General features: G+C 35.8%; 123 protein-coding genes, 3 tRNA genes, 1 riboswitch and 4 other annotated features (2 of these 131 running past the window's edge). Of the genes, 99 read left to right on the top strand and 27 right to left on the bottom strand.

The annotated features are described in order from the left end of the window. From HII32_RS07655 to HII32_RS07645, 3 genes are all read right to left on the bottom strand, one after another. Positions 1-4 carry the 5' portion of a hypothetical protein gene (locus HII32_RS07655; RefSeq protein ID WP_172189992.1) on the bottom strand. The gene continues 179 nt to the left of window position 1, outside the view, so 4 of the gene's 183 nt are visible here — the first part of the coding sequence; the start codon lies at positions 2-4; its stop codon lies off the left edge, out of view. Between the two features lie 136 nt (positions 5-140). Next, positions 141-518 (bottom strand): hypothetical protein, encoded by a 378-nt coding sequence (locus HII32_RS07650; RefSeq protein WP_246224883.1) that lies wholly within the window; start codon positions 516-518, stop codon positions 141-143. 70 nt (positions 519-588) lie between these two features. After that, complete coding sequence (locus tag HII32_RS07645; RefSeq protein ID WP_172189990.1) at positions 589-1,302, bottom strand: hypothetical protein; 714 nt, start codon at positions 1,300-1,302, stop codon at positions 589-591. Positions 1,303-1,410: 108 nt separating this feature from the next. After that, a riboswitch (SMK box riboswitch) is annotated at positions 1,411-1,494 on the top strand. On the opposite strand from HII32_RS07645, the gene metK reads away from it, so the two are divergent. Next, positions 1,492-2,682, top strand: coding sequence for a methionine adenosyltransferase (gene metK, locus HII32_RS07640; RefSeq protein ID WP_172189988.1), 1,191 nt, complete (start codon positions 1,492-1,494; stop codon positions 2,680-2,682). (Overlaps the previous riboswitch by 3 nt.) Positions 2,683-2,741: 59 nt before the next feature. Next, complete coding sequence (locus tag HII32_RS07635) at positions 2,742-4,214, top strand: MDR family MFS transporter (protein WP_172189986.1); 1,473 nt, start codon at positions 2,742-2,744, stop codon at positions 4,212-4,214. 25 nt (positions 4,215-4,239) lie between these two features. On the opposite strand, the gene HII32_RS07630 is transcribed toward HII32_RS07635, so the two are convergent. Beyond that, on the bottom strand, positions 4,240-4,881 hold the full coding sequence (locus HII32_RS07630) for a phosphatase PAP2 family protein (protein ID WP_172189984.1): 642 nt from the start codon (positions 4,879-4,881) through the stop codon (positions 4,240-4,242). Positions 4,882-4,965: 84 nt separating this feature from the next. Continuing rightward, positions 4,966-5,181, top strand: a binding site (T-box leader). A 67-nt stretch (positions 5,182-5,248) separates the two neighbouring features. On the opposite strand from HII32_RS07630, the gene leuS reads away from it, so the two are divergent. Both leuS and HII32_RS07620 read left to right on the top strand, forming a co-directional pair. Beyond that, positions 5,249-7,672, top strand: coding sequence for a leucine--tRNA ligase (gene leuS, locus HII32_RS07625; protein WP_172189982.1), 2,424 nt, complete (start codon positions 5,249-5,251; stop codon positions 7,670-7,672). A 171-nt stretch (positions 7,673-7,843) separates the two neighbouring features. Further along, positions 7,844-9,496 carry a putative polysaccharide biosynthesis protein gene (locus HII32_RS07620; RefSeq protein ID WP_172189980.1) on the top strand — a complete coding sequence of 551 codons (1,653 nt, stop codon included), beginning with the start codon at positions 7,844-7,846 and terminating at the stop codon, positions 9,494-9,496. A 38-nt stretch (positions 9,497-9,534) separates the two neighbouring features. Here HII32_RS07620 and HII32_RS07615 read toward each other — a convergent pair whose 3' ends face one another. Next, the gene (locus HII32_RS07615; RefSeq protein ID WP_172189978.1) at positions 9,535-10,365 is read right to left on the bottom strand and encodes an NAD(P)H-hydrate dehydratase; all 831 of its coding nucleotides are present in this window, start codon (positions 10,363-10,365) and stop codon (positions 9,535-9,537) included. 109 nt (positions 10,366-10,474) lie between these two features. On the opposite strand from HII32_RS07615, the gene pepV reads away from it, so the two are divergent. Both pepV and HII32_RS07605 read left to right on the top strand, forming a co-directional pair. Beyond that, entirely contained in the window at positions 10,475-11,878 is a 1,404-nt protein-coding gene (pepV, locus tag HII32_RS07610; RefSeq protein ID WP_172189976.1) for a dipeptidase PepV, read from the top strand. A gap of 39 nt (positions 11,879-11,917) precedes the next feature. Beyond that, a complete protein-coding gene (locus tag HII32_RS07605; protein ID WP_172189965.1) occupies positions 11,918-12,418 on the top strand; it encodes a universal stress protein in 501 nt (166 codons plus the stop codon). A gap of 39 nt (positions 12,419-12,457) precedes the next feature. Here HII32_RS07605 and HII32_RS07600 read toward each other — a convergent pair whose 3' ends face one another. Both HII32_RS07600 and HII32_RS07595 read right to left on the bottom strand, forming a co-directional pair. Continuing rightward, the gene (locus tag HII32_RS07600; protein WP_172189963.1) at positions 12,458-13,090 is read right to left on the bottom strand and encodes a deoxynucleoside kinase; all 633 of its coding nucleotides are present in this window, start codon (positions 13,088-13,090) and stop codon (positions 12,458-12,460) included. A 279-nt stretch (positions 13,091-13,369) separates the two neighbouring features. Further along, complete coding sequence (locus tag HII32_RS07595; RefSeq protein WP_172189961.1) at positions 13,370-13,609, bottom strand: hypothetical protein; 240 nt, start codon at positions 13,607-13,609, stop codon at positions 13,370-13,372. Between the two features lie 126 nt (positions 13,610-13,735). Here HII32_RS07595 and HII32_RS07590 point away from each other — a divergent pair, with 126 nt between their 5' ends. Next, complete coding sequence (locus HII32_RS07590; RefSeq protein WP_172189959.1) at positions 13,736-14,506, top strand: Cof-type HAD-IIB family hydrolase; 771 nt, start codon at positions 13,736-13,738, stop codon at positions 14,504-14,506. Positions 14,507-14,558: 52 nt separating this feature from the next. Here HII32_RS07590 and pgmB read toward each other — a convergent pair whose 3' ends face one another. The 3 genes from pgmB to mscL form a co-directional block, all read right to left on the bottom strand. Continuing rightward, positions 14,559-15,230 carry a beta-phosphoglucomutase gene (gene pgmB, locus HII32_RS07585; RefSeq protein ID WP_172189957.1) on the bottom strand — a complete coding sequence of 224 codons (672 nt, stop codon included), beginning with the start codon at positions 15,228-15,230 and terminating at the stop codon, positions 14,559-14,561. Positions 15,231-15,250: 20 nt separating this feature from the next. Next, positions 15,251-17,968: a glycoside hydrolase family 65 protein gene (locus HII32_RS07580; protein WP_172189955.1), complete on the bottom strand. Its 2,718-nt coding sequence runs from the start codon at positions 17,966-17,968 to the stop codon at positions 15,251-15,253. Positions 17,969-18,128: 160 nt separating this feature from the next. Continuing rightward, positions 18,129-18,503, bottom strand: a complete 375-nt coding sequence (mscL, locus tag HII32_RS07575; protein WP_172189953.1) for a large-conductance mechanosensitive channel protein MscL — start codon at positions 18,501-18,503, stop codon at positions 18,129-18,131. Between the two features lie 125 nt (positions 18,504-18,628). Between mscL and HII32_RS07570 the strand changes: the two genes are divergently transcribed. The 5 genes from HII32_RS07570 (at position 18,629) to HII32_RS07550 (ending at position 22,419) form a co-directional block, all read left to right on the top strand. After that, positions 18,629-18,865 (top strand): hypothetical protein, encoded by a 237-nt coding sequence (locus HII32_RS07570; RefSeq protein ID WP_172189951.1) that lies wholly within the window; start codon positions 18,629-18,631, stop codon positions 18,863-18,865. Positions 18,866-18,886: 21 nt separating this feature from the next. Beyond that, positions 18,887-20,749 (top strand): protease pro-enzyme activation domain-containing protein, encoded by a 1,863-nt coding sequence (locus HII32_RS07565; protein ID WP_172189949.1) that lies wholly within the window; start codon positions 18,887-18,889, stop codon positions 20,747-20,749. A 39-nt stretch (positions 20,750-20,788) separates the two neighbouring features. Next, positions 20,789-21,496 (top strand): CPBP family intramembrane glutamic endopeptidase, encoded by a 708-nt coding sequence (locus HII32_RS07560; RefSeq protein ID WP_172189947.1) that lies wholly within the window; start codon positions 20,789-20,791, stop codon positions 21,494-21,496. 176 nt (positions 21,497-21,672) lie between these two features. Beyond that, a complete protein-coding gene (locus HII32_RS07555) occupies positions 21,673-22,314 on the top strand; it encodes a DUF2238 domain-containing protein (protein WP_172190078.1) in 642 nt (213 codons plus the stop codon). A gap of 21 nt (positions 22,315-22,335) precedes the next feature. After that, positions 22,336-22,419: transfer RNA gene (locus HII32_RS07550), tRNA-Leu, on the top strand. 153 nt (positions 22,420-22,572) lie between these two features. On the opposite strand, the gene HII32_RS07545 is transcribed toward HII32_RS07550, so the two are convergent. From HII32_RS07545 to HII32_RS07530, 4 genes are all read right to left on the bottom strand, one after another. Further along, positions 22,573-22,908 (bottom strand): ribonuclease G, encoded by a 336-nt coding sequence (locus HII32_RS07545; RefSeq protein ID WP_425483280.1) that lies wholly within the window; start codon positions 22,906-22,908, stop codon positions 22,573-22,575. Positions 22,909-23,408: 500 nt separating this feature from the next. Then, the gene (locus tag HII32_RS07540; RefSeq protein ID WP_216655667.1) at positions 23,409-23,651 is read right to left on the bottom strand and encodes a hypothetical protein; all 243 of its coding nucleotides are present in this window, start codon (positions 23,649-23,651) and stop codon (positions 23,409-23,411) included. A gap of 171 nt (positions 23,652-23,822) precedes the next feature. Continuing rightward, positions 23,823-24,278, bottom strand: a complete 456-nt coding sequence (locus tag HII32_RS07535) for a hypothetical protein (protein ID WP_172189945.1) — start codon at positions 24,276-24,278, stop codon at positions 23,823-23,825. Between the two features lie 26 nt (positions 24,279-24,304). Next, positions 24,305-24,541, bottom strand: coding sequence for a hypothetical protein (locus tag HII32_RS07530; protein ID WP_172189943.1), 237 nt, complete (start codon positions 24,539-24,541; stop codon positions 24,305-24,307). Between the two features lie 206 nt (positions 24,542-24,747). Here HII32_RS07530 and asnB point away from each other — a divergent pair, with 206 nt between their 5' ends. The 3 genes from asnB to HII32_RS07515 all read left to right on the top strand — a co-directional run bounded on the left by asnB (position 24,748) and on the right by HII32_RS07515 (position 28,755). Further along, the gene (asnB, locus tag HII32_RS07525) at positions 24,748-26,628 is read left to right on the top strand and encodes an asparagine synthase (glutamine-hydrolyzing) (RefSeq protein ID WP_172189941.1); all 1,881 of its coding nucleotides are present in this window, start codon (positions 24,748-24,750) and stop codon (positions 26,626-26,628) included. Positions 26,629-26,663: 35 nt separating this feature from the next. Next, positions 26,664-27,914 (top strand): carboxylate--amine ligase, encoded by a 1,251-nt coding sequence (locus tag HII32_RS07520; protein ID WP_172189939.1) that lies wholly within the window; start codon positions 26,664-26,666, stop codon positions 27,912-27,914. Between the two features lie 124 nt (positions 27,915-28,038). Next, positions 28,039-28,755: an aspartate/glutamate racemase family protein gene (locus HII32_RS07515; protein ID WP_172189937.1), complete on the top strand. Its 717-nt coding sequence runs from the start codon at positions 28,039-28,041 to the stop codon at positions 28,753-28,755. A 30-nt stretch (positions 28,756-28,785) separates the two neighbouring features. Here HII32_RS07515 and HII32_RS07510 read toward each other — a convergent pair whose 3' ends face one another. Continuing rightward, on the bottom strand, positions 28,786-29,124 hold the full coding sequence (locus HII32_RS07510) for a DUF1516 family protein (RefSeq protein WP_172189935.1): 339 nt from the start codon (positions 29,122-29,124) through the stop codon (positions 28,786-28,788). A gap of 113 nt (positions 29,125-29,237) precedes the next feature. Here HII32_RS07510 and HII32_RS07505 point away from each other — a divergent pair. The 7 genes from HII32_RS07505 to HII32_RS07475 all read left to right on the top strand — a co-directional run bounded on the left by HII32_RS07505 (position 29,238) and on the right by HII32_RS07475 (position 38,709). Further along, positions 29,238-29,308 (top strand) — tRNA-Gly (locus tag HII32_RS07505). A 242-nt stretch (positions 29,309-29,550) separates the two neighbouring features. Further along, positions 29,551-31,245, top strand: a complete 1,695-nt coding sequence (argS, locus tag HII32_RS07500) for an arginine--tRNA ligase (RefSeq protein ID WP_172189933.1) — start codon at positions 29,551-29,553, stop codon at positions 31,243-31,245. 135 nt (positions 31,246-31,380) lie between these two features. After that, a complete protein-coding gene (locus tag HII32_RS07495) occupies positions 31,381-33,510 on the top strand; it encodes a PBP1A family penicillin-binding protein (RefSeq protein WP_172189931.1) in 2,130 nt (709 codons plus the stop codon). 75 nt (positions 33,511-33,585) lie between these two features. Continuing rightward, a complete protein-coding gene (locus HII32_RS07490) occupies positions 33,586-33,930 on the top strand; it encodes a YlbF family regulator (RefSeq protein ID WP_172189929.1) in 345 nt (114 codons plus the stop codon). A 72-nt stretch (positions 33,931-34,002) separates the two neighbouring features. Beyond that, complete coding sequence (locus HII32_RS07485) at positions 34,003-35,223, top strand: metallophosphoesterase family protein (RefSeq protein WP_172189927.1); 1,221 nt, start codon at positions 34,003-34,005, stop codon at positions 35,221-35,223. Then, a complete protein-coding gene (locus HII32_RS07480) occupies positions 35,223-37,769 on the top strand; it encodes an ATP-binding protein (RefSeq protein WP_172189925.1) in 2,547 nt (848 codons plus the stop codon). Before HII32_RS07485 ends, HII32_RS07480 begins: the two co-directional genes overlap by 1 nt. Next, entirely contained in the window at positions 37,762-38,709 is a 948-nt protein-coding gene (locus HII32_RS07475) for a 3'-5' exoribonuclease YhaM family protein (RefSeq protein ID WP_172189923.1), read from the top strand. The genes HII32_RS07480 and HII32_RS07475 overlap by 8 nt, the downstream gene beginning before the upstream one ends. A 54-nt stretch (positions 38,710-38,763) precedes the next feature. Here HII32_RS07475 and HII32_RS07470 read toward each other — a convergent pair whose 3' ends face one another. The 3 genes from HII32_RS07470 to HII32_RS07460 all read right to left on the bottom strand — a co-directional run bounded on the left by HII32_RS07470 (position 38,764) and on the right by HII32_RS07460 (position 40,536). Next, positions 38,764-39,651: a peptidylprolyl isomerase PrsA gene (locus HII32_RS07470; protein WP_172189921.1), complete on the bottom strand. Its 888-nt coding sequence runs from the start codon at positions 39,649-39,651 to the stop codon at positions 38,764-38,766. Between the two features lie 130 nt (positions 39,652-39,781). Further along, entirely contained in the window at positions 39,782-40,090 is a 309-nt protein-coding gene (locus tag HII32_RS07465; RefSeq protein WP_172189919.1) for a BAR domain-containing protein, read from the bottom strand. A gap of 5 nt (positions 40,091-40,095) precedes the next feature. Then, entirely contained in the window at positions 40,096-40,536 is a 441-nt protein-coding gene (locus HII32_RS07460; RefSeq protein WP_172189917.1) for an HIT family protein, read from the bottom strand. 125 nt (positions 40,537-40,661) lie between these two features. Between HII32_RS07460 and HII32_RS07455 the strand changes: the two genes are divergently transcribed. From HII32_RS07455 to trmB, 3 genes are read left to right on the top strand one after another with little or no spacing between them, the layout of a single operon-like run. Then, complete coding sequence (locus tag HII32_RS07455; RefSeq protein ID WP_172190072.1) at positions 40,662-41,399, top strand: ABC transporter ATP-binding protein; 738 nt, start codon at positions 40,662-40,664, stop codon at positions 41,397-41,399. Then, positions 41,396-42,619, top strand: coding sequence for an ABC transporter permease (locus HII32_RS07450; protein WP_172189915.1), 1,224 nt, complete (start codon positions 41,396-41,398; stop codon positions 42,617-42,619). The genes HII32_RS07455 and HII32_RS07450 overlap by 4 nt, the downstream gene beginning before the upstream one ends. A gap of 21 nt (positions 42,620-42,640) precedes the next feature. Next, entirely contained in the window at positions 42,641-43,285 is a 645-nt protein-coding gene (gene trmB, locus HII32_RS07445) for a tRNA (guanosine(46)-N7)-methyltransferase TrmB (protein WP_172189913.1), read from the top strand. Here trmB and HII32_RS07440 read toward each other — a convergent pair. Further along, positions 43,267-43,584, bottom strand: coding sequence for a hypothetical protein (locus tag HII32_RS07440; RefSeq protein WP_172189911.1), 318 nt, complete (start codon positions 43,582-43,584; stop codon positions 43,267-43,269). The genes trmB and HII32_RS07440 overlap by 19 nt on opposite strands. 135 nt (positions 43,585-43,719) lie before the next feature. On the opposite strand from HII32_RS07440, the gene HII32_RS07435 reads away from it, so the two are divergent. The 24 genes from HII32_RS07435 to rpmF all read left to right on the top strand — a co-directional run bounded on the left by HII32_RS07435 (position 43,720) and on the right by rpmF (position 63,988). After that, a complete protein-coding gene (locus tag HII32_RS07435; protein WP_172189909.1) occupies positions 43,720-44,043 on the top strand; it encodes a thioredoxin family protein in 324 nt (107 codons plus the stop codon). Positions 44,044-44,063: 20 nt separating this feature from the next. Continuing rightward, a complete protein-coding gene (ytpR, locus tag HII32_RS07430) occupies positions 44,064-44,702 on the top strand; it encodes a YtpR family tRNA-binding protein (RefSeq protein WP_172189907.1) in 639 nt (212 codons plus the stop codon). 23 nt (positions 44,703-44,725) lie between these two features. Then, positions 44,726-47,098, top strand: a complete 2,373-nt coding sequence (locus HII32_RS07425) for a DNA translocase FtsK (RefSeq protein WP_172189905.1) — start codon at positions 44,726-44,728, stop codon at positions 47,096-47,098. 20 nt (positions 47,099-47,118) lie between these two features. Next, positions 47,119-48,450, top strand: coding sequence for a UDP-N-acetylmuramate--L-alanine ligase (gene murC / locus HII32_RS07420; RefSeq protein WP_172189903.1), 1,332 nt, complete (start codon positions 47,119-47,121; stop codon positions 48,448-48,450). 85 nt (positions 48,451-48,535) lie between these two features. Further along, positions 48,536-49,237: a Bax inhibitor-1/YccA family protein gene (locus HII32_RS07415; protein WP_172189901.1), complete on the top strand. Its 702-nt coding sequence runs from the start codon at positions 48,536-48,538 to the stop codon at positions 49,235-49,237. A 112-nt stretch (positions 49,238-49,349) separates the two neighbouring features. Then, positions 49,350-52,004, top strand: coding sequence for a DNA polymerase I (gene polA / locus HII32_RS07410; protein WP_172189899.1), 2,655 nt, complete (start codon positions 49,350-49,352; stop codon positions 52,002-52,004). Between the two features lie 11 nt (positions 52,005-52,015). Then, a complete protein-coding gene (mutM, locus tag HII32_RS07405; protein WP_172189897.1) occupies positions 52,016-52,855 on the top strand; it encodes a DNA-formamidopyrimidine glycosylase in 840 nt (279 codons plus the stop codon). Then, positions 52,852-53,439 carry a dephospho-CoA kinase gene (gene coaE / locus HII32_RS07400; RefSeq protein ID WP_172189895.1) on the top strand — a complete coding sequence of 196 codons (588 nt, stop codon included), beginning with the start codon at positions 52,852-52,854 and terminating at the stop codon, positions 53,437-53,439. Before mutM ends, coaE begins: the two co-directional genes overlap by 4 nt. 18 nt (positions 53,440-53,457) lie before the next feature. Next, positions 53,458-53,949: a transcriptional regulator NrdR gene (gene nrdR, locus HII32_RS07395; protein ID WP_172189893.1), complete on the top strand. Its 492-nt coding sequence runs from the start codon at positions 53,458-53,460 to the stop codon at positions 53,947-53,949. Next, positions 53,924-55,279, top strand: a complete 1,356-nt coding sequence (locus tag HII32_RS07390) for a DnaD domain protein (RefSeq protein ID WP_172189891.1) — start codon at positions 53,924-53,926, stop codon at positions 55,277-55,279. Before nrdR ends, HII32_RS07390 begins: the two co-directional genes overlap by 26 nt. 9 nt (positions 55,280-55,288) lie before the next feature. After that, positions 55,289-56,215 carry a primosomal protein DnaI gene (dnaI, locus tag HII32_RS07385; protein ID WP_172189889.1) on the top strand — a complete coding sequence of 309 codons (927 nt, stop codon included), beginning with the start codon at positions 55,289-55,291 and terminating at the stop codon, positions 56,213-56,215. Positions 56,216-56,257: 42 nt separating this feature from the next. After that, positions 56,258-56,391 (top strand) — a sequence feature (ribosomal protein L20 leader region). A 21-nt stretch (positions 56,392-56,412) separates the two neighbouring features. Continuing rightward, entirely contained in the window at positions 56,413-56,940 is a 528-nt protein-coding gene (gene infC, locus HII32_RS07380; protein ID WP_172190070.1) for a translation initiation factor IF-3, read from the top strand. Positions 56,941-56,972: 32 nt separating this feature from the next. Next, the gene (rpmI, locus tag HII32_RS07375; protein ID WP_172189887.1) at positions 56,973-57,167 is read left to right on the top strand and encodes a 50S ribosomal protein L35; all 195 of its coding nucleotides are present in this window, start codon (positions 56,973-56,975) and stop codon (positions 57,165-57,167) included. Positions 57,168-57,220: 53 nt separating this feature from the next. After that, complete coding sequence (gene rplT / locus HII32_RS07370; protein WP_172189885.1) at positions 57,221-57,577, top strand: 50S ribosomal protein L20; 357 nt, start codon at positions 57,221-57,223, stop codon at positions 57,575-57,577. Between the two features lie 67 nt (positions 57,578-57,644). After that, positions 57,645-58,157: a YqeG family HAD IIIA-type phosphatase gene (locus HII32_RS07365; protein WP_172189883.1), complete on the top strand. Its 513-nt coding sequence runs from the start codon at positions 57,645-57,647 to the stop codon at positions 58,155-58,157. Between the two features lie 11 nt (positions 58,158-58,168). Beyond that, positions 58,169-59,308 (top strand): ribosome biogenesis GTPase YqeH, encoded by a 1,140-nt coding sequence (yqeH, locus tag HII32_RS07360; protein ID WP_172189881.1) that lies wholly within the window; start codon positions 58,169-58,171, stop codon positions 59,306-59,308. Between the two features lie 15 nt (positions 59,309-59,323). Continuing rightward, positions 59,324-59,635: a ribosome assembly RNA-binding protein YhbY gene (gene yhbY, locus HII32_RS07355; protein WP_172189879.1), complete on the top strand. Its 312-nt coding sequence runs from the start codon at positions 59,324-59,326 to the stop codon at positions 59,633-59,635. A gap of 11 nt (positions 59,636-59,646) precedes the next feature. Beyond that, entirely contained in the window at positions 59,647-60,291 is a 645-nt protein-coding gene (locus tag HII32_RS07350; RefSeq protein ID WP_172189877.1) for a nicotinate-nucleotide adenylyltransferase, read from the top strand. Beyond that, a complete protein-coding gene (gene yqeK, locus HII32_RS07345) occupies positions 60,278-60,883 on the top strand; it encodes a bis(5'-nucleosyl)-tetraphosphatase (symmetrical) YqeK (protein ID WP_172189875.1) in 606 nt (201 codons plus the stop codon). Before HII32_RS07350 ends, yqeK begins: the two co-directional genes overlap by 14 nt. Before the next feature lie 11 nt (positions 60,884-60,894). Further along, entirely contained in the window at positions 60,895-61,248 is a 354-nt protein-coding gene (gene rsfS / locus HII32_RS07340; protein WP_172189873.1) for a ribosome silencing factor, read from the top strand. Continuing rightward, entirely contained in the window at positions 61,248-61,988 is a 741-nt protein-coding gene (locus HII32_RS07335) for a class I SAM-dependent DNA methyltransferase (protein ID WP_172189863.1), read from the top strand. Before rsfS ends, HII32_RS07335 begins: the two co-directional genes overlap by 1 nt. Beyond that, positions 61,985-63,121: a nucleotidyltransferase gene (locus tag HII32_RS07330; protein WP_172190068.1), complete on the top strand. Its 1,137-nt coding sequence runs from the start codon at positions 61,985-61,987 to the stop codon at positions 63,119-63,121. The genes HII32_RS07335 and HII32_RS07330 overlap by 4 nt, the downstream gene beginning before the upstream one ends. Before the next feature lie 134 nt (positions 63,122-63,255). Further along, entirely contained in the window at positions 63,256-63,762 is a 507-nt protein-coding gene (locus HII32_RS07325) for a YceD family protein (RefSeq protein WP_246224882.1), read from the top strand. A 49-nt stretch (positions 63,763-63,811) separates the two neighbouring features. After that, positions 63,812-63,988: a 50S ribosomal protein L32 gene (rpmF, locus tag HII32_RS07320; RefSeq protein WP_172189859.1), complete on the top strand. Its 177-nt coding sequence runs from the start codon at positions 63,812-63,814 to the stop codon at positions 63,986-63,988. Positions 63,989-64,066: 78 nt separating this feature from the next. Here the strand turns inward: rpmF and adhP are convergent, their stop codons facing one another. Further along, the gene (adhP, locus tag HII32_RS07315) at positions 64,067-65,083 is read right to left on the bottom strand and encodes an alcohol dehydrogenase AdhP (protein ID WP_172189857.1); all 1,017 of its coding nucleotides are present in this window, start codon (positions 65,081-65,083) and stop codon (positions 64,067-64,069) included. A 191-nt stretch (positions 65,084-65,274) separates the two neighbouring features. Here adhP and HII32_RS07310 point away from each other — a divergent pair, with 191 nt between their 5' ends. Further along, on the top strand, positions 65,275-65,961 hold the full coding sequence (locus tag HII32_RS07310) for a response regulator transcription factor (protein WP_172189855.1): 687 nt from the start codon (positions 65,275-65,277) through the stop codon (positions 65,959-65,961). After that, positions 65,958-67,442: a HAMP domain-containing sensor histidine kinase gene (locus HII32_RS07305; RefSeq protein ID WP_172189853.1), complete on the top strand. Its 1,485-nt coding sequence runs from the start codon at positions 65,958-65,960 to the stop codon at positions 67,440-67,442. Before HII32_RS07310 ends, HII32_RS07305 begins: the two co-directional genes overlap by 4 nt. 40 nt (positions 67,443-67,482) lie before the next feature. Here HII32_RS07305 and yidC read toward each other — a convergent pair whose 3' ends face one another. Both yidC and HII32_RS07295 read right to left on the bottom strand, forming a co-directional pair. Beyond that, the gene (gene yidC, locus HII32_RS07300; protein WP_172189851.1) at positions 67,483-68,430 is read right to left on the bottom strand and encodes a membrane protein insertase YidC; all 948 of its coding nucleotides are present in this window, start codon (positions 68,428-68,430) and stop codon (positions 67,483-67,485) included. Positions 68,431-68,522: 92 nt separating this feature from the next. Next, positions 68,523-68,801 (bottom strand): acylphosphatase, encoded by a 279-nt coding sequence (locus HII32_RS07295; protein ID WP_172189849.1) that lies wholly within the window; start codon positions 68,799-68,801, stop codon positions 68,523-68,525. A 34-nt stretch (positions 68,802-68,835) separates the two neighbouring features. Here HII32_RS07295 and HII32_RS07290 point away from each other — a divergent pair, with 34 nt between their 5' ends. From HII32_RS07290 to HII32_RS07250, 9 genes are all read left to right on the top strand, one after another. Next, complete coding sequence (locus tag HII32_RS07290; protein ID WP_172190066.1) at positions 68,836-69,609, top strand: TrmH family RNA methyltransferase; 774 nt, start codon at positions 68,836-68,838, stop codon at positions 69,607-69,609. Positions 69,610-69,677: 68 nt separating this feature from the next. Next, complete coding sequence (locus tag HII32_RS07285) at positions 69,678-70,163, top strand: HD domain-containing protein (RefSeq protein WP_172189847.1); 486 nt, start codon at positions 69,678-69,680, stop codon at positions 70,161-70,163. A 13-nt stretch (positions 70,164-70,176) separates the two neighbouring features. Then, entirely contained in the window at positions 70,177-70,542 is a 366-nt protein-coding gene (locus HII32_RS07280) for a winged helix-turn-helix transcriptional regulator (RefSeq protein ID WP_425483277.1), read from the top strand. A 39-nt stretch (positions 70,543-70,581) separates the two neighbouring features. After that, positions 70,582-70,801 (top strand) — a binding site (T-box leader). Positions 70,802-70,848: 47 nt separating this feature from the next. Next, positions 70,849-71,895, top strand: a complete 1,047-nt coding sequence (gene pheS / locus HII32_RS07275; protein ID WP_172189843.1) for a phenylalanine--tRNA ligase subunit alpha — start codon at positions 70,849-70,851, stop codon at positions 71,893-71,895. A gap of 6 nt (positions 71,896-71,901) precedes the next feature. Further along, complete coding sequence (pheT, locus tag HII32_RS07270) at positions 71,902-74,313, top strand: phenylalanine--tRNA ligase subunit beta (protein WP_172189841.1); 2,412 nt, start codon at positions 71,902-71,904, stop codon at positions 74,311-74,313. A gap of 39 nt (positions 74,314-74,352) precedes the next feature. Then, the gene (mltG, locus tag HII32_RS07265) at positions 74,353-75,450 is read left to right on the top strand and encodes an endolytic transglycosylase MltG (RefSeq protein ID WP_172189839.1); all 1,098 of its coding nucleotides are present in this window, start codon (positions 74,353-74,355) and stop codon (positions 75,448-75,450) included. A 12-nt stretch (positions 75,451-75,462) separates the two neighbouring features. Further along, entirely contained in the window at positions 75,463-76,137 is a 675-nt protein-coding gene (udk, locus tag HII32_RS07260; RefSeq protein ID WP_172189837.1) for a uridine kinase, read from the top strand. Positions 76,138-76,160: 23 nt separating this feature from the next. Continuing rightward, positions 76,161-76,634 carry a transcription elongation factor GreA gene (gene greA / locus HII32_RS07255; protein WP_172189835.1) on the top strand — a complete coding sequence of 158 codons (474 nt, stop codon included), beginning with the start codon at positions 76,161-76,163 and terminating at the stop codon, positions 76,632-76,634. Positions 76,635-76,733: 99 nt separating this feature from the next. Continuing rightward, positions 76,734-77,042: a HesB/YadR/YfhF family protein gene (locus HII32_RS07250; protein ID WP_172189833.1), complete on the top strand. Its 309-nt coding sequence runs from the start codon at positions 76,734-76,736 to the stop codon at positions 77,040-77,042. Between the two features lie 40 nt (positions 77,043-77,082). On the opposite strand, the gene HII32_RS07245 is transcribed toward HII32_RS07250, so the two are convergent. Next, positions 77,083-79,698, bottom strand: coding sequence for a YfhO family protein (locus tag HII32_RS07245; RefSeq protein ID WP_172189831.1), 2,616 nt, complete (start codon positions 79,696-79,698; stop codon positions 77,083-77,085). Positions 79,699-79,825: 127 nt separating this feature from the next. Between HII32_RS07245 and HII32_RS07240 the strand changes: the two genes are divergently transcribed. The 7 genes from HII32_RS07240 to HII32_RS07210 all read left to right on the top strand — a co-directional run bounded on the left by HII32_RS07240 (position 79,826) and on the right by HII32_RS07210 (position 85,116). After that, entirely contained in the window at positions 79,826-81,877 is a 2,052-nt protein-coding gene (locus tag HII32_RS07240) for a penicillin-binding transpeptidase domain-containing protein (protein ID WP_172189829.1), read from the top strand. Between the two features lie 116 nt (positions 81,878-81,993). Continuing rightward, complete coding sequence (gene rpmG / locus HII32_RS07235; RefSeq protein ID WP_082620588.1) at positions 81,994-82,143, top strand: 50S ribosomal protein L33; 150 nt, start codon at positions 81,994-81,996, stop codon at positions 82,141-82,143. Between the two features lie 57 nt (positions 82,144-82,200). Beyond that, on the top strand, positions 82,201-82,761 hold the full coding sequence (locus HII32_RS07230; RefSeq protein ID WP_172189827.1) for a 5-formyltetrahydrofolate cyclo-ligase: 561 nt from the start codon (positions 82,201-82,203) through the stop codon (positions 82,759-82,761). Positions 82,762-82,787: 26 nt separating this feature from the next. Beyond that, entirely contained in the window at positions 82,788-83,444 is a 657-nt protein-coding gene (locus tag HII32_RS07225; RefSeq protein ID WP_246224881.1) for a rhomboid family intramembrane serine protease, read from the top strand. Positions 83,445-83,495: 51 nt separating this feature from the next. After that, positions 83,496-83,711 carry a YqgQ family protein gene (locus HII32_RS07220; protein ID WP_172189825.1) on the top strand — a complete coding sequence of 72 codons (216 nt, stop codon included), beginning with the start codon at positions 83,496-83,498 and terminating at the stop codon, positions 83,709-83,711. After that, the gene (locus tag HII32_RS07215) at positions 83,708-84,691 is read left to right on the top strand and encodes an ROK family glucokinase (protein ID WP_172190062.1); all 984 of its coding nucleotides are present in this window, start codon (positions 83,708-83,710) and stop codon (positions 84,689-84,691) included. The genes HII32_RS07220 and HII32_RS07215 overlap by 4 nt, the downstream gene beginning before the upstream one ends. Before the next feature lie 14 nt (positions 84,692-84,705). After that, positions 84,706-85,116 (top strand): rhodanese-like domain-containing protein, encoded by a 411-nt coding sequence (locus HII32_RS07210; RefSeq protein ID WP_172189823.1) that lies wholly within the window; start codon positions 84,706-84,708, stop codon positions 85,114-85,116. A 44-nt stretch (positions 85,117-85,160) separates the two neighbouring features. On the opposite strand, the gene HII32_RS07205 is transcribed toward HII32_RS07210, so the two are convergent. After that, on the bottom strand, positions 85,161-85,337 hold the full coding sequence (locus tag HII32_RS07205; RefSeq protein WP_172189821.1) for a DUF3042 family protein: 177 nt from the start codon (positions 85,335-85,337) through the stop codon (positions 85,161-85,163). Between the two features lie 103 nt (positions 85,338-85,440). Between HII32_RS07205 and miaA the strand changes: the two genes are divergently transcribed. From miaA to HII32_RS07175, 6 genes are all read left to right on the top strand, one after another. After that, positions 85,441-86,370, top strand: a complete 930-nt coding sequence (gene miaA, locus HII32_RS07200) for a tRNA (adenosine(37)-N6)-dimethylallyltransferase MiaA (RefSeq protein ID WP_172189819.1) — start codon at positions 85,441-85,443, stop codon at positions 86,368-86,370. An 83-nt stretch (positions 86,371-86,453) separates the two neighbouring features. Further along, a complete protein-coding gene (locus HII32_RS07195) occupies positions 86,454-86,798 on the top strand; it encodes a MerR family transcriptional regulator (RefSeq protein ID WP_172189817.1) in 345 nt (114 codons plus the stop codon). 33 nt (positions 86,799-86,831) lie between these two features. Next, positions 86,832-88,175, top strand: coding sequence for a type I glutamate--ammonia ligase (gene glnA, locus HII32_RS07190; RefSeq protein ID WP_172189815.1), 1,344 nt, complete (start codon positions 86,832-86,834; stop codon positions 88,173-88,175). 160 nt (positions 88,176-88,335) lie between these two features. After that, the gene (locus HII32_RS07185) at positions 88,336-89,232 is read left to right on the top strand and encodes a hypothetical protein (protein ID WP_172189813.1); all 897 of its coding nucleotides are present in this window, start codon (positions 88,336-88,338) and stop codon (positions 89,230-89,232) included. Continuing rightward, the gene (locus HII32_RS07180) at positions 89,225-90,163 is read left to right on the top strand and encodes a hypothetical protein (protein WP_172189811.1); all 939 of its coding nucleotides are present in this window, start codon (positions 89,225-89,227) and stop codon (positions 90,161-90,163) included. Before HII32_RS07185 ends, HII32_RS07180 begins: the two co-directional genes overlap by 8 nt. An 11-nt stretch (positions 90,164-90,174) precedes the next feature. Next, positions 90,175-90,714: a dUTP diphosphatase gene (locus HII32_RS07175; RefSeq protein WP_246224880.1), complete on the top strand. Its 540-nt coding sequence runs from the start codon at positions 90,175-90,177 to the stop codon at positions 90,712-90,714. A 261-nt stretch (positions 90,715-90,975) separates the two neighbouring features. Here the strand turns inward: HII32_RS07175 and HII32_RS07170 are convergent. Further along, positions 90,976-91,049, bottom strand: a tRNA-Arg gene (locus tag HII32_RS07170). Positions 91,050-91,483: 434 nt separating this feature from the next. Beyond that, positions 91,484-91,559: a sequence feature (ribosomal protein L21 leader region), on the top strand. A gap of 15 nt (positions 91,560-91,574) precedes the next feature. Between HII32_RS07170 and rplU the strand changes: the two genes are divergently transcribed. The 13 genes from rplU to recN all read left to right on the top strand — a co-directional run bounded on the left by rplU (position 91,575) and on the right by recN (position 100,557). After that, a complete protein-coding gene (gene rplU, locus HII32_RS07165; RefSeq protein WP_172189809.1) occupies positions 91,575-91,883 on the top strand; it encodes a 50S ribosomal protein L21 in 309 nt (102 codons plus the stop codon). Between the two features lie 19 nt (positions 91,884-91,902). After that, positions 91,903-92,238, top strand: coding sequence for a ribosomal-processing cysteine protease Prp (locus HII32_RS07160; RefSeq protein WP_172189807.1), 336 nt, complete (start codon positions 91,903-91,905; stop codon positions 92,236-92,238). Between the two features lie 25 nt (positions 92,239-92,263). After that, entirely contained in the window at positions 92,264-92,563 is a 300-nt protein-coding gene (rpmA, locus tag HII32_RS07155) for a 50S ribosomal protein L27 (protein ID WP_172189806.1), read from the top strand. Positions 92,564-92,693: 130 nt separating this feature from the next. Beyond that, a complete protein-coding gene (efp, locus tag HII32_RS07150; protein ID WP_172189804.1) occupies positions 92,694-93,254 on the top strand; it encodes an elongation factor P in 561 nt (186 codons plus the stop codon). A 27-nt stretch (positions 93,255-93,281) separates the two neighbouring features. Continuing rightward, positions 93,282-93,719 carry an Asp23/Gls24 family envelope stress response protein gene (locus HII32_RS07145; RefSeq protein WP_172189802.1) on the top strand — a complete coding sequence of 146 codons (438 nt, stop codon included), beginning with the start codon at positions 93,282-93,284 and terminating at the stop codon, positions 93,717-93,719. After that, positions 93,719-94,132, top strand: coding sequence for a transcription antitermination factor NusB (nusB, locus tag HII32_RS07140; protein ID WP_172189800.1), 414 nt, complete (start codon positions 93,719-93,721; stop codon positions 94,130-94,132). Before HII32_RS07145 ends, nusB begins: the two co-directional genes overlap by 1 nt. Before the next feature lie 82 nt (positions 94,133-94,214). Continuing rightward, the gene (locus HII32_RS07135) at positions 94,215-95,078 is read left to right on the top strand and encodes a bifunctional 5,10-methylenetetrahydrofolate dehydrogenase/5,10-methenyltetrahydrofolate cyclohydrolase (protein ID WP_172189798.1); all 864 of its coding nucleotides are present in this window, start codon (positions 94,215-94,217) and stop codon (positions 95,076-95,078) included. Further along, positions 95,068-96,432 carry an exodeoxyribonuclease VII large subunit gene (xseA, locus tag HII32_RS07130; RefSeq protein ID WP_172189796.1) on the top strand — a complete coding sequence of 455 codons (1,365 nt, stop codon included), beginning with the start codon at positions 95,068-95,070 and terminating at the stop codon, positions 96,430-96,432. The genes HII32_RS07135 and xseA overlap by 11 nt, the downstream gene beginning before the upstream one ends. Continuing rightward, positions 96,422-96,661 carry an exodeoxyribonuclease VII small subunit gene (locus tag HII32_RS07125; protein ID WP_172189794.1) on the top strand — a complete coding sequence of 80 codons (240 nt, stop codon included), beginning with the start codon at positions 96,422-96,424 and terminating at the stop codon, positions 96,659-96,661. The genes xseA and HII32_RS07125 overlap by 11 nt, the downstream gene beginning before the upstream one ends. After that, positions 96,654-97,547: a polyprenyl synthetase family protein gene (locus tag HII32_RS07120; protein WP_172189792.1), complete on the top strand. Its 894-nt coding sequence runs from the start codon at positions 96,654-96,656 to the stop codon at positions 97,545-97,547. The genes HII32_RS07125 and HII32_RS07120 overlap by 8 nt, the downstream gene beginning before the upstream one ends. Further along, positions 97,547-98,365 (top strand): TlyA family RNA methyltransferase, encoded by an 819-nt coding sequence (locus HII32_RS07115; RefSeq protein WP_172189790.1) that lies wholly within the window; start codon positions 97,547-97,549, stop codon positions 98,363-98,365. Before HII32_RS07120 ends, HII32_RS07115 begins: the two co-directional genes overlap by 1 nt. A 14-nt stretch (positions 98,366-98,379) precedes the next feature. Next, on the top strand, positions 98,380-98,829 hold the full coding sequence (locus HII32_RS07110; RefSeq protein ID WP_172189789.1) for an arginine repressor: 450 nt from the start codon (positions 98,380-98,382) through the stop codon (positions 98,827-98,829). 21 nt (positions 98,830-98,850) lie between these two features. Continuing rightward, a complete protein-coding gene (gene recN / locus HII32_RS07105) occupies positions 98,851-100,557 on the top strand; it encodes a DNA repair protein RecN (protein WP_172189787.1) in 1,707 nt (568 codons plus the stop codon). A 40-nt stretch (positions 100,558-100,597) separates the two neighbouring features. Here recN and HII32_RS07100 read toward each other — a convergent pair whose 3' ends face one another. Continuing rightward, a complete protein-coding gene (locus tag HII32_RS07100; protein ID WP_172189785.1) occupies positions 100,598-100,933 on the bottom strand; it encodes a hypothetical protein in 336 nt (111 codons plus the stop codon). A 127-nt stretch (positions 100,934-101,060) separates the two neighbouring features. On the opposite strand from HII32_RS07100, the gene gmk reads away from it, so the two are divergent. The 11 genes from gmk to HII32_RS07045 all read left to right on the top strand — a co-directional run bounded on the left by gmk (position 101,061) and on the right by HII32_RS07045 (position 113,072). Further along, positions 101,061-101,675, top strand: coding sequence for a guanylate kinase (gmk, locus tag HII32_RS07095; RefSeq protein ID WP_172189783.1), 615 nt, complete (start codon positions 101,061-101,063; stop codon positions 101,673-101,675). Positions 101,676-101,677: 2 nt separating this feature from the next. Continuing rightward, a complete protein-coding gene (gene rpoZ, locus HII32_RS07090; RefSeq protein WP_172189781.1) occupies positions 101,678-101,896 on the top strand; it encodes a DNA-directed RNA polymerase subunit omega in 219 nt (72 codons plus the stop codon). A gap of 114 nt (positions 101,897-102,010) precedes the next feature. Further along, the gene (coaBC, locus tag HII32_RS07085) at positions 102,011-103,216 is read left to right on the top strand and encodes a bifunctional phosphopantothenoylcysteine decarboxylase/phosphopantothenate--cysteine ligase CoaBC (protein ID WP_172189779.1); all 1,206 of its coding nucleotides are present in this window, start codon (positions 102,011-102,013) and stop codon (positions 103,214-103,216) included. A 19-nt stretch (positions 103,217-103,235) separates the two neighbouring features. Continuing rightward, positions 103,236-105,635: a primosomal protein N' gene (gene priA, locus HII32_RS07080; RefSeq protein ID WP_172189777.1), complete on the top strand. Its 2,400-nt coding sequence runs from the start codon at positions 103,236-103,238 to the stop codon at positions 105,633-105,635. Positions 105,636-105,662: 27 nt separating this feature from the next. Then, positions 105,663-106,613, top strand: coding sequence for a methionyl-tRNA formyltransferase (gene fmt / locus HII32_RS07075; RefSeq protein WP_172189775.1), 951 nt, complete (start codon positions 105,663-105,665; stop codon positions 106,611-106,613). Continuing rightward, the gene (rsmB, locus tag HII32_RS07070; protein ID WP_172189773.1) at positions 106,606-107,958 is read left to right on the top strand and encodes a 16S rRNA (cytosine(967)-C(5))-methyltransferase RsmB; all 1,353 of its coding nucleotides are present in this window, start codon (positions 106,606-106,608) and stop codon (positions 107,956-107,958) included. The genes fmt and rsmB overlap by 8 nt, the downstream gene beginning before the upstream one ends. 13 nt (positions 107,959-107,971) lie before the next feature. Beyond that, positions 107,972-108,721, top strand: coding sequence for a Stp1/IreP family PP2C-type Ser/Thr phosphatase (locus HII32_RS07065; RefSeq protein ID WP_172189771.1), 750 nt, complete (start codon positions 107,972-107,974; stop codon positions 108,719-108,721). Between the two features lie 10 nt (positions 108,722-108,731). Further along, the gene (pknB, locus tag HII32_RS07060; RefSeq protein WP_343034679.1) at positions 108,732-110,780 is read left to right on the top strand and encodes a Stk1 family PASTA domain-containing Ser/Thr kinase; all 2,049 of its coding nucleotides are present in this window, start codon (positions 108,732-108,734) and stop codon (positions 110,778-110,780) included. A gap of 77 nt (positions 110,781-110,857) precedes the next feature. Next, a complete protein-coding gene (rsgA, locus tag HII32_RS07055) occupies positions 110,858-111,745 on the top strand; it encodes a ribosome small subunit-dependent GTPase A (RefSeq protein ID WP_172189767.1) in 888 nt (295 codons plus the stop codon). 17 nt (positions 111,746-111,762) lie between these two features. Then, positions 111,763-112,416: a ribulose-phosphate 3-epimerase gene (gene rpe / locus HII32_RS07050; RefSeq protein WP_172189765.1), complete on the top strand. Its 654-nt coding sequence runs from the start codon at positions 111,763-111,765 to the stop codon at positions 112,414-112,416. Positions 112,417-112,418: 2 nt separating this feature from the next. Beyond that, complete coding sequence (locus HII32_RS07045) at positions 112,419-113,072, top strand: thiamine diphosphokinase (protein ID WP_172189763.1); 654 nt, start codon at positions 112,419-112,421, stop codon at positions 113,070-113,072. Between the two features lie 89 nt (positions 113,073-113,161). On the opposite strand, the gene rpmB is transcribed toward HII32_RS07045, so the two are convergent. Continuing rightward, the gene (gene rpmB, locus HII32_RS07040) at positions 113,162-113,347 is read right to left on the bottom strand and encodes a 50S ribosomal protein L28 (RefSeq protein ID WP_172189761.1); all 186 of its coding nucleotides are present in this window, start codon (positions 113,345-113,347) and stop codon (positions 113,162-113,164) included. 219 nt (positions 113,348-113,566) lie between these two features. Here rpmB and HII32_RS07035 point away from each other — a divergent pair, with 219 nt between their 5' ends. Next, positions 113,567-113,929 (top strand): Asp23/Gls24 family envelope stress response protein, encoded by a 363-nt coding sequence (locus HII32_RS07035; protein ID WP_172189759.1) that lies wholly within the window; start codon positions 113,567-113,569, stop codon positions 113,927-113,929. Between the two features lie 31 nt (positions 113,930-113,960). Further along, a protein-coding gene (locus tag HII32_RS07030; RefSeq protein WP_172189757.1) for a DAK2 domain-containing protein crosses the window boundary here: on the top strand, positions 113,961-115,343 show its 5' portion. 306 nt of this gene lie beyond the right edge of the window; 1,383 of the gene's 1,689 nt are visible here — the first part of the coding sequence; the start codon lies at positions 113,961-113,963; the stop codon falls past the right edge of the window.

The following is a 115,343-nucleotide window of genomic DNA, read 5'->3' as shown; positions in this document are numbered from 1 at the left end:
TCATTACTATCACCACCCAAAATGAATTAAGTCAATACATGAGTATCACTTGATTTCTATTGTAGCATTATCTTTGCTAATTGAAGGGTATTTTAGCTTAAAAAAATAGTCTATCTAAATTTAAGATAGGCTGTTTTTAATTATTGTGTAAGTGGGGTAAATTGATGGTTTAATAAAATTTCTTTAGCTGTTGTTGTAATACCCCAAACTAAATCACTGTGATTAATGACGATTATGTTTAAATCTTTAACCAAATTATTGCCTAAAGAATTCAAAACTTTTTGATCAAGGATGTAAACATCACTAGTTGCATCATCTACATTGAAAAAATGTTCTGCCTCAACCACTAAGTTAGGATTGACTTCGTTTAATTCCTTTTGAAGTTGATCACAAAAGTTTTGAATTAAGGCGTTATCGACAATTTCATTACCAGTTAATGATGGTTGAATTTTGCCACTTCTAATATCACCGATTACGCTAATCAACAATTGGTTCACCGCTTTCCTTTTTTCTGACAATGGCAATAATATCATACGAATTATTAGAAAAACGAACTGAATCATTTTCTTTGCGCAATATTAATTTTGTTTAGGAAAGAATAAATATTACTAAAGAAGTTAAAAGGTTGAATGCTAATCCAACTGGCCACTTGATTGAAAGTTTAAGTAAATTAGGCTGACTTTCAATAGCAAGAAATCCCAAATCGATCAAAGCTAAAGCGATTAATTTTTCTACTGAAAGCGAAAGAGCAAAACCAAAGATTAAGATGAAACAGATAATGCTAATTAAAACTAAAAAAGGTGGCTCTTTTTTTATGAAGTGAGGAAATGAAAATAGTAGGTTACTGAAAATTAAAATAATTAAGACTAGTAGTTGTTGGGAGTTGATAAAATTATTGATTAATAGTTGACCAGCCATTACAATTCCGGTTCCATATGAAAGTGAAAATAATAACCATTCTGAGTAATTATCATTAATCAAGTTTTTAACAAACAATAAGTTGATGGTAACTACATTAATAGTCAAAAGCCAGATAGCAGACCAACTGATGGTGGGAGCTACTAACCATAATAATCCCAGTAAAATTAAATCTATTATTGTAATTACTGACCAATTAGGTTTGCCTTTGTTAGATATCTGCTTACCTAAAAAAACAAAGACGATTGCAAAAACAGTAAGTAGTTGAAAACTATGATTTCCCAATAAATTACTAAAATGAATTCTAGTATAAATACCCCAGGTTATGAGGGGGAATATTGCTTGTAAAATAAGATTACCGATTTGTTTATTTTTAATGTTCATTGAAGGACTCCTCATGGTTAATTAAATTTATCCTAGCGTTTTTTAAAATATTGGTCAATGTTAAATTAGAATAATCGTTTTAATAAAGTCAAAGATATGATAACATTAATTAGTTATGAGTTCCCGATAGGATTCACATTATTGTGAAGAAGCCTTGTAACCTACAAAAATAAAACGGGGGGAAAACTAATGCAAGAAAGACATTTGTTTACTTCAGAATCTGTTTCAGAAGGGCATCCAGATAAAATCGCTGATCAAATTAGTGATGCTATTTTGGACGCTATATTGGCTAAAGATCCGGACGCTCGAGTTGCGTGCGAAACTTCAGTTACAACAGGATTGGTACTAGTATTTGGTGAAATATCAACCACTGCTTATGTTGATATTCAAAAGGTGGTCCGTGACACTATCAAATCTATCGGTTATGTTGATAATAAATTTGGCTTTGACGGCGATACCAGTGCGGTACTGGTAGCTATCGATGAACAATCTCCTGATATTGCTCAAGGAGTTGATGATGCTCTTGAAATGAAAGAGGGAGCAGAAGATCCACTAGATCAAATTGGTGCTGGTGATCAAGGATTGATGTTTGGTTATGCTATTAACGAAACACCGGAATTAATGCCACTACCTATTTCGTTAAGTCATCATTTAATGCAACGAATTGCTAAAGTTCGTAAAGACGGTGAATTAGATTATTTAGGACCTGATGCGAAAGCTGAGGTTACCGTAGAATATGATGACAATGGTAAGCCATTAAGGGTAGATACAGTAGTTTTAAGTACCCAACACTTGCCAGAGGTATCATTAGACCAAATTCGTCAAGACGTACGAACAAAGGTGATTAATGAGGTAATTCCAACCGAATTATTGGATGATAAAACTAAATATTTCATTAATCCAACTGGACGTTTTGTAATTGGTGGACCTCAAGGCGATGCTGGTTTAACAGGTCGTAAGATTATTGTTGATACTTACGGTGGCTATGCTCACCACGGTGGGGGTGCTTTTTCTGGTAAAGATGCAACCAAGGTTGACCGTTCAGCTAGTTATGCTGCTCGCTATATTGCTAAAAACATTGTCGCTGCAGGTTTAGCTACTGAAGTGGAAGTTCAATTAGCTTATGCTATTGGCGTTGCAGAACCAGTCTCTGTTTCTGTGAATACTTTTAATACAGCTAAGGTTTCGGAAGAAAAATTAACTGAAGCAGTTCGTCAGTTATTTGATTTACGACCAGCTGGTATCATTAAAATGTTAGACCTTAAACGACCAATTTATAAACAGACAGCCGCTTATGGTCATTTTGGCCGAACAGATGTTGATTTACCTTGGGAACATTTAGATAAGGTTGACGCATTAAAAGAGTATTTTAATAACTAATAATATTTGTTTTAAAAGGCTCCCGTTATGCGGGAGCTTTTTTCGAAAGGAGTGTTTACATGAATTCAACCGAACGGAGCAATGTTCCGCTCGTGACAATTGCTTTATTTGTCGCAACTTTTATGAGTGCGGTGGAGGGGACCATTGTTTCGACCGCAATGCCAACAATTATTGGTGATTTACATGGGGTTTCATTAATGAATTGGGTATTTTCTATTTTCCTGTTGACCAATGCAATTGCGACCCCAATCTATGGTAAATTAGCTGATCAAGTGGGACGAAAACCAATGTTTATTATTGGTATCGCAATTTTTATCGTTGGCTCAGTTATGTCGGGGCTTTCGCATTCTATGCTTGCCTTAATAATTTGGCGAGCGGTTCAAGGAATTGGTGCTGGTTCGATTATGCCCATTTCTAATACTATTATCGCCGATATTTATCCAGTAGAAAAAAGAGCTCAAGTAATGGGATTCAACGGAGCCGCTTGGGGGATTGCCTCCATTATTGCGCCATTATTGGGGGGGTTTATTGTTGATCAGTTAACCTGGCATTGGATCTTTTTTATTAATCTACCAATTGGTATCATTGTGATGTTAATGATTCAGTTATTTTTTAAAGAACAACGCAAAGTACATCAAACAAGTATTGATTACTTGGGCATGATTTATTTGACGTTATCCTTACTGTCGTTAATGTATGGGTTTCAGGCTATTGGTCAAGCACCAATTAAATGGCCCATTATTGCCATTTGTTTATTAATATTTGTAGTCACTTTAATTTTATTCATTCGGCACGAACGAATAGCAGCCGATCCCTTGATTCCAATGGAATTGTTTGAAAATAAAACGTTCGTGGTTCAAAATGCGGTGGTGTTTTTGGTTAGTGGCTTTTTAATTGGTTTTGAAGTTTATCTACCTGATTGGACTCAAGGAATTTTAGGATTACGTGCATCCATGGCTGGATTTGCAATTACACCTAGTTCTATCATGTGGATTGTGGGCTCGTTTATTGCGGGTAAAATGATTTTAACCATGAGACCACAAATGATTATTAATGTTAGTTTATCGTTTATTTTAGTTGGAGCAATTGCAATGACGTTATTGCCAGCTCAGACACCATTTTGTAGCTTTTTAATTATCGCTGCCATTTGTGGAACTGGTTTTGGAATTACCATTACTTCAACTACTATTACAGTTCAAAATGAAGTTAAACCAGATGAAATTGGGGTAGCTACCTCTTTTAATACCCTTTGTCGTACCTTGGGGCAATCTTTAATGGTTTCTATTTTTGGAATTATCATGAATACTACAATGGTTCGTGGAGTTAACCAAACCGATGGGGCTACTATGGGAATGATGGATAAGCTAATTAATCCACAGACCGCTCACGAGTTGTCTCAAACAATGTTGCCTAAGTTACGAATTGTGTTGTACCAAATGTTGCATAATGTTTTTATTGCCGGTTTAATTTTGATTGTACTGGCATTTCTAATTAATTTTGCTGATCGCAATAAAAAAAGTTCAACTAACTAGTTGAACTTCTCGGATTATCCTATTTTCAGGATAATCTTTTTTTATTTTCTAAACGAAGAAAGGCTGTTTCGCTTAATGTTAAAAATACAAATCCCAGACTCCAACCAGCTAAAACATCGGTTGGATAATGAACGTGAACATAAGCTCGACTCAGACCAATTAAAAATATCCAGCAACATATTAGAGTGATTAAAATAAATCGTTTAGATCCTTGATTTAGCGTTTGCATTAGAATAAAAATCACAGTACCGCCTAGTAACATAGACGTAATGGAGTGACCACTGGGAAAACTGGTAGAAGAAACTTTAACCAAATGTCTTACTATTGGGCGTGGACGATTAACAATATGTTTAATTAATGTATTCACTCCACCAGCAATAATGAAGCAATTAAAAAATAATAACCATGCGTAGTTAAGATGATGCTGCCATAGTTCGACTAAAATGGCGATAATAATCACTGTAATAATCGCTGGAACTTCATTTAGTGTTTGAGTAAGAAAAATAAAGAAACTATCTAACCCGGAACTTCTAATAGGTTGAATAACCGCTAGAACATGATAATCAATGGCTGATATGTATTGAGCATTGGTCATGACACCAACTAATAACAATAAAAATAGTAAAAGTGAAAGACCAGTAGCCCACCATTGTTTTTTAGAAATCATTGGGCGCCTCCAAGTGTTTTTTAATAAAAGAATATGGGACTTGCGTTAAGTTTAAACGTCTGATAGGATTACATCAATAGCTTAATTCATGAAATGAGTGCGAAGTAGTAATTTCATGTTCCTTTTCAGAGACTAGGTGAATTTGGTGTAAGCCTAGATGAAACATTTAATGAACTCGTCGCAAGAATGATTTGTTGAACCTTTAGTAGGCAAATTCGGTTAACTGCCGTTATTAGTTCTGAGTAGCTCAACATAATGGTTGAGAATAATAGGTGGTACCGCGGTTAATTCGTCCTATAAAAATTCCAGATTAATTGGATTTTTTATAGGGCTTTTTTTCATGAATTAATAATAAAGGAGAATAAGTATGGCATATAATCACGAGGTCATTGAACGCAAATGGCAGCATTATTGGAAAGAACATAAAACTTTTAAAACTACCGAAGACCCAGTAAAGGATAAATATTATGTCCTAGATATGTTTCCTTATCCATCTGGTCAAGGATTGCACGTTGGGCATCCAGAAGGTTACACTGCCACTGATATTATGGCACGAATGAAACGGATGCAAAACAAAAACGTCTTACATCCAATTGGTTGGGATGCATTTGGTCTTCCGGCAGAACAATATGCTTTAAAGACAGGACATAACCCTAAAGATTTTACAGCTCAAAATATTAAAAACTTTAAGCGTCAGATTCAATCTTTAGGATTTTCATACGATTGGGATCGCGAACTTAATACAACTGATCCCAGTTACTACAAATGGACTCAATGGATTTTTGAGCAATTATACAAAAAAGGATTAGCCTATGAAGATGAAATCATGGTTAATTGGGCCCCTGATTTCATGGGTGGAACCGTTGTGTCTAATGAAGAAGTTATTGATGGTAAGACTGAACGTGGTGGATATCCAGTATATCGGGTCCCAATGCGCCAATGGGTTCTTAAAATTACGGCTTATGCTGATCGTTTGATTGATGATTTGGATGATCTTGATTGGCCAGAAAACGTTAAAGATATGCAACGAAACTGGATTGGCCGTTCTCGGGGCGCTAGTGTTGATTTTAAGGTAGCCGATTCAGATCAAAAAATTGAAGTTTTCACTACTCGACCAGATACTTTGTTTGGTGCCACGTATTTAGTATTATCACCAGAACATGAGTTAGTGGATCAAATTACTACGGCTGACCATAAAGATGAAGTTGCGGCTTATAAGGAAAAGGTTGCTCGTAAATCCGATTTGGAACGAACCGACTTGAATAAAGATAAAAGTGGCGTCTTTACCGGGGCCTATGCAATTAATCCAATGACTGAACAATTAGTACCGGTTTGGATTGGTGATTACGTATTAACTTCTTATGGGACTGGAGCCATTATGGCGGTACCCGGACATGACCAACGTGATTATGAATTTGCCCAAAAATTTGATTTACCAATCATTCCAGTAATTAAAGGTGAAGGCATGGATCTTGAAAAAGAAGCCTTTGCTGGCGATGGCGTTCATATTAACTCGGGCTTTATGGATGGCATGGATAAACCGACGGCAATTAAAGCTGCAATTGATTGGTTAACCGAACACAAAGCAGGTCACGAAAAAGTTAATTATCGGCTACGTGATTGGATCTTTAGTCGCCAACGTTATTGGGGTGAACCTATTCCAGTTATTCATTGGGAAGATGGTGAAACTACCCTTGTACCAGAAGATGAATTGCCATTAAAGCTTCCAGCAGCTAAAAATATTGAGCCATCTGGAACTGGTGAAAGTCCATTGGCTAACTTAGATGATTGGGTTAATGTGGTTGATGAAAATGGTCGTAAGGGTAAACGTGAAACTAACACAATGCCACAGTGGGCTGGTAGTTCTTGGTATTATTTGCGTTACATTGATCCACATAACGATGAAATGATTGCTGATCCGGAAAAGTCTAAATATTGGATGCCGGTTGATTTGTATGTTGGTGGAGCTGAACATGCAGTACTTCATTTACTATATGCTCGTTTCTGGCACAAGGTGTTATATGATTTAGGGGTTGTTAACACAAAAGAACCATTCCAAAAGCTAGTTAACCAAGGAATGATTTTGGGAACTAATCATGAAAAAATGTCGAAATCTAAAGGAAATGTTATTAATCCAGATGATATTGTAAATGAATATGGTGCCGACACTTTACGAGTTTATGAAATGTTTATGGGACCTATCGATGCTGCCAAACCTTGGAATACCGAAGGAATTGCAGGGGCTTATCGCTGGTTAGATCGAGTATGGCGTTTAATGATTGATGAAAATAATCATTTACGTGATCGAGTTACAACCTTTAATGATGGTAAGCTAGATAAAATTTACAATGAGACCGTTAAAGTTGTTTCTGAAGACTTAGAACAAATGCGCTTTAACGTGGCCATTTCTCAAATGATGGTCTTTGTTAATGAGGCTTATAAAGCTGATGCGTTGCCAATCGATTACATGAAGGGCTTCGTGCAATTGTTATCACCAATTGCTCCTCATATTACAGAAGAACTTTGGAGTTTATTGGGCAATGACGATACTATTGCATACTCTACTTGGCCAACTTATGATCCAGAAAAGTTAGTTGAAGCAGAAGTAGAAATGGTTGTTCAGGTAAACGGTAAGGTTAGAGATCATATCAAGGTGGCTCAAGGAGCTTCTAAAGAAGAAGCAGAAGAAGTTGCTAAAGCTTCTGAGAAGGTACAAGCCGCAATTGAGGGTAAAGACATTAGAAAAGTAATTGTTGTGCCTAATCGAATTGTGAACATCGTTGTAGGCTAATTAAATTAACTAAAAGAGATATCCACTGCGGGTATCTCTTTTAAATTGCCTAAAATTACTTTACTAAATAATGAGAATTTAAAAAGTCATAAACTGTGTTGATATTACGCGATTTCTCCATTAGAATAAGTAGGATTGAATTGAATGCTAAAAACGAAAGCAGGAACAAAGATGAATGATGAAACACAACAGACCAGCAATGAAGAGAATCGCGACAAAATGTTGTCCGGTTCTGCCTGGATGACAGCTGGTAGTATTTTTTCACGGATCTTAGGGGCCATTTATATCATTCCCTGGCGGATTTGGTTTGGTAGCTTTTTCCTATTAGGAAATGCGTTATACGGGTTTGGCTATAATATTTACAGCTTTTTCCTAATTGCGGCGATTGCGGGAATTCCATCTGCAATTGCTAAGCAGGTAGCACATTATAATGCGTTAAATGAATATGGAGTTGGAGTTCGTTTATATAAGCGCGGACTGGTACTTTCGGTGGTCACCGGATTGGTTTGTGCTTTAATTTTATATTTTGGGGCGCCTTTACTAGATGGCGGCAATAAAGATGTCATTCCGGTACTACATTCATTAGCATGGGCTATCTTGATTATTCCGACAATGAGTTTAACCAGAGGATATTTCCAGGGATATCAACAAATGGCTCCATCAGCAATTTCTCAATTTGTTGAACAATTGGCCCGCGTTTTGTATATGTTGATTACTGCTTTTATTATTATGCGAGTAATGCATGGTAGTTGGATTACAGCGGTAGCACAATCTACTTTTGCAGCCTTTATTGGAGCGGTAGCTGGTCTGTTGGTCCTAGTTTATTATTACTGGCGTCGTCGGAGTTATTTCCGTGATTTAGTGGCTAATAGTAATAATGAAATTCATGTGGAAGCTTCCGAGCTCTACAAAGAAATTATTGCACAAGCAGTGCCGTTTATTATCTTAGGAGCAGGAATTACTATTTTCCAATTGATTGATCAGTATACTTTCTTTGATATTATGAAAATGGCGACTAATTACAGCAGCGATGCATTGAGTGATTTATATGCTATGTTTGCAGTTAACTCCAATAAGTTAATTATGATTGTCATTTCATTAGCTTCTGCATTAGCTATCACGGCAGTACCAATGCTTTCAGTCGCCATTACGCAAAATGATATAAAAAGTATTCGTTCCCAAAATTCCAATATTTTCTTACTATTCTTGTATGTTATGTTACCAGCATCATTGGGAATGGCTGCGATTGCAGGACCATTAAACCGAGTTTTTTATGGTCAGGCTCATCAAGCACTAGGTGCTAATATTCTGTCATTTTCTTCCTTTATCGCGATCCCATTAGGTTTGTTCGTTGTTTTTGCTGCAGTAATGCAAGGGTTAAATCAAAATAAGCGAGCGGTTAAATACTTCTTAATTGGAACGATTGTGAAGTTAGCGTTGCAATGGCCATTAGTATACTTATTGGGAGCATTCGGGTCATTATTAGCAACGGGAATTGGGATTATGGTGGCAAATATCTTAATTTTGAATCGACTTAATCAACAATATGGATTTGATGGCAAGTTACTTAAAACTGAGTTTACTAAAATTGCTGAATATTCCCTTATCGTTTACTTGGTAGTATTAGTTTTAGTCTATGGCTTGAATTTCTTCTTTGGTCTTTTTACGGATCCAATGGGAGGCATGATTAGTTTAGTGGTTAGTCTAGTAGCAGTTGTCGTTGGGGGCGGAATTTACGCTTACTTAACGTTAAAGAATCGAGTTGCTGACTATGTTTTAGGACCAAGAACTGATGCTTTACGAGCTAAATTACACATTAAATAAAACAAAACCCTAGATTAATAATCTAGGGTTTTTTTACATTAATTTTCGTACTGTTTCATAAAATTAGGTAACTTTTGACTAATTTGATGGGGGAGTACCACATATTGCTGTTGACCTAATTCATCGGCAATAGCACTATGAGCATAGACCGCTGCTAAAGTGGCGTTGGTTTGATTATTAAATTGAGCGCAAAAGCCACCAATCATGCCGGCAAGAGTATCTCCCATACCGCCGGTTGCCTGTGCGGGAGTACCGCTGGTATTTTGATAAACTTGTTGATTAGTATATATCTGCGTATGTGCTGATTTTAAAACAACGGTAGCTGCCAGTTGTTGAACCACTTGTTGATTTAATTCACTATTTGTTTGGTCATTGATTGAAATACCACTAAGTCGTTGCCATTCCATTTGATGAGGGGTCAAAATCACTTTGGATGATTTGGGTAGAGATATGTGATGTTGAGCAATCAAAGTTAGGGCCGAGCCATCAATCACTAAAGTTTGGTTAGAATTGACTATTTTTAAAATCAAATTGAGTACGGCTAACGAGTGGTTAGTGGTTCCCAATCCCGGACCAATAACAATAACAGTAGCTGATTTTATCAACGCTGTGGTAGAGGTAAAATCGGTAATATCAGCAAACATAGCTTCAGGCACCCAATTATGTAAACTGGATTGATTAGTGTTATCAGTAATGGTAGTGACCAAACCGGCACCAGCAGACACTGCTGCTAACGTGGCCATAATAATGGCTCCGCCAAAGTTACGGTTACCACCAATCAGGACCACCTTGCCGTAGGATCCTTTGTAACTATCGACTGGGCGCTTTTTAATTGTTTTAGTTAGAATGTTTTCAGTTAATTTAATCATTATAAAAGTCCTCCCACGAAATATTATATCATTGCAATGCTTTTCGTTAGCCAAAGGTGGTTGGGAATGTGATAGAATGTTTCTAATAATACAATTGGAGGACTGCTTAATGACACAAAACTGGCAAAAATTAGCTGAAGATTATAAAGAAGACTATTTAGCAGACTTAAAGGAATTAATTGCGGTAGAAAGTGTTCGTGATGATGAACATGCTACTACTGAATTTCCTCTTGGTAAGGGACCAGCTGCGGCTCTAGATAAATTTTTATCATTTGGAGAACGTGATGGTTTTACAACCAAAAATATTGATAACCTTGTTGGTTACATTGAGTATGGTGATGGCGAAGAAACTATGGCTATTTTATCTCACGTTGATGTAATGCCAGCAGGTGCCGGTTGGGATACTAATCCATTTGAAATGACAATTAAAGATGGTAAAGCATATGGTCGGGGAACCTCAGATGATAAAGGTCCGGGACTGGCTGCTTACTATGGCTTGAAAATGTTTAAAGATGCGGGGATTAAACCCAATGTTAAAATTCGTTTGATTTTAGGTACTGATGAAGAAAGTAACTGGACGGGAATGAAACATTACTTTGAAGTAGAACCAGCCCCAACCTTTGGCTTTTCACCAGATGCTGAATTCCCATTGATCAATGGTGAAAAAGGAAATGCCTCGTTTGTTAGCGAATTTGGTGTTAAAAATGGTAGTGAATTAATCTTAAAAGAATTTGATTCTGGTTTACGTGAAAACATGGTACCTAGAGATGCTGAGGCCGTGATTGAAACTACCCATGCAGAAGAAATCGGTGAAAAGTTCAACCAATTTTTAGATGATCAACCGGTTGCTGGTGATGCTGAAATTAATAGTGAAGGAATTACCTTACACGTAGTCGGCAAAGCTGCTCATGGAATGGAACCTAAAAATGGGGTTAATGCTGGTACTTACTTGGCTACTTTCTTGAATACTCTTCAATTTGACGGGGATGTTAAGGATTTCCTTAGCTTTATTGCCAATTACCTTCACGATGACTCTAGAGCCCATAAATTAGGTATTAATTTCACTGATGAAATCATGGGTGATTTAACCATGAACGTTGGTATTATGAAGTTTGATCAACAAAATGGTGGTTTTGTAAATACTAATTTCCGTTATCCAAAGGGGATGGGTCCAAATGACATCATGAAAGGCCTAAAGGATGCTGTTGATTCACTTAGCGGTTCAGTTCAACAAATTTCTAATATGGAGCCTCATTATGTTGACCCCAACGATCCAATTGTTAAAACCTTGATGCAAGTTTATATTGAACAAACTGGCGAAACTGATGCTAAGCCAGAAGTAGTTGGTGGTGGTACTTACGGCCGAATGATGGAGCGTGGAGTTGCATTTGGAGCTTTGTTCCCATGGACTGAAGATACTATGCATCAAGCTAATGAATTTCAACCAGTTGCCGATTTAATTAAAGCGATGGCCATTTACGGTCAATCAATTAAGGAACTAGCAACTAAGTAGCAGTTAACGGTGTTTGAACTTGGAAAGGTAGTGATTGAGATGACAATTCCAATAGAACGTAATTACACAACTATTTTAGTTGGGGTAGATGAATCAAAGACTGCTAGTTTGGCAGTGGATCGTGCTATTCATATGGCAAAAATTGATGGCGCAGAGTTAATTATTGCTACCTTAATTAATAGTCATGAAATGATGGGGATTTCTCGCTCAGCTACGTTTGGTTTTGGGGGTGTAACTCCTGATATGATTGAAGACATGGAAGATGATTTACGCTCCATTGTTGAAAAATATGCTCAGCGAGCTAAAGACCAAGACGTAAAAGTAACAACCATTGTTGATTTTGGTGATCCGCGGGCTGAATTAGCGGAAAAAATACCGGCTAAGTATGGTGTGGATTTAATTGTTGTTGGAGCCACTGGGGTTAATCTGGTCAATCGATTAATGCTAGGTTCAACGGCTGATTACGTGAGCCGTAACGCTAAATGTGATGTATATATTGTTCATCATCCTCGTGATGCTAAAGGTAAACCAATTAAATAATAAAAAAAGCTTAGCACTTATTGTGCTAAGCTCTTTTTATTAACGAAGTTGACTTAAAGCCTCATCGATTTGACCAAGGACAATATCGACGTTCTTAGGGTCAGATAAATCATACTTTTGTAAATCAACCTTAATTTTAGGACTAACGTCGTAATCTTCAAACCATTGTTGATAAGCTGACCACATTTTAAAGTAATAGTTCTTTAGAGTAGGGTTATCATCGAATTGTTCGTATGAACGGCCACGCTTTTTAATTCGGTATTGAATCGTATCGAAATCACTATCTGCGTATACAAGCAAATCTGGTGCCTTTTTAGGCATTTCATCCAATTCAGTCATCATATTATCAAGTAACTGCAAGTAAACGGATAACTCCGTATCAGTGATGTTTCCTTCAGCATTATTTTCACGAGTGAAGAGTGCATCTTCATAAATCGAACGATCTAATACGTTATTATCGTCATCCAAAGCTTTCTTAATCATGGCGAAACGTTTATTTAAAAAGTAAATCTGTAATAAAAAGCCATATTGCTTTGGATCAGAATAGTAAAGTGGTAAAACCGGATTTTCACCAACCGGTTCAAAAAATGCTTTTGTATCTAAATGTTCGGCAATCTTACCTGTTAAGGTAGTTTTACCGACACCAATCATTCCTGCTGTAATTATCACCATGGTAGCCCCTCTTTTGTCAAAATTAACAATATATAGTGTAGCATAAAATTAGAAGATACTACATCTGTAAATTAAGATACTTGATATTTTTTGCTAATTGATTAAAAAAACACCTTCTCGGGCAGAGAAGGTGTTTTAATCAAACATCCAAACGTACGTTTGGTATGGGGTAATCTTATTGTAGCATATTTTGGAACAGTATGCGGTGTTATTGTTGATTATTTTTAAACATTAAAAGAGATATGATGGCAATTAACCAACTTAAACCAGCTATGATGTTCAACCAAATTTGATAGGAATGTTGTTTAATTTGATTGTATTTGATCCAGATTTAATTTGAGTGGTTAACGTTGCAGTATCGGATCGGTTAATAGATTGCTGGTGACCATTGACCAATAATTGATAATTGTCTTTTTCATAAACTAAGATCGGTAAATTAGCTATCCCAGCTGAGTGATGATTATTAAAATGAAAAGAATAAGTATTATTGACAAAATGATTATAGAATAATTCTTCCATAATAGGAAACAGTTTTTGTAATAACAATATAAGTTATCCAATAATTCATAAAAGTCGCAGCTAATTCAGGTATCTAATAACGGGGTTGTAGTACAATAAGACTAAAGCTAATAGGAGGATAAGTGTATGTATCAAGCAATTGTGTTCTTTGATCTTGACGGGACGTTTTTAGATAATGATAAAAATGTGCCGGCTGAAAATATTGAAGCTATTTCCAAATTAAAAGAAAATAATATTTTGCCAGTGATTTCAACTGGACGAAATATTTTTGAAATAAAGTATGTTATGGATGAAGCTGGTATTGATACGGTTATTAGTGCTAACGGCAGTTACGTTCAATATGATGGTAAGAAACTTAAGGCTGAAGTTATCACACAACCTTTATTAGAGGAACTAATTGATTTTGCTAATGAGCAAGGTGATATTCTTGCCTTTTATAACAATAAAACGTTTGCTTTAACGGATGCTGATGAAGTAACGCTAGAAAATTATCGTTTGCTTAGATTAGATGCTAAGGTCGATCCTAGTTTTTATAAGACTAATCCAGTTAACTTTTTAAATGTTTTTAATTTTGATAAGGATAAACTTTATCAAGATAAGTTTGCTGGGAGATTATCGTTGGTCAGAAACAATCCTAGAGCTTTGGATACAATGAAATGGGGCGTTTCTAAACAAACTGGTATTAAGATTTTGATCAATACGCTAGGATTACAAGATATCGCTACATATGCCTTTGGTGATCAGTTAAACGATCTGCAAATGTTTGATGAAGTTAATTATCCTGTTTCAATGGGTAACGGTCATCCTGAAGCTAAAGCAAAGGCTGATTTTGTAACTACATCCAATATGAATCATGGTATTGTAAATGGTTTAAAACATTACAATCTAATTAAATAAAGTAGTAAACAAAAAAGCTTCGCTGAGTCATTTCAGCGAAGCTTTTTTTGTTTTAATTCATATTGGCTTTAATATTATCTAAAGTTAATTCTTCGGTGTTAGCAAAAACCATATCGGCTTCGCTAAGTAACTGCTTAGAACCAATTCCGATAGAAGTTTCATTAGCAGCATTGATGGCTTCAATTCCGGCAGCAGCATCTTCAATTCCGATGCATTCTTCTGGTTTTAATCCTAAAATTTCGGCACCTTTAATGTAGATTTCTGGATCTGGCTTACCTTTCATTAAGGTAGATGGATCAACAACATTAGGGAAGTAATCGGTTAATCCTAATTTAGCTAAAACGCGGGGACCATTTTTAGATGCAGAAGCCAATGAAATCTTGTAATGGTTGTCTTCCAGTGATTCTAAGAATTCTTTAACACCAGGAAAAATATCAGCAGGGGTCATTTGATCGACCAAGGCTAAGTAATTAGTATTTTTTTCCTCAGCGAGAGCTTGTTTTTCTTCATCTGTGTAATTGTTGGAAAGACCACCAGCGTTTAAGATCATTTCTAGTGAGTCCATGCGGCTAATGCCTTTTAGACCATCTTCTAATTCTTGTGACCAAGGAGCACCAACCTTATCAGCTAATTGATGCCAAGCAGTGGTGTGAAAACTTGATGTATCTGCAATTACACCATCTAAATCGAAAATAAATCCCTTAATGTCTGCAAATTTAACCATATTCAATTCCTCCTTAATAACTATCTATATTTAATAACTGCAGCTTTGTTTTTAGTAAGGTTGTGGTGACTACCAGCAACTTTGATTTGACTATCTTGATCAGCAGTGACTTTAACCTGGTGTTTATCAATTGTAAAGGAATACCAGATACCACGAACCAGTTCCTTAAAGGAAATTTTATTCCAATTTTCGGGAAGATGCGGGGTAACATTAATGATATTGCCAGTAACATTTACACCACCGTAATTTCTCAGTTCAATTTGAAGGGCAGCCCCCATAACTCCTAAGTGAATTCCTTCAGCAGTAGTTCCACCTTGAATATCATAATAATCTGACAACAACGCCGTAGAGAATAACTGCCACGATTGATCCATATTGTTATCCATTTCATCTAAGACAGAATAAACAATTCGAGATAAGGTGGATCCGTGAGTGGTGCGATCAAGATAGAAGCGTAGGTTTTTAGCAAAATAATTGTTAGGCAATTCATAACCTAAACGGGCGAGAATTTCATCAACTTCAGGTTTAGTCATTTCATAGTATGCCATTAAAGTATCGGCTTGTTTAGCAACTTGATAAGCGTCAGGAGATTTCCCTTCACCTTTTAGTAATCGATCAATTCTAGAAATATCACCATACTTCTTACGATAAGCATCAAAATTAATCTTAGATAACTTGAAATAGCCAGCGAATTGACCAATAATACCATCGTCATTGATATCTAATCTGAGCCGGTGGGCGATGTGATCCATTACTGGTAGTAGGTCTTTTTTAAATTCAGCTTTTTTGGCAGCAGTCTTAATGGTACTTTCATCCAATTCACTTAACAGGTTGGCCACTTTGTTGAATAACCATGAAACCATTATATTGGTGTAAGCATTGTTAGTTAGACCACGTTCATCGCTGTTAGGATATTCTTCATGAAATTCATCTGGTCCCATGACTTCTTTAATATCGAAGCGGTCAGCTTTTTTATCGTATTGGGTCATACTAATCCAAAACTTACAAATGGATAGTAGCATTTCTAGCCCATAGTCCTTTAAAAATTGTTGGTCACCGGTAATATTGGTATAAGCCAAGATATTATAAGCCACTGAGATAGAAACGTGGCGCTGTAAACGACTATTATCTGGATCCCAAGCATTGTTAACTGGATTTAAATGAACAAACTGTGATTGTTCATCGCCATACATCCCAGATTGCCAAGGAAACATTGAACCTTGTTTATTTTCGCTCTTAGCATATTTTCGTGCTTCATCAAGCCGACGGTAACGATATAATAAAGCCTGGCGAGTAATTTCTGGCGTATGTGAATCATAATATGGCAAGACAAACATTTCATCCCAAAAGATATGCCCACGGTATGCTTCACCATGAAGGCCACGAGCACCGACTGAAGCGTCAATTTTGCCAGATTGTAAAGCATTAGCCGTAACAAATAGGTGATAAATATTAACTCGTGATAATTTTTGGCTAGTAATATCATATTCGATTTGAACATCTGCGATTTGCCAGAGATTCTTCCAGTACTTAGTACTATCAGTCAAAGTATCGTCAAATGATGCTTGTGCGATTTCAGCGTTCGCAGCATTTTCTAAGTTGCCTTCAGTTTCTAGGCTAGTAAAGATAACGACGTCCTTAGTTACAGCGTAAACCTGGTTAGGCTCTACGTTAATATCTAAAACTTGTTCAACCACTTGGTCATCAGTAGTGGCACTAATACTGTCTTGTTGTTTATTATTGTCACAAGACAGCTTTGAATTAATTACGAATTGTACTTTAGATGTTTTGGTTTGACCACTTAATGAAATTTCATTTTTATGAGCAGTCATACTAGTAATATCTAAGTGATGTTGATTAAAGTCTTGATAACGTTCAACATTACCATTAATAACATTACCATCAATTTTGGAATAGATTTGTAAACTGCCAGCAAAATTGATTGGTTTGATTTCATACTTGATAGAAAAGCGGTGCCAATTAGTCATATTAGCCACTTTAGTAGCCCGCACTTCTAACAATTGCCCGGTACTTAATTGTAAATTCATTGTGGTGGTTAAAGTACCATTTTTTAAATTCAAACTACGATAGATGTCTGAAATATCTTCTTTTTTAATGGTAAATGGATGTTGATGATTAATACCGAAACTAATAAATTGACTATTGGGTAAGTTAACTAAGTCTTCATTAGTAACATCGCGGTTATTGATTTTAGTGGTTAATTGATTAAACATCCCAGCAACATACATTCCTGGATAGTTATCAGCGTCAGCATCAGCTTCTACATATGCACCACGTAAACCGAAAAAGCCATTACCAATGGTGAGCATTGCTTCTTGACCGTAGTTTCGTTTACCACTGTATTGACCGTAGTAATCCAAATGCCATTGAAGATATTCGGCTTTCTTTTGAATAGCTGCTTCTAGTCCGTATTTTTCAACTGAAGTACGACTAACGGTAGGAATGTTAAGCATGTTAGCTAATGCTAGACCAATATCAATTCGTTGGTGGTTAATTCCAATAACTGTATCAGAGAATTTATAGTTTAGTGAATTATCAATAATAGCCACATCGACTGGTAAACCAGTGAGTGCCGATTTAATATTTTCCAAATTATCACCAATGGATAATTTAGGGTTATAGGTAATTACAAACTTTCGGAAAGGTGCCTGATTATCGTGTTCCGAATAGTTTAATTCGAGTAACCCATCACTTGTTCTTATTGCAAATGTTTTCATACAATCAAAAACTCCCTTTCATATGTATCCAAGCTTTATAACCTAATCTTAAATCAAGCGCTGTCAATCCGCAAACAATAAGAACTATTATAATTAACTTATCGTTATATTATTTTTAAACAAAAAAGCTGATTACCTATCATTGGCAACCAGCTCCTTTTTATTTGTTTTCATTTTGTTGTTTCAATAAGTCACGAATTTCACTCAGAAGAGCATTATCCGTTTCTGAATTATCGGTGATTTCTTTTTTAGGTAATACTTTATTGATACCTTTGACCATTAAGAACACTACAAATGCGATAATCAAAAAGTTAATGATGGAGTTAATAAATAGTCCATATTTAAAATTAGCGCCACCAACTTTTAAGACGAGGCTAGATAAGTCAATCTTTCCAAGAAAAATACCAATTAATGGATTGATGAGATTATCGGTTAGGGAAGTGACGATTGAAGTAAATGCGCCACCAATGATAACCCCAACTGCTAGATCTAAGACGTTACCGCGTGCAATAAATTGCTTGAATTCGTTTAACACAAAAATTCCTCCCATAATAAATTAAGATTACCTTTCCATTAAACTATGAAAATAAGTAGAGAACAACTTATTTAGTTAAAAGATGTGATAAAATTGCCGTAAGAAAAGTTAGGTGAAAATATTTAATGAAAAAATGGGTTATTTGGACTGAAGTAATTGCCATGATTATTTTAATAATTGTGTCGATCTTCATTGTAAAAGATTTTGATGATAATAAACTAGCATTGATTATTTATTTAGTTATCGCTATTTTTGTAGCACGTATCATTTTAACACCTTTATTAGTAGTATTTTTACGAAATTGGGATCAAAAAATGGGAGTTAGCTCTTATAACCGTGACGACGATGATGACGACGATTAATCTGATTTAGGGAGGATTACTGTGAAAAAAAAGTTAAACAATGAGCTTAAAAAAGGTGCCATGGTACTGACTGCAGTTGGGATGCTTTTAACCGGTGGAATGACGGCTCAAGCTAAGTCTAAAAGTACACAAAAGCCAGTTAAGGGTAGCAAAGTGCAATTAGTAGATGTCATTTTAAAGCCCAAAAATGAAACAGGGTTAAGCAAATACGTTTATCAAACTGTCACGCCAGGGAATTCTAAATACCATAAATATCTGTCATCTCATCAAGTGGCTCAAAAATATGGTCAAAGTGACAGCAAAGTAAAAGCGATGAGAAAATACTTGGCAAAGTACCATATTAAGGGCGTTATGTATGCCGGTAATATGGTTTTAGCTGTTAAAGGTAAAACTTCAGATATCCAAAAAGCATTTCACGTTAAGTTATATACAACTAAACAAAATGGCGTTACCATTCAAAAAACCAAAGGCACCCCTAAAATTTCAGGATCCTTGGGAAAGAATGTGTTGGCGATTGCCGGGTTATCTAACTACCAAAGTTATACTAATAACAATCAAGCACAAAATGTTGGTAAAATGCAGTCTAATGTAATGTATAAACGAGTAGCCAATACTAGTACTAATGATTCACCGCGGAAATTTATGAATCAATATAATGTAGATTCACTATACAGTTCCGGTAATGATGGTAGTGGTAAGTCAATTGGCATTATTAGTTTTGCCAACTTTAATACTAAAGATGCTACCCAGTACTGGAAAAGTGAGGGAATTCCAGCTAAAAATAATCGCATTAGTGTTTATCATACTAATGATTATAAGGGCAGTTGGGATGGTTATGACGAAACCACCATTGATGTTGAACAGGCTGGTGCCATAGCACCAAGGGCTAATATTAAAACGTATATTGGTAAATCAGATGTCACGGGCATGATTAATTCATTAGCGGCAGCGGTGGGCCAAAATAAAGTGGATAGTTTATCATTAAGCTGGGGTCAAAGCGAAAAACAAATTCAGAGTGAAATTAAATTGGGAACAACCCCTAAGCAATATAATCAAATTATGAATTTCTTATTTATGCAAGCAGCCGCTCAAGGAATCTCGGTTTTTACGGCTAGTGGAGATAGTGGTGCTTATGATGGTATTCAAGAAGGTCAAAATCCAGGGTTAAACGTGGATGCACCTGCCAATTCTCCATATGTAACGGCTGTGGGCGGAACCACTTTACCGGCCAGCTATACTGTGAACGGTAAGAAATTAAAAATCACCAAAGAACGCGCTTGGTCCTCTGACTTTTTATACCCTAATTATGCCAAACAACAATTTTATTCTAGGACAGCTTGGTTAGCAAGTTACTTTGCTGGTACTGGTGGAGGCTTTAGTACTTTAAATGGTTTGCCAGCTTACCAAAAAAAGATTGCCGGAGTGGGCAGCTATAATGCTACCCAGTTGTGGCAAATTAAAGGTAGTTCGATTTCTATTTTAAAAAAAGCTAAAAATGTTAGTGGTAGTCATAGTGGTCGAAATGTACCGGACGTTAGTGTCAACGCCGATCCTAATACCGGATACAGTACTTATTTAAGTAATGCTAAAACCGGAAAACATGGTCAATGGTTTGTTTCCGGCGGCACTAGTATTGCTGCTCCTCAAGTTGCGGCTGCTAGTACGTTGATTAGTAATAGTAACGGTAAACGCTTAGGTTTTTGGAATCCACAAATTTATAAATTTGCTAAAACTAAACAATCGCCATTTACTAAACTAGATAGTCGTAATAATAACTCAAACCTATATTATACTGGTCAACCAGGCAAAATTTATAATCAGGCCACTGGATTAGGTACAATTAATTTTGGTAAGCTAAATTCAGCCTTTAAGTCCCAAAAATAAGTATCATTAAGAGTGAGAATTTATTTAGGGGGGATAACAATGAAGGGAAATAATTCTTTAACGCAGACTTTTAGTAGTCGTTTGTTGATTTTAATAACCCTTATTTTAGCGGTATTAGTAGTTCAATTACCCGTGCAATATATTGCATCTGGTAGATTCAACTTGGTATCTGAACTATTGTTGGGCGTTATTTACTTGATATTGTTTGGAATTGCTATCTGGGCAGCTAAGTATTGTTATCAGCAGGTTAATCATACAACTGATAACCATATTTCTTGGAAGTTGACGGGAAAAGATTGGGGTTTAATGCTCAGTGGTTTAGTATTTTACTTCATCATTCAGTTTGGTTTAGGCATAGCTAATCATTGGATATATAATCAGAACACAACAGCGAATAACCTAGTTATCGAAAAGTTATTGGCTAGTAACCAGGTAGTATTAATTTTGATGGTGATTAGTACCATTTTTCTTTCACCTATTTTGGAAGAACTGATCTTTCGTGGTTATTTCATTAATGCCTTTTTCTCAACTAAAAACAAATGGTGGGGAGCCTTTCTGAGTGGCATTTTATTTTCTGCACTGCATCAGCATAACCTTAATTTAATTAGCTTTTTAGTTTATGCTGCCTTGGGATGGGTATTAAGCTTTGTATATTTGAAGAGTGATAAATTGGTCGTGGCCATTGGATTACATTCTTTGAATAATTTAATTGCAGTAGGTGTGTTAGTTTTCTCGATTTATCATTAGTAAAAAGGCCATTGTAAATAACAATGTCTTTTTTTGTAGGTCTTTGTAAACTAAGTCAGTTATAAATGAGTTATACTTGTTTCAAATGAAATGAAATTTATTGAAAGAAGGGATGACCAGTGAATAAGATTGAACACAAAATTAGTATTTGGTTCTTCCTCATAACCGAATTATCGATGGTTTGGTATGTAGGCTATTATGGTTACTTATATCTGCAAGGCCGGTCGGCTTTTAAAGGACAGCAATTATTGCTAATTGAAGTACTTTTAGGGATGATCATTGCTGTTTTGCCATTTCTAATTGAAAAAATAGGTCGATTTTATTTTCCAGAGGTGGAATTAATATTCTTTTACATTTTTTTGTATATGTCGATATTCTTGGGTTCAGGACTTCAATTTTATAGTGTTCCTAACTGGGATAAGTATGAACATCTTTTTTCTGCTATTATGTTAGCGGGCATAGGCTTTGGCTTGTTTAATGTATTGGGTTCAGGACGGGATAAGGCTCGAATGGAACCGGCTTTGATGAGTTTGTTTGCTTTTACTTTTGGAACAACTATTGGAGTATTTTGGGAATTCTACGAATTTACGATGGATGGCATCGCTAATCTAAACTTACAACGATATTTACAGGCCGGTCACATGTTAATGGGACGAGCAGCCTTAATGGATACCATGGGGGACTTAATTATGGATGTTTCAGGTTCACTATTAATGGCCTTGATTGGTTATACATTAATGAAACTAAATCCAGCTGCGATTCGCTTTTTGGTTTTCCGTTCCAAGCGGCGGAGTCCCTTTTCAAATTTGACATATTAAGGTATACTTTAATGTGTTGTTGCCCTGGTGGCGGAATTGGCAGACGCGCAGCGTTCAGGTCGCTGTTTGAGTAATCAAGTACAGGTTCGAATCCTGCTCAGGGCATTACAGAAACAATAAGAACAAATTAGAAAAAGAAAATAACCTTGTCAAACGTTGATTTGACAGGGTTGTTTTTAGTTTTAGCTTTTATCAAAATCAATAAGAAATAATGAGAAAATAAAAAAGCCGTTAATCTTAAACATTAACGGCTTTTTTCTATTGATTATTAATTGATGTAGCTACGATCCCCGCAAAGAAAATAAAGTACAAAATAATAGCAATAATAGAAATAATGAATTGAACTAAACCAGCGCGATTCCAAGTTTCCTGAACTTTTTTAAATTCAGCCACGCTTTCATATTCTCCTTTTTGCCAAGCCCATTCGTTACCTTTGAAGCCAGTTATAAATACCCAAATAATATTGACTACTGGAATCAGACTTAGCAAGGGTAAATAGGTATGATTTCCAATACCCCAAATCCAGTTAAACATAAAGGCACCCCAGTTCCAGCCTTTAATTTCTTGTGGTGTTTCTTTACCAGTTTCTTGCAATGTAATCCCTCCTTAAGCGTTTGATTAGTTATATTATAAACGAAGTTATGGAAGAGATAGAGTTTAATGCTCATAACGGTTAATCTATCGCAAAATTAATTATGGTCCGTTTTTAACTTAGCTTTGTGATGATTGGATTGATTATTGGAAATAGAATTGTGACGAGCTGGAGTTATATGTTCACTACTACAGCCGGATATAAAACAACCAGTAATTAAAATTGCCAAAGTACAGGTTATTTTAATGAATAGGCGCATTTTTTGAGTCATATATATTCTCCATTTTTATTAATAAGTAGTTAATGATTATTTACAAAATAAATTATAACTAGTTGCTACATGGTTATCAATTAACTTTTTATAACGAGATAAACAAAATACTATAATAGATTGATTAACCACGACAAAGTTTCATAATTTCATTTTTAGAAAAATAAAAAGCCGATTTTCGTTGAAACCGAAATCGACTTATTAGTAATAAAATTATAGTTAAGGAAAAAGTTAACCTAAACGACACATTTTATAGCCATGCTTTTTGGCCCACTTGAGGGTCTTTTTTTGAATTTTCTTTGCTCGTCTTAATCCACGACAATTTTTAGCCAAATGATACTTTTTACCATGCTTAGGTGCGATATAAACGTATCGAGTTTTGGCCATAGATGATGTCGGAACAATAGTTGATGCACCGCCACTAATTGAAATGGTTGCCATGAAAATTAATGCTGTTTTCTTTAAGGTATTCATAATTAAAACCGCCTATGTATTAATGTTATCTACTTAAAATAAAAATAAATAGATACATTATGATTATATAGCAAATATTACTAAAATAGAATTTCATTATAGATAAAAATATAAAATAAAATAGTGAATTCGTTTTTTAATTCACGAATTCACTATTTTAACTTGAGTTATTTAGAAGCGTTGAACGTATAGATTGCCATCTTTTAAGCTAACATACTTCTTACTTTGGAAGTTTTGTTTTGAATCATACGTAAAGAAGGCGGCATAATAACCGTTTTTATCAGTAATCTTACCTTGAGTACTTTTGACACCCTTAGCTTGGTTTTTAATGTTAGACCCTCTAGTCAAGCCCATATACTCATTGTGGTAAACGTAAACATTTTTAGATTGTTTAGTTTTAGAGTAGTGGACATTAAACTTTTGTTGCATTTGTTTAAGTGAATACTTAGTAGTGTACACGCCACCCTTCCAATGAATCTTTTTGGAAGTGCTATTGGCCATAGAAGCTTTATCACTTCGGCTAAGGCTCTCTGATGCAGCATTGTCCTTTTTATTGCTAGTTGAGCATCCAGCTAATACTAGGGGAACCATAGCAAAAGCCAATAGGGCGGTTAATCGTTTCTTCATTAAATTCATCTCCAATAGAACTAAAATTAAATGCGATCGCTAAGTTGGTAAGACTCGTGTGATTGATTGGCTTGATCACTTGAAATTACGTCGTCAGCTAGAAAAACTTCAAAGTCAGGGTGGTTAGGGCTTTTAACTACCAAGATTGATTGATCTGGTTGCTGGTTTTTTTCTTTGTAAATTTGAGCACTTTGGACAGCTTCATTATGATCATGAAAGTTACCAATTGAATCAGCGGGATTAAAGAAAACCATTTCATTCATATCATTCACCTCTGCTTTATTTTCTTAATTATACCTTAGTTTGAATAAAAATTGAAAAAATAGTGTTTCAACAAAATCTTCCTTAAGAAAAAGTTATCCCCCTAGTACAAAAGCGAGATTATCTGGTAAAATGAAGACTGCTATGTTCTGAGACCAGATTGGTCTTATTGAACAATTTAAATTTAACTATAAAAGGAGATCAGCATATGTGCGGATTTGTTGGTTATGTAAATCAAAGCGATGTGCCAGAAGACACAATTAATCACATGGCAGATCGGATTAAACACCGAGGCCCTGATGATGAGGCTTATTTTGCGGACGGGAAAGTAGCAATGGGCTTCCGCCGGCTATCAATTATCGATTTGGCGCATGGTCGTCAACCAATGTACAATAATGATGAAACCAAAGTTTTAACTTTTAACGGTGAAATTTATAACTACCAAGAAATTCGAAAAGAACTTCAAGAAATGGGCTATGAATTTAAGACCGATGTAGATTCAGAAGTATTAATTCATGGTTACCAAGCTTGGGGTGCTGATTTGCTTCAAAAACTCCGCGGAATGTATGCTTTTGTGATCTATGACAGCAAGACTCAAGAAGTATTTGGGGCACGTGATCATTTCGGAATTAAGCCACTTTATTACTATGACGATGGTGATACTTTTATGTGGGCTTCTGAAATCAAAGCATTTTTGGAACATCCAAACTTCAAGAAGGAACTAAACACTAGTTTGTTGCCAATTCACTTGAGTTTTGAATTTATTCCATCACGCGAAACGATGTTTAAGAACGTATATAAAGTTTTACCAGGACAATACTTCTTGCATAAAAACGGTAAAACGGAAACACATCGTTACTGGAAATTTAATTATGACCATATTGACGAAAGTCAAACAGTGGAAGAAGACGCTGATAAGATTGAAAAATTAGTTGATGAATCAGTAAAAGCTCATATGATTGCTGATGTTGAAGTGGGTAGTTTCTTATCTAGTGGAATTGATTCTAGTTATGTTTTAAACGAAGCAGCTAAATTAAAACCTATTCAATCATTTTCAATTGGCTTTAAAAATTCTAAATACAGTGAATTAGCTTGGTCTACTGAATTTGCTAAAGAAATTGGGCAAAAGAATACCGAGATTTACATGAATGGTGACGATTACTTTGATATCTTGCCAACCATGATGTATTACATGGATGAACCATTATCAAACCCATCAGCTATTCAACTTTATTACTTAACGAAACGTACTCGTGAAAGTGTTAAGGTAGCACTATCTGGTGAAGGGGCTGATGAGTTCTTCGGTGGTTACAATACTTATTTGGAAGCTATTCCATTTGAACGTTACCAAAAATGGGTACCAAAACCAATTAGAAAAGCTGCCGGTGCTGTGGCCGCCAAGATGCCTCGTTTCCATGGTAAGCGATTCTTAGTTCGTGGCGCTCAACCACTTAGTGAACGTTATTATCGAGTAAACTACGTCTTTAATTATGAAGATCGAGCTAAAGTGTTGAAGGACCCAAGTATTAACGTTGACTCCGGTGCATACACTAAGCACATTTTTGATGATGTTGCTGGTAAGGATGAAATGACTCAAATGCAATACTTTGATATTAATACTTGGTTACCATTTGATATCTTACACAAGGCTGATCGGATGTCTATGGCTAATTCATTAGAAGTTCGGACACCACTTGTAGATAAAAAGGTGGCTGAATTTGCTGAAACAATGCCAGTTCATACTCGTATTACCCCAGATGAAACTAAGATTTCATTGCGGACGGCTGCTGAACGCCAACTTCCTAAAAAGACAGCTTTAAAGGAAAAAATGGGCTTCCCATCACCAATTGCATCTTGGATTAATGATCCAAAATATCATGAAAGAATTGTTAATGAATTCCACTCAGATACTGCTGAAAAATTCTTTAACACTGCTGAACTTGATCGCTTATTAGATGAACATGCGAATGGTAAGTCTAACATGCAAAAAATCTTTACTATCTACACTTTCATTCTCTGGTACCAAGTTTACTTCCCAGAAGATACCAATGTGGATACTTTAAGCTTAGTTCATCGAACTCAAGTTTAATTTCAACTACCAATTTTTAGAAGGAAAGTGAAATAATGGAACAATCAACTCCTACTTTTACGCCGATTTTATTGGGTAGTGATTTTAATGCCTATGGAATGGCTCGCTCATTATACGAACTATATGGCCAACCCGTTAAGGCATACGCTGAAGTTGCCTTAGCCCCAACTCGTTATACTAACATTGTGGATTTGACTTTAATTGATGGTTTTACTGAAGATCCTACTTGGATTGATGAAATGCTCAAATTAAAAGAAAACTACCGTAACGCTAATGGTCCAGTTATTTTGATTGCTTGTGGTGACGGTTATGCCGAGTTAATTGCTAAACATAAGGATGAGTTAGAAGATGTTTTTGTTTGTCCTTATATTGATTACGACTTAATTAAGCAATTAAACGATAAGGCCGCATTTTATCAAATGTGTGAAAAATACGATATGCCTTACCCTGGAACCCGAATCATTACTGAACAAATGTATAATGCTAATGATACTATTGAACAACCATTTGATTATCCAGTTGCTTTAAAACCAGCTGATAGTGTGGCTTGGTTGGATGTTCATTTTGATGGTCGCAAAAAAGCCTTCACCATCCATGACCGAACTGAGTTTGATAGTATTATTGCTAAATCTTATGACAATGGTTACACTGGCGAATTAGTGTTACAAGACTTTATCCCTGGTGACGATAGTAATATGCGAACGTTAAATGCATACGTTGGCAAGGATCACAAAGTTAAAATGATGTGTTTAGGTCATCCATTGCTTGAAGATCCAGCACCAGCAGCTATTGGTAACTACGTAGCCATTTTGCCGGAATATAATCAAACCTTGTATAACCAAATTCAACATTTTTTGGAGTCAATTAATTATACCGGTTACGCTAACTTTGATATGAAATATGATCAACGCGATGGCCAATTTAAATTATTTGATATGAATATTCGTCAAGGTAGAAGTAGTTTCTTTGTTACCTTGAATGGTAATAAATTAGCTGATTGGGTTGTCCAAGATTATGTTTTTGATTCACTAACTACGGCAGAACCACTTTATGCTAATAAGGATCAAAATGATTATTTCTTGTGGCTAGGAGTATCTCCTAAAACTTTTGAAAAGTATGCTCGAGATAGTGCTGAAAAAGACCACGCCGTTGCGTTGATTAAAAACGGACGGTGGGGAACCACTTTTTGGTACGCTAAGGATCGTAATTTGAAACGTTATGCTTTGTACAAATGGGCAATGCATAACTATCAAGTTGACTTTAAGAAAAATTTTGTTGTTAAATAATCAAAAAGAACTACCAGCCATTTGTTGGCGGTAGTTCTTTTTTGATTTAACAATGTTTGAACTAATATGCTACACTATCCTTATTAATGACAGAGTGAAAAATTAATGGATGCGAGGAAATACTATGCAAAACTTTTTTTCAATTATTGGTGGCATGGGAACTGAAGCTACCGAAACTTTTGTGCATATTTTAAATGAAAAAACGCCAGCCACTAAGGATCAGGATTTTTTGAATTATATTTTAGTCAATCACGCCACGATTCCTGATCGAACTGCGTATATTTTGGATCATGAGCAACCAAATCCCTTTATACCAATGGCAGAAGATATTAAACAACAGACCATGCTTGGGCCAGATTTTTTTGCGATTCCATGTAATACCGCTCATTATTTTTATGAACAATTACAAGAATTAACTGAAATTCCTATTTTACACATGCCAAATGAAACCGTTAAAGAGATTAAAAACAAGTATCCTAATGCTAAAAAAGTGGGCTTAATTGCTACTCGAGGTACACTTCATGATGGTATTTATGATCAGCCGATTATTGATGCCGGTTACGAATTAGTCAAGCCTGACGAAAATGGGGCCATTGCTAATCAAACTATGGAACTCATCTATGACTACATTAAAGAAAAAAATGAAGTCAACGCATCCCTATATCACGATATTTTACGTGAAATGGTAGAAGAAAAGGGTTGTGATGTGGTTATTTTAGGTTGTACCGAGCTGTCTGTTGCCGAAGAACGGGCTGGTGATCATAATTATCCAGTTTTAGATGCTCAAACGGTCTTAGCAGAACATTGTATCGATTTAGCATTATCAATGCGTAATCAATAAAAAAGACGTTGCCTAATAGGTAACGTCTTTTTAATAATTAATGATAGTTTGCCAGATAATTGCCACTACAGTTAATAATAATAATCCCCAAATCCACCACGCTGATAGGTGACGGACTTGTTTTCGATTAAAGGCTAATTCGGTTAAAATAATTACTGCGATAGTTATAACAATTCCTAACGCCACAAATAATGGATGACGGTGAAAGGAACGGATACTTATCACTACCTGACTAATAATTACTAATAAATAAAATAAGCGGGTCCAAAATAATTGTTGGTTGATTTTCTTTTCAATATTACGGCCGAGCCCAGATTGTAAACCAATTAAATAACCGGCCCAGCTAAAGTAGTTAATTGCAATCCACATAGTTGTCACTCCTTATAAACTAGTATCAATGTGAAGTTGTTAAAAAGCAAATTAAGTTTTTTTAAACAATTACTGACAAAAATATATTGAAATGATATAATAACTCATGTTGTGCGGGTGTAGTTTAGTGGTAAAATCCAAGCTTCCCAAGCTTGTGTCGCGGGTCCGATTCCCGTCACCCGCTTAAAGAACGTTTTTATCGTTCTTGCTTTAAAGAGAAGAGTAACTGTGCTACGAATTTTAAGCGAACTTGAGATGGTGAAAGTCAAGTAATTCGAACAGTGAAGCGCGCTCTTTAAATTACAAACTAATAATATAAAGCGGATAGAAATATCAACTAGAGTGGTACCGCGGGAAAACCTCGTCTCTTACAATTTTTTTATTGTGAGGGACTTTTTTTATCCCTAACTTTAAGGAGGAAATCAAATGGATTATAAAGCTCAAGTAACCAACTCACTATTAAATGCTCTTGGCGCGGACTCATTGAGTTCAGCTGAAATTTACGAAAAGATTGAACATCCTAAGGAAATTACAATGGGTGATTTGGCTTTTCCTACTTTTACATTAGCAAAAACCATGCATAAAGCACCTAACATGATTGCTAGTGATTTACTAGCTAAAATTGATACATCTATTTATGAAAAAGTAGAAGTAAAAGGTGCCTATATTAATTTCTTCTTAGATAAAGCTCAATTTAGCAATGAAGTATTAACTAATATTATTGATGAAGGTTCCACTTATGGTCAAAATGATAATGGTAAGGGTGGCAATGTACCAATTGATATGTCATCACCTAACATTGCTAAACCAATTTCAATGGGGCATTTACGTTCCACTGTAATTGGTAATTCTATTGCTAAAATTTTGACTAAAAATGGTTACCACCCAATTAAAGATAACCATCTGGGTGATTGGGGGACTCAATTTGGTAAGTTGATTGTGGCTTATAAAAAATGGGGTAATGAAGAAGACGTTAAAAAAGATCCGATCAACAATTTAGTGAAGTACTACGTTAAATTCCATCAAGAAGATAAAGAACATCCTGAATTAGATGATGAGGCTCGAGAAGTATTCAAAAAACTAGAAGATGGCGATGAAGAAGCTACCCGTCTTTGGGAATGGTTCAGAGAAGAATCACTAAAATCCTTTAATAAGATTTATGCTAAATTAGGTGTTGATTTTGATACTTATAAAGGCGAAGCTTTCTACAATGATAAAATGAATGAAGGTATTGAAATCTTAAAGGATAAAAACCTTCTTGAAGAATCACAAGGTGCTCAAGTTGTTAAGTTAGATAAGTATGATTTAAATCCTGCTTTAATTCTAAAAAGTGATGGTGCAACTCTTTATATTACTCGTGATATTGCTACGGCTATTTATCGTGATCGCACTTACCATCCCGCAATGAACTTATACGTAGTGGGATCAGAACAAACTTATTATTTCCGTCAATTAAAAGCAGTATTGACGGAAATGGGTATGCCATCAGCCGCTAACTTACATCATATTCCTTTTGGGCTAATTACGGTTAACGGTAAGAAGCTTTCAACTCGTTCTGGACGTATTATTTTATTGGACGAAGTATTAGATGATGCGATTGAATTGGCACAAAAACAAATTGAAGAAAAGAATCCTGATTTACCTAATAAAGAAGAAGTAGCTCGCCAAGTGGGGGTAGGGGCTATCATCTTTGGTGACTTAAAGAACGAACGAACTAATAATATTGATTTTGTATTAGAAGATCAACTACGTTTTGAAGGTGAGACGGGACCTTATGTTCAATATTCTCATGCTCGGGCTGAAAGTATTTTGCGTAAAGCTGGTACCGTAGATTTCTACCATGTTGACAAACAATTATCAGATCCAGAAGCTTGGGAAACCATTCAAGCTTTAAGTACCTTCCCAAGCATAGTAGAAAGTGCTTGTGCTGATTTTGAACCATCAGAAATTGCTAAGTACTCACTTCGCTTAGCTAAAGCATTCAATAAGTATTATGCTCATTCTAAGATTTTAGCAGATGATGCTGAAAGAAATGCTCGTTTATCACTGGTTAAAGCCGTGTCAACAGTATTAAAAGAATCATTGAATTTATTGGGAGTGGAAGCTCCAGACGAAATGTAATAAAAAAGACGACCAATTTGGTCGTCTTTTTTATTTCAAGAAAGTAAAACATCAATTAAATTCGAGGCGCTAAGATGGTATTATCATTTGACTATGGTACAATTATTCCGGCTGAGATAAGGAGTAAAAATTAAAATGAATAATAAATCAACCAGTATCTGGTCAAAATTTATTGACTGGTGGCGTCCACGTTGGAAAAGGTTTCATAAGGCTTTTTCACGTTACTGGCGCCGATTTCATTTAACACAATGGTTATTAATTGGCTTTTTAAGTCTCTTTTTAATAACAAGTGCGTATTTAACCTATCTGGCTAAAACAGCACATGTTGAAAATTTGGAATCATCACTTTCCCAAACTACCGAAATCTTAGATTATAAGAGTACTAAAGCGGGGGAATTATATTCACAAAAAGGAACCTATGTTAAGTTAGATAAAATCTCTCCTAATGTTGGTAATGCGGTTTTATCTACCGAAGATCGCAATTTTTATAAGGAGTATGGATTTTCAGTAAAAGGATTTGGGCGAGCTGCTTATTTATTCTTAAAAAATAAGTTGCTGCATCGAGACTATATTAGCGGTGGGGGCTCAACCTTAACCCAACAATTAGTTAAAAATGCTTACTTATCACAAGAGCAAACCTTTACTCGGAAGTTAAAAGAATTATTTTTATCTATTCAAGTCGAGAATGATTACTCTAAAAAAGATATTTTAACGATGTATTTAAATAATGCATATTTTGGTAATGGTGTCTGGGGAGTTCAAGATGCTGCTCAGAAATATTTTGGAGTGAGTGCCAGCCAGCTCACCGTACCACAATCTGCAGTATTAGCTGGAATGTTGACCAATCCTAGCCGGTATAACCCAATTGATCATCCAGATCTTGCTAAAAATAGACGGGATGAAGTATTGCAGCTAATGGTCGATAATCACAAAATAACTCAAGCCGAAGCTGATAATTATAAAGCTACTTCAATTACAGTAAATGATACTTACCAAACTAAGGACGGTTATAAATATCCGTATTACTTTGATGCCGTGATTGATGAAGCTATTAACAAATATGATTTGACCGAATCAGACATTATGAATAAAGGTTACAAAATATACACATCATTAAATCAAACACAGCAACAAACGATGCAAGATAATTTTGATAATGATAGTTTATTCCCAGTGAATGCTGCCGATGGAACTAAAGTACAAGCGGCTTCAATTGCGGTTAATCCTAATAACGGTGGGGTAGCTGCCGTAGTAGGTGGCCGTGGCAAACATGTTTTCCGAGGTTATAATCGAGCTACTCAAATGAAGCGACAACCGGGTTCTACCATTAAACCACTAGCAGTTTACACACCTGCTTTAGAGTCGGGCTATAAATTTGATTCTGAATTAGTTGATAAATATAAAGCCTATGGTGCTAATAAATATAAGCCTAAAAACTACGATAATATTTATGATGGTAAAATTCCGATGTATGAAGCCTTAGCCCAAAGTAAAAATGCACCAGCCGTTTGGTTATTAAATCAAATCGGGGTTAATAAAGGTTATAATTCTGTTAAAGAATTTGGGTTACCGGTAACCAAATCAGATGATAATTTGGCACTGGCACTGGGGGGATTATCCACTGGGGCGTCTCCTCAACAAATGGCGTCGGCCTATACCGCTTTCGCTAATGGCGGTAAACGAATGAGTCCGACCTATATCAGAAAAATCGTGGATTCTACTGGAAAAGTTATCGTTGACAATACTGACCAAGACAACGGCAAACAAATTATTTCTGAAAATGTAGCTAAGCAAATGACTAGTATGATGCTAGGTGTCTTCAACTCCGGAACAGGGGTAGATGCAAAGCCTTATGGCTATTCAGTTGCTGGTAAAACAGGTAGTACCGAAGCTGATAGCTCAGCATCTGGTCAAGCTACCAAAGATAAATGGATTGTTGGTTATACTCCGGATTTAGTAGTAGCTACTTGGGAAGGCTTTGATAATTCTGATAGCAATCATCACTTAGAAAATCTCAGTGGTGCTGGCGTCGGGCCGTTATTTAAGAATGAAATGGAAGGTATGCTACCAGCTACTAAACAGACCAACTTTGATACTTCGGATGCTCAAACTATTGTAGCTAAAGAAAACAGTGAGAAAAAGAATTCCAATATTTGGAATTCCGTCACTGATCAGGCTGGTAAATACGCTAAGGATGTTGGTCAGGGAATCAACAAGGCTAAGCAAAAAGCGGCTAATCTTTTTAATAGTTTGTTTGGTAACTAATCTGATATTTCACGGCTTAAATGTTAATCAGTATGTTAAAATAAAGATATTAATCTTAAAGGTGGGAACAAACTCATGGCAGATAAAGTAATGGATACAGCAGCTGCACTTCAAAAACAAATTCAACAATCACCAGAATTTGCAGATTTAAAAGCAGCTTACGAAGTAATGAAACAAGATGGTAAATCTTATGATTTATTCAAAGACTTTCAAGAAGTTCAATTAGAAGTTCAAAAACAACAAATGCAGGGTGTAGAACCTGATCAAGCTAAAGTAAAGCAAGCGCACGACTTGGCTGAACAAATGCAACAAAACCAAATTATTACTGATTTAATGCAAAAAGAACAAGGTGTTAATCAGTTACTAAATCGTATTAATCAAGTTGTAACTGCACCAATCGCTGATTTATACCGTAACTAAAAAAGCGCCGGGTTTAGTGTTGAATACTAACCTGGCGTTTTTTTGTCTGAATTCAACAAATGAGGAAAGTTAATGAAATTTATTCATGCGGCCGATTTACATCTAGATAGTCCTTTTTTAGGATTACGTGATGAGGCAATGCCAGAAAGTCTAGAAACTATTATTCGTCAATCAACTTTTGAGTCGGCTAAACAGATTTTTACCGATGCTATTGATCAGCAAGTAGATTTTGTTTTATTAGCTGGTGATTTATTTGATCGAAATGAGCAAAGTGTTGCAGCTAAGTATTTTTTAGATCAACAGTTGCAACGATTAAATGAAGTCAATATTCCTGTCTTAATCATCTTTGGCAATCATGATTATTATGCAGGAGATATTGAACAATTGGGTTTTCCGGCCAATACGTTTGTGTTTGGTAATCAAGTAGAGACCCATCAACTAACTTTGACATCAGGAGAAACGGTGGCAATTAGTGGGTTTAGTTTTGCTAATCAGTGGGTAAGAGAGCGAATGATTAATGATTATCCTCAACGACAAGCAGTTGATTGGCATTTGGGCATGCTTCATGGTAGTGCTGAAGGTATTCACTCTACTGAAGGAGTGTATGCTCCGTTTTCTATTACAGAGTTACAAGCCAAAAACTATGATTATTGGGCCTTAGGCCACATTCACTTACGTCAGTCACTAGATGAAGAGGAAACTATCAATTATGCTGGTAATACTCAGGGACGTCATATTAATGAAAGTGGCCCCAAAGGATACCTCTTGGTTGAATCGAAGCAACATCAATTACAATCTAGTTTTCATGCCACAGCAACAATAGACTGGCAACGTTATTTAATTAGAGCAACCGGAGTGACTAGTACGGAATTAATTAATCAAATTTTTGCTGAATTAAGTGAACAGAAATTTAAGCAATTACAATTAATACGAATTGAAATTGCGGCAGATACATTAAACGATGAGCAAATAGCAGAAATTAATTCGGGCCAACTTTTAACGGTTTTACAGCAACAAAATCAAACTATTTGGCAACAATATCATTTTTGGGTTACTTCAATAAAATTAACAGAGGTTACTAACCAGTTAAATGACACTATTGATGGACGCTTCTTCACAGAGGCTGAAGCTGATATTTTTACTGAAACTCAATATAAGGAATTATTGCAACCATTTGCTAAATATCAGTTTGTAGCAGCAGAAATTTTAAATGATGATAGTGAACAACAAATTCATAATTTTGCTACGCAAACACTGGTCACACATATTAAAAATGAAGGAGCGGCTGATTAATGATTATTAAAACCATTGATATTTACGGTTACGGTAAATGGGTTGATCAACAAATTGAATTTTCGGCTCCTATTCAAGTTATTTATGGTCCTAACGAGGCCGGTAAAAGTACTATTATTGATTTTATCACTTCAATTCTTTTTGGCTTTCAAACTAAGCGACAAGCTATTCATGGTCAGTATCAGCCCAAACATAGTCATGCATATGGTGGAGAATTAGTTTTTGAACAAGATGGCATCACTTATAAAGTTATCCGGACGGCTGGCAGCCATGGTGGCAATGTCAAATTTACTAATCTAACGGATGAAATAGAATTGACCAAAGCAGACTTTGACCAAATTATTGCACCGATGAACCGGGAGTTGTATTCAGAATTATTTTATTTTGGTGGTGTTGATCAAACCGCCTTTTATAAAATGGGATTAGATGATTTGCGTTGGCGAATTCAAAAAATAGGAATTAATAATGCCGAGAGTTGGTTTGCACTTCAAAAACAAATTGATAAACAAGCAGCAGAATTGTATGCTCCCCGGGGACGCAAGCGGGTGATTAATCAACAATTAAAGCAACATGACGATTTAGTCGAAAAAATTCAAGCAGCACACCAACAATTTCCTGAATATCAAGAGTTAACCAAGCAACTAGCGGTTTTAAAACAACAACGTTTGCAAGCCAATCAACAATTAGCGGATCAACAAAAAACATTACAACAAAAGCAGCAACAATCCAGAGCATTGCCGTTAATTAAAGAGATTGATCAACTACAGCAAAAAACACCAGCTCAACTCATTGATATTAATGACCATACTTTTGAATTAGCGCGCCAACTTAATACTCAATTAGATTCATTAACGCAACAAACTGCACAAAATCAAGCTCAAGTTGATCAGATTCATGCCACTATTAAACTAGATGACCAACAGCAGTTTTTAATTGATCACCAACAGCAAATTGAAGAACTGGGTAATCAGTTAAATCGTCAATTTGAATTGTGTTCTCAAGTGGAGCTATTGGAACAACAAATTAAACGTAACCAACAACAAATTGACAAATTAACGCAACCGTTATTAGATAATGGGGCTAGTCGGCTACCAGATTTACTTACGGATACTGAAATTAGTCAAGTTAATCAATTTCTACAACTAACATCAGCTCGTTCACCCAAAAAGGTTAAAGCCAATTCTGCTGGAGTAATAATTGGTTGGGTGATGGCAATGGTGATGTTGATATTAGGGCTGTTTACTAACCGTGTACTGATTATAATTGGTGTAAGTATTGTTGGAGGAATCGTTGGATATCAGTGGTATCAAAAGAAACAACCAATTTCCAATGATAGTGTTGAAACTGGTGCGGATAATGAATTACCTAAATATTTAATAGCTATTGGTAAACGAACCGGTCTAGATAATTTCCCAATTGATCAATGGGTTAGTGTGCAAGGCCAAATTCGTCAAATTAATGATCTCAATAATAATTTAGATATTGACGCTAATCAACAGAGTAATTTAAAAAAACAGTTGCATGATTATTTAGTTCAATGGCATTTTGCAGATCACTGGTTATTCAATCCCAATTTGGACAATCGGCAACAACTAGAAAATGTTCAACAATTGGTCAATACAGCCCAACAATTGCAAAAAAAACAACAACAAAAAAAGCAACAATTACAAATTATCGACCAACTACAACAAACAAACCAACAAGAGTTAAATCAAAAGCAGATAGCGTTACAAAAAATATTGAATGATAATCAAGTTCAATCGATCACCGAATTAAAACAATTGGCTGAAGAACAAAAGCAACAACAACAAAACCAGTCACGGTTAAATATGTTACAACAACAATTGGAACAATTACATTTAACCACTGATTTGAATGTTAATTCTTTAACAGAAATAAATGCTGCCACTAATCAATTAGAGCAAGAAGTTAATCAACATCAGTCAGAGATAAATCAACTTAGTAATCAAATTTCTGAAGCTCAAACTAGGTTGGACATGTTAGCTAAAGACGGGTCATATTATGATTTACGGCAACGATTGAATAATTTACAAACAGAAATCAATGCTAATGTTACGCGATGGTTAGGCTTACAATTCGCTCAAAAATGGTTAGAGTTAGCAATGAACATTGCTACTAAAGGACGAGTGCCTAAGACGTTGGAAAGAACCTCAAAATACTTTAATATTATGACGAATCAGCATTACGTAAAGGTGAATTTTGAAGATCAAATTACGGTTGTGGCGGCCGATGGTACCAGCTTTGAAATTAAAGAACTATCTCGGGGAACTTTAGAACAATTATACTTGGCATTGGTTTTAGCTTTGGCAGTTGGTTTTAGTGATGAAATGGCTTTTCCAATTATTATTGACGACGGTTTTGTGAATTTTGACGTTTATCGAACGCAGGCTTCGGTCAAATTAGTTCATGAAATTAGTAAAACTAACCAAATTATTTTTGTCACTGCTGACAAGCGACAAGCTGAAATGTTTAGCCACGATGCGATGTTAAACTTAACTTCGAAGGAGGAAAAGGTTAATGACTAAGCTAATTAGTGATATTGCAGTAAATGAAAATTTTGAAATATTTACTTTAATTAAGGATGTTAAGGTCAGGACAGCTAAAAATGGTAAACAATTTTTAGACCTAACTTTTACTGATTCTTCTGGTGAAGTGGGCGGTAAATTTTGGGATGCCAGTGCTAATGACATTAATAATTTTCAGATTGGTAAGATTGTTGCCTTAAAGGGTAAAAAAGAATTGTATATGGGCAATGTGCAAATCAGAATTGCTGGTTTACGTTTGGCTCAAGAAGGAGAACCTCAAGATCCGTTATTGTTTGTGAAGCGGGCACCTTTAACCCAAGAACAGTTGGAGGAACAAATTAATCAATATGTTTTTGAAATTGAGGATGCTACTTATAATCGAATTGTCAGAACCTTACTTCAAGAATATTCTCCACAATTTTTTACTTATCCAGCAGCGAAATCAAATCATCATGATTTCGAGGGTGGGCTAGCTTTTCATACGTTAACTATGCTTAAATTGGCTAAGGCAGTCACAGCCATTTATGATCATATTGATGTACCGTTACTTTTTGCGGGAGTTATTTTGCATGATCTAGGCAAGGTCATTGAATTGTCCGGACCAGTGGCTACTAGTTACACTTTAGCCGGTAATTTAATTGGACATGTCAGTATTATGGATGCAAAAATAGTTGAAACAGCGGATCAACTGAATTTTGCACAAGATGATGAACAGGTACTTAAACTACGCCATATGATTTTATCTCATCATGGTGAATTAGAATATGGGTCTCCTGAACGACCACAATTGTTAGAAGCAGAAATTTTGCATAATTTAGATATTATGGACGCGGGTATTGTAATGATCCAAAAAGCGCTACAAAATACTAAACCAGGTGAATTCTCAGACCGAATTTTTGGCTTAGATAATCGCCGTTTCTTTCGATCATTAAAGGAATAACCCTATATCATAACAAATAAAAAGGACCGGCAATTGCCGGTCCTTTTTCAATACTTATTTTTTAGATGATTTAGATGATGATGAGATGTAGTCAGAAAGCACGTCATTTAAATCTTTATCTTCGATATGAACGTTACCTTTCTTAAGCACCTTAGAAACAACTGAGTGAAGAGTATCACTGTTGTTCATTTCACTATCTACAATTTGGTCTTTTAATTCAGCCTTGTGATCTTGCCATTTACCTTTAGCAGGGTGGTTAACCATTTGGATGACGTAATAACCATATTGGGTTTTTACTGGAGTCTTAGTATATTCACCATTCTTTAACTTGAAGGCAGCAGTCTTAAAGCTACTGTCAAGAGTGGTATTAGTGTTATTAAAGGCTTCTTGACGACCGCCTTTGTTCTTAGTTGCAGTATCAGTAGAGTACTTCTTAGCTAATGATGAGAAACTCTTCTTGTCATCTAATTGTTTGATAACATCTTTAGCAGTTGATTCTTTTTCAACTAAGATGGCATTAACAGTTACCTTTGGTTGGAAAGTCTTAAATTGTTTTTCCATTTTGGCATCGGTAAATTTAGTGTTAGCCCGAACTGCTTCTTTAAGTAATAGGTTTGAACGAATATCTTTTTTAAGTTGAGCTGCAGTGGTTCCATTTTGTTGTAATACACTATCAAATGAAGAACCATATTGCTTCTTATAATTATTGAATTCCTTATTTACTGCTGAAGCCTTTACCTTGTCACCATATTCTTTTTCAAGTACTTTGTTTAAAATCATTTGTTGAAGTACTTGTTTTCCGCTTGAAGTATTCTTTAAGCTACTGTAGTATTCGCTTTCGGTAACTTTACCACCATTAGTGGTAGCTACGCTTTTGCTACCGCAAGCTACTAAAGTAAAACTCATGAGTACTCCGGCTAAAGCAACTAGCCATTTTTTCATAAAATAACACACTCCGTTTCATATATTTTTGTTGTATTGAAACACTTTCTCAATACTACCACATTAGCGCTTAATGATTAAACATTGAGCTCAACTTAATTAAATATTTGAATTTGCAAGCAAAACTTAATTATTGTTTTAGTTTATTGACATATTTGTTAACTTCATCAATGTGAGGCTGAACGATAAACATAAATTCGTCAATGATTCTTTGAAGATCTTCGGTAGTGTCTTGAGCTAATCCCATTTCACCTTTAAAATTGGCCAAGGCCTCATCGAAATTTTGTTTGGCTACTTTGAGTTCTTCAAGGGCCGCTTTTTTATGCTTAGCTTCACTTACCATATTTTGAGCGGCTTCTGATGGAGTCTGCTTAGTTTTATATAGGTAATATCCGATCCCAGCTGTCGTGATAATAGCTGCTTTCGTTAAAAATTTCATATTCATTAATCTCCTAAGTGTGAATTAATAGATTCCTGAATTTCTGTAAGTTGTTCGGGGGTATAATTCGCTGAGTTGTCTTTAAAGAACATCCCAAAATCATCTTTGCTAGTGTATCTAGGTACCAGATGAAAATGTGAATGAAAGACTGATTGATAAGCCACTTCACCGTTATTATTAACAATATTCATTCCTTTAATAGCTGGATTAGCGGCTTGAATTGCCCGTGCAATCATTGGAATTTTAGCAAACACTGTTGCAGCCAATTGTTCATCATATTCAAAAATATTGGCAACATGAATTTTGGGGATTACCAATGTATGACCTGGAGTACCTTGAGAAATATCTAAAAAGGCTTTAACGTCATCATCTTCATAGACGGTGTAGCTGGGGATGTCGTTGGTAATAATTTTACAAAAAATGCAATCAGGGTCTAATTTTGACATAGATAAGTCCTTCTTTCATTATTTATTAATTTGTATTATACCATTAAAAGAGTGGCTACTTAGTCTTAATCAAGGGCCTATGGTATAATCATGGCAGTAAATATTTACGAATGAGAAGTGATAATATGAGTTTGGAAGTATCAAATTTAGTTGGGGGCTATTCTAATGTCCCAGTTTTAAAGGACGTTTCTTTTGACGTCCGTAATAATGAATTAGTCGGATTAATTGGGCTAAATGGTGCTGGTAAATCCACTACCATCAACCACATTATTGGATTATTAACTCCATTTTCTGGCGAAATTAGTATTAATGATATCCAAATGAAGGATAGTGTGAACCAATATAAATCACAAATTGCCTATATTCCTGAAAGTCCGATTGTTTACAAAGAATTAACCTTACGTGAACACATTGATTTAACCATTATGGCGTATGGTTTAGATGTAGATAAGGCTTGGCAACGAGCTAAGCAATTATTAAAAATGTTTCGGTTGGATAATAAACTAGATTGGTTTCCCGATAATTTTTCTAAGGGGATGCGACAAAAAGTGATGATTGTTTGTGCTTTTATTACTAATGCCCAATTATTTATTATTGATGAACCATTTTTAGGACTAGATCCGCTGGCAGTAGATGACTTATTAAAATTAATTGAAGAAAAAAAGGCTCAAGGAGCAAGCGTTTTGATGTCCACCCATGTTCTTGATACGGCTCAACGTTTTTGTGATCGATTTGTATTGTTACATAACGGTCAAGTACGTATTGAAGGAACCCTTGAAGAATTAAAAGCGGCCTTTCCGGATGCAGGAGAATCTCTTAATGATATTTATTTGTCATTAGCAAAGGATGGCGGTGCTCAATGAAACTGCTTTATAAACAAAGATTAACTAGTCATTTAAAAGAGATGATGAAATATTTACGGCTAGTTTTTAACGATTATTTCTTATTAGCATTACTGTTTTTAATTGGTGGATTAGGTTTATCCTATTCTAATTTATTAGCAGGTTTAAACGGCCATGAGTGGTGGTTATTACCTGTGGCTATTTTAGTACTGACAATCAGTGCTAATTTGGGGAGTATTGCAAGCTTGGTTGAAGAACCAGACTTTGTTTTTTTATTACCACGAGAAGGACAAATGAATGAGTATTTGCGTCCAGCTTTTTGGTATAGTGCTGGCTTAGCAGGCCTTATTCAAATTGTTATGACGATTATTGTTTTTCCGCTTATTAGTGCAACCCATGCTCTTACGGGGGTTACTGGATTAATTAGTTTAATTGTGCTCATGTTAGTATTAAAAACAGGAGCCTTATTGACTAATATTTATAGTTTTTATCGTATTAATAACCAAGCGGGCCGTCAATTCGGTCTATGGTTGGTGCCAGTAATAACATTGGTTGTAGGAATGTATTTTAATTTTTGGTTAGCTCTTGTAATAGCAGTTATTATCGTCGGGGGGATGCTTGGTTGGCGACAACGCCAAATTAATACTGCAGCCTTAAATTGGAACAAAATGATTAAAATAGAATCTAGTCGCATGCACCGAATCTATCAATTTTTCAATTTATTTACTGACGTGCCAATGGTCAAAGGCATTATTAAGAGACGTCGTTTATTACAACCGTTACTTAATCGAATCAAACTTAGTCCAGACAATACTTACCGCTATTTATATGCGCACGGAATTATCAGAGATAATGAAATGAGTGGTTTATACACTAGACTAACTACCTTGGGAGCAATATTGCTTTACCTTATTCAAGGACAATATTTACCAATTATTATTAGTGCGCTATTTCTTTATTTAATTGGATTTCAATTGATTCCATTTTATTTTCATTATGAAGACAATGTTTTTGTGCATATCTATCCAATCGATAAGAGTAACCAAAATAATAGTTTTGCTAAAATTATAGAAAAATTACTTATGCTAACTGCCGTAATTTTTGCAATTGTCGTAATTATGGCTAATTTGGGTAGTCTTACAACAATTGCTGGGGTTATAATAGTTGAGTTGCTAGAAATCGCCTGGTTTATCAAATTATACTTACCAGGAAGAATTAAAAAGAGTGAATTTAATCGCTAAAAATATTTAAGGAGTAGTTATATGCGCGTAAGAAATAAGCCTTGGGCTGATGAATATATTAAAGAACACGCAGATTACATCGTTACTGAACCGGAAAAATATATCGGTAAATGGCAGGATCGTTTTGCTAAATCTCAACCATTAAACGTTGAAATTGGTAGTGGTAAGGGACAATTTATTATTGAAACTGCTCGTCGAAATCCAGATATTAATTTTATTGGGATTGAATTACAAAAAACGGTAATTGCCATTGCTTTAAAAAAATATATGGAAACGCCGTTACCTAATCTTCAGTTTTTATTGACTGACGGAGCTAATGTAGATGAGTTATTTCAACCTAACGAAATTGAAAAACTTTATTTAAACTTTTCAGATCCATGGCCAAAAAAAAGACATGCTAAACGGCGTTTAACATCTCCTAATTTCTTAAAAACTTATCAAGTTGTGTTACAAAATGAAGGCCAAATTGAGTTTAAAACTGATAACCGGGGCTTATTTGAATACTCGCTAGTTAGTTTTAACAATTATCCATTAGAATTTGATTATGTATCACTTGATTTACATCAATCAGAAGAGAATGAAGATAACGTTGAAACAGAGTATGAACAAAAATTCAGCGCAAAAGGACCCATTTACAAGTTAGTTGCTCATTTTAAAAAGGTCTGAGATTTAAACGATAACATTTTGCCATTTTTGGCACTGCCGGTAAAACTATAGATAATGGTTTTATCTGCTAACATATAGGATAAACCACCAGAAAAATCATCATGTTTAGTGGTTGGTTTTTCAATCCAAGATCCAGTTAAATCGTGGTCGCTTTGACCAGTTAATTGTTTGGCTTTATTTAAAAGTTCGTCAGCATATTTATCTTTTTGATGACGGGCTTTTTGATTTATTAAGAAAATGCCTACACCTATTCCAAGGCAGGTAGAAATTATTGCAATAGTTTGATTTTTTGTTGTCATTTTTTTCACCTCATCAATATTTATAACACAGTTGTAGTTTATTCAGCTAGTCGCTGTTTGTTGCGTGAAAATGTTATATAATATTTGTTAGCAAGAAATAACGGTGGCACGATAACTTGAAAAGGGGAATAAATAATGGAAAATTTACCTAAAATGAATTTAAACGAACTCACAACCAAAATTAGTAACGGCAAATACATGCTCTTTTTCTCAGCTGATTGGTGCCCTGATTGCCGATTTATTAAACCGGAAATGCCTAATATTGAAAAAGAATATCCTCAATATACTTTCTTAGCAGTAGATCGCGACGAAAATATTGATTTGGCAGCAGAATTGAATATTTTTGGTATTCCTAGTTTTGTGGCCTTTGATAATGGTAAAGAAATTGGTCGGTTAGTAAATAAAGATCGTAAAACTAAAGCAGAAGTAGAAAACTTTATTAATTCACTTGAAAATTAAATTTCGGAAAGGATGTTTTAATGTTAATTTCTAGTTATAACTCCCAAACCATGGGAGACACTTTGGTTATTATTATGGGCCAAGATGTGACTAATCAAACCACCACGATTCATGACAATGTTGCTCAAATTATTGATGCCGACACTAATAATACTATTGGTGTCAACTTTTTGAATGCCAGTTCTATTTTACCTGAACTAGCTGAGGTGCACGGTCAAATTATTTTGAGTAAGGATCAAGTGGCTAAGTTAAATGAATATTTGCATAGCCATGATTTCGATTTAACGTTAACTGCTGATGAAGAACCTAAATTTGTAGTAGGTTACGTTAAGTCAATGACACCGCATCCAGATTCAGATCATTTAAATGTGACCGTTACACAAATTGATAATGATCAAGAAGTTCAAATCGTTAGTGGCTCACCTAATATGCAACCAGATATCACTGTTGTCGTTGCTAAAGTGGGAGCGATGATGCCTAATGGTCAAATTATTTGGCCTGGTGAATTAAGAGGGGTTAAGAGTGATGGAATGATCGTCTCAGGACGGGAATTACAATTACCTAATGCACCACAAGTACCTGGCGCATTGATTTTACCTGATGAATATAATGTTGGAGAACCGTTTGACTTTGAGAAGGCACAACATTTATTTAACTAATAAACTTTTGTAGGTGTGATGGAATGAAAAACTATGATGGACCAGCTTATTATCGTTGGCGAGATAAGCAACCTAAATTAATGAAACAATCGACAACAACTGAAGAACGACCATCAAAAGTTAAACCTTCAATGTCCAAACCAAGAAGCCAAAATAAGGTTACAACCTCTTCCAATTTAGCTGCTCGGGTCCGTAAATTCGAACCCAAGACCACTGAACATAATAATGGTGGTAGTAAAGAGTTAGTAGAGTTTTTTGATCGGCAGCGTAGCCAAAGAAACTCATTTTATGAAATGGTAATTGAGCGACTACGGTTAGATAACAATGATTTAATTTTATTTGATGACGATAATTCGACAACGGATCTGATTGATTTAGATCATTTAGAAAAATCAGTCGAAAAAAATAGTGAATCGCTGAAAGCAACGGTGAATGAACCTGAATTAAGCGAACGTAGCGAAAGCATTGATCAAGAAACAAGTAATACAGAACAAAATGAAAAGGGCGGATTAGGTAAGTCATTTTCCACTATTGTTGGTGGAGAAGGCAACCATAATGAAAGCTTGCCCTTTTTTGCTGCGGACAATAAACCAGTCACTGCTACAGCTGATGAAAAAGACGCTGATAGCACCGATGAGTTATCAGATATTGACAACGATGATGTTGATAAAAAAACGGACGTTGATGTAGCTGCTATTTCTACTCCATCAGTTCCAGTTAGTTCGACAATTAATCAACGATTCCAAAATCCATTAGAATCTAAAGGAATAACCGCTGCTGAGAATGAAACAGCAGCAATGGATTCGATTAAAGAACCTGAAATGGTAGAGGAAGTTGTCACTGAGGTTACAAATTCTGATCAGGATCCAGTTATTAATAATGAAGATGAAATAGAAGTGCAACAACAACCATCTCAAACAACGGAAGTAGAGTTAAATCATAATGAATCTAGTAATCACGTTAATTTAGTAGAACCAGTCAAAGGATATGTCTTTCCTTCCATGGATTTATTAAATCCACCAATTACTGATGAAGATGATTCTGTTTATGATTGGGTAGAACATCAAGTTGATACTTTAGACCAAACGTTAAAAGCATTTGGAGTTGATGGTGAAGTAGTCGATTGGACCAATGGACCAACTGTAACCCAATTTCAAGTGAAGTTAGCATTGGGAGTTAAGGTACAACGTATTGTTAATTTGCGTGATGATCTAAAATTAGCGTTAGCAGCTAAAGATGTTCGGATTGAAGCACCTATTCCTGGTAAATCCACGGTCGGAATCGAAATTCCTAATGCAACTCCACGACCGGTGACGCTATCAGAAGTAATTGATACTGCTAAGTTTGCTGATAAAAAATCACCATTAACTACGGCGGTCGGAGTAGATATTTCTGGCCGACCACAAGTGACCGATATTAGAAAAATGCCACATGGTCTAATTGCAGGGGCCACTGGTTCTGGTAAGAGTGTCTTTATTAACAGTTTATTAGTATCCATTTTATACAAAGCCAACCCTGCTGAAGTTAAGTTGCTTTTAATTGACCCTAAGGCAGTAGAACTAGCACCATATGATGGCATCCCACACTTGTTGTCTCCTGTTATTTCTGATCCACAAGAAGCGGCTGCTTCCCTTAAGTGGGTAACTAAAGAAATGGATGAACGTTATGAAAAATTATCGGCGGCCGGGGTTCGAAATATTGAACAATTTAACGAAAAAGCTGAAGAACAGGGCGAATTCGGTCTCAAAATGCCTTACATTTTAGTTATTATTGATGAATTGGCCGACTTAATGATGGTTGCTTCTAATGAAATCCAGGACTATATTGTGCGAATTACTCAAAAGGCACGGGCTGCTGGTATTCACTTGATTGTGGCTACCCAAAGGCCAAGTGTCGATATTGTGACGGGAACTATTAAGAATAACATTCCTACTAGAATTGCCTTTATGGTTTCTAGTCAGGTTGATTCTCGAACGATAATTGATACCAGCGGGGCCGAAACCCTTCTTGGAAAAGGTGATTTACTTTACCTCGGTAATGGTTCACCTCAACCAGTTCGTTTGCAAGGGGCTTATGTTACTAATGAAGAATTAGAAAATGTGGTTAACTTTGTCAGACAACAAGGTCAACCTAATTATATGTTTACTCCTGATTCACTTAAAAAAATTGTTCAGACTAGTAATGAAGATGAGTTAATGCCTGAGGTATTAGAATATATTGCAAAAGAAGATACGGTTTCAACGTCTAAATTGCAACGTTTGTTCTCGATTGGCTATAATCGAGCCGCTAATATTATTGACACCTTGGAAAGTCATCATTATATCTCAGAGCAACATGGCTCTAAACCACGTGAAGTTTACTATCACAATGATGAAAGTATCCAAACTAGAAATTAATACTCGAAAGGACAGTATTTATGGATAATCAAAATATTTACCATTTTATCGGAATTAAAGGGACAGGAATGGCCGCAATGGCACTTATCTTAAATGATCGAGGAGATAAAGTGCAGGGATCTGATATCACGCAATATACCTTTACACAACGCGGGTTGGAGAAGGCTGGCATTAAAATTATGCCGTTTGATGAAAATAATATTACCGACAATATGACTGTTATTATTGGAAATGCGTTTACTGAAGATCACCCAGAAGTAAAAAAAGCCCGTTCAATGAACATTCCGGTTTATCGCTATCATGAATTTTTAGGCAAATTGATTGAAGGTAAAACTAGTATTGGGGTTGCTGGAGCTCATGGTAAAACTAGTACTACCGGTTTGTTAGCGCATGTTTTAAGTGGCATTGCACCAACCGATTATTTAGTTGGTGATGGTAGCGGTAAAGGTGTCCCTAATGCTCGTTTCTTCGTCTATGAAGCCGATGAATATCGTCGCCATTTCTTAGCTACATATCCAGACTATGCTATTATGACCAACATTGATTTTGATCATCCAGATTACTATGAAAGTATTGATGACGTTATTGATGCTTTTCAAACGTTTGCTAGCCAAGTTAAGAAAGGCATTTTTGCTTGGGGTGATGATAAAAACTTAAGAAAACTTCATGCCAATGTTCCAATTTATTACTATGGCTTAGATGATGACGATGATTTTCAAGCCGTTGATGTTAAACGAACTACTAAAGGATCTCAATTCCATGTTATGTATCGTGGCGAAGATTTGGGTGAATTTATGGTGCCTTTATTTGGGGAACACAACGTTTTGAATTCATTGGCTGTAATTGCAGTGGCCTATTTTGAAGATGTTGATTTAAATGAAATTAGAGAAGAATTATTAACCTTTGAAGGAGTTAAACGTCGTTTTTCAGAACGTAAAGTAGCTGATATGACCATTATTGACGACTATGCTCATCATCCTTCTGAAATTAAGGCTACTTTAGATGCTGCTCGTCAAGAATATCCTAACAAAGAAATTGTGGTCGTTTTTCAACCACATACTTTTAGTCGAACCATTGCTTTGATGGACGACTTTGCCTCTAGTTTGAACATGGCTGATCATGTTTTCTTAACTGATATTTATGGCTCACCTAGAGAGGCTTCTGGCGACGTTTCTAGCCAAGATTTGGCTAATAAGATTACTAAAGGCGGTGAAATTCTCACTGTTGAAAATATGTCGCCACTATTAGATTACGATAATGACGTTGTTATCTTTATGGGTGCCGGCGATATTATGAAATACGAAAATGCTTATGAAGAATTGTTAAGTCATTTGAGTAATAAGATTAATTAATCATTTAGAAGTGGGTTAAATTCTTGCTAATTTTAATGGTTCTGTTAAACTTGGGACAAATTTTCAAGTGAAAGGATCTGAGTAAATGAATAATTATCAAGATGATCGCCGTATGGTTAATAATGCGGTAGGTTTTAACGATTTTTTAACTAAGATGTATGGTTGGATGAGCTTAGCGGTTTTAATCTCGGCGGCTACGGCTTACTTTATGAGTTCAGTATTTGGAATTGCTGGATTAATGCAGAATCGCTGGTTAATGTGGGGTTCCTTGTTAGTTTGGTTCTTTATGCCTTTTGTTATTACTAGCCAAGCTATGAAACGACCATCATTAAGTTTTATCTTTTTAATGTTATACGCGATGATTACTGGAGTGATGTTTTCATCAATCTTTTTAACTTACACCGGTACTTCGATTGTGGCAGCATTTTTATCTAGTGCCGCTATCTTCATTACAATGACGTTATTTGGTTTAACCACTAAACGTGATTTAACGAAGTGGGGTACACAGGCTTCAGCTGCCTTAATTGCCTTAATTGTGGCAATGATCATTAATATGTTTTTAAGAAGTAGTATTATTGCGTTTGTCTTTTCCGTTATTGCCATTGTGATTTTTACCATTTTGACGGCATCGGATACTCAAAGAATGAAAAACATTTACAATCAAGCTAATGGTCAAGTATCAACTACTGGTTTAGCAGTGATCGGTGCCTTGCAACTTTATCTTGATTTTGTGAACTTATTTAGTCAAATGCTTTCTATTTTTGGCCTAGGTGATAATCGAGATTAATAAAAAAGCGGTGATTTATATCACTGCTTTTTTTGTGCGCTAATGCCTGATATTATTGTCATCAAGTGTTAAAATTATAATTAGGTATCGCTTCAGATAAAAGGAGAAATAGATGGCTAAAAAATTACTTTTAATTGACGGAAATAGCATTGCTTTTAAGGCATTTTATGCACTGTATCAATCATTAGATCGTTTTACAAATAGTGAGGGACTACATACTAGTGCTATCTTTGGTTTTAACCGCATGCTGGATAAGGTTTTAGCAACTGAACAGCCAGATGAAGTATTAGTAGCATTTGATGCTGGAAAAACTACTTTTCGGACCGAAAAATATCCTGATTATAAAGGAGGACGCAGTGAAACTCCTTCAGAATTACTAGAACAAATGCCGTATATCAAGGAACTCATTGAAGATCGTGGTATCAAAACTTATGAATTAGCCAATTATGAGGCTGATGATATTATCGGAACATTAGCTTTTCAAGCTGAACAAAATGGTGATTACTCTATAGTAGTAATTACTGGTGATCGTGATTTAACTCAATTGACTTCTGATCAAACGACGGTTCAAGTCTCTAAAAAAGGTGTTACTGAGTTAGAGACCTATACTACGGATTATGTGAAAGAAAAACTTGGTGTTCGTCCCGATCAAATTGTGGAAATTAAAGGGTTGAAAGGTGACAATTCGGATAATTATCCAGGAGTTACTAAGGTGGGAGACAAGACCGCCCAAAAACTAATTCAACAATTTGACTCAATTGCCGGTATTTATGAGCATATTGATGAGGTTAGTGGTAAAAAGCTAAAGGAAAATCTCATTAATGATCGAGCCAAAGCCGAATTAGCGCGTGAATTAGCAACAATTAATCGCCATGCCCCCCTGACCATTTCATTATCTGATTTAACGTATCAAGGACCGAATACAGAAAAATTAATTAAATTTTATGAAAAAATGGACTTCAAATCATTTTTAAAACAGATGGCTAATGATGGCATTGCTGACGCCAGTCAATTAACTAACATTCAGTATCAAGTACTGACAACTGATAATATTGCTGAATTAAATCAATTAGGTGATGAAGTTAACTTTCAATTAGAACTTGCTGATGATAATTATCATACTGCTGCAATAGTTGGCTTTGCAATTGGTACTGAGGGTAAGTGGTACGCTTCAAATAATCCTAAATTATTAACTAACAAAGTGTTAATAACAATACTAGAATCTAATGTGATTAAAAAGAATTTATTTGATTCTAAGAAAACAATGGTAGCCCTTAACCGATTGGGAATAACGCTAAAAGGTGTAGACTTTGATTTATTGCTAGTTTCTTACTTACTTAATACCTTAAATAATAGTAATGATGTGGCTGAAGTAGCGGCCGATCACGGTTTTGATAATATTAAAACTGATATTGAAGTTTATGGTAAAGGGGCTAAGCGCTTCATTCCTGTTGACCAACCTGAATTTACTGAACATTTAGTTCATAAAGTGGCCGCTATTTCTTCTTTACACGAAAAAATGTTTAAGGATTTAGATGAACATAATCAAACTGAACTTTACTGGCAAATGGAATTACCAATGGCAGTTGTGTTAGCTAAAATGGAAATTGCTGGTATTTCTGTGAAGGCCAATCGTCTAGAAGAAATGGGTAGTAAGTTGACCGAACGGTTGTCTGAAATTGAACAACAAATTTACCAACAGGCTGGGGAAGAGTTTAACATTAGTTCACCTAAACAGTTAGGAAAAATTTTATTTGAAAAAATGCGATTACCGGTGCTTAAGAAAACAAAAACCGGGTACTCAACCGCTGTTGATGTATTGGAAAAGTTGGCACCAGATGCACCTATTGTGCAAAATATCTTGGATTATCGACAAGTTTCTAAGCTATTGTCTACTTATATTTCTGGTTTGTTAAAGGTAATTAATCCAAAAGATGGCAAGATTCATACACGTTATCTACAAACTTTGACGCAAACTGGAAGATTATCATCAGTTGATCCTAATTTGCAAAATATTCCTATTCGTAGTGAAGAAGGCAAGCAAATTCGTTCGGCCTTTGTGCCTTCAGATCCTCAAGGATATATTTTTTCTTCGGACTATTCTCAAATCGAATTGCGCGTTTTGGCTTCGGTTTCTGGTGATAAGAATATGCAAGAAGCTTTCGCTGAGGGAGAAGACATCCATGCGGCAACTGCTCGTAGAATCTTTGGTCTCGCTTCTAATGATGAGGTGACTCCTGAACTACGGCGCCAAGCCAAAGCCGTTAACTTCGGTATTGTATATGGTATTAGTGATTATGGCTTAGCTCAAAATACTGGAATTACCCGTAAACAAGCACGTCAATTTATTGATCGTTATTTTGAAGAGTATCCTGGTGTTAAAAAATATACGGAAGAGATTGTTCAATTTGCTAGAGATCATGGCTACGTGGAAACATTGGAAAAACGTCGTCGTTACCTTCCAGATATTAATTCCAAGAACTTTAACAAACGCTCATTTGCTGAACGAACAGCAATGAACACCCCAATTCAAGGTGGGGCCGCTGATATTATTAAAATTGCTATGATTAATATGGATGAAGCACTAGCAGGATTCAAAACTAAGATGTTATTACAAGTTCATGATGAATTAATTTTTGATGTTCCTGTTAATGAATTAGAAGAAATTAAAGCAATTGTACCTAAGGTGATGGACTCAGCTATTTCTTTAGCAGTACCGCTAAAAGTAGAAAGTCATTACGGTACGACCTGGTACAATGCAAAATAGGAGTTGATTATATGCCTGAATTACCAGAAGTGGAAACGGTTCGTCGCGGATTGGAACAACTAGTTGCCGGTAGTGAAATTGACTCGGTTGATGTTTTATATCCTAAAATGATTGATGTTACCCCAGAAAAATTTAATGAAATTTTGAGTCATCAAGTGATAACTGGTATTAACCGTCGAGGAAAGTATCTTTTAATTCGTATTAGTAATGGGTACACGATTGTGTCACATTTACGAATGGAAGGAAAGTACGACGTAGAACCAGAAGGCCAACAACTGGATAAGCATACCCATATTGTTTTTCATTTAACTGATGGACGTCAATTACGTTACAATGATACTCGAAAATTTGGCCGAATGAATTTAGTGAAAACGGGTGAAGAATATAAGGTGGCTGGATTGAAAACAATCGGTCCAGAACCTACTGCGCAAAGTTTAACTTTGGAATATATGGTTGATATTTTTGGCAAAAGTCACCGTAAGGCCAAACCATTTTTATTAGATCAAAGCAATATTGCTGGATTAGGCAATATTTACGTTGATGAAGTTTTGTGGATGAGCAAAATTCATCCTGAACAACCGGTAAATCTCATCTCAGAAACTGAATTAGCCGATTTACGTGCAAATATTATTGATGAGATTGCACGAGCTATCGATGGGCATGGGACTACGGTACATTCTTACTCTAATGCTTATGGCGAAGCAGGTAGTTTTCAAAATTATTTACAAGTTTATGGACGTAAAGGAGAACCATGTTTACGCTGCCAAACACCCATTGAAAAAATTAAGGTCGCCCAACGAGGGACTAGTTTTTGCCCTCATTGCCAGGTGATTCATGGAGCGGTTAAATGAGCAAGATAGTCGGACTCACGGGAGGGATTGCTACTGGTAAGTCGTTAGTTAGCAAATATTTAACGACACAGGGTATTCCCGTCATAGATGCTGATCAAGTTACTCGTGAAGTACAAGCTCGAGGGACAGCTGGGCTAGCGGCAATTACAGCAGTTTTTGGACCAACTATTTTAACCGAAAATGGCGATTTAAATCGGCAACAATTAGGTGAACTAGTTTTTAATGACTCCACACAGTTGAAATTATTGGTACGAACTATTGACCCATTTATTCGTGCAGAAATTACAAATCAAATTAAAAATTATCAAGACAAACAATTAGTAATTTTGGACGCACCCATGCTTTTTGAGCAGGGCTATCAAACAATGGTTGATCAAATTATGGTAGTATATTGTAATCCAGAACAACAATTGAGACGATTGTGTCAACGCAATCAACTGTCCATTGGCGAGGCAACCAAGCGTATTGCTAGTCAGTGGCCGCTAAGTGTGAAGCAATCATTGGCTGATGAAATTATTAACAATTCTGGTTCAATTAAACAAACTCAGGTTCAGGTAGCTTTATGGTTAGCTGCCCAACAGTAAAATTTGTGAGGTGAGATTATGCACTGTCCACATTGTGGTTATAGCAGTTCTAAGGTGGTTGATAGTCGACCAACGGATGATGGTAAAGCAATTCGACGGCGACGTGAGTGTGAACAATGTGGCTTTCGATTTACCACTTTTGAGCGAATCGAAGCAACTCCACTTTTAGTAATTAAAAAGAACGGTAATCGTGAAGAATTTAATCGTGAGAAGTTAACTCGGGGAATTGTTCGAGCGGCAGAAAAACGGCCGGTTTCAATGGCTGCAATTACTGATTTAGTTAACAAAGTTACCAATAAATTACAAGGTAGTGGCGAAAACGAAGTTACCAGCACCGAAATTGGTGAATTAGTAATGGCAGATTTAGTTGATTTAGACGAAATTTCCTATATTCGGTTCGCAAGTGTTTACCGTCAGTTTAAGGACATGTCTGTTTTTTATGAAGAATTAAAAGAAATGATGGAACGTGACGCAGAAAAGAAACATGGAGATGATGAAACTGGCGAGTGAAATTACCGCTGATTTACCTTTTGTGGCAATTGTTGACGAGTTTACTGACATCAATTATGAGTCCTTAACTAATTTATATGCACCAATCGTGGGCTCTGCGGCAATAAATTTATATAATTTGTTGCAGTCGATGGCTCGCCATAGTCCGATTAGTACTTTACGTCATACTCATTACGAGTTGCAGAGCATGCTAAATGAGCCATTGACCCAATTACAGCATAATCGCCAAAAATTAGAAGCGGTGGGGTTGATGTCTACTTATGAAGCTGGTGAACGGTTAATTTATAGAATGAGATTGCCGCTTCAAGCTACAGCATTCCTTCAAAAAGATGCCTTAGCATTATTACTATTAGATAATGTAGGCGATCAAACTTTTGATCAAATTGTGATGAGACTATTACCCCAGTTGGATAATGACGATGGTTTAGATGTGTCGGTTGCCATTTCCGAATTATACCCAACGTTATTAAAAAATTCGGTGAATACAAAGTCAGAAATTGTAAATACGCGTCAGCATATTGATGAACATAATTTAAGTGAAAACACTCTTGAAATTAATAGCGATCAATTGGATGTTAAATTACTGCTTAATATTTTGACGAATACATTCGTTGATTTAGCGAGCGTGAAGGCTAATTTGGATTTAATCAAAACTGAAAGCAGTTTATACGGTATTAATGAACTTCAAATGGCTAATTTAATTCAAAAAGCGACTAATTTAAAAACTAATCAATTAGAAATTAATGTATTAAAGCATAATATCTCTAAGACTTATCAAAGTAACCCGGCGACAACTATCAAATCGGTAGCAAATAAACCACAGCTCCAATCAGCAGACAATTCGGTTTCTAAGAAATTTGAACAAATTATTAAAATTGCACAACAAACAGCACCACTAATTTTTTTACAACAAATCAAAAAACAAAAAAATGGTTTTGTTACTAGTGGCGAAGAGCGCTTGATTAGAGATTTAATAAGTCGTCATCTATTTCCCAACGAAGTAGTTAATGTATTGATTTATCATATTCTAGTGGATGAAAATAACGGCGCGTTAAATAAAAATTTAACTGAAACTATCGCTAATGATTGGAGTCAGCATAAGGTTGCTTCAGCTGCAGAAGCCATCAATGTGATTCAGGGACGTAATCAGGCTAAGACTAATAAAAAGAATAATAATTACCGCAATAATAACAATCGAAAAGCTAATGTTAAAGAAACGTTACCAGAATGGGCTAAAACAAATAATAAGGATACAAAAACTACCAAATTATCTAAGGAACAGCAGCAACAGTTAAATGAACGCTTGAAAAAAATTCAGACCAAAAAGTAGGTGATAATAATGAGAAATATGGGTGATGAATTAAAAACAACGGCCGCTTCGATGACGGATTTTAATAAAAGATTTGCGGCTATTATGGATAAGGTGCTGGTTGACGATGATGTGCAGAAATTTTTAAATGATCATCAAAATGAATTGGCGACTGATGCTATTAGTCGCGGTGCTGCTAAATTATATGAATTTTGTCACGTTAAAGAGCAGGTACAAAATGGAGAAAAAAGTTTTGCTCCTGGATATTTTCCACACCTAGTGGTCAACAATCACCTCATTGACATTTCTTACGCTGCTTCGCCTGAAGAAGTGCAACGAATTCAACAACGTAAAATTAAGCAACGAATTCAAACAATTATGATGCCCAAAGATATTCGTCAGGCAACCTTAACAGAGTTTGAACCAAACGCTGAACGGTTTGAGGCATTAAACGCGGCGCTGGATTTTATTGCTAACGCTAAATCATCTCAATTTGAACCGGGACTTTATTTATACGGACCATTTGGGGTGGGCAAAACTTATCTTTTAGGAGCAATTGCCAATGAATTAGCCCAAAGGGGTATCAAAACCACGTTGGTACATTTTCCTAGTTTTGCTGTGGAAATGAAATCATCTATTGGTGATAATTCTGTAGCTAATAAGGTTGATGAAATTAAAAAAGCTCCGGTATTGATGATTGATGATATTGGTGCTGATTCTATGTCGTCTTGGATTAGAGATGATGTGTTAGGGGTTATTTTGGAATATCGCATGCAACAACAGCTACCAACTTTTTTTAGTTCTAACTTTTCCATGGATCAATTGGCAGAAGAACATTTGCGTATTAATCAACGTGGCGATGATGAACCATTAAAAGCTCAACGTTTGATGCAAAGAATTCGTTTTTTGTCTCGGGCAGTGCCTATGACGGGCAATAATCGTCGACCTCAAAACTAGTTATTGACACGTATTTTAAATGATGATACTATTTAGTAGTTGAAATAAAAGCAGAAGCACCCGCTTCTCGCCTAAGTTGACCATTGGGGTCGCTGGGCTTGATATCGAATCTGCGTATCATTTTGGTATGCGGTCTATCAAGAGCGGGCATCGAATGTCCGCTCTTTTCTGCTTTTTGTTAAAAAATTTGGAGGTGAATTACCATAGCAAAGGATATGATGGTTAATGATGGAATTAGAGCTCGGGAAGTTCGACTAATCGGCGCTAATGGCGATCAGTTAGGTGTTAAAAGTCGCGATGAAGCTCTTAAGTTAGCAGAAGACGCTGACCTAGATCTCATTTTAGTGGCTCCTAAGGCAAAACCACCAGTTGCTAAGATTCTGGATTACGGGAAATATCGATTCGAACAACAAAAGAAGGATCGTGAATCTCGCAAAAAGCAAAAAGTTGTTAATATCAAGGAAGTTCGGTTAAGTCCGGTTATTGATACTAATGATTTCAACACTAAGCTTAAGAACGCTAGAAAGTTCTTAGCTAAAGGTGATAAAGTACGGGTTTCAATTCGTTTTAAAGGTCGAGCAATCACCCATAAAGAAATTGGGCGTGAAGTCTTAGAACGAATGGCCAAAGAAACAGCTGACGTTGCAACTGTTGTACAACGACCTAAAATGGATGGTCGAAGCATGTTCTTGATGCTTGATCCTAAGGACAACGATAAAAAATAATATTGGAATTATTTTGAGGAGGATATTGATCAATGCCTAAACAAAAGAGTAATCGCGCTGCTGCAAAGCGTTTCAAACGAACTGCTAATGGTGGCTTTAAGAGCGCCAATGCTTACACTAGTCACCGTTTCCATGGTAAGACTAAGAAACAACGTCGCCAACTTCGTGGTACTAGCATGATGGACTCAACTAACGTAAAGCGTTACAAGAAATTACTTGCTAAGTAATACATTAAAAAAACAAATAATCTAATTTTTGATTTACACAGGAGGAATTTAATATGCCACGAGTTAAAGGTGGAACAGTTACACACGCACGTCGTAAACGAGTATTGAAACTTGCTAAAGGTTACCGTGGTGCTAAGCACCGTCTTTTCAAGACTGCTAAAGACCAAGTAATGAAGTCAGAAACTTATGCTTTCCGCGATCGTCGCGCTAACAAAGGTAACTTCCGTAAATTATGGATTGCCCGTATTAACGCCGCTTCACGGATGAACGGTCTTAGCTACAGCCAATTTATGCATGGCTTGAGATTAGCTAATATTGATATGAACCGTAAGATGCTTGCTGATTTAGCTGTTAACGATGCGGATGCTTTTAAGACATTAACAGATGAAGCAAAAAAGGCTCTTAAATAATTACTAAAAAACTTTCACCGCATTGAGGGTGAAAGTTTTTTTAATAATAAAATCAATAGAGGTTATTATGTTAAATCAATTTAAACCAACTTGGATGTTTACATCTATATTTGATGTGACACCAACATTTTTATTGGAACATGGTATTGATACGGTGTTCACTGATTTAGATAATACATTGATGCCTTGGGATAAGCATGAAGGTGATGACCGGTTAAATACTTGGTTAACAGAAATGAATCATTTTGGGATTAAAGTGATTGTTGTCTCTAATAATAGTCATCAGCGAATCGCAGAAGCAGTAGATCCATTAAATCTCGAATTCATTTCACGGGCTTTAAAACCCACGGGCATTGGAATTAGACGAGCATTAAAACAATTTCACCTAAAACGTGATAAAGTGGTGATGATTGGTGATCAATTACTAACGGATGTGAAGGCCGCTAATGGTAGTCATATTAAAAGTATTTTGGTGAAACCACTGGTTAATAATGATGCTTGGAATACTTACTTAAATCGCCAATTAGAACGAGTGGTTTGGTATCAGTTAAAGCAGAAGTATCCAGATTTACATTGGTAAAGGAGAACTGAATGACCGAAACAAATGAAGTAGTTTTTGAAGGTGAAGTAGTTCACTGCATTGGTTGTGGCGCTAAAGTTCAAACTACAGATCCAAAAGAATTGGGTTACACCCCTCAGTCAGCTTTAGATAAGGGGTTAGAACGCGGTGAAGTTTATTGTCAGCGTTGTTTTCGTTTACGTCACTACAATGAAATTACACCAGTTAGCTTAACTGACGATGATTTCTTACAACTATTAAGTCAAATAAGAGATACAGATTCGTTGATTGTTTATGTTGTTGATATTTTTGACGTAAATGGCAGCTTAATTCCTGGCTTGCATCGTTTTGTAGGTGACAATGAAGTATTATTAGTTGGTAATAAAGTAGATATTTTACCCAATTCCATCAAATACAATCGGGTCAAAGATTGGTTGAGACAACGTGCCAATGCGGCAGGAATTCGTCCAATTGATGTAGAATTAGTATCTGCCAAAAGTAACCAACACGTTGATCATCTACTAGAACAAATTAATAAGTACCGGCAAGGAAAAGACGTTTATGTTGTTGGGGTAACTAACGTAGGTAAATCTACACTGATTAATTCCATTATTAAACAATCCACTGGAATTGCTGAGCTAATTACTACATCACGTTTTCCTGGTACCACACTAGATAAAATTGAAATCCCGTTGGATGATGGACAAAAAATGGTGGATACACCAGGTATTATTCAACCAGAACAAATGGCCCATTTACTTACTGGCAAAGAACTTAACTTGGTAACTCCAAGTAAAACAATCAAACCGAAGACTTATCAGTTAAATCCAGAGCAAACATTATTCTTTGGTGGTGTTGGACGATTTGATTATGTTGCTGGTGATAAGAAGCATGGTTTTACAGTTTACGTTGATAATAATTTATTTGTTCATAGAACTAAACTAGCTAATGCTGATGATTTTTACGCTAAGCATGTTGGCGAAATGTTGACGCCACCAACGACTGATAATGCTGCTAGTTTTCCTAAACTAGTCCGTCACGAATTTAAAATTAACCAAAAGAGTGACATTGTTTTAGAAGGACTAGGATGGATAACAGTTCCAGCTGGTGTAACTGTTGCTGGATATGCCCCAAGTGGTGTCGCTGTTTTAATCAGACCAGCAATGCTTTAAACATAGAGGAGAAAAATGGACTTAAGAGGAAAACAAAAACGTTATTTAAGAGCACGGGCAAATCATTTTCGCCCAGTATTTTCTATTGGTAAGAACGGTTTGTCACCAATTTGGCTAGAAGAAGTTGGCGGAGCTATTGAGTACCGTGAACTAATGAAAGTTAATGTTTTGCAAAATGCTGATGTCACCGTCGATGATGTTAAAAATTACATTGAAAATAATAGTGATATTTCAGTAGTTCAAACTATTGGTAGTGTTTTGCTATTGTTCAAACCGGCTGAAAAAGAAAATAATCAAAAAATTTCCAAGGACGTTTTTAAATTGTAGGAGACTTAGCAATGGTAAAAACTGTTCAAACGGCAACCGTAACTAAAACTAAACCTTTAGTGGCTGCTGTTCAAACTAACAAACGAAAGAAAATTGGTATTTTAGGTGGTACTTTTAACCCGATTCATAATGGTCATCTAATCATTGCTGAACAGGTATTAAACCAATTAGGACTTGATGAAATTAGATTTATGCCTGATTTTATTCCACCACATGTGGATCAAAAATTAGCGTTACCTGCCAAAGAACGAGTTGCAATGATCCACGCAGCTATCAATGATAATCCGCTATTTTCTATTGAATTAGCAGAAATTATTCGTGGCGGTATTAGCTATACAGTAGATACCATTAAAAATTTACGACAACAACATCCGGAAAATGAATATTATTTTATCATTGGTGGCGATATGGTTGAATATTTGCCTAAATGGCACCAAATTGATCAATTAATTAAGTTGGTTCGATTTGTTGGCGTAAAACGAGAAGGTTACCCAGTCCAATCACCTTATCCTATTATCTGGGTGGATGTCCCTTATATTGGTATTTCATCCACATTAATTAGAAGTAAGATTAGACACCACCAATCAATTCGTTATTTAGTACCAGAAGCAGTGCGAGCATATATAAAGGAGCATCATTTATATGACCATTCATAAGATTGAATATTCAGGTCGATATACTGATTTAAGTCATGATCAATTAGTTCAAAAATTAAAAGAAACTTTGACTACCAGTAGATTTGAACACGTATTGCGAGTAGAGCAAACTGCAGTAGATTTGGCTCAACAATACGGAGCAAATATTGAAAAGGCCAGTATTGCCGGCCTAGTTCATGATTATGCCAAACAGCGACCTGATGATGATTTTATTGCCGTAATTAAACAATATCGTCTACCATCAGAGTTACTGAACTATGGTAATGCTATTTGGCATGGTGTTGTTGGTTGGATTTTTGTGAAAAATGAATTAGGAATTGATGACTTGGATATTTTGCATGCTGTTCAATATCACACCGTAGGTCATCAATATATGAATCAATTGGCTCAGATTATTTATATGGCAGATTATATTGAACCGGGACGTGATTTTCCGGGAGTAACTGAGGCCAGAGAAATTACTCATCAGTCATTGGCTGAAGGGGTAGCTTATCAGACTCAACAAACGCTTAAATATTTAGTTGAAAACAGGAAACCCGTTTATCCCCAAACAATTGTTACTTACAATGCTTGGGTGCCAAAACGAAATTAAAAGGAGTACGTATGGATACCAAAAATATTGCTAAAATTGCAGTTCAAGCTGCTGATAGTAAACGTGGTGAAGATATCGTTGTTTTAGATATGGAACCCGTTAGCTTAATGGCAGATTATTTTGTTATTATCGACGCTAATTCTAATCGACAAGTTAAAGCCATTGCCGATGAGGTAAGTGATCAATTAGCTGAAAATAACGTTGAAGTTTATCAAGTGTCTGGAAGAGATAAAGCCGATTGGATTTTAATTGATGCTGGCGAAGTTATTATTCATGTCTTCCAAAAAGAAACTCGTGAATTTTATAATATTGAAAAATTGTGGTCTGATGCACCAATGTTAAACATCACTGACTGGGTTGACTAATGATTTATCAAGAATTTGCTCAGTTTTACGATGATTTATTTGAGCCAACTATGTATGATCGCTGGGCGCAATATGCGATTGAACGATTTCCTAAAGCAGGCAAAATTTTAGATTTAGCCTGTGGAACTGGTCGTTTAGTAGTTTTATTAACCCAGGCTGGATTTGATGTTACTGGAAGTGATATCTCTGAAGATATGTTGGCTTTGGCAAGCGACCATTTAATTGAAGCCGAACTACAACCCAATCTAGTTCAAGCAGATATGAGAGATTTAAGTGAATTCACTACGTATGATGGAATTTCGTGTTTTGATGACTCGTTATGTTATTTATTAAAAACTAGCGATTTAGTTCAAACGTTTCAAGAAGTCTATCATCATCTCAAGCCAGGTGGTAAATTCTTATTTGATGTGATTTCACCGTATCAAACTGACGTGGTTTATCCTGGTTATATGTATAATTATCAAGATGATGATCGGGCTTTTTTGTGGACTAGTTTTGCCGGGGAGTTTGCTCCTCATTCAGTAGAACATGAGTTGAGTTTTTTTCAATATAACGCTACTAAGCAGGCCTTTGAACGGTATGAAGAGTTACACCAAGAGCGAACCTATACTGTAGAAGATTATCGACAATTTTTACTTAGAAGTGGTTTTACTGATGTAAAAGTAACCACCGATTTTGGTAAAGAACCATTTCAAAATAACGTTAAGCGGTGGTTCTTTGAGTGTGTTAAGGAGGGATAAGTGTGAAAGCCGTTGCGATTGTGGCGGAATATAATCCTTTTCATAACGGTCATTTGTACCAATTAACGCAAGCTAAGCAGCAGACTCAAGCAGATGTTGTGATTGCTTTAATGAGTGGTAATTGGATGCAACGTGGAGAACCAGCAATTTTTGATAAGTGGCAACGGGCTCGAACAGCTTTAAGTCATGGAATAGATTTAGTAGTGGAACTCCCTTTTGCTACGGCTGTTCAACCGGCTAATTTATTTGCGATGGGAGCAGTGCGTTTAGCATCAGAGCTAAACGCATCTTACTTATCGTTTGGTGCGGAAAATCCCACAATGGATTATCAGACTTTAATTGATCATCAACCGGATGCAATCGTTTTTCGTAGATTTGATCAAACTTATGCCACTTTATATCAGCAATTTTTAAATGAATCTACGGGCATTAAGTTGAATCAACCTAATGATATTTTGGCTTATAGTTACGCTAATGCTAATCATCAATTGGGTAATCCAATTCAATTAGTACCCATTCAGCGATTGGGGAGTCAGCATAACGATCAAGATTTAAATATCAATCGCCAAATTAGTAGTGCGACTGCCATTAGAAAAACGATTATCAAGCAACAGTTGCAGCTATTGGATCTAACAGTACCCAAAGCAACACTGGAATTAATAAAAGATAATCAACCACTGAACTGGACGCAATTTTGGCCATTACTCAGGTATGAATTGGTGGAAACACCAATTAACGAACTCCATCAAATTTATCAAATGACAGAAGGCATTGAATATCGGTTAAAAAAAGCGGCCGAAAAAGCGACGTCTTTTGATGAATTTGTACATTTGGTTAAAACCAAACGTTATACCTATGCGAGAATTAGACGCCTATGTGTATATGTTTTAACGCATGCTTATGATACTGAAGTTAAAAAGGCAACTGATTATGCTCGTATTTTAGGGTTCACAGCTACTGGTCAACGTTATTTGAATCAAGTAAAAAAAGAGATTGCAATTCCGATGATCACTAAGATGACGGATGATCTTAGTCGTGGTATGATGGCTCTTGATTATCGAGCGGGAATGTTGATTCAATTAATTAATAATCAACCGCAAGATTTTTATCAACGACCAATTATGATAAAATAATTTACCAAATGACTATCAAGGAAAACACCTTGACAAGCATTTGGAGAGTAAGTATAATTAAGCGTGTTGCATTGGAGGAATTTAAAGTGAAACTGTCTTTTAAAGAGCTTGAGGATTACTCCAGCAGCAATCCTTTGCAAATTAATGAATTAATTGATTTAAAGGATACATTACGAACTCGTTTTCCTGATGAAATTTTAGATGCCTCACAAATTCAATTAACTGGAACTGCCTTTACCAATAAAGGTGATGTCATCTTGGATTTGCGAGTGAATGGGACTGTTACAGTACCATCTACGCGGTCATTAGAGCCAGTTGAGTTACCACTTGACTTTATGATTGATGAAATCTATGTTTTAACACAAGCAGCAGAGGAACGTTATGATGAAACTGAAGCGGTCTTTATTGTAGAAAATGGCGTGATTGACGTTAACAATACAGTCGCTGAAAATATCGTCTTACAAATTCCAATGAGCGTCTTGTCTTCAGACGAAGCTGCCGGCAAAAATATGCCGAAGGGAAATGATTGGGAGGTTCTTTCTGCTGAAGAATTCGAACAACGAAAAGAAGACAATAAAAAAGTTGATCCACGTTTAGCTAAGTTATCAGAGTTATTTAATGATGAAGATAATGATGACTAAACATAAAATTTCACTAGTGGATATTTTATAAAAAGAGGAGGGGTTTGAATTGGCTACACCAGCACGTCGAACTTCAAAAACGAAGAAACGTTTACGTCGTACCAATATCAAGTTGGATACACCAAATTTGAGTGCATGTCCAAATTGTGGCGAACTACGTGTATCACACAAAGTTTGTCCTAGTTGCGGTTACTACGATGGCCGTCAGGTTATGAACGTTAAGTAATTTAACGCAAAATAAAAACCGTTAGAACACCATGGATTCTAACGGTTTTTTATTTTGTGTTTTTTTAGTTGTTAGGAATTATTTAGTAAAATCTACAACCATTCGACCAACGATTTTACCAGCTTTCATTTCATCGATGATATCATTGATCTCATCAAGGCGTCTAGTTTGAACAATTGGTTTAACTTTTTTCTCTGCACCAAATTGGAAAGTTTCAGCTAAATCTTGACGAGTACCAACTAGAGATCCTGCTACTTGAATGCCATCTAAAACCGTTTTAGCAATATTTAATGACATATCACCTTCGGGTAAGGCTACGGCAACTAATTTGCCATCTGGACGTAAAGCATTAATAGAAGTAGTAAAAGCATCAGTAGAAACAGCAGTGACTTGAGCGTTATGCACGCCACCAACTTTGGCCTGAATTTGTTCGGCAACATCTGGATCATGACGGTTAATCATGACTTCAGCACCGTTTTCAGCGGCAGCGGTTAATTTGTCTTTGTTACCATCAACAGCAACTACATGCGCACCAAAGACATTATGAGCAAACTGAATAGCTAGGTTTCCTAGACCACCAGCACCAACAACTTCTACCCATTGGCCAGGTCTGGTTTCACCAACTTTAAGGGCTTTATACATAGTGACACCAGCACAAGTTAATGAAGTAGCTTCTATTGGATCAAGTTCTTCAGGAACTTTAACGGCATAATTAGCGTCGACAATAACCTCTTCTGCCATGGCGCCATCAACAGTATAACCAGAGTTTTTAACATTGCGGCAAAGTGTTTCACGACCAGTATTGCAATATTCACAATGACCACAGCCACTGTAGAACCAAGCGATTGAAACCCGATCTCCAATTTCAAGGTTGGTAACGTCATCAGCGACCTCAATTACTCGACCAACGCCTTCATGTCCAATAATTCTACCAGGCACTTTACCAAAGTCACCAGCGGCAACGTGAAGATCTGTGTGACATAAACCACAATATTCAACTTTTACTAATGCTTCTCCGTGGGTAATAGGGCGGAGTTCAACATCTTTAATATCTACATATCCATCAACGGAATCTCTTACTACTGCTGCTTTCATCAAAAATACCTCTCTCATAAAAAGAATTATGTAACGGTTACATTAAAACACAACCAAACTATCTATTCAAGTGAAATATTGAACAATTCGTTAATCTTAATTTATGAAAAATATCTTAGTTATTTTTATGTTAAAATTAGTAGCATGAATGCAATAACGATTTTATAAAAATGGTGGGAGAAAGATAATAAATGAGTCGAATTTTAATCATTGAAGACGAAAAAAATTTAGCCAGATTTGTGGAACTAGAATTACAACACGAAGGCTACACTACTCAAGTAGAATTAGACGGTCGAACTGGATTAGATGCCGCCATTAACGGTGATTTTGATGTGATTTTACTAGATTTAATGTTACCAGAATTAAATGGACTAGAAGTTGCGAGAAGACTGCGAGAGATTAAAAATACACCGATTATTATGATGACTGCGAGAGATTCAGTTATTGATCGGGTATCTGGCTTTGATCACGGTGCCGATGACTATATTGTGAAACCGTTCGCCATTGAAGAACTATTAGCTCGTATTCGGGCGTTATTACGCCGAATTGATATTGAAAATAATCTCAAAACAGATGCTGATAATATCGTTAAGTTTAAAGATTTAGTTATTGAAAAAGATGGCAGAATTGTCCGCCGTGGGGATCAAGTTATTAATTTAACCAAACGTGAATATGAATTGTTATTAATTTTAATGGAAAATATTGATGTAGTATTGTCCAGAGAAACCTTGTTAGCAAAAGTTTGGGGATATGAGTCCACTGCGGAAACGAATGTGGTTGACGTCTATATTCGTTATTTAAGAAATAAAATCGATCGAAAAGATGAAGCTAGTTACATTCAGACAGTTAGAGGAACGGGGTACGTGATGCGTTCATGAGTAAAAAAAGTAAATTTTCGTTGCATCCAGTATCTCTGAAAGAAAAGTGGGCTTTAGCTACGGCTTTAGGTGTGTTGTTTATTGTTACTTTATTTTCAATAGTGATTATTTATCGTTTTAATCATTTATTGTTAAAACAACAACAAAATCAAGTAGCTGATACTATCAGTATGGTTCAACGACGGGTAGCACCGAATAATAAGTTAACTACCGAAAATATTGATCAAACTTTGCAGTTTGCTACCAGTGGTAAGCGTGAGGCTAGAAATAATTATGATGACAGTTTTGCCAGAGAGTTAGCTCAAAATCATACAACGTTAACTATTTATAATCAGCAAAAACAAGAGGTCTTTAGATCTAAGTATGATGTTCATTTGGGATTTAAGGATGCTACCAAATTAACATTTAAGCGGCAAACGAAAAAAGGCCAGAATTTTTTGGTTGGACGACAAGCATTAGTTAATCAAAAAGGGGTCAAAATTGGTTATATTCAAGTGACTAATTCATTGGCAGAATATAACCGAATTTCACGACAGATGACAACTATTACTACGGTTTTAATTGTTTTAGCAATTATTTTAGCAGCTATCGTTGGTTATTCACTAGCCGCTTGGCTATTGCGACCTATTAATGATATTCGTGATACGGTTAATGAAGTTAAGGAACATCCGGATAAGAATGTTAGGGTTCCCATCATTAAAAGTCATGATGAATTGGCTACGCTGGGTTCTTTAGTTAATAGTATGCTGGACCAAATGCATCGTTATATGGATCAACAACAACAATTCGTTGAAGATGTTTCTCATGAATTACGTACACCGGTGGCGGTAATTCAAGGACACATGGAGATGCTGCTTCGTTGGGGAAAAGATGATCCTAAAATTTTGGATGAATCCTTAAAAGCTTCATTACAAGAGACCAAACGGATGCAAAGTTTAGTCACGGAAATGCTCGATTTATCGCGAGCTGAACAAATTGAAATTAATTATTCAGAAGAAGTTACTAACGTTAATGAGGTAGTTCATCAGGTTTATAATGATTTTAAGATGATTCATCCAGATTTTACGATTCGATTAGATGATGATACTTATTCCGAAGTATTTGTCAAAATTTATCGTAATCATTTAGAGCAAGTATTAATTATTTTATTAGATAACGCGGTTAAATACTCTGAAACTAGAAACGAGATTCATATTTCTTTATCTCAAACCACTTCCACCGTCAATATTGCAGTGCAAGATTTTGGCGAAGGAATTTCTGCTGAAAATTTACAAAAAGTATTCGATCGCTTTTACCGGGTAGATAAAGCCAGAAGTCGTGATAAGGGTGGTAATGGTTTAGGCTTATCCATTGCTAATCGATTGGTTACTGCTTATCATGGTAAAATTGCCATCGAAAGTTCGTTGGGATATGGTTCGATTTTTCAAATTCAATTACCAGAATATAAAGTTCATCAAGTTGATGAATATAATAATTACTAATAAAAAAAGATTGAAACCCTTGCGGTTTCAATCTTTTTATTTAATCACGGTGAGATTTTCGTTGTTGCTTTCCAGCATTGCGATTACGATTTTTATTATTCTCGTGGCTTGAATTGTTTTCTTGAATTGATTGAATAGTTGAATCAGTATCGGCTTCAACTTTTTCTATATTTTCTTCAACCACTTCACTAACTGGCTTTATGGTTTGCTTCATTTCCTTTTCAACTTCGCGACGAATTTTAGGCCGGTAAAGATTGATAATTAATGTTTGCAAACAAGCGAATAGGCCACCAATAAAGAAGTAAAGACCCAATCCGGCTGGAGCTGACATTGTAATAAACAAAATCATGATTGGACTCATTAACATCATTGCTCCCATTTGCTTTTTTTGAGCTTTGGGAGTGCCTAGCATAGTTAAGTAGGCTTGTAACAAATAGGACAGACCAGCTAAAATAGCCAAAACAAAGCTCGATTGTCCCAAACGAATACCCATAAACATCGTATGAGATAGTTCAGGCGAATATTTGATAGCGGCATATAGTGCAGCGAAAATTGGCAATTGAATAATTAAGGTCCAGCAGCCAATTCCACCCGTCATTGAAATATTATTTTGACGATAAAGGGCCATCATTTCTGCGCCAACTGCACTTTGTTCTTCTGGCGTTTTAGCGCTTTTTTGCTTAGCCTGTAACTTTCGTAATTGTGGTTGAATTAATTGCATTTTTTCTTGTTGAATAGTTGAATTTTTCATTTGATTAACCATCAACGGTAGTAAAATCATTCGCACAATTACAGTTAAAACAATGATTGCCCAACCATAACTACCAACATATTGAGCGATAAATTCCATAAAATTTTGAGCTGGTTTGGCCAAATAATCATAGACAAAACCATAAGGATGTCCGTTTTTAGTGCGGACACAACCACTTAGAACAAGAGCCATTCCACCTAATAAAGATAGAGTAAAATTGCGTTTTATTTTTTTCATAAAAAGCGCCTTTCTGCCAATTAAATAAATAGTAAACAAAAATAATTTTACTCGATATTGGTATCCTTTTCAATTTAAACTGAAATAAGTTATTAATATTTAACACCAAATTCATTAAACGACTGAAAGGGTATATAATTAGAAGAGAAATGCGTTACTCTTCCTAGTGGTGCTGGATCATCTTTAATAATTTGAATAAACTGATTTAACTGGGGATCTTTGCCACTAGCAATGATTTTAACCGAGCCATCACTTTGGTTGGCGACCCAACCTGTAATATCTAAACGGCGGGCTGCTTTAGTAGTATAATAACGAAAACCAACCCCTTGAACTAAACCATCAACATGAATTTCAACTGTTTTATCTACCATAATATTTACCTCAAATAGGAGTTTTTTAATGAATATCGAAAAAATTACATCTAATCAAAATAATCATGTCAAAAAATGGAAAAAAATGCAATCAAAGAAGGGACGTAAAGAAAACCAACTTTATATGTTGGAAGGTTGGCATTTAGTTAATGAGGCTATTATGGCCAATGAAGCCGTAACTGAAATTATGGTCACTGATACTAATGATTTAGAACAACTCAATTGGGATCAGTTAAGCAATCAGGTTAAAATTTATTTAATTACTTCCGAGATTGCCCGTCACATTTCAGAAACTCAGACACCCCAAGGAATTTTTGCGACCGTTAAATTACCAGAGTTTAATGATGAATTACCATTTAATTTACACGGAAGCTGGGTTCTCTTAGATGGCCTGCAAGATCCAGGTAACGTTGGAACCATTGTGCGAACGGCTGATGCTGCGGGAGTCAGTGGTGTGGTTTTTGGGACTGGTACTGTTGATTTATATAATCCAAAAGTAGTGCGTTCCATGCAAGGCAGTCAATTTCACTTAAATATCTATGAAGGTGATTTAAAACGATGGCTACAGGCGTTTAATGAACAACAAGTACCAACATTTGGTACTGAATTAAATCCGCAGGCGGTGGCATATAATCAAGTTACTAGCCCAGGTGAATTTGCATTAGTATTGGGCAATGAAGGTAACGGAGCCAGTCAAGAAGTATTAAGGTTAACTTCACAAAATCTTTATATTCCAATGAAAGGTCGGGCCGAGTCATTAAATGTTGCGATTGCGGGCGGAATTTTAATGTTTTATTTGCAAAATTAACGAATTAAAAAGTTGCTATTCAAATGGAATCCTAGTAAGATACGGGTAGAAAATATGAGGGGTAATATATGACAAAAGATGAATGGAAAAATGATTCTGAATACGTTGCTTTAGTTTCTGATCTTTTGAAGTCTGAGATTGTCCAAAAATTGGAAAATTACACACAACATCATAATTCAACTCGACTAGACCATAGTTTAGCAGTTTCTTATGATAGTTACCGTATTGCCAAGGCGCATCATTTAGACTATCGGGCAGTAGCTCGTGCCGGGTTACTCCATGATTTGTTCTATTATGATTGGCGTACCACTAAATTTGACTTAGGCTCTCATGCGTTTATCCACCCACGAGTGGCGTTGCGAAATGCCGAAAAAATCACTAATTTATCTGCTAAGGAACGTGATATTATTTTGAAACATATGTGGGGCTTAACTACGGCCCGTCCTAAATATCGGGAAAGTATGATTGTTTCTTTGGTTGATGATTATGAAGCAGTTAGTGAATTTTTCCGCCCACTAAAAAATAAAATTCAAGCAGTTATTAAGGCGTTATAATAAAAAAGGAGATATGACTATGGCAACAGAAGCCTCAACTATGGAACAAGCATTAAGTGATTACTATTTGTGTCCCAAGTTTGAAAAAACTTTTTCGTTTTTAGGTAAAAAATGGAATGGTTTAATTATTGATGTGTTACTACAAGAGGGGACTTTACGTTTCCGTGAAATTGCTCGTCAAGTTGTTAAATGCAGTGACCGTGTATTAGTAGAACGACTACGTGAACTAGAAGATGATGGTGTAGTCAACCGTAAAAGTTACCCTAATTCCTCATTAGTTGAATATTCACTGACTGAACAAGGTAAGGAATTAGCACCAATTATGGCGGCAATTCATTCTTGGTCTGAAAAATGGTATCCAGTTGATTGTAATGATTAACTTGACCATTTTTTTATTTTAGATTATTATTTTAAAAGTAACTAGACATCCAGGATTAGTAGGCAAATTGACTTGTTTAAAGAGATCCCCGTAGTTAGTGAAAATAGGGAATCAAGTTCTTGTTGAATTCACCTGGTTAGTCGCTTAATGGGAGTTAGTTTACTAACGAAAATTTGGCCGGTAAATCACCGTTATAGATCTTAAGTGTAGACTTTTTATGGTCTAAATTAGGGTGGTACCGCGTTGCTTCGTCCCTTTCTGGGATGAGGCTTTTTTTGTGTATTAAAATAAGAAGGGAAGAAAATTATGTCTTTAAAAGAAGATTTGACCCAGATTAAAGATCAAGGTTTAGCTGAAATTGCAGCAACCGATGATTTAAAAGCTTTAAATGATATTCGAGTAAGTTTATTAGGGAAAAAAGGACCAATCACCACTGCTTTACGCGGTATTCGTGATTTGTCACCAGAAGAACGTCCTCAAGTTGGTAGTTATGCTAATACCATCAGAGATGAACTTACTACGGAAATCGATGCTCGTAAGCAAGCGATTGAAGCCAAAGAATTAGCTCAAAAATTAGCTAATGAAACCATTGATGTCACTTTACCTGGTAATCAGGTTCGTCAAGGACAACCGCATGTTATTCAACAAATTATTGATGAAGTTGTTGATCTTTTTATTAGAATGGGTTACCAAGTATTGGTTGGACCCGAGGTTGAAGAAGATAAGTATAACTTTGAGATGATGAACTTGCCAAAGGATCATCCAGCTCGTGATATGCAAGATACTTTTTATTTAACTGATGATATTTTAATGCGTACTCAAACTTCTCCGATGCAGGCTCGAACCTTAGAAAAACATAATTTTGAAGACGGCGGCTTGAAAATGATTTCACCAGGAATTGTTTATCGTCGTGATACTGATGATCCTACTCATTCTCATCAATTCCACCAAATCGAAGGTCTGGTGGTTGATAAAAATATCACCATGTCTGATTTAAAAGGTACTTTAGCTACCATGATTCATGAAATCTTTGGCACCAAATTTAATTATCGTTTACGTCCTAGCTATTTCCCATTTACTGAACCCTCTGTTGAAGTGGATGTTACTTGTTTTAATTGTATGGGTAAAGGCTGTGATGTTTGCAAGCACACTGGCTGGATTGAAGTATTAGGAGCCGGTATGGTACATCCTAATGTCCTCAAAATGGCTGGAGTGGATAGTGATCAATTTGGTGGCTTTGCATTTGGGATTGGACCAGATCGTTTTGCTATGTTGAAGTATGGTGTTAGCGATATCCGTGACTTTTACTTAGACGATGTTCGCTTCTTAAATCAATTTGACCGGAGGGGCTAATAAATAATGAAAATTTCATACAAGTGGCTTCAAGAATACCTAGATTTAGATTTACCAGCTCAAGAAGTGGCTGAGAAAATCGAACGTTCATCCGTTGAGGTGGATTCTGTAAAAGTACCCATGGACGGATTAAAAAAGATTGTGGTTGGATTAGTTACTAAAGTAGAACCACATCCAGATTCAGATCATTTGCATATTTGCCAAGTAGATGTTGGCGATGAATCATTGCAGATTGTTTGTGGGGCACCTAATGTAGCTGAAGGCGAAAAAGTAATTGTGGCCTTACCGGGATCACGAATTGCTAATAACGTTAAAATTAAGCGCTCTAAAATGCGTGGAATCGAGTCTAGTGGAATGCTTTGTTCCCTAGATGAAATCGGATTAGATAAAGAAGTAGTACCTAATGAATGGGCAGATGGGATTTACTTATTACCAGATGATGCGGTATTAGGTGACGCAGTCTTTTCATATTTAGGGATGGACGATGCGTTAATTAATATTGATGTTACTCCTAATCGTGGAGACATGTTAAGCATTTACGGCACCGTGAAAGACTTAGCGGCTATTTATAATTTAAAAGACCACTTTAATGTTCGAAGTGTCACCGAAAATGGTCAACAAGCTACTGATACTGAAATCACTGCTACGGCTAATCCGGATTTGGCTCCAACTTATAAATTGCGGGTCATTAACAATGTTTTAATTAAACCAAGTCCCCGATGGTTACAAATCAAGTTGTGGCAAGCCGGAATTAAACCAATTAACAATGTTGTCGACGTTACTAACTATGTTCTTTGGAAATATGGTCAACCAATGCATTCCTATGACCTAGATAAAATTAACGGACAACATTTGGACGTTCGGTATGCTAAAGCTGGCGAAACCATTACGACTTTAGATGAAAAAAGCTATGAATTAAATGAAACAGATATGGTAGTGGCAGATAAAAATCAACCCGTTGGCATTGCTGGAATTATGGGCGGTCAACAAACTGAAATTACCAATGAAACTACTAATGTGGTTTTAGAAGCAGCCGTCTTTGATCCAATTAAATTAAGAAAGACCGCTCGTCACTATGTAATTCGTACTGAAGCATCACAACGATTTGAACGCGGGATTAACGTAGGTGGAGTTCAACAAGCTATTGATGAAGCGGCAGCACTGATTAGTGAACTAGCTAACGGCGAGGTGGCTAAGGGAACTTTAAATGCCACTGAATTAGAAAGTGTTGAACCGGTTGTTTCAACTACTTTAACGCATATTAATAAAGTTTTGGGGACTGAACTTTCCATGAATCAAGTAGTGGATATTTTTGATCGACTTGGGTTTACTACTGATGTTGAAAATGATGCTTTAGCTGTTAAAATACCTCTTCGTCGTTGGGATATTCATGAAGCAGCAGATTTAGATGAAGAAGTGGCACGAATTTATGGTTATGACAATTTACCAGTTACATTACCTGATACTGACGGTATGGTTGGCCATTTGACTGAGCCCCAAAAGTTAGCTAGATCAGCTCGTCAAGTACTGGAGGGATTAGGATTAACTCAAGCTATTTCATATTCATTAACGACAGCTAAAAAAGCAGGAATGTTCTTAATGCAACCTAGCTTGGCAACTGAATTGAAATGGCCAATGACCCAAGACCATGCGGTTCTTCGAATGAATCTAATTAGTGGTTTACTTGACGATGTAGCCTATAATAATGCTCGAAAAGTAAAAGATATTGCCTTATATGAACAAGGCCGGGTATTTTATCGTAATGATGCTGACGAAGTTCGTCCGGTGGAAGTAGAACATTTAGCTGGGGCTATTTCTGGATCACTTGATCAAGCTGGTTGGAATCAAAAAGCTTTACCAGTTGATTTCTATCAATTAAAGGGAATTGTTAATCAGTTATTAATTAATTTAAGTATTTCTGGTGAAATTGAATATGTGGCAACTGATGAATTACCAGAAATGCATCCAGGAAAAACGGCCAAAATTTTGGTTCATGGTCATGAAGTTGGTTTCATTGGAGAGGTTCATCCAAGTATTGCTAAACAATTTAAAATTGCCCCAACTTATGTTTTCGAGTTGAATTTACAAGAAATTACTAATATGCCTAAAAATGATAATCAATATCAATTGATTTCTAAATATCCAACAATTAAACGAGATATTGCAATTGAGGTTGCTAAGGAAATAAGTAACGAACAAATCATTTCGGTTATTAAAAAACGAGGCGGTAAGTTATTAAATTCGATTCACCTATTTGATGTTTATGATGGCGATAAGGTAGCAGCTGGTCAAAAATCATTGGCTTATTCATTAGTTTTTGTTAACACCAAAGAAACGCTAAAAGATGAAGATGTCAATGCTGCTGTTGATAAGATTAAAAAACATTTAACAGAAGAGCTTTCAGCTACTATTCGATAGTTTCAATCATATAATATAATTCGATAGGAGGAACTACGAATGAGAAGCAGAAAACAAACAAGTTTAGGCAAAAAGATTATTATTTGGATTATCGGCATTCTTGTTTTATTGGCGATTACCATTGGTTTTATGGGTTATCGTTATTTTAAACAAGCCCTGAAGCCGTTAGATTCAAAAGATGATACTGTCAGCCAAATTCACGTACCTATGGGAGCATCTAATAAGCAAATTGGTTCTATTTTGGAACGTAAAGGTATTGTTAAGAGTGGGGTAGTATTTGATTATTATGTCAAATCTAGTAATTTAACCGGCTTTAGAGCTGGGTATTATCAATTGAAACCATCTATGAGTTTAAAAACCATTTCTAAAAAATTACAGGCCGGTGGTAGTGATCAACCCATTCAAAGTAGTTCCGGAAAATTACTGGTTCGTGAGGGTGCCAACATTGATCAAATTGCCAAAGAAATTAGTCACACAACTGATTTTTCAGCAGCTTCCTTTAAGAAATTGGTTAACGATAAAACATACTTGGCCAAACTAGAAAAAATGTATCCAGAATTATTAACATCTGCTATGGAAGCTAAAGATGTTCGTTACCGACTAGAAGGTTACCTATATCCAGCTACTTACGAAGTTAAAAAAGATACCTCATTACAACAATTGGTAACACAAATGGTGGCACAAACTAATCTGATTTTAAAACCTGACTATGCTAAGATTAAAAAAGCCAAAATGTCAGTTCAAGAAATGATGACGTTAGCATCTTTAATTGAGCGTGAAGGGGTCGACCAAACTGATCGTCGTAAAATGGCTGGCGCACTAGAAAATCGAATTGATATTGATATGCCATTACAATCGGACGTAGCCGTTTTATATGCCATTCACAGAAATAATAAGGAATTAACGGTCAAAGATTTAAAAGTCGATTCACCTTATAATCTGTATGTGCATCCCGGATATGGTCCTGGACCCTTTGACAGTCCAAGTAAAAGTGCCATTGACGCTGTTTTAAACCCACTTGATCGTTCTAAAAAATATCTTTATTTTGTAGCTAATACTAAAACCAAAAAAGTTTACTATGCTAAAACATTTGATCAACATCAGGCTAACATTGCCAAATACGCTAAAGATAATTAAGGAGGTTTAAAAATGAAAGAACAAACAAGACGACCGGTAGTAATTGGTGTAACTGGTGGTTCTGGTAGTGGTAAAACCACCGTTAGCCGTAAAATTTTTAATGAACTTTCTAATTATTCGTTGACAATCATCCAACAAGATTCGTATTATAATGATCAAGCAGAGATGTCAATGGCGGAACGAGCAGCGGTTAATTATGATCATCCATTAGCTTTTGATACTGATTTATTGATTGAACAATTGCAACAGTTATTAAAGTATCAACCAATTGAGAAACCAGTTTATGATTATAATTTATTAACTAGAAGTGGTGATACAATTCGCCAAGAACCACGAGAAGTTATCATTTTAGAAGGTATTTTAATTCTAGATGATGAACGTTTACGTGATTTAATGGATATTAAGGTATTTGTTGATACTGATGATGATATTCGTTTAATTCGTCGAATCCAAAGGGATACTAAGGAACGTGGTCGTTCATTAGATAGTGTAATTAATCAATATTTATCAACGGTAAAACCAATGTATCATCAATTCGTTGAACCAACTAAACGTTACGCCGATTTAATTGTTCCAGAAGGAGGCCAAAATCAAGTTGCTATTGATTTATTGACCACCAAAATTCGTTCTATTTTGATGCAACGCGGTAATACTCAGATTACCAATAATATCGATTCCACAATTTAATTGAAGAAAAAAGAGGATTTATTATGGCTGAAGAAAGCTACCCAATGACCGAAGACGGTCGTAAAAAACTTGAAGAAGAACTAGAAGATTTAAAGCTTAACCAACGACCAAAAGTGGTTGAACGAATTAAAATCGCTAGAAGTTATGGTGATTTATCAGAAAACTCTGAATATGAATCTGCCAAAGATGAACAAAGCATGTTAGAAAGCCGAGTAGCAACAGTAGAACATATGCTTCAATATGCTCAAATCATTGATTCAGATGCCACTGCTAAAGATGAAGTTAGCGTTGGTAAAACGGTAACTTTTAAAGAACTACCTGACGAAGAACCAGAAACTTACCAAATTGTAGGGGCCGCAGAAGCTGATCCTATGGCTGGTAAGATTTCCAATGAATCACCAATTGCTAAGGGCTTAGTTGGTCATCATCTTAATGAAGAAGTAGTTATTAATATTCCTTCTGGTGATATGAAAGTTAAGATTCTAGAAATCGAATAATAAACGTAGTAGGTGAATGTTCTCAATATCGAATGTTCACCTACTTTTTTTATGAATTGATGTTATAATGTAAGCGAATTCAATTAAGGAGTGACATCAATGAAAATCACAGTAACCGATTCAGCTAGTCAATGGTTTCAAAATGAAATGGGCTTAAGGGCCGGTAACGGGGTTAGTTTTTATGGTAAGGTGTATGGAAAAACACCAGCGCATAATGGATTTTCATTGGCGCTGATGCGTGATGACGAACCTGGTAAGGTATATGCCAGCACGATTAAAGATGGCGTTAATTATTTTATTGCGCAACCCGATGAGTGGTTCTTCAAAGGATTGGATTTTAAAATTGATTATGATCCTAAAACTAGTGATAATCCCATTTATACGTATACTGAAAATGGAGAATTATAAAGAAATGACAGTTAATCATTTAGATTAACTGTCATTTTTATTAGTCAATAAATTTTTTAAATAAGATAAGGCCAACACCAGATAAACAACTAATCCAAATACCAATAATTAAGCCATTGGGGTAGTAAGTGAAACTGATTTGATGTTTTCCTTTAGGTAAAGAAATTTTTGTAAACATGTTTGCCCATGCCGATGCATTAACTTTTTTGCCGTCAACTTTAATTCGCCATCCCTTATCATATGGAATGGTAGTTAACAAAGTCTGCCTTGCCTGGTTGACGTTTACTTTACTCATAATTTGATTATTTTTTACAGTAGTAATTTTTATGTTTTGGTGTTTAATTTTTTGCATTGATTGAGCTAATTGTTGGTTATTTAATTGGTATAGATTCATATCTTGCAACCAAACATTATTTTTTTTCGGTTTGAGTGTTACTTTAACCAATTGAGCTTGTTTAGTACTAGCGATATTTAAAACTACGGCGTGACGATAATCAGGGTATTGAGTTACTTTTTTATTATTAACATAAATTGATAAATCTTTAGTAGAAAGGTTACTACCTAAGGTTAGGTAGTAAGAATGATGAGGCTTGGTTGTAATATTAAAACTTAACTGGGCCGGTTTTAATAGCTCTGATTTTTGCAAAATAGCATCATCAAGGGTACTAATGGAATGAAGATTTTGATATTTGAAATTAGTAATTGATTGACTGGTTAAAATGTTTTGCTGCCTACCAGTCATGATTTGATAGAGGTGATTTTGGTAGTCGATAGGGTCATTTTTTGATGCTTGATTAATTGTGGTTTTTTGAGTAGTTAAAAACATTAAAGGTAGCGCATTATTATTTTTACTCGTAGTAACCAAACTATTTTGATTTATTTTAGAGTAATTAGCAGCAATATCTGGTCGATATGATATGGTGCTTAACGGTGATTTAATTAATTTTCCATTTATTTTGGTGGCCGGGCTCTGACTCCAATAGTATTTAATTCCTAATAAACTATCAGTAAAGGTAGTGCCATTAGTATAAGTGACAAATGCATCGCCATCAGGATTACCCATATTGGCGTAAAAGCGACTAGTTTTACTGTCAAGGGTGGAACTAAAAAGAGAGGTCCCGTTGTAATTACCAGTAAAGGGATCATTTTTAGTTCGAGCAAAGGTACTGCCAATTCGATAAAATGAGGAGTCGTTTGATTGAAGTAACCGTGCTTGTTTTTGAACCATTTGAGCATATGAACTATATTCGTTACTATTCAAGTAAGAGAGGTTATTTAATGAATTGACAAAATTGATTGTCATTTCAACTGCTACTAAACTAACTACTACAACGGGTAAATATTTATCCTGATATAAAGACTGCTTTGCCAGTATTACTAAAAGGATAGCGGTAAGGATAAAGTAACCAATACCAATTAGGTAATTAGGAATGGTTAGGTATTCGAGTTGTTTTATGATAAGACCAATAGCTGCAATGATGATAACAGCTACAATCAAAGTTTTCATAAGGGCTCCTTTTTCTAATTGATTTTGCAAAATAATTGACCAAGTATAATAAGCCGTAATAATTAACCAAAAAGAAAAGACGAAAGAAAAGCGATAAGGATACCAAACTGGCATTTGACCAGCATGCCATAACAGGTCTAGTGGGGCAAACCACATGGATACAAACATGAACAAAGTGATGGCCAAATGACTTAGCTTTAAACGAAGCGTAATGCTATTAGAAAAATAAAAATATCCTACTAAAATTAAGATAAAGCTGGCTACAAAGAGATTAGGAGTACCACTGGGGAGTTGCTTAAAGTCAAAAGAACCGTTAAAAAATTTACCAAAAAATTGTAAGGGATTATATTCCACTTTAAAATGAAATAGATTAGTGGAATAGTTCATTTTACTATTTCGTAAAGATAAATACGTTGGAATTAAGCTAAATGCTGCTAGGGCACCACTGATTAATGAAGCTTTGAACCAACGCCATTCAGTGAGCCAAAATTGCTGACGATTGTTAGAGTGATTAAAATTAATGAACCAAACCATCAGCGTAATGAAGATGGCAATCATATAGGCAAAATAGTAGTTAATAATTAAAATTAGGGTTAACCATAGGATATATGTAGCTGCTTTTTGATATACAATCAAACGGATAACGCCCAAAAATACTAACGGCAAGATAATGATAGCATCTAGCCAAATGATGTTTAATTGATTAGCCACCATCCAGCCCATTAATGAATAGCAAGTAGAAAATGCTGGAATGTAACGATTATCCATTTGCTTTAATTGTAATAATAAATAAGCACTGCTTAAACCGGCTAGACCGTATTTTAAAACGGTTAGCAATAAAATGGCGCTGGGTAATTGTTGCGTGGGGAAAAATAATAAAAGCCAATTTAACGGACTCATTAGATAATAGGCCCAAGTGCCGAACATATTGCCGCCAAGTCCTTGAGCAAAAGTATAGAAAATGCCACGAGGATTGTGGAGAATGGTTTCTCTGAAATATGCAAAAAAATCAATATATTGTTGGCCTAAATCGACAGTTAAAATTGAGGAACTGCCAAAGGGGGCCATGTGCCGGCAGGCAAAGTAAAAAATGGTAATTAAAACAGGGATAAAGAAACTGACTGATAAGATTCGTTTATTTGATTTCATATAAACTTCCTTTCGGCGTTAAATTGTTATTTTTAGATTATCACAATATGTTAAAGATTAGCGAGTGTGGTAGTTTTTGATACTAAAATTTGATAAAATATTTATCATGTGAGGAGCTAATAAAACTGTGAAAATATTTAAAAAGAAGAACAATCAAAACAAAAAGAAAAAGGCGTCAACACTACCATTTCGATTAAATATCGTTTTTACTCTGGTAGGAATTTTATTTGCAGCCCTATTGGCCCAATTAGTATATCTGCAAGTGGTTAATGGTACCAAATATAAAGCAGAAGTAGATAAGTCGGATACGACAACGATGACTGGCAATGTTCAGCGCGGGATGATTTATGACTCTGAGGGAAAAGTTTTGGTGGGAAACAAAGCCCATCAAGCCATTACTTATACAAAAGGCGTTAACGAATTATCTAGTAAAATCTATAAAACGGCTAACACCTTGAGTCAATACGTTAAAGTATCAACATCGTCGTTAACGAAACGACAAAAAGCCGATTATTATTTGGCCGACGAAAATAATTTAAAAAATACTTTGGCTCAGTTAAAAGGGATCAAGAATTATAGTGCGGACGCTCGTTATGATAAAGCATTGGAATATGTTGAAAATTCGGACAACATTAAATTTACTAAAAAAATGAAAAATGCTGCTACTATTTTTGCTAAAATGAGTGGCGCTTATCAATTATCTACAACTTATATTAAAGATACCGGAGTGACTCAATCTGAATTAGCTCAAGTTGGCGAACATTTGTCAGAAATGCCAGGAGTTAATGTTGGTACTAGTTGGAGTCGGGATTATCCTAATGGTAAGTCTATTCAAAATATTGCCGGAACGGTTTCTAATGAAAAGACGGGATTACCAAGTGGCTCAGTTAATCAATTATTAGCCCAGGGATATTCTAGAAATGACAGTGTCGGACAGACCTTTTTGGAAAAACAATATGAAACTGTTTTGAGCGGTAGCAAATCTCAAACTGATGTTAAATTAAATAGCGATAATCAAATCACTAAACAAATTAAAAAATACGGTGGTCAAAAAGGAGATAACCTCCAATTAACCATTAATTCTAAATTCCAAAAAGATTTACAAGCTGATGTAAAGGCAGCTGAGGCTTCCGCTGGTGGTTATTCCACTGGAACCTATGCTGTCGTGATGAATCCTAAAAATGGTGCGATTATTGGATTAGGGGGAGTTGATCGTAACCCCTCGACCTCTAAGATGACTACGAATGTTTTAGGGACCATCAACAATTCAATTGTAATGGGTTCGGTGGTTAAGGGTGCGATGGTTTCTGGCGCTTTAATGGATAAAGTTATTACTCCAACCAATAGTGTGTTAACCGATATGCCAATTAATATTGGTGGTGTTAAGAAAACATCATGGTTTAATAAAAATGGTGGCCAAAACATGGCGGTAGATGCTGCCGGCGCTTTGGAAGTTTCTTCTAACTCATATATGATGCAATTAGCTATGAAGGAAGCTAAATTTAATTATAGTGCTGGTGGTGCATTGAGCATGTCTACTAGTATTTTCAATAAAATGCGGGGTTATTTCCAACAATTCGGTCTTGGAGTTAAGACTGGAGTAGATATTCCTGGTGAATCAACTGGGATCGCCGGTCCAAGTACAAGTTCTCATATTGGAAATGCCTTAGATTTATCCTTTGGTAACTACGACGCGTATACCATGATTCAAGTAGCTCAATACATGTCAACCATTGCTAACGGTGGCTATCGAATTCAACCGCACGTAGTAGAGTCTATTCGAGGTACTAATGCCAAGGGTGAATTGGGAGCAGTTAAGGCTACGGTAATGCCAAAGGTCTTAAACACCATTCCAATGACTAATGCTGAGAAAAAATTAGTTAAACGTGGGCTATATCAAGTAGTACATGGAACTAATACGTATAAGACTGGTGGTCGATTAGCTTCCATTAAACCAGAAATTTCAGCTAAAACTGGGACAGCTCAAACTTTCTATAATGGTAATGAAACGGTCACTCTTAGTTTGGCTTCATATGCACCATCCAAAGATCCAGAAGTAGTGGTTGCCTTGGCAATGCCTAATTTAGGGGTGGATGCCGAAAGTAATAATATGAACCTAGCTAAGAAAATTTATGCCGATTATTGGAAGGATGTTCAGTCTTCTTCAACTGTTAAGTAAAAATACTTAACATTTAATTGCTTTTTTCCTAGTAATTTGGTTTAATAAATGATAAAATATCTTAGGTTAGAGCTATTTGATAGCTTCACTTTAGAAAAGTTTGGAGGTATTACTCAATGCGAGTACACATTACTTTAGAATGTACTGAGTGCCACGAACGTAATTATTTATCCAGCAAAAATCGTCGTAACAATCCTGATCGTTTGGAGCTTGATAAGTATTGCCCACGTCAACGCAAAGTTACATTACATCGAGAAACAAAATAAGGCTTGGGTAATTTACCCAAACCTTTTTTATTTACCTAAAATGAGGTGATCACTTAGATGAATGATAAAGCTACGGTTCGTGCGAAACAATTAACTAAATTAAATCAATATTATCAAAATGACAATGCTGATTTGCAAGTAGAACAGCAAAATCTTTTAAAGCAGTTATTTCAATCTGAACAGTTTCTCAAAGCCAATATAATTGCTACTTCCGTTAGTATGGCTGGTGAATTTGATACTAAACCAATAATTGCTGAAATTAAACGTTATAAGAAACAAGTCGTTATTCCACGAACTATGGAAAATTTTCAAATGGAGTTCGTTCAATTAAATTCTTCAACTAAATTGGTCAAAACTAAGTTTGGGGTGTTTGAACCAGTTAATGGAAAAGTTGTGGCGAAAGACCAAATAGATTTAATGATTATTCCGGGATTAGCATTTACCACTGCTGGGGACCGCTTAGGCTTTGGCGCTGGATTTTATGATCGTTATTTAGCTGATTATGGTGGACAAACCGTCGCTTTGAGTACTAAACCGCAATATTATGTTGAACCGGACTGGCCGGTTAATATACATGATGTTAAAATACAACGAGTAATCACTAATCTCAAAAAATAACGTAATAAACGTTTAAGGAGATAAAATTGAATAAAATTAAAAATATGCCATTTGTTACCTATGGATTACTAATAATTATGGTACTGATTTTTTTGGTAATGTCCTTGACGGGTGGGACAACTGATCCGACCAATTTGGTACGATTTGGTGCCAAGTTTAATCCATTGATTCAAATGGGTCAGTATTGGCGCTTAATTACGCCAATATTTATTCATATGGGGTTAATGCATATTTTAATGAACGGCATTACCCTTTATTTTGTGGGGCGAATTGTTGAAGGTGTTTTTGGCCATTGGCGTTTCTTAGTTCTTTTTTTGGTGAGTGGAGTGATGGGAAATTTAGCTAGCTTTGCTTTTAGTGACAGTATTTCGGCTGGCTCTAGTACCGCCATTTTTGGCCTTTTTGGTTCCTTTTTAGTCCTAAATGATGGTTATCCCGATAATCAGTATATTAAGTCCTTAAGCCAAACTTTCTTAATTTTGATTGGTTTAAATATTGCCATGGATTTAATCAGTCCTGGAGTTGATTTAGCTGGTCATTTAGGTGGGCTAATTGGTGGTTACCTGGGCGCTTATGTTACTGGTTTTACCAATGGCGTTATCAGTCCAGTTAAACGAATCGTGGCATTGGTAACCTTAATTATTGTGGCAGTAGCTTTATTTCATTTTGGAATGGTAGGTTAAATTTTGCTTTTTTAAGGTAAAATAGCGAAATTTTGGTAAGGATGTGAGATAATGAAAACGCTATATGATGTTCAGCAATTACTTAAAAAGTTTAATATATACGTTTATGTTGGCAAACGGTTATGGGATATTGAGGTCATGGCGTTAGAGTTAGACAAGCTTCACCAGGCACGCCTAATTACTCAAAGAGAGTTTATTCAAGCCAAACTGATATTAACGCAACAACATCGTATTGAAGAACAAAAAAGTAACGGGAGTGATTCATAGTGCAAAAGTTAATTGGAATTGATTTGGGTGGTACTACCACCAAGTTTGCTTTTTTAGATACAGACGGAAATATTTTATCTAAATGGCGTATTAAAACAGATATTAGTGATGATGGTAGTCATATTGTTCCTAATATTGTTAAATCAATTAATAAACAAATTAGCAAGGAAGACTACAAAGTCAGTGATTTCTTAGGCATTGGAATGGGAACTCCAGGAGCGGTAGATCGTGACAATGGAACGGTAATTGGTGCCTATAATTTGAATTGGCGAACTAAACAACCAGTTAGAAAACAAATTCAAGCTGGCATTGGATTACCATTTGTAATTGAAAATGATGCTAATTCGGCCGCAATGGGCGAATACTGGCAAGGAGCCGGTGATGACGCCGAAGATGTTGTATTTGTTACCTTAGGTACAGGTGTTGGTGGTGGGGTTATCACTAACGGTCAGCTAGTGCATGGTGTTAACGGTGGTGGCGGTGAAATTGGTCACGTTACCGTTGTTCCAGATGGTTTTCAATGCACTTGCGGTAAAAAAGGTTGTCTGGAACAATATGCTTCAGCTACTGGCGTGGTGAATGTTGCCATTGATATGGCTAAGGATTTTATGGGTAATTCACGCTTAAAAGAGCAAATTGATTCTAATCAAAAGATTTCGTCAAAGGCAGTCTTTTTCCTAGCCGATCAGGGTGATATTTTGGCTAACCAAATTGTGGATCGAGTATGTAAGTATTTAGGATTAGCTTTATCACATGTAGGCAATACTTTGAATCCAGAAAATATTATTATTGGTGGTGGAGTTTCTAATGCTGGTAACACCTTGTTACAACCGACTACCCGCTATTTCCAAAAAAATTCCTTCCCATCTGTTCGAGATTCCACTAAAATTAAACTTGCCCAGTTAGGTAACGATGCTGGAGTAATTGGAGCGGCTTCACTAGTCCTTCAATTAAAAAATGATGGTGCAATTGGCGCCTAAAAGGAGTTTGGAACGTGATTATTGGATTAACAACAACGAACACATGGCTTTTGATTGTTTTAATTATTATTTTGGTAGTTTGGCTATGTTATCGACTGTATCAAAGTTATCAAGTTAGCAAAGTAGCTAAGTATTTAACTAACGACGAATTGAAGCAAGGAATTAGAAAAGCTCAAGTGATTGATTTACGTGAAAAGAAGAACTTTGATGCGGGTCATATCTTGGGGGCTAGAAATATGCCTTATTCAACACTTAGAACTTACTATCAACAAATTAGAGCTGACTTACCAGTTTATTTGTATGATCAAGGTCGCACGGTTAGTAAACAAGCCGCTTTATTTTTACATAAAAAAGGCTATCAAAAACTATTCATTTTAAAAACTGGTTATCAAAACTGGGATGGAAAAGAAAAAAAGACAAAATAATAGGGTTTGAGCATTGGGCTCAAACCCTTTTGTATTATTAATTTTTAGCCATGGTGAGCAGAACGACTTTTGCGCATCGCTTTTTTACGATTGTCATCGAATTTTTGTTCTTGGACTTCGATTGGTTCAACAACCGTTTTCTTAAAGGAAAGCAAACTACCAGCAAAAACTGCCACGGTGCCTAAAATACCAACAGCTAATCCACTAGAAAATTTTGACATGTGAGTGGCCTCCATTCGTAATTTATTCTTACACATTCTATTATGCTTTATTTAATGAACGATATCTACTAAATTGATTAAAAAAATGATAAGGGTGACATTAATGACCAAAATAATTGTAATTATAGGACCTACCGCAGTTGGTAAAACGGAATTATCATTAAAACTTGCACAAAAATTTAATGGTGAAATTATTTCCGGGGATTCGATGCAGGTCTACCGACACTTAAATATTGGTACGGCTAAAATTATGCCAAATGAACAAGCTGGTATTATTCATCATTTAATTGATATAAAAAACGTTGACGAACGATACTCTGCTGCAGATTTTGTGACTGATGCTAGTATAGCTATTGAAACCATTGTTGCTAAAGGGAAAATACCTATTATCGTGGGAGGAACCGGTTTTTATATTCAAGCACTATTGAATGGATTGACTTTAGGTGGTGACGGAAATTATAATCCGGTTTTACGTAAGGAACTGCAACAATTACAACAAGACAAAGGTTTAGATGCTTTAGTTCAAAGATTAAATCAAATAGATCCTTTAGCTATCGAAAAAATTGATCTGACTAATGCGGTTCGGGTCATTCGAGCAATTGAAGTAAAGACTCAAACTGGAAATTCTATCACGCAACAAACTAATCAGACCACTGATTTAGACGCTTTTATCATTGGACTAAATACGAACCGCACATTACTTTATGAACGTATTAATCAACGAGTTGATTTAATGATGAAGCAGGGGTTAATTGATGAAGCCAAATGGTTACTAGATAATGGTGGCTTTGAATTACCTGCCAGCAAAGGAATCGGCTATCGTGAATTTAATCATTATGAATTTAATCACGATGCTACTGTTTTAAATTTAATTAGTAATCAAATTAAACAAGATTCTAGACATTATGCTAAGCGGCAATTAACTTGGTTTCGCAATAAAACGGCTGTTAATCAGTGGTACGACTTAGTTCAACAACCAGAAGAACTTACGGCCATTTTTAATGATGTTAGTCAATGGTTGAAAAATAATTAGGATTCATGTCATAAAAGCTGACATCGATTATTGACGCTACCTCAGTAAGTGTTATGATAAATCCATAATTTAGGAGGGCAATGATGAGTGAAAGCGAATTAAGACGGTCAATGGCAGTGCTGCCAATGAAAACGGTAATGCAGTTAACGGCACTTTCTTCGCGCCAAATTCGTTATTATGAAAAACAGCAATTGATTAGTTTGAAACGTAGCGAGGGCAATCAGCGTCTTTTTTCGTTAAATGATGTTGATCGTTTACTACAGATTAAGGATTATCTGGAAAGTGGGATGACGGTGCATGATATTATCGATTTGGAGCGTAAGCAGTCATATCGACGTCAAACTGAACTTTCGGATAGTGCTGCTCGTCAACTACTTCACGCTGATTTAATGAGAAGTGCTGGTTTTGATACAACTCATTCCTTATAAATTACAATAAAATTAAAAGAGGTTTTTTCACTAATGGCTACCAAACATAATTATTCCAAAGATGATATTCGCCAAATGGTTAAAGAAGAAAATGTTAGTTTTTTAAGATTAATGTTTACAGATCTTTTTGGCACGATTAAAAACGTTGAGGTGCCCATTACTCAACTAGAGAAATTATTAGACAATAAAATTATGTTTGATGGTTCTTCCATTGAAGGATTTGTCCGGATTGAAGAAAGTGATATGTACTTGTATCCCGATTTAAGTACTTGGATGGTATTTCCTTGGAGTTCAGAACGAGGTAAGATTGCTCGGGTGATTTGTGAAGTTTATACTGCCGACAAGGAACCATTTGCTGGCGATCCGCGTAATAACTTAATTCGAGTTTTAGAAGATATGAAAAAGGCCGGATTTAAAGATTTTAATATTGGCCCTGAACCTGAATTTTTCTTATTTAAAATGAATGAAAATGGTGAACCCACAACCCAATTAAATGATAAGGGGAGTTATTTTGATATGGCACCAATGGATTTGGGTGAAAACTGTCGTCGAGAAATTGTGATGACTTTAGAGGAGATGGGCTTCGATGTTGAAGCTGCCCATCATGAAGTTGCTCCGGGACAACATGAAATTGATTTTAAATATGAAGATGCCTTAGCAGCAGCAGACAATATTCAAACATTTAAACTAGTGGTGAAGACAGTTGCACGTAAGTATGGTCTTTATGCTACCTTTATGCCTAAACCACTGAGTGGCATTAATGGCTCAGGAATGCATTTGAATATGTCACTATTTGATGACAATGGTAACGTTTTTTATGATGAAGATGGTGAAATGAAATTGTCTCAAACAGCTTATCACTTCTTAGGTGGATTATTGAGTCACGCTAGAGCCTACACAGCTGTCTGCAATCCTATTGTTAACTCTTACAAACGTTTAGTACCAGGATATGAAGCACCTGTATATGTAGCATGGTCTGGTTCTAATCGTTCACCATTAATTAGAATTCCAAGTGCTCGAGGAAATTCCACTAGAATTGAATTACGTAGTGTGGATCCAGCTGCTAATCCTTATTTAGCTATTGCTGCTGTTTTGGAAGCTGGCTTAGATGGGCTGAAAAATAATATTTTACCTGAAGAAAGTGTTGATCGTAACATTTACAGTATGGATGCTGATGACAGAAAGCAAAATCATATTGAAAATCTACCTGATACTTTGCATAATGCTTTAAAGTACATGAAACAAGATGACGTTGTTTTAAACGCTTTAGGTAAACGATTGTCACAAAGCTTTATTGAAGCCAAAAATCTCGAATATGATACTTATCGAACCAAGGTTTCCGATTGGGAACGAGAGCAATATTTAGATAAGTATTAAGTGGTAAAAAGCGTTCCTTTTGAGGGATGCTTTTTTCATTTCTTTATAAAAGGGAAAAAATGTTAAAAGACCTTTATTTATCTAAAATTTTCATATAACATTAATAGATAAGGAAGAGTCACTAAATATACGCAATAATAAATTATATCGAGGGATAATTATGGTCGAAGAAAATAATAACGATCAATTTGAACAAAATGATAGCCAACTAGCTAGTGCATTAACTGGTAAAGTTGACTATTTGACTGATCTACAAAATTCGATTAAAGATGGTAACGATTTACACGTTTACCAATTGATTAATCATAATAAATATAATCAACAATTAGATGTAGAACCTGATTTAAATGATAACGCTACATATGATTTTTCTTTGGCCCAAAATTTAACTCCAGAGTTAAGTCATCATTTAAGCTATAAGTTAATTGATTATTTAGGGGAAACTTATCCATTCTTTTATTACCATGAGTACGAATTGGGACAATTTGATGTCTACTTTGGTAACTGGTGGGATCATCGTTTATTTGGCAAGTTAGATGTAATTAACGTGGCATTTGAATTTGATGAAGAGGAATATGATAAATTAGCTCAATCTTTTAATTTAGAAGCTGAGGGTAAGCGAGTTAATGAAGCAGCAATGCAACGGTTAGCCGCTGAAAATGATCATTTGACTAACTTAGTAGTTGAACAACCTGATCGAAACAAGCAACGAGCTAAACTTCAAGGACAGATGCAAGAAATAGAAGGTCGTTCAGCTATGCCTTGGGAATCTGCTAAACAAAAAGAAGAAAAACAAGTCCTAGAAGAACAGTTAGTTGAAATCGATAATCTTGATAACCAGGCCAACGATGCTAATAAAAAAATTAAGAGTAATGAAAATGAAATTTTGAAATTATCTAAAGAAGAAACAATTTTGGGCTTTGAACGTCAAAGTCTTAAGCAAATTTTCGGTACTTTTGCTGAATTTAACGATAGTACTCGGACGCTTTACAAAAACTATTTATTAAGCTTCTTAGGCAATAATGCTGAAGAAAAGCAGGTGAGTGATAATGACTAGTAAAACAGAAAGTGAAACCAAAGTTATTACCAACAACCAAACACTTAACCGTTATAGTAGTGCCATTAAATCAGGGTTACAACACGGCGAAGATTATGTGGAATTGTTTTCTACTTTAGTAGATACTAAACATTCACAAAGTTTATTAGAAGCAGCTATTGGTTTGACTGATTTTAAGCTAGACAGTAAATTTTTAACTTTTCCACATCAATACTCCGATGAAGATGTACAACTAGTTTTCATGCAGCGTTTGCTTGATTTAAATCAAGTGCCGCAAAACTTTGCGATTAATTCTGTTAAACGAGTAGAAAAACTTCAGGCCCAATTCCGATTACTTAATGACGATAATTTTGCCTTTTTCAAATCAGGTAAGAGTAATAGCGGTTTCTTTTTTGCTCCTACTAGAAATCAAAAGCCATTGTTTTACTTAGACTTACAACGTAAGGAATTGTTGTTTAACAGTACGGCATTGGTTAGTTATTTCGTAGTTACCCTTGAAGGAACCGAAGTAGCCAACATTAAAAATGCTGTCTCGGTATTAATTGATTTTGCTAAAATTTTGAAGGAATCATTTGGATTCCGAGTTGATTTTAATATTTTGGATAGCATCAATGGTGAATTTTACACCTTTGCTGCCGGAGCCATTAGTGAAGAGGTTCTAGATGAATTATTCGTTGACGCTGCTCAAAGCAATTACATGTTAATGGCTGGTGACAATGGCGAAGCTATTTTGAATTTGGATAATGATATTAAGTTAGTTGTCAAAAATGACGGTAGCGACAGTCATCCTAAGTGGGGAGCATTAGTTCATGATGAACCACAAAAAGAAAGCTGGTTAGGACTTATTTTGGATTATCCGTTTATCAGTGACTGGTATTTAAAAAATAATAAGGAATTAGCTATCATTTCTGATCCATACATCTTTGGCTAGGAGGATTAAATTTGGATTTACAAAAAATGTTGGCAGCATCCGTTGAATTAAATCGACAAATTGAAATGAAACGTCAGTTAGTCTGGCAACCAGATCACCGTTTAGCTAATGCTTTTGTAGCTTTGGATGTTGAATTAAGTGAAATGGCTAACACTTCTGAATGGTTTAAAGTTTGGAAAACTCATCGGGGTAAGCAAGACGAAGGATTAACTTCACGAGCAACCTTATTAAATGAGTATGTCGACGCGATGGATTTCTTTTTATTGATTGCTAATTTGAAAAATTGGAATAAGATAATTGTTGATTCACAATCTGAATTAACAACCATAACAGCCAAAAAAGCAGAAGAATTTTTAGATAAACAATATTTAATTTTGAAACAAATGATCTTTAAAGCTTATTTTGCTCATAGTGAAAGTAGCTATAAGCATGCTTGGCATTTATTCTTAAAATTCGGTCTAGTTGATTTTGGTTTTACCACAGATGAAATTCAAGCTGCTTTTTTTGCTAAAAATGAAGTTAATAAACAAAGACAACAAAATAATTATTAAAAAGCAACCCCTTGAGGGTTGCTTTTTAACTTATTATAGTTAAATTGACTAATTTTAAATTATTCAGTTTCATCGTTGTAGATACGTAAGGGAACAACTGATTTTTTAAATTGGCAAAAAATTGGTAAATGTTTTACAAAACTATGCTAATCTATGTAAAATTGTGAATTTTAAAGAACGACAAAAAACGAGCTAACCCATGATTTTAAAGGGTTAGCTCGTTTCCTTAGTTTGTTCAACTCAAGCTATGTAACTATAAAATGTTGCAGGAGAGATTCGAACCCTCGACCTACGGTTTAGAAGACCGTTGCTCTATCCAGCTGAGCTACTGCAACAAAATGTTTTAATCAACAACATCCATAATTATAGAATAAAAAGTCGAAATTAGTCAATCATTAATTGTTTGATTTTAGTAATATTAGGTTTATTTATTAAATAAAGATATATTTTGTTGATTTTTATTAAATTAGTGAGCATATCAATTGCCAGATTTTTAACTAAAGGTGATAATTGATTGTGACAAATAGGTTACAAAGTTATTTGTTATTCTAGGAGGTGGAAGTTGTGGGAATTGTCATTTTTTTAATTTTTACAGTAATTGCTGCTGGTTTTATTCAGTTTTTTATTAATAACTCGACGTCCATTAGGGAAAATAGTAAGCATCTAGCTTCCCGAAAATAGTAAGACAGTCCAAATCTTGGGCTGTTTTTTATTTAGTTGACGAATACATAATGTTCTTGTATAATTGCAACTGTTGTAATTGTGGCTTCCACAGCTACAACCGCACGACTTGAGCTACTAAGTTCCCTTTTGGGGCGCTTAACTCGGCGAGTCTAAGCAAAAATAAGGAGGTGCACACTGTGTACGCAATTATCATTACTGGTGGTAAACAATATAAGGTTTCACAAGGTGACATAGTTTACGTTGAAAAGCTTGACGCAAACGAAGGCGACAAAGTTACTTTTGATCAAGTTGTAATGGTTGGCGGTGACAGTACTAAGATTGGTACTCCACTCGTTGACGGTGCTTCTGTTAGCGCAACTGTTGAAAAGCAAGGCCGCGAAAAGAAAGTCACTATTTTCCGTTACAAGCCAAAGAAGGGTTCCCGTTCTAAGAAGGGTCATCGTCAACCATATACCAAGGTTGTTATTGACTCAATCAACGCTTAATTATTAGGAGTAAAGCTGGATGATTAAAGCTAGAATTACCCATAATCAAAATCAGATTGTTGAGTTTATCATAACAGGTCACGCTGATGCTGGCGAATACGGACAAGATATTGTTTGTGCAGCTGTTTCAGTTCTGTCAATTTCAACAGTGAACGGCTTGCAGGAAGTGGCTAAAATCACACCTGAAGTTGTTAGTGATGACGAAAATGGTGGTTATCTACAAGTTAAGATTCCGCTAATTACTGATAATAATAAGTACCTCGAAGTGAATGCAATTTTGCAAACCTTTGAAAACGGGTTATTGGATGTAACCACTAATTATAGTAATTACATTCAAACAGAAATCATTGATTAAAAGTTAATTTTGGAGGTGTAATTTTATGTTAGCAATGAACTTGCAATTCTTCTCTCACCATAAAGGGGGAGGTTCTACTACCAACGGTCGTAACTCAGCTGGTCGTCGTTTAGGCGCTAAGGCAGCTGATGGCTCAACTGTTACTAGTGGTTCAATCATTTACCGTCAACGTGGTACTCATATTTACCCAGGTAAAAACGTAAGCCGCGGTGGTGACGATACTTTGTTTGCTTTGGTAAACGGTGTTGTTCGTTTTGAACGCATGGGTCGCGACAAACGCCAAGTTTCTGTTTATCCAGTTGCTGAAGAAGCTGCTACTAAATAGATCTAATCAAAAAAGGCCTAATTTTTAGGCCTTTTTTTTATCAAATAATATTTATTAAGGATTAATCGGCTTTTTAATCAAAAAGTATTATATAATAGACGAAGTATTACATACTTTAGGAGGAATAAACATGGCAATTTCAACTGCTGATTTTAAAAATGGATTGACCATCGAAGTTGATGGTGCAATTTGGAGAATTATTAGTTTCCAACACGTTAAACCTGGTAAGGGTGGCGCATTTGTTCGTTCAAAGCTTAAGAACTTAAGAACTGGTGCCGTTCAAGAAAAGACTTTCCGTGCCGGTGCTAAGATGGAACAAGCACAAATTGATACTAAGAAGATGCAATACTTGTATGCTGATGGTACTGATCACGTATTCATGGATTTGGATACTTATGATCAACTTTCTATTCCAGCAGAAAACATTCAAGAAGAATTAAACTACTTGCAAGAAAATATGGAAGTTAACGTTACTCAATTTGGTAATGAAACTCTTGGAGTTGAATTACCAAATACAGTAACATTGGAAGTTGCTGAAACTGAACCTGGTATCAAGGGTGATACTGCTTCAGGTGGTTCTAAACCTGCTACTATGACTACTGGTTTAACTCTTCAAGTTCCATTCTTTGTTAACCAGGGTGATAAATTAGTTATTAACACCACTGATGGAACTTACATTTCACGGGGCTAGAACTAAAATTTAAACGGAGGCGTTGTTATGGCTGAAGAAACTAATATTGTTTTGCAATCTGACAATCCTGACTTGGGAAAAATTGAAATTACTCCAGAAGTACTGGAAATCATTGCTGGAATTGCAGCTGCCGAAGTTGATGGTGTAAGCCGCATGCAAAGTTCATTGTATAAAAGTGTCAACGAATTACTAGGTATCAGAAAAGATCATAGTAAAGGCGTGAAAGTTAGTCGTGATAACGATCAATTAATTGTTGAAATATTTGTTTACTTGAATTATGGGGTTTCAGTTCCTAAGGTAGCCTTAGAAATTCAGGATAAAGTTAAAGAACAATTGTTATTCATGACGGATTTAAAAGTGCAACAAGTTGATGTCCATGTTCAAGGTGTTGTTCCGGTTCAAGCTGAAAATAGTAGTGTGGATCCTAACAACCCATTTGCTAATAATGAAGATGGTGAAGAATAGTGAAAATTAATCGACATCAAATTAGAGAAATTGCCTTTCAAACGTTATTTGCCCTAAATACTAATCCTGAAATTGATCGTGAAAGTTTTTATCAAGCTTTAACGGATAATCGTTTTGGTGAAGAAATTCCAGAATACTTAGTCGAATTAGTAGATGGCGTAACGGACAAAAAGGCGATTCTTGATGAAACTATCACGGGTCACTTACATTCAGGGTGGTCATTAAATCGATTAGCAAAAGTAGATTTGATTATTTTGGAATTAGCGATTTATGAAATGCATTATGTAGCTGACGTGCCAAGTAAAGTATCATTAAATGAGGCGGTTGAATTAACCAAGAAGTTTAGTGATGATCAATCTCGAAAATTTGTTAACGGAGTTTTATCTAGCGAATTAAACAATATGGAAAAATAGATTTACATTTTTGGTAAATCTATTTTTTTGTGTTCTAATAGTCTAAAATAAGGTTTAGGTATTTTTATTTGGGAGGTAAAGTATGACAACTATTATTGATGGTAAACAATTAGCAAAAAAAACCAACGAACAAACTAAAATGGAAGTTCAACACTTAAAAGAAATGGGCATTACTCCAGGATTAGCGGTGGTGATTGTTGGTAACGATGAGGCTAGTCAACGTTACGTTCGAAATAAGAATAAAACTGCCCAAAGGTTAGGCATTAATTCTAAGGTAATTGAGTTAGCTGATACAATCACTGAGACAGAATTAATTGATATTGTGCAACAATTAAATGATGATGATGCCATAAATGGTATTTTGGTTCAAGATCCTTTGCCTACTCATATTGATGAACGAAAAATAACTAGAAAAATCAAACCAGAAAAAGATGTAGATGGATTTCATCCCTATAATGTCGGTAAATTATTTTTAGATGATACAACTAATTATCCAGTGGCTTGTACTCCTAAAGGTATTATGACCATGTTAAAGGAATATAATATCGATCTACTAGGTAAAAAAGCAGTAGTTATTGGTAGAAGTGCTATTGTTGGTAAACCAATGGCGGCGTTATTATTGAATGCTGGGGCTTCCATCACAGTTTTACATCGCTATACTACAGATATTTTAGAATATACTAAAACCGCTGATGTGATTGTGGCTGCTACCGGAACATTGCATTTATTGCAAGCAAAGAGTATCAAACAGGGTGCTGTTATTATTGATGTTGGTCAAAATATTGATGAAACTGGTCATTTGGTCGGTGATGTTGATTACGACGATGTTTTTGATCGTGCGGGATATATTACACCAGTTCCAGGTGGAGTTGGTCCGATGACAATTGCGACCTTAATGCAACAAACAGTTGAATTAACTAAATGGGGGCTAAATAGTGGCAAATGAGTATTTATCAGTTAGTGCATTAACTAAATATTTAAAACGAAAGTTTGACTATGATCCCTATTTAGGTAAAGTTTATTTGACTGGTGAAATTTCTAATTTTCGATTACGGCCTAATGCTCATCAATACTTCAGTCTCAAGGATGATCATGCGAAAATTAGTGCAATTATGTTTAAGTCTGCTTTTAATAAATTAAAATTTGAACCAGAGGAAGGTATGAAGGTATTAGTAGTAGGACATATTTCTGTCTATGAACCTTCTGGTAGTTATCAAATTTATGTTGAAAGAATGGAACCTGATGGTGTGGGTCAGCTTTATCAGGCATTAGAACAATTGAAACAAAAATTAGCTAAAGAGGGCCTTTTTAATGCTCCTAAGAAGGCATTGCCAGTAATCCCTAAACAAATTGCCGTGGTAACTTCTCCCAGTGGAGCTGTAATTCGAGATATCATTACTACAGTGCGACGCCGTTTCCCAATTGCCCAAATTACATTATTTCCGGCTTTAGTACAAGGAAATGAAGCTGCTGTTGATATTGCCAATCAAATCAATCGAGTTAATCAAATTGGTGGCTTTGATACGTTAATTATTGGTCGAGGCGGTGGTTCTATTGAAGATCTCTGGCCATTTAATGAGGAAATTGTGGCTAGAGCGATTTTTAACAGTCAAATACCGGTAATCTCTTCCGTGGGACATGAAACGGATACTACTATTGCCGACTTGGTAGCTGACCAACGTGCGGCTACACCAACGGCAGCAGCCGAATTAGCAGTTCCGCGATTAGATCAATTACTGGCCGAATTAGCTACTGATCAAGTACGATTAACCAATGGGATTAACGGTATTTTAAATCGTTATCAAACCAATCTAACTCATTTAATTGCTTCGCCAATATTTAAGCAACCACAACGAATATACGAGAGCTACAGTCAACGGCTGGATACATTGTCGACTCGACTTCGCCAAAATCTTAACCAACAGTTACACCAACAAAGAGAATTATTAACGGTTAATCAATCCCGATTAAAATTGGCTACACCTTTAACTAAGATTCAACAGGCACAGCAGCAATTAGAATTAAATTCGATGCGTTTAAATCAAGTAATGAAAAATATTATATCGACACCAACTCAACAATTAAAACTATTGGCAGAATCATTGGATCATTTAAGTCCCTTAAAAATTTTAAGTCGTGGCTATACTTATACAACGGATGATTCCGGTAAATTATTAACTAGTGTTAATCAAATTAAAGTGGGGACCAAGCAATCGTTCACGGTTCATTTTAAAGATGGACAAGCATCAGTAACCCCCATTCAAGTTAAACGAGAGGAAAACATAGATAATGGCAAGTAATCAGACATTTGAAGAAAAAATGCAAGAATTAGAACAAATTGTTAATCAATTAGAACAAGGAAATACTCCTTTGGAAGAATCCATGAATCAATTTAAAAAGGGGATTGAGTTAACCACCGAATTGCAAAAAACATTGACTCAGGCTGAAACCACAATGGCCAAAATTGTCGATAAAGACGGCAACGAAAGTGCATTTGAAGTGAATGAAGAGACTGATACCAATGAGTAGTATGTTAACCGATTTTGAATTAAAGTGGCTTCCAGTGATTAATGATTATGTGAAACGTGAAATACCGTTATCCGTTCCACAACCATTATTAGCAGAATCAATGGCTTACTCAGTTAATGCTGGTGGTAAAAGGATGCGACCATTACTCACGTTGGCTGTTTTAAATACCTTTAAGGTGGAAATTTCTAGTAGCCGTTTACGAGCTGCTGCTGCATTGGAGTTACTGCATACTTATTCGTTGATTCACGATGACTTACCCGCCATGGATGATGATGATTTAAGGCGTAATCAACCCACTAGCCATGTTAAATTTGGTGAGGCTACTGCTATTTTAGCTGGAGATGGGTTATTAACTTTGGCTTTTCAATGGTTAACTGACGGAGACTTGTCTGATACTCAAAAGGCACAATTAACTTTAGAGTTAGCCAAAGATGCTGGACCAGCAGGAATGGTAGCGGGTCAAGTCGATGACGTGACTAATGAAGGTAAACAATTATCCTTAACTCAGCTACAGTTATTACATCGACGAAAAACTGGGGCTTTGATTCAAGATGCTATTGCTGCGGGGTTAATAATGGCTAATGTTACCCAACAGCGGCGACAGTTGTTTTTAGAGTTTGCGGATTTATTTGGTCTGGCTTTTCAAATTTATGATGATATCTTAGATGTTACTAGTACTGAGACCAAGTTGGGCAAACCTGTTAATCAAGACGAAAATAAAAATACTTATCCTAATTTGTTAGGTTTATCGGAGTCCAAAGTTAAACTAAGAGAAACAATTGAATTAGGTAAGATTGCTTTAGCTAAAGCTGGGGCACTTAACAATGTTAACGTAGATTTGTTGAAATCATTTTTTACGTATTTTAAATTGGATGGAGATTATTAATGGAAAAGCAAAGAGTAGATGTTTTATTAGTTACTCAAGGCTTGTTTGATACTCGTGAAAAAGCTAAACGAGCCGTTATGGCCGGAGAAGTTTTGGGTGATAACGAAGAACGACTAGATAAGCCAGGAGTAAAGATTCCAGTAGATACTGAACTACACATTAAGGGCAAACCAATGCCCTATGTTAGCCGAGGTGGCTTGAAACTAGAAAAGGCTTTGAAGGTTTTTAATATTAACGTAGCCGATAAAACAGTTTTAGATATTGGTTCTTCTACAGGTGGTTTTACGGATGTGATGCTTCAAAACGGAGCTAAGTTGAGTTATGCCTTAGATGTGGGTAGTAACCAATTAGTTTGGAAGTTACGTTCAGATGAACGAGTAATCGTTATGGAGCACACTAACTTTCGCTATTCTAAATTAGCTGATTTTGATCACGGTCAACCAGAATTCGCCTCTATTGATGTTTCTTTTATTTCGTTGGAGTTAATTTTGCCACCTTTAAAGGAGATTTTGCTGCCAGAAGGTGATGTCGTTGCGTTAATTAAACCGCAATTTGAGGCTGGTAAAGCTAATGTCGGTAAACATGGTATTGTTAGAGATCGAAAGGTCCACCAAGATGTACTAAATAAAATTTTGAATTTTGCCCTTGAAAATGGTTATTCGATTTTGGGATTAGATTATTCACCGATTAAGGGTGGTAGCGGTAATATTGAATTTTTAGTACATTTGAAGTCAACGGATAATCCTCAAATGTTAAGCCAAACATCAATTGAACAAGCTATTGATAATGCCTATACTGATTTGAAAAATCAAGAGTAATTGGAGGTAAGACTGTGAAAAAGCAAGAACGTCAAAATATCATTCGACAGTTATTAGTTGACCATAATATTCAACGGCAAACTGATTTTGTCCAATTACTGAATGCACAGGGCGTGAATGTGACGCAGGCAACCATTTCTCGAGATATTAAAGAAATGCAGTTGGTGAAAGTACCATCTAGTGTTGGGGGATATCGTTATAGCATGCCCGCTCAAAAAAATGTAAACGCGGAACGAAAACTGGTTCAAACCATTACGGAATCCTTTATTTCCATGAAAATTCAAACTAATTTAATTTTATTAAAAGTAATTCCGGGTAGTGGTCCAGTTATTTCGAGTTTGCTCAGTCAAATGAACTATGACGAAATTTTTGGAACTATCAGTGACGATAATACCGTTTTAGTAATTTGTGTGAGTGAGGAAATGGCCAATCAATTTAGCACTAAAATTGACGCAATGGTTTAGCAGCGTAGAAAGGAAGCAGCGATGTTATTAGAACTTTCTATTACTGATTTTGCAATTATCGAACATCTCGATGTTCAATTTCAAGATGGGATGACGGTTTTAACCGGTGAAACTGGGGCTGGTAAATCAATTATTATTGATGCGGTTGGATTATTAGCTGGCGGTAGAGCATCCCATGATTTTGTAAGAACTGGGGCTAAAAAAGCAATTGTTCAAGGCCAATTTAGTTTTCCTAAGGGAAGTCTTACTTATGCTTACTTAGATCAATTTGGAATTGAATATGAAGATGATTCGATTATTATTGAACGAGAAATTTTTGCCAGTGGGCGAACTAGCGCTAGAATTAATGGTATGTTAGTTACCTTGGGAATTTTGAAAAAAATTGGAGCAACAATTGTTGATATTCAAGGACAAAATGATCAACAAGAATTAATGAATCCGGATAATCATATTCATTTATTAGACGAATTTGGGACTAATAAACTGAAACAGAATTTAGTTAAATACCATACTAAATATGATGAGTACCGAGAATTGCAACGTCTAATTAAAGAAAAAAGTCAAAATGAAAAAGAATGGGCACAACGAATCGACATGCTGCAATTTCAAATGAAAGAAATTGAGACGGCAGGACTTCATACTGGTGAAGAAGAAGAATTAGTGTTGAAGAGAGATCGGTTAAATAACTTTCAACGAATGCATGATGCGTTAGCGGCGAGTTTTGTTAATATTAATGGAACTGAAGATACTAGTCCGTTAGATTTTATTGGACAAGCAATGAATGCTATGCAAGGAATTAGTTCATTAGACGATAATTTTAAAAAAATTAGCGAAGAACTAGATACTGCCTATTACTCTTTGCAAGATGTTAGTAGTGATATTTCAGCAGAACTTAGTACACAGGAATTTGATCAAGATGAGTTAGATCAAGTAGAACAGCGTTTAAATGCCATTTTTCAACTAAAGCGTAAGTATGGTGATAGTATTGATCAAATTTTGAGTTATTACGACGAAATTAGTACCGAATACACCAAGATGCAGGGCAATCAGGGTAAAGATGATGATTTAAATCAGCGGGTAGCTCAATTAGAAGCAGAACTATTAACGATAGCGACGAGTATTAGTGCAGAAAGACAACGAGCAGCAAGTAAATTGCAACGGGCAGTTCATCAACAATTAGCTGATTTATATATGGATAAAGCGGTGTTTGAAGTGAAAATCACTTCAACACCTAAGTTAACCAATCAAGGATTAGATCAAGTGGAATTCTTTATTCAAACTAATCCTGGCGAGGCGATGTTACCTTTGGTGAAAAGTGCATCTGGTGGTGAATTATCACGGTTGATGTTGGCTTTAAAGACTATGTTTGCCAAAGCAGCAGGTGTTACGTCTATTATTTTTGATGAAGTAGATACTGGTGTTTCTGGACGGGTAGCTCAAGCTATTGGTAATAAAATATTTACTATCTCAACAAAATCTCAGGTGTTATGTATTACCCATTTACCCCAGGTAGCGGCGATGAGTGATCATCACTATTTTATTAGTAAAAAAACCAGTAATAAACGCACCCAAACTTTCTTACGTGAATTAAATCCAGCAGAACGTGTCCAAGAAATAGCAAGAATGTTTGCTGGAACGCAAATTACTAAGTTAACTGAAGAACATGCCAATGAATTAATTGATTTAGCTGTTAAAGAAAAAGAAGAAATTATTTCTACAAGCAAATAAAAAAGACGAAGTTAATTGTCTTCGTCTTTTAGTATTTAGCTTAAATTTGATGAATGGCTTTAATTTCATTAATAAAAAGTAGTTTATTGATTTTTTTATTTTGGGTAGTAATTAAGTATCTTTCTTGATTTAATTTGAAAATTTGTCCAATAATTGGATTAGATTGATCTTTAAAATCTAGTTGAACGATCAACTGATCATGAATGGTTTGTTGTAAAAATAATTCAATTTGAAAAAGTGGCATTTGCTTGAATTCGATATTATTAATAGGACTGAATAATTTTTGATATTGTTGTTGGGCAAATTGAGTGATGTTTGCTAAGTTGCTCTTTTGATTTTGCATTTTTTCACCTCGAACATTTGTTTGTGTTTTCATTATACGAACAAACGTTCTAAAATGCAAGCCGTATTTTGTTTCCACTTTTTTACTTAAATAGGTTGTCAAACACCCCAGAAAAAGAGATAATAGTTAGTATTAACAATTTATTGAAGGGATTAATTCGATGACCAAAAAAGGAATGTTAATCGTATTATCAGGACCCTCCGGTGTCGGTAAAGGAACCGTTCGGAAGGCACTATTTGAAGAACCAGACATTGATTTTGAGTATTCAACCTCGATGACGACAAGAAAACCCCGAAATAGTGAAAAAAATGGGGTTGATTATTGGTTCGTCAGTAAAGAAGAATTCGAAGAAAATATTAAAAATGGTGAAATGTTAGAATATGCCAAGTATGTTGACAATTATTACGGAACACCATTAAAGTACGTTAATCAAACCCTAGAATCTGGTAAAGATGTATTTCTCGAAATTGAAGTTAATGGAGCTATGCAAATTCGTGCTAACGTTCCTGACGCAATCTTTGTCTTTTTAACTCCTCCTGATTTGGTAGAATTAAAACATCGATTAGTTGGTCGTGGAACTGATGATATTGAAGTCATTAATAAGCGAATCAAAACGGCGGCGTCAGAAATTAAAATGATGCGAAACTATGATTATGCGGTTTTAAATGATAGAGTTGAGTTAGCTGTTGATCGCATTAAAACGATCATTAATAGCGAACGATTAAAAGTTAATCGAGTAATGCCCGAATACGAAGCAATGTTAGGAGACGACTAAATATGTTACTTTATCCATCTGTAGATAAACTATTAGATAAAATCGATTCTCGTTATTCATTGATTATGCTTGCCAGCAAGCGTGCTCATGAAATTGATGCAGGATCACCACTATTATTACCAAAATCTGAATACAAGTCAGACAAGTCCGTTGGTAAGGCTTTAGAAGAAATTGAAGCCGGTGTATTAAAAATCGATCCTAAAGAACGAGACTTTGATTAATTAAGTAAAAGCTATTAAATGAACTGGGAATTGTTATTCTCAGTTTATTTTTTTAGGTAAAAATTTGGTACAATAGAGTTCAGAAATATTGGACGACTAAGAGAGGGTGGCTAGATGTTAACTAATAAAAAAATCACTTTATATGTTAGTGGTAGTATTGCGGTATACAAATCTCTGAGCTTATTACGGCTATTGATTAAAAAGGGTAATCAGGTAACCGTTGTAATGACAAAAGCGGCTACTGAATTTGTGACACCGCTAACCTTTATGACTCTTAGCAAACAAACGGTGTATACTGATGAATTTAAGGTCGAAAGTGCAAGTGACGTAAATCACATTAAAATTGCTGATGAAACTGATTTAGCTATTGTGGCACCGGCTACGGCTGATTTAATTGCTAAAATGGCTAATGGAATTGCTGATGATATTGCTAGTTCGGCTCTACTAGCAACGACGGCCCCGATTTATGTGGTTCCTACTATGAATACCCATATGTTAGAAAATCCGGCCACTAAGAGAAATATTCGTACATTACGAGAAGATGGAATTCAATTAATGGATTCGGCAACTGGCTTTTTAGCAGAAGGTTATGAAGGTAAAGGCAGAATGCCAGAACCAGTTGATATTGTTAGTTGGTTAGAAGTGATGGAATTATCGGTTACCAAGCAACTACAAGGCAAAAAAATCATTGTAACTGCTGGCGGAACTAAAGAACGAATTGACCCAGTAAGATATTTGAGTAATGATTCCTCTGGTAAGATGGGGTATGCAATTGCTCGAGTAGCCCAACGGGCGGGGGCCGAAGTGATCTTAATGACTGGTAAAACCAGCTTGTCACGACCAACTGGCATGAAAATTATTGATATTGAATCAGCGGCTGAATTATTTAATGCTGTAAAAGATGCTTTTACAGATGCCGATGGGTTAATAATGGCTGCTGCGGTAGCTGATTTTCGACCTTTAACAACAGCCAAACAAAAAATTAAAAAAAATGATGATAATGATTTAATGAATATTTCTTTGACTAAAAATCCAGATATTGTTGCTGAAATTGGTAAAATCAAACGATCAAATCAATTCGTAGTCGGATTTGCTGCTGAAACTAATGATTTATTAGAAAATGCCACTAAAAAAATGCTGAAAAAACATTTAGACTTGATTGTGGCCAATGATGTCGCTAATATCAATATCGGATTTAACTCAGATGATAATCAAGTTACTTTTATTTTTAAAAACGGTCAACAAATTCAAACACCAATAGAATCAAAACTAGCTATTGCTACCGAATTAATCAATGTCATCGGTGAACAAATCATCTAAACAGTAAGGAGAGACGATATTGCCAATTGCACAAGTGGTTGTAGATGTTCCAACCTTTCAGATTAATACCTCATATAGTTACTTAATTCCGGCAAACCTGGTCTCTATTATTAAAGTGGGGATGAGAGTCGTCGTACCTTTTGGACGACGGCAAGTAGTGGGTTTTGTGGTGGCATTAAATGATAATAGTGAGTTTGATGGCCAACTAAAACCAATTATTGAATTAATTGATCTAAAACCCGTTATTAACGAAGAATTATTACAATTGGCCCAATGGATGGCAGATGATACGTATTCATTTTTGATTAGTTGTTTGCAAACTATGATTCCAGGTGGAATGCGTACTAAAGTTAAAAAATATTTGGTGCCTAATACGCCCTCGGCCGAGGAAATGGTTAATCAAATTTTTGGCAAAAAAGATAAAGTAGAATATCAAAATAAGCAACTTGACTCAGCTACTACAGCAACTATTGCTAAATTAATTCAAACTAAGCAAGCAACGTTTGAGTATATTTTATCGAAAAAAACTAGTGAAATTAATCAACTAGCTATTACATCGTTAATTGATGAGGCGCAAGCGGCCAAAATCAAACAACACTTGAAAAAAAATGCTACTAGTCAACAACGTTTATTAACAATATTAGGACGGTTAACTGAGCCTATTTTACAATCAGAATTAACCAAGCAAAAAATTAATGCTAGCACTATTAAGGTGGGAGAACAAAATGGTTGGCTGCAAAAAACAACTATCGTTAAAAATCGTGATCCTTTTAGACAAGAAGTGCAGTCAACGCAACCATTAAAATTGCAACCAGATCAAGATCATGCAGTAACAACTATTAACGAAGCAATCATACAACAACAACCAACCACTTTTTTGTTAGAAGGGGTTACCGGTTCTGGTAAAACGGAAGTATACTTACAGGTGATTGCTAATGCTTTAAAATTGGGTAAAACAGCATTGCTGTTAGTTCCAGAGATCACTTTGACCCCCCAAATCACTAATCGAATTCGGAGTCGCTTTGGTAATAAAGTGGCAATGCTTCATTCGGCCATGTCCGTAGGTGAACGATTTGATGAGTGGCAACGAATTGAATCTGGTCAAGCTAAAGTAGTAGTGGGAGTACGCTCGGCCGTTTTTGCCCCGCTTGATAATCTGGGAGTCATCATTATGGATGAAGAACACGATAGCAGTTATAAGCAAGCCGATAACCCTCGTTACCATACCAGAGACGTGGCCAAATGGCGGGCTCAATACCATCATTGTCCGGTAGTGTTGGGGAGTGCTACTCCTTCATTAGAATCTCGTGCTCGTGCTTATAAGGGGATTTATCAGCGACTGTTGCTTCCTAAAAGAATCAATGATCACGCATTACCGCACGTTGATATTATTGATATGAAAAATGAAATTGCTAATGGCGCCCCCAGTGATTTATCTCAACCACTAATATCAGCTATTGATGACCGGTTACAAAAACATGAGCAAGTTATTTTGATGTTAAATCGCCGAGGTTATGCTTCGTTTGTCCTCTGCCGTAGTTGTGGACATGTACCACAATGCCCTAATTGTGATATATCACTGACTTATCATAAAGATACTAATTCACTACGTTGTCATTACTGTGGTTTTAGTCAACCAATGCCCAATAAATGTCCAGAATGTGGTAGTGAAAAATTACGACAACATGGTATGGGCAGTCAACGACTAGAAGAAGATGTTAACCAGCTTTTTCCCACTGCTAAAGTCGTGAGAATGGATGTGGATACTACTAGAAAAAAAGGCTCTCATGAGCGAATTATTCAACGATTTGGTCAACAAGAAGCCGATATTTTAGTTGGAACTCAAATGATTGCTAAAGGATTAGACTTTCCCAATGTTACCTTAGTAGGAGTTTTAAATGCGGATTCTGCTCTGGAATTTCCTGATTTTCGTTCTAGTGAACGCACTTTTGAATTATTAACTCAAGTTGCTGGTCGGGCTGGTCGGGCAGATAAGCAGGGAAATGTTATTATCCAAACTTTTAATCCAGATCACTATGCGATTCAATTGGCTAAAACGCAGGACTACGAAAAATTTTACGAAACTGAGATGAAAGTCAGGCAACAAGGGAAGTATTCACCGTATTATTACACGGTCAAAATCACAATTAGTTCTAAGGAAGAAACCCAAGCGCTGAAAGTGGCTTATGAAATTCAGCAAACGTTGGTGAACCAATTATCAGAGCAGACTATTATTTTGGGTCCTACACCTAAAATGATTAAGCGAGTTAATAATAAATATTATTATCAGTTGATCGTTAAATATCGACGTGAACCAGAATTGCATCTAACTTTGACTGATTTATTGTATGATGCGCAAAATAAAGCTAAAAAAGGTGTCCAAATCGGCATTGATAATGAACCCCTTGATTTTATGTAATTAATAACAACAGAAAGTAGGTAAAGTATGACTTCAGTAATATTTATGGGCACTCCTCAATTTGCGGTACCTGTTTTACAGGGATTAGTAGATAATAACTATGATGTAAAGACGGTAGTAACACAACCTGATCGACCAGTGGGACGCAAGCACAAAATTATGGCGTCACCAGTAAAACAACTGGCAACTCAGTTAAATATTCCGGTGTTACAACCAGAAAAAATTAGTGGTAGTGATGAATTACAACAAATGATTGATATTGCTCCAGATTTCATTATTACAGCAGCTTTTGGTCAATTTTTACCAACTAAGTTGCTTAACGCTGCTAAAATTGCAGCAGTTAACGTTCATGGTTCTTTACTTCCTAAGTATCGGGGTGGTGCTCCGGTTCAATATGCTTTGATGAATGGTGATGAAGAAACTGGAATTACCATTATGTACATGGTCAAAAAAATGGATGCTGGTGATATTTTGGCACAACAAAGTTTACCCATTCAAAATAATGACGACGTTGAAAGTTTATTTAATAAACTTAGCTTCATTGGCCGTGACCTATTGTTAGCAACGTTACCTAGAGTTATGGATGGCAGCATCGAACCTAAATCCCAAGTAGAAGCAGAAGTAGTGTTTTCACCAAACATTCAACCAGGAGAGGAACAACTTGATTTTACGAAACCAGCTAAATTAGTAGATGCTAAGGTAAGGGCTTTAAGACCTAATCCAGGAGCATTTACCATTCTTAATGGTAAGCGCACAAAGATTTGGCAAACGGAAGTTATCAATGAAACTACTGATTTATTACCAGGGATGGTAGTTAAAAAGGCTAAACACGATCTTTTCATTGCCGCTGGTGATCAAACTATTATTGCTTTAAAAAATATTCAACCGGCTGGTAAACCTAAACAAGATATTACCCAGTTTTTAAATGGAAGTGGTCAAAAAATAACTGAAGGACAACAGGTAATCACAAATGAATAAAATAATTACAAATCCACGTGAACTGGCGGTTAAGACGTTAGTACGTACTCAAAATGGGGCATACTCTAATTTACAAGTTGATTCAGATTTACGACACGCTGATTTAAGTTCCGTTGATCGTCGCTTTTATACTTCGTTAGTATATGGAGTTTTACAGCATCAACTTACTTTTGCCTACCAGATTAAACCATTCTTAAAACGTCCAGATAAAACCGATGATTGGGTATTGGTATTACTTTATACAGCGATGTATCAAATGCAGTACATGGATCGAGTACCCAAGCGAGCAATTTTTGATGAAACTATCAAAGTGGCCAAAGAACTGGGGCATGATGGTATTCGACGGATGGTTACGGGTATTTTACACGCGATGGATAGAAAAGGGTTGCCAGATCTAGTAGAGATTAAGGACCCAATAGAAAGAATTTCTGTTGTTAGTAGTGTCCCCGAATGGTTAGTAGACATGTTAAGTCAACAATTAGACGTCGAAAAAGTAGCATCTATTTTTTCAACTATTAACCAGGCTCCCAAGCAATCTATTCGGGTAAATACTAAAGTAACTGATGTGGCCACGCTCAAGGCGGAATTAGAAGATGATGGTTACGACGTTCATTCTAGTCAGGTTGCCAGTGAAGCATTAATTGTTGAATCTGGTAGTGAAACATTAACTAATACGTTAGCGTTTGTGGACGGTAAATTTACAATCCAAGATGAAAGTGCGATGTTACCAGTAGAATCAATGACTATTAATCCTGGTGATCAAATTTTAGATGCCTGTGCCGCTCCTGGTGGTAAGACTACTCAAATAGCAACTAGATTGTCTGCTGATCAAGGGGGACAAATTACAGCATTAGATATTCATGAAAATAAATTAAAGCAAATTCAAGCCAATGCTAAACGACTACAAGTGGCAGATGTTATTAAAACAGAGGCTTTAGATGCCCGTAAAGTTGATGAACGATTTGATGATGAAAGTTTTGACCAAATCTTGGTAGATGCTCCTTGTTCTGGTCTGGGATTAATTAGAAGAAAGCCAGAAATCAGATATCAAAAACAACCAAGTGATATTGATAAACTTAGTCAAGTTCAATTTGAAATCTTAAATGCTATGGCCAATAAGGTGAAAATTGGTGGTCAAATTACTTATAGTACCTGTACGATTGTAAATCAGGAGAATATAGAGGTTGTTCAGAAATTCTTGCAAAATCATCCGAACTTTCAATTACAAATGACCAAAACAGATTTAAACTTAAAGCCTAATAGAAATGAACCGGATTTGAGAATTTATCCTGATGATTATTTATCAGATGGATTTTATGTTAGTTCATTAATCCGAACCAAATAATGGAGTGATTAAAATGCAAATTGCTTATCAGTCGTCACGAGGAATGGTGAGAGCTAAAAACGAAGATGCAGTAGGTTCCTTTCTTAACTCAGATCAGTTATTACTGGCTTTAATAGCAGATGGAATTGGCGGGAATAATGCTGGTGAAGTAGCTTCTAAAATGGCAGTATCTCAATTAGGTAACCATTTTAGAAAGACTGATTTTTCTAATTTGGACGAAGCTAAAAAATGGTTCGCTCAAGAATTGGTTGAGATTAACGAACTCATTATTAAAAAAGCCAATGAAGATATTAAATATGCGGAAATGGGCACTACCATCGTAGCGGCACTCATTGCAGGACAACAGTTATTGCTAGCTAACTTAGGAGATAGTAGAGGCTACGTTTTACATGAAAATAAGTTAATTCAATTAACCGAGGATCACTCCTATGTAAATGAGTTGGTTAAGAGTGGCAATATGACTCCAGATGAAGCGGAAACAAACCCTTATAAAAATATAATTACTAAGAGCTTGGGCATTAATAATGATGCTAATGCTGATTATTATTATTATAATTCTACCGTTGGTGACTTAATTCTTTTATGTACCGATGGCTTGACGAATATGGTTTCAAGTGAACAAATTCAAAAAATATTAGCAATGGATGTACCATTATCAGTTAAGTGTCAAAACTTGATTACATTATCTAACCAAAATGGTGGAGCTGACAATATTACCGTGTTGTTAGTTCAAAATGATGGCGAGGTGAATAGTGATGCATAATGGCTTTTTATTGAGTGAACGCTATCGTATTGAACATCGTTTAGGCGAAGGTGGGATGGCAGATGTCTATTTGGCTACCGATACCTATTTAAATCGTCAGGTAGCCATTAAAGTGTTACGTCTAGATTTTCGCGATGATCAAAAAGCACAACAACGCTTTCGTCATGAAGCAGCGGCAATTTCAGAATTGAATAATTCTCATATTGTTGGTGTCTATGATTTTGGTGATACCGAAGGGATGCAATACATTGTTATGGAGTTTGTCGATGGCCAAAATCTAAAACAATATATCAAGCAAAATTTTCCCATTCCGTATGCAAAAGTAGTAGACATTATGGAGCAAGTGTTTGTGGCAGTTAAAGAAGCTCACGATCACAACATTATTCATCGAGATTTGAAGCCACAAAATATTTTGATTGATAAACAAGGTTATGTGAAAATAACTGATTTTGGTATTTCTAAAGCTGAATCAGAAAATACAATGACCCAAACTCGTTCCATTGTCGGTTCAATACATTATCTATCACCAGAGCAAATTAAAGGACACATCGCTAACCAACAATCGGATATATACTCGTTAGGTATTATTCTATACGAAATGTTGACTGGAAAAGTACCGTTTAACGGTGAAACAGCTGTTTCCATTGCCATTAAACATTCTCAAAATCCAATTCCTTCAGTTAGAGATTTTGATCCCAGAATTCCACAAGCTTTGGAAAATGTTGTTTTAAAAGCTACTACTAAAAATCCTGCGGATAGATATGATAATGTTTCTGAAATGGCACAGGATCTACAAACTGCCTTAGATCAATCTCGAGCTAATGAAGCTAGATTCTCTATTAATAGTGCTGAGGCAGCCACGGAAGAAACTAAGGTGATGCCTTTTAAACCGTTAACTGCAGCTAATTTAAAAACCAGTGATGGTAAACAAAATAAAAGAAATCAATCCAAAAGTGTACCTAAAAGACGTAAGCACCATCGCCGTCGCTGGATTATTATTAGTATCTTAGTTTTATTAGTATTATTAACCACGGCTTTAGCCGCGATTGGGAGTAGGACCACAGTCCCATCAGTAGTGGGCCTTAGTCAACAAGCCGCCATTGAACAGCTGCAAAAGAGTGATTTAATGGCTGGAAAAATAACGTATCAAGCCAGTGATGAGATTACGAAAAATAAGGTTATTGCGACTGATCCTAAGGCAAATACAAAGGTTTCCAAGCAAGCTAAAATTAAATTGATAGTTAGTGCTGGTCCGAAGAAATTTCAATTAGAGAACTATGTGGGACAAGATTATCAAATGACGGCTGATAAACTGGAAGCTAAAGGATTTAATGTTAAAAAACGTAATGCGTCATCTGAAACCTTCCAGGCTGGGCAAATTTTACAACAGGATTTTAAAGCCGGCGATTCGATGGTACCAAAGGGATCTACCTTGACTTTTGTCGTTTCAACTGGAATAAGTCAGGTGACTTTAGCTAATTTACATGGTATGACTAAAAATCAAGTAATCAGTTATATGAACAAAAATGGCTTGAATCCAGTTTTTGATTATGTTTATTCCAATAAAACTAAGAAAAACCGAGTGGATCATCAAAGTCCAGCAGCAGGTCAAATAATTCGACAAGGTAGTAGTGTTATCGTTTACTTATCTCGTGGTAAACGAGAGCAACAAGATGAATTACATCAATTTAATGTAAGAATAAAAATTCCGTTTGATGATCAAACGGATGGGCAAAGTAATCAGTCTATTCCTACTAAAATGGCGTACACCAAAAATGCAGAAGAAAGTGATGATTACGAACAAAGTTCCGGTTCTGACGTTCGTGATGACAGTAGTTCCGATGAGATTGAAGATGGTCAATCATCTAACATTATTTTGATTTATTTAAAGGATCACGATCATAAATATAAAAATGTTTATAAACAAATGATTATTACTAAGGATTCTGAAATTACATTACCCTTCAAGTTGACCAAGAATGAAGTGGGAAAATATAAAATTGTTAGAAACGATAAAACTATCATTGAGGATAGTAATGTAACCGTGGATTCTCATTAAAATGAAATAATAACTACCTAAAAAGTTACTTTTTCGCTTATAATAGTGATGAAGTAACTTTTTTTGGAGGTGAATTATTGAAAAAAGGAAAAATTCAACAATCTCTTAGTGGTTTTTATGACGTTATTTCTGAGGGAACGGTCTATCGTACCAGAGCGCGGGGAAATTTTCGTAATAAAAAAATCACCCCACTGGTAGGTGATATAGTCGAATTTAAAGTAGATGATAGTGGTCAGGGGTATATTTTAAATATCTTACCCAGAAAGAATTCCCTTGTTAGACCACCAATTGCTAACGTTGATCAAGCCGTGGTAACTACTGCTGCTGCTGAGCCCAGTTTTTCTAGTAATCTTTTGGATCGTCAATTAGTAGCCGTGGAAATAGGTGATATTAAACCGATTATTTATTTTTCTAAAACGGATTTATTATCTGATCAAAAATTTGCCGATTTTCAAAAATTGGCTGAAAATTATCGAAAGATTGGATATCAGGTGGTCTTACCAGTAAAGCCGTTTGATGAAGAGTCCCTTAATGAGTTGCAAAATATTTTAAGTGACCAAGAAACAGTCATTATGGGCCAAACCGGGGCCGGTAAATCAACATTACTGAATCATTTGGCGCCTGAGTTAAAATTAGCTACCGGTGAAATTTCTCAAGCATTAAATCGTGGGAAACATACTACTAGAAAAGTTTCATTGCTACCAGTTGCTGGTGGGTTGGTGGCTGACACACCTGGCTTTTCTTCTTATGATCCGTTTGAATTACAAGCAAATAAGCTAGCTAATTACTACCCTGAATTTAAACGAGCGTCTAAGTTTTGCCGTTTTCGTGGATGTGTGCATGTAAATGAACCTGACTGTGAAGTTAAAAAGGAAGTTGAGAACGGTGAAATTATGCGAAGCCGTTACGAGAACTACCTACAACTTTATACTGATATTAAAAATAGAAAACCAAATTATAAATAAAAAGTGAGGAATTGGAAATGATTAAAGTAGCACCTTCGATTTTAAGTGCAGACTATGTAAATTTACAAAAAGATATTGAAAAGGTTGATCAAGCTGGAGCCGAATACTTGCATATTGATGTTATGGACGGATTATTTGTGCCAGCAATTTCATATGGTGCTGGTTGGGTGAAAGCTATTCGACCAATCACTAAAATGATTTTAGATGTACATTTAATGGTAGAAAATCCAGAACGTTACGTTGAAGATTATGTTAATGCTGGTGCTGATATTGTTGGGGTTCACGTGGAAGCTACGCCACATATTCATCGGGCATTACAAATGATTAAAAATGCTGGTGCTAAGACAGAGGTAGTTATTAACCCTGGTACTCCAGTGGAAATGATCAAACCGGTACTTTACATGGTGGATCAAGTATTAGTAATGACTGTTAACCCCGGATTTGGTGGTCAACAATTCTTACCAGAAACAGTTAATAAGATTGCTGAATTAAATCAAATTAAAAAAGAACAAAATCTTAATTTTGACATTGAAATTGATGGTGGGGTTAATAATGAAACAGTCGTTGCCGCTTATCAAGCCGGTGCCACTGTTGCCGTTGCCGGATCATATGTTTTCGGTGCAGATGATCCTGCTGAACGTATTACAGCCATCAAAGACGCTACTAAATAATTATGACTGCAAAAATCAATTTGTTGGTGGGCGGACCAACCGAATTGTGGCCTGCTGAATTAAAGCAAAATCAAGTAATGGGTGATTGGATTGGTATTGATCGAGGTAATCTGCATTTAATTACGGCTGGAATTGACCCGCTTGTGGCTATTGGTGATTTTGATTCTATGAGTGCTGCTGAACTTAAATTGGTCAAACAACATGTTTTAGACATTCGTCAGTCCATTCCAGAAAAAGACGATACTGATACGCAATTAGGATTAGAAGTTGCGTTAAATGAATATCAAGCAGATCAAATTGATATTTATGGTGCTACGGGAGGCCGCATTGATCATTTTTTGTCTAATTTATGGTTAGTTTTAGAACCTAGGTTTAAGCCGTTCGCACCTAAAATTCGTTTGATTGATCGACAAAATACAATTAGCTTTTATTTACCCGGAGAATATGATTTAGTCAAAGAAACGGATAAAAAGTATTTGGCGTTCGTAACACTTACACCAGTGACTGATTTACAATTACCAGATGAAAAATATACTTTGAAAAATTTTAATGCTGATCGACCAATTTCGTTTGCCAGTAATGAGTTTTTGGGTACCACTGGTCATTTTAGTTTTACTAGTGGTATGGTAGCAGTTATTCAGAGCAAAGATATTTAATGAACAGCAAAAAAAGGACATCCTTACGGATGTCCTTTTTTATAAAACTTAGATATAAAAAAAGATCAACAAGTGTTGACCTTCGAAAATTAAACTCGAGTAACTTTTCCAGATTTAAGAGTTCGTGCAGAAACCCAAACCTTCTTAGGTTTACCGTCAACAAGAATACGAACTTTTTGCAAATTTGGCTTCCAGCTACGACGACTAGCGTTCAAGGCGTGTGAACGTTTGTTACCGAAGTGAGTCCGTTTGCCATTGATAAAATCTTTAGCCATGGGTAACAAATCCCCTTTCTTAGCAGTATATTTTTTTAGCTCTGCTTTATTCCACTTAAATAATTTATCATAGTTACCCCGTTATTGCAATAGTTTTCTTTCAAGTAATTATACTTGACAGCTTACTTTTACATCATTAATTTTAGTTTTGATTTTAGTTGTGGTATTATAGGTTGATGTTAATTGTCAAAATAGCTAATTTCAAGGAGGCTGTGAATTATGGCCGTAAAAATTAAGACACAGTTTGGAACAGTAGACATTGATAACGACGTTATTTCAACAGTAGTGGGTGGAGCTGCTACCGATAACTATGGCGTGGTTGGTATGGCCAGTCGTAATCAATTACGTGATAATGTTAATGATATTTTGAAACGAGAAAATTACTCTAAGGGTGTTGTTGTGACCCAAAATGATAATGGTATTTCTATTGAAGTTTATATCATTGTTAGTTATGGAACTAAGATTTCAGAAGTTTCTAAAAATGTTCAATCAAAAGTTAAGTACAACCTGGAAAGTATGCTTGGTGTTACCGCTAACTCGGTCAATGTAGTTGTCCAGGGAGTCCAAGTACTCGCCGACTAATAAATTTAAATTGACCAAGGAGGATAAGCACTTGAAAGTATCAAAGATTACAAATGTTGAATTTACCGCAATGGTTCAAGCGGCAGCTAATAAACTTAATAATAATGCTGAATTTATTAACTCATTAAACGTTTTCCCAGTTCCTGATGGAGATACTGGAACCAATATGTCACTATCATTAAGCAGCGGGGAAAAGTACGTCAATCAAGACGTTAGCGTTAAAGTTGGCGATTTGGCTAACTCACTAGCCAAAGGATTATTGATGGGAGCCCGGGGGAACTCTGGCGTTATCTTATCTCAGATTTTCCGCGGCTTTTCTAAATCAACTAGTGAAAAAGAAGCTTTGGGAGCGCAAGATTTAGCAGACGCTTTCATTAGTGCGACTGAAACAGCATATAAATCAGTGATGAAGCCGACTGAAGGAACCATTTTAACGGTAGTTAGAATGGCAGCACAGGCCGGTAAAGAAACGGCAGCTGCTACTGATGATGTGGTAGCAGTAATGGATGCTATTTATCAAAATGCACAAATAGCATTAAAAAAGACCCCAGAATTACTACCAGTATTAAAACAAGTTGGTGTTGTTGATTCTGGTGGACAAGGCTTGACTTTTGTTTTAGAAGCTTTTGATGACATTTTAAATGGTAGAACTGTTGCCAGTGAGGATAGTCACCAACCTAACGATGCTGAAATGACGGAAATGATTGATGCTGCGCACCATCAAAGCGTTCAAAGTAAGTTAAACCCGGATGATATTGTTTATGGCTATTGTACTGAAATCATGGTTCGAATTGGACGGGGCAAGCAAGTTGATCAAGATTTTGATTATGAAACTTTCTATGATTATCTTGCTAATCTAGGTGACTCACTCTTGGTGGTCAACGACGAAGAAATTGTTAAAGTTCACGTACACACTGAACATCCCGGTAAGGTAATCGCTTGGGGACAAGAATTCGGGGATCTAGCTAAAGTTAAAGTTGATAACATGCGTTTACAACAAGAAACTATTATCGAACAAGACGAAGAAAACATGCCTGCAGTTTCTAGTGAACCAGAACAACCTAAAACAACAGCCGTGGTTGCCGTTGCTAGTGGTGAGGGTATTACTAAGTTATTGAAGAGCATGGGCGTCAGCGAAGTACTCAGTGGTGGTCAAACGATGAACCCTAGCACGGAAGATATCGTCAACTTGATTAAACAAGCTAATGCCGAGAACGTTATTGTACTACCAGATAACAAAAACATCTTTTTAGCTGCCGAACAAGCGGCTGAAGTAGTAGATATTCCAACGGCAATTGTGCATAGCACTTCTGTTTCTCAAGGAATCACGGCTATGCTGGGTTATAATCCAGAAGGATCATTAACTGAAAATGAAGAAATGATGGCTGCTAATTTAGCAACTGTTAAATCTGGT

The organism is Lentilactobacillus kribbianus, assembly GCF_013184075.1.
Classification (GTDB): domain Bacteria; phylum Bacillota; class Bacilli; order Lactobacillales; family Lactobacillaceae; genus Lentilactobacillus; species Lentilactobacillus kribbianus.
Note: the sequence above shows the minus strand (reverse complement) of the source record. Positions and strands in the feature narration are given on the sequence as shown.

Coding starts and splice junctions, on each gene's coding strand:
- HII32_RS07465 (WP_172189919.1), bottom strand. CDS start 40,090: ATGAAATTTTTAACGAAAGCAGCTATTATCACGACAGCTGGGATCGGA.
- HII32_RS07495 (WP_172189931.1), top strand. CDS start 31,381: ATGAATAATAAATCAACCAGTATCTGGTCAAAATTTATTGACTGGTGG.
- efp (WP_172189804.1), top strand. CDS start 92,694: ATGGCAATTTCAACTGCTGATTTTAAAAATGGATTGACCATCGAAGTT.
- HII32_RS07180 (WP_172189811.1), top strand. CDS start 89,225: ATGACTAGTAAAACAGAAAGTGAAACCAAAGTTATTACCAACAACCAA.
- HII32_RS07135 (WP_172189798.1), top strand. CDS start 94,215: ATGACAACTATTATTGATGGTAAACAATTAGCAAAAAAAACCAACGAA.
- HII32_RS07540 (WP_216655667.1), bottom strand. CDS start 23,651: ATGAATACCTTAAAGAAAACAGCATTAATTTTCATGGCAACCATTTCA.
- udk (WP_172189837.1), top strand. CDS start 75,463: ATGAAAGAACAAACAAGACGACCGGTAGTAATTGGTGTAACTGGTGGT.
- HII32_RS07250 (WP_172189833.1), top strand. CDS start 76,734: ATGAAAATCACAGTAACCGATTCAGCTAGTCAATGGTTTCAAAATGAA.
- pheS (WP_172189843.1), top strand. CDS start 70,849: ATGTCTTTAAAAGAAGATTTGACCCAGATTAAAGATCAAGGTTTAGCT.
- fmt (WP_172189775.1), top strand. CDS start 105,663: ATGACTTCAGTAATATTTATGGGCACTCCTCAATTTGCGGTACCTGTT.
- HII32_RS07485 (WP_172189927.1), top strand. CDS start 34,003: ATGAAATTTATTCATGCGGCCGATTTACATCTAGATAGTCCTTTTTTA.
- rpmG (WP_082620588.1), top strand. CDS start 81,994: ATGCGAGTACACATTACTTTAGAATGTACTGAGTGCCACGAACGTAAT.
- HII32_RS07530 (WP_172189943.1), bottom strand. CDS start 24,541: ATGAATGAAATGGTTTTCTTTAATCCCGCTGATTCAATTGGTAACTTT.
- HII32_RS07560 (WP_172189947.1), top strand. CDS start 20,789: ATGAAGGGAAATAATTCTTTAACGCAGACTTTTAGTAGTCGTTTGTTG.
- recN (WP_172189787.1), top strand. CDS start 98,851: ATGTTATTAGAACTTTCTATTACTGATTTTGCAATTATCGAACATCTC.
- HII32_RS07570 (WP_172189951.1), top strand. CDS start 18,629: ATGAAAAAATGGGTTATTTGGACTGAAGTAATTGCCATGATTATTTTA.
- HII32_RS07280 (WP_425483277.1), top strand. CDS start 70,177: ATGACTATGGCAACAGAAGCCTCAACTATGGAACAAGCATTAAGTGAT.
- HII32_RS07415 (WP_172189901.1), top strand. CDS start 48,536: ATGAATAATTATCAAGATGATCGCCGTATGGTTAATAATGCGGTAGGT.
- rplT (WP_172189885.1), top strand. CDS start 57,221: ATGCCACGAGTTAAAGGTGGAACAGTTACACACGCACGTCGTAAACGA.
- HII32_RS07310 (WP_172189855.1), top strand. CDS start 65,275: ATGAGTCGAATTTTAATCATTGAAGACGAAAAAAATTTAGCCAGATTT.
- pgmB (WP_172189957.1), bottom strand. CDS start 15,230: ATGGTTAAATTTGCAGACATTAAGGGATTTATTTTCGATTTAGATGGT.
- yidC (WP_172189851.1), bottom strand. CDS start 68,430: ATGAAAAAAATAAAACGCAATTTTACTCTATCTTTATTAGGTGGAATG.
- mltG (WP_172189839.1), top strand. CDS start 74,353: ATGAGAAGCAGAAAACAAACAAGTTTAGGCAAAAAGATTATTATTTGG.
- HII32_RS07440 (WP_172189911.1), bottom strand. CDS start 43,584: ATGACAACAAAAAATCAAACTATTGCAATAATTTCTACCTGCCTTGGA.
- murC (WP_172189903.1), top strand. CDS start 47,119: ATGGATAATCAAAATATTTACCATTTTATCGGAATTAAAGGGACAGGA.
- HII32_RS07600 (WP_172189963.1), bottom strand. CDS start 13,090: ATGGTGATAATTACAGCAGGAATGATTGGTGTCGGTAAAACTACCTTA.
- HII32_RS07185 (WP_172189813.1), top strand. CDS start 88,336: ATGGTCGAAGAAAATAATAACGATCAATTTGAACAAAATGATAGCCAA.
- HII32_RS07475 (WP_172189923.1), top strand. CDS start 37,762: ATGACTAAGCTAATTAGTGATATTGCAGTAAATGAAAATTTTGAAATA.
- HII32_RS07605 (WP_172189965.1), top strand. CDS start 11,918: ATGACAATTCCAATAGAACGTAATTACACAACTATTTTAGTTGGGGTA.
- pepV (WP_172189976.1), top strand. CDS start 10,475: ATGACACAAAACTGGCAAAAATTAGCTGAAGATTATAAAGAAGACTAT.
- HII32_RS07590 (WP_172189959.1), top strand. CDS start 13,736: ATGTATCAAGCAATTGTGTTCTTTGATCTTGACGGGACGTTTTTAGAT.
- yqeH (WP_172189881.1), top strand. CDS start 58,169: ATGACCGAAACAAATGAAGTAGTTTTTGAAGGTGAAGTAGTTCACTGC.
- HII32_RS07455 (WP_172190072.1), top strand. CDS start 40,662: ATGAGTTTGGAAGTATCAAATTTAGTTGGGGGCTATTCTAATGTCCCA.
- HII32_RS07125 (WP_172189794.1), top strand. CDS start 96,422: ATGGCAAGTAATCAGACATTTGAAGAAAAAATGCAAGAATTAGAACAA.
- polA (WP_172189899.1), top strand. CDS start 49,350: ATGGCTAAAAAATTACTTTTAATTGACGGAAATAGCATTGCTTTTAAG.
- HII32_RS07145 (WP_172189802.1), top strand. CDS start 93,282: ATGGCTGAAGAAACTAATATTGTTTTGCAATCTGACAATCCTGACTTG.
- HII32_RS07470 (WP_172189921.1), bottom strand. CDS start 39,651: ATGAAAAAATGGCTAGTTGCTTTAGCCGGAGTACTCATGAGTTTTACT.
- HII32_RS07100 (WP_172189785.1), bottom strand. CDS start 100,933: ATGAAAACACAAACAAATGTTCGAGGTGAAAAAATGCAAAATCAAAAG.
- coaE (WP_172189895.1), top strand. CDS start 52,852: ATGAGCAAGATAGTCGGACTCACGGGAGGGATTGCTACTGGTAAGTCG.
- HII32_RS07580 (WP_172189955.1), bottom strand. CDS start 17,968: ATGAAAACATTTGCAATAAGAACAAGTGATGGGTTACTCGAATTAAAC.
- HII32_RS07595 (WP_172189961.1), bottom strand. CDS start 13,609: ATGGAAGAATTATTCTATAATCATTTTGTCAATAATACTTATTCTTTT.
- HII32_RS07555 (WP_172190078.1), top strand. CDS start 21,673: ATGGTTTGGTATGTAGGCTATTATGGTTACTTATATCTGCAAGGCCGG.
- HII32_RS07230 (WP_172189827.1), top strand. CDS start 82,201: ATGAATGATAAAGCTACGGTTCGTGCGAAACAATTAACTAAATTAAAT.
- pheT (WP_172189841.1), top strand. CDS start 71,902: ATGAAAATTTCATACAAGTGGCTTCAAGAATACCTAGATTTAGATTTA.
- HII32_RS07285 (WP_172189847.1), top strand. CDS start 69,678: ATGACAAAAGATGAATGGAAAAATGATTCTGAATACGTTGCTTTAGTT.
- HII32_RS07195 (WP_172189817.1), top strand. CDS start 86,454: ATGAGTGAAAGCGAATTAAGACGGTCAATGGCAGTGCTGCCAATGAAA.
- leuS (WP_172189982.1), top strand. CDS start 5,249: ATGGCATATAATCACGAGGTCATTGAACGCAAATGGCAGCATTATTGG.
- rpoZ (WP_172189781.1), top strand. CDS start 101,678: ATGTTACTTTATCCATCTGTAGATAAACTATTAGATAAAATCGATTCT.
- nrdR (WP_172189893.1), top strand. CDS start 53,458: ATGCACTGTCCACATTGTGGTTATAGCAGTTCTAAGGTGGTTGATAGT.
- adhP (WP_172189857.1), bottom strand. CDS start 65,083: ATGAAAGCAGCAGTAGTAAGAGATTCCGTTGATGGATATGTAGATATT.
- HII32_RS07045 (WP_172189763.1), top strand. CDS start 112,419: ATGACTGCAAAAATCAATTTGTTGGTGGGCGGACCAACCGAATTGTGG.
- HII32_RS07450 (WP_172189915.1), top strand. CDS start 41,396: ATGAAACTGCTTTATAAACAAAGATTAACTAGTCATTTAAAAGAGATG.
- HII32_RS07120 (WP_172189792.1), top strand. CDS start 96,654: ATGAGTAGTATGTTAACCGATTTTGAATTAAAGTGGCTTCCAGTGATT.
- glnA (WP_172189815.1), top strand. CDS start 86,832: ATGGCTACCAAACATAATTATTCCAAAGATGATATTCGCCAAATGGTT.
- rsfS (WP_172189873.1), top strand. CDS start 60,895: ATGGATACCAAAAATATTGCTAAAATTGCAGTTCAAGCTGCTGATAGT.
- metK (WP_172189988.1), top strand. CDS start 1,492: ATGCAAGAAAGACATTTGTTTACTTCAGAATCTGTTTCAGAAGGGCAT.
- ytpR (WP_172189907.1), top strand. CDS start 44,064: ATGTTAATTTCTAGTTATAACTCCCAAACCATGGGAGACACTTTGGTT.
- HII32_RS07335 (WP_172189863.1), top strand. CDS start 61,248: ATGATTTATCAAGAATTTGCTCAGTTTTACGATGATTTATTTGAGCCA.
- HII32_RS07615 (WP_172189978.1), bottom strand. CDS start 10,365: ATGATTAAATTAACTGAAAACATTCTAACTAAAACAATTAAAAAGCGC.
- HII32_RS07535 (WP_172189945.1), bottom strand. CDS start 24,278: ATGAAGAAACGATTAACCGCCCTATTGGCTTTTGCTATGGTTCCCCTA.
- rpmI (WP_172189887.1), top strand. CDS start 56,973: ATGCCTAAACAAAAGAGTAATCGCGCTGCTGCAAAGCGTTTCAAACGA.
- HII32_RS07035 (WP_172189759.1), top strand. CDS start 113,567: ATGGCCGTAAAAATTAAGACACAGTTTGGAACAGTAGACATTGATAAC.
- HII32_RS07620 (WP_172189980.1), top strand. CDS start 7,844: ATGAATGATGAAACACAACAGACCAGCAATGAAGAGAATCGCGACAAA.
- HII32_RS07480 (WP_172189925.1), top strand. CDS start 35,223: ATGATTATTAAAACCATTGATATTTACGGTTACGGTAAATGGGTTGAT.
- argS (WP_172189933.1), top strand. CDS start 29,551: ATGGATTATAAAGCTCAAGTAACCAACTCACTATTAAATGCTCTTGGC.
- mutM (WP_172189897.1), top strand. CDS start 52,016: ATGCCTGAATTACCAGAAGTGGAAACGGTTCGTCGCGGATTGGAACAA.
- greA (WP_172189835.1), top strand. CDS start 76,161: ATGGCTGAAGAAAGCTACCCAATGACCGAAGACGGTCGTAAAAAACTT.
- coaBC (WP_172189779.1), top strand. CDS start 102,011: ATGTTAACTAATAAAAAAATCACTTTATATGTTAGTGGTAGTATTGCG.
- yqeK (WP_172189875.1), top strand. CDS start 60,278: ATGACCATTCATAAGATTGAATATTCAGGTCGATATACTGATTTAAGT.
- HII32_RS07390 (WP_172189891.1), top strand. CDS start 53,924: ATGGAGATGATGAAACTGGCGAGTGAAATTACCGCTGATTTACCTTTT.
- HII32_RS07490 (WP_172189929.1), top strand. CDS start 33,586: ATGGCAGATAAAGTAATGGATACAGCAGCTGCACTTCAAAAACAAATT.
- HII32_RS07435 (WP_172189909.1), top strand. CDS start 43,720: ATGGAAAATTTACCTAAAATGAATTTAAACGAACTCACAACCAAAATT.
- HII32_RS07645 (WP_172189990.1), bottom strand. CDS start 1,302: ATGAACATTAAAAATAAACAAATCGGTAATCTTATTTTACAAGCAATA.
- HII32_RS07115 (WP_172189790.1), top strand. CDS start 97,547: ATGGAAAAGCAAAGAGTAGATGTTTTATTAGTTACTCAAGGCTTGTTT.
- trmB (WP_172189913.1), top strand. CDS start 42,641: ATGCGCGTAAGAAATAAGCCTTGGGCTGATGAATATATTAAAGAACAC.
- HII32_RS07510 (WP_172189935.1), bottom strand. CDS start 29,124: ATGTGGATTGCAATTAACTACTTTAGCTGGGCCGGTTATTTAATTGGT.
- HII32_RS07160 (WP_172189807.1), top strand. CDS start 91,903: ATGATTAAAGCTAGAATTACCCATAATCAAAATCAGATTGTTGAGTTT.
- rpmB (WP_172189761.1), bottom strand. CDS start 113,347: ATGGCTAAAGATTTTATCAATGGCAAACGGACTCACTTCGGTAACAAA.
- HII32_RS07630 (WP_172189984.1), bottom strand. CDS start 4,881: ATGATTTCTAAAAAACAATGGTGGGCTACTGGTCTTTCACTTTTACTA.
- HII32_RS07635 (WP_172189986.1), top strand. CDS start 2,742: ATGAATTCAACCGAACGGAGCAATGTTCCGCTCGTGACAATTGCTTTA.
- rpe (WP_172189765.1), top strand. CDS start 111,763: ATGATTAAAGTAGCACCTTCGATTTTAAGTGCAGACTATGTAAATTTA.
- yhbY (WP_172189879.1), top strand. CDS start 59,324: ATGGACTTAAGAGGAAAACAAAAACGTTATTTAAGAGCACGGGCAAAT.
- asnB (WP_172189941.1), top strand. CDS start 24,748: ATGTGCGGATTTGTTGGTTATGTAAATCAAAGCGATGTGCCAGAAGAC.
- gmk (WP_172189783.1), top strand. CDS start 101,061: ATGACCAAAAAAGGAATGTTAATCGTATTATCAGGACCCTCCGGTGTC.
- miaA (WP_172189819.1), top strand. CDS start 85,441: ATGACCAAAATAATTGTAATTATAGGACCTACCGCAGTTGGTAAAACG.
- dnaI (WP_172189889.1), top strand. CDS start 55,289: ATGAGAAATATGGGTGATGAATTAAAAACAACGGCCGCTTCGATGACG.
- HII32_RS07520 (WP_172189939.1), top strand. CDS start 26,664: ATGGAACAATCAACTCCTACTTTTACGCCGATTTTATTGGGTAGTGAT.
- HII32_RS07460 (WP_172189917.1), bottom strand. CDS start 40,536: ATGTCAAAATTAGACCCTGATTGCATTTTTTGTAAAATTATTACCAAC.
- rsmB (WP_172189773.1), top strand. CDS start 106,606: ATGAATAAAATAATTACAAATCCACGTGAACTGGCGGTTAAGACGTTA.
- HII32_RS07245 (WP_172189831.1), bottom strand. CDS start 79,698: ATGAAATCAAATAAACGAATCTTATCAGTCAGTTTCTTTATCCCTGTT.
- HII32_RS07220 (WP_172189825.1), top strand. CDS start 83,496: ATGAAAACGCTATATGATGTTCAGCAATTACTTAAAAAGTTTAATATA.
- HII32_RS07365 (WP_172189883.1), top strand. CDS start 57,645: ATGTTAAATCAATTTAAACCAACTTGGATGTTTACATCTATATTTGAT.
- HII32_RS07065 (WP_172189771.1), top strand. CDS start 107,972: ATGCAAATTGCTTATCAGTCGTCACGAGGAATGGTGAGAGCTAAAAAC.
- HII32_RS07205 (WP_172189821.1), bottom strand. CDS start 85,337: ATGTCAAAATTTTCTAGTGGATTAGCTGTTGGTATTTTAGGCACCGTG.
- HII32_RS07295 (WP_172189849.1), bottom strand. CDS start 68,801: ATGGTAGATAAAACAGTTGAAATTCATGTTGATGGTTTAGTTCAAGGG.
- rpmA (WP_172189806.1), top strand. CDS start 92,264: ATGTTAGCAATGAACTTGCAATTCTTCTCTCACCATAAAGGGGGAGGT.
- HII32_RS07515 (WP_172189937.1), top strand. CDS start 28,039: ATGCAAAACTTTTTTTCAATTATTGGTGGCATGGGAACTGAAGCTACC.
- HII32_RS07350 (WP_172189877.1), top strand. CDS start 59,647: ATGGTAAAAACTGTTCAAACGGCAACCGTAACTAAAACTAAACCTTTA.
- HII32_RS07425 (WP_172189905.1), top strand. CDS start 44,726: ATGAAAAACTATGATGGACCAGCTTATTATCGTTGGCGAGATAAGCAA.
- HII32_RS07305 (WP_172189853.1), top strand. CDS start 65,958: ATGAGTAAAAAAAGTAAATTTTCGTTGCATCCAGTATCTCTGAAAGAA.